Annotated in this window: 107 protein-coding genes, 1 tRNA gene and 1 pseudogene (2 of these 109 only partly in view); 57 read left to right on the forward strand and 52 right to left on the reverse strand. The window is 61.2% G+C overall.

Annotated elements, in window-relative coordinates; genetic code table 11:
• Nucleotides 1-585, forward strand: the 3' portion of a protein-coding gene (locus ACK3SC_RS05230; RefSeq protein WP_416839060.1) for an HD domain-containing protein. 105 nt of this gene lie to the left of the window's left edge; the window shows 585 of its 690 coding nt (coding positions 106-690); its start codon lies off the left edge, out of view; its stop codon occupies nt 583-585.
• Nucleotides 586-773: 188 nt separating this feature from the next.
• Here ACK3SC_RS05230 and ACK3SC_RS05235 read toward each other — a convergent pair whose 3' ends face one another.
• A complete protein-coding gene (locus ACK3SC_RS05235; protein WP_416839061.1) occupies nt 774-1763 on the reverse strand; it encodes an NAD-dependent epimerase/dehydratase family protein in 990 nt (329 codons plus the stop codon).
• A 171-nt stretch (nt 1764-1934) separates the two neighbouring features.
• Here ACK3SC_RS05235 and ACK3SC_RS05240 point away from each other — a divergent pair, with 171 nt between their 5' ends.
• On the forward strand, nt 1935-3911 hold the full coding sequence (locus ACK3SC_RS05240) for a PQQ-binding-like beta-propeller repeat protein (protein ID WP_416839062.1): 1977 nt from the start codon (nt 1935-1937) through the stop codon (nt 3909-3911).
• Nucleotides 3912-3948: 37 nt separating this feature from the next.
• Here ACK3SC_RS05240 and ACK3SC_RS05245 read toward each other — a convergent pair whose 3' ends face one another.
• From ACK3SC_RS05245 to proS, 5 genes are all read right to left on the reverse strand, one after another.
• Nucleotides 3949-4215 carry a hypothetical protein gene (locus ACK3SC_RS05245; RefSeq protein ID WP_416839063.1) on the reverse strand — a complete coding sequence of 89 codons (267 nt, stop codon included), beginning with the start codon at nt 4213-4215 and terminating at the stop codon, nt 3949-3951.
• Between the two features lie 63 nt (nt 4216-4278).
• Entirely contained in the window at nt 4279-6042 is a 1764-nt protein-coding gene (locus ACK3SC_RS05250) for a PQQ-binding-like beta-propeller repeat protein (protein WP_416839064.1), read from the reverse strand.
• A 98-nt stretch (nt 6043-6140) separates the two neighbouring features.
• Entirely contained in the window at nt 6141-7904 is a 1764-nt protein-coding gene (locus tag ACK3SC_RS05255) for a PQQ-binding-like beta-propeller repeat protein (RefSeq protein WP_416839065.1), read from the reverse strand.
• Nucleotides 7905-8040: 136 nt separating this feature from the next.
• Entirely contained in the window at nt 8041-12576 is a 4536-nt protein-coding gene (gene gltB, locus ACK3SC_RS05260; RefSeq protein WP_416839066.1) for a glutamate synthase large subunit, read from the reverse strand.
• A 160-nt stretch (nt 12577-12736) separates the two neighbouring features.
• Entirely contained in the window at nt 12737-14203 is a 1467-nt protein-coding gene (gene proS / locus ACK3SC_RS05265; RefSeq protein WP_416839067.1) for a proline--tRNA ligase, read from the reverse strand.
• 186 nt (nt 14204-14389) lie between these two features.
• Here proS and ACK3SC_RS05270 point away from each other — a divergent pair, with 186 nt between their 5' ends.
• Entirely contained in the window at nt 14390-14881 is a 492-nt protein-coding gene (locus ACK3SC_RS05270) for an HTH domain-containing protein (RefSeq protein ID WP_416839943.1), read from the forward strand.
• Between the two features lie 39 nt (nt 14882-14920).
• Here the strand turns inward: ACK3SC_RS05270 and ACK3SC_RS05275 are convergent, their stop codons facing one another.
• A complete protein-coding gene (locus tag ACK3SC_RS05275) occupies nt 14921-15400 on the reverse strand; it encodes a hypothetical protein (RefSeq protein ID WP_416839068.1) in 480 nt (159 codons plus the stop codon).
• 248 nt (nt 15401-15648) lie between these two features.
• Here ACK3SC_RS05275 and ACK3SC_RS05280 point away from each other — a divergent pair, with 248 nt between their 5' ends.
• The 3 genes from ACK3SC_RS05280 to ACK3SC_RS05290 all read left to right on the forward strand — a co-directional run bounded on the left by ACK3SC_RS05280 (nt 15649) and on the right by ACK3SC_RS05290 (nt 18559).
• On the forward strand, nt 15649-17571 hold the full coding sequence (locus ACK3SC_RS05280; RefSeq protein ID WP_416839069.1) for a beta-CASP ribonuclease aCPSF1: 1923 nt from the start codon (nt 15649-15651) through the stop codon (nt 17569-17571).
• 93 nt (nt 17572-17664) lie between these two features.
• The gene (locus ACK3SC_RS05285) at nt 17665-18048 is read left to right on the forward strand and encodes a methylglyoxal synthase (RefSeq protein WP_416839070.1); all 384 of its coding nucleotides are present in this window, start codon (nt 17665-17667) and stop codon (nt 18046-18048) included.
• A 79-nt stretch (nt 18049-18127) separates the two neighbouring features.
• Entirely contained in the window at nt 18128-18559 is a 432-nt protein-coding gene (locus ACK3SC_RS05290) for a hypothetical protein (protein WP_416839072.1), read from the forward strand.
• A gap of 33 nt (nt 18560-18592) precedes the next feature.
• Here ACK3SC_RS05290 and ACK3SC_RS05295 read toward each other — a convergent pair whose 3' ends face one another.
• Complete coding sequence (locus tag ACK3SC_RS05295) at nt 18593-19405, reverse strand: endonuclease III domain-containing protein (RefSeq protein ID WP_416839073.1); 813 nt, start codon at nt 19403-19405, stop codon at nt 18593-18595.
• 75 nt (nt 19406-19480) lie between these two features.
• Nucleotides 19481-19906 carry a DUF371 domain-containing protein gene (locus tag ACK3SC_RS05300; RefSeq protein WP_416839074.1) on the reverse strand — a complete coding sequence of 142 codons (426 nt, stop codon included), beginning with the start codon at nt 19904-19906 and terminating at the stop codon, nt 19481-19483.
• 299 nt (nt 19907-20205) lie between these two features.
• On the opposite strand from ACK3SC_RS05300, the gene ACK3SC_RS05305 reads away from it, so the two are divergent.
• The 3 genes from ACK3SC_RS05305 to ACK3SC_RS05315 all read left to right on the forward strand — a co-directional run bounded on the left by ACK3SC_RS05305 (nt 20206) and on the right by ACK3SC_RS05315 (nt 23391).
• The gene (locus ACK3SC_RS05305; RefSeq protein ID WP_416839075.1) at nt 20206-21129 is read left to right on the forward strand and encodes a coiled-coil protein; all 924 of its coding nucleotides are present in this window, start codon (nt 20206-20208) and stop codon (nt 21127-21129) included.
• Between the two features lie 89 nt (nt 21130-21218).
• Nucleotides 21219-22220, forward strand: coding sequence for a signal peptide peptidase SppA (gene sppA, locus ACK3SC_RS05310; protein WP_416839076.1), 1002 nt, complete (start codon nt 21219-21221; stop codon nt 22218-22220).
• A gap of 43 nt (nt 22221-22263) precedes the next feature.
• On the forward strand, nt 22264-23391 hold the full coding sequence (locus ACK3SC_RS05315) for a DUF373 family protein (RefSeq protein ID WP_416839077.1): 1128 nt from the start codon (nt 22264-22266) through the stop codon (nt 23389-23391).
• A gap of 24 nt (nt 23392-23415) precedes the next feature.
• Here the strand turns inward: ACK3SC_RS05315 and ACK3SC_RS05320 are convergent, their stop codons facing one another.
• From ACK3SC_RS05320 to ACK3SC_RS05330, 3 genes and pseudogenes are all read right to left on the reverse strand, one after another.
• Nucleotides 23416-23607 (reverse strand): hypothetical protein, encoded by a 192-nt coding sequence (locus ACK3SC_RS05320; RefSeq protein WP_416839078.1) that lies wholly within the window; start codon nt 23605-23607, stop codon nt 23416-23418.
• A gap of 68 nt (nt 23608-23675) precedes the next feature.
• A pseudogene (locus ACK3SC_RS05325) lies at nt 23676-23858 on the reverse strand (aldo/keto reductase); the annotation flags it as partial.
• Nucleotides 23859-23923: 65 nt separating this feature from the next.
• The gene (locus ACK3SC_RS05330) at nt 23924-25291 is read right to left on the reverse strand and encodes a geranylgeranyl reductase family protein (protein ID WP_416839079.1); all 1368 of its coding nucleotides are present in this window, start codon (nt 25289-25291) and stop codon (nt 23924-23926) included.
• 190 nt (nt 25292-25481) lie between these two features.
• Here ACK3SC_RS05330 and ACK3SC_RS05335 point away from each other — a divergent pair, with 190 nt between their 5' ends.
• On the forward strand, nt 25482-26177 hold the full coding sequence (locus tag ACK3SC_RS05335) for a DUF6517 family protein (RefSeq protein ID WP_416839080.1): 696 nt from the start codon (nt 25482-25484) through the stop codon (nt 26175-26177).
• A gap of 16 nt (nt 26178-26193) precedes the next feature.
• Here ACK3SC_RS05335 and ACK3SC_RS05340 read toward each other — a convergent pair whose 3' ends face one another.
• Together ACK3SC_RS05340 and ACK3SC_RS05345 are read right to left on the reverse strand one after the other, a co-directional pair.
• Nucleotides 26194-27057, reverse strand: a complete 864-nt coding sequence (locus ACK3SC_RS05340) for a 2-oxoacid:ferredoxin oxidoreductase subunit beta (RefSeq protein WP_416839081.1) — start codon at nt 27055-27057, stop codon at nt 26194-26196.
• A complete protein-coding gene (locus ACK3SC_RS05345; protein WP_416839082.1) occupies nt 27054-28814 on the reverse strand; it encodes a 2-oxoacid:acceptor oxidoreductase subunit alpha in 1761 nt (586 codons plus the stop codon). Before ACK3SC_RS05345 ends, ACK3SC_RS05340 begins: the two co-directional genes overlap by 4 nt.
• Before the next feature lie 281 nt (nt 28815-29095).
• Here ACK3SC_RS05345 and ACK3SC_RS05350 point away from each other — a divergent pair, with 281 nt between their 5' ends.
• Nucleotides 29096-29740, forward strand: a complete 645-nt coding sequence (locus tag ACK3SC_RS05350; RefSeq protein ID WP_416839083.1) for an FAD-dependent oxidoreductase — start codon at nt 29096-29098, stop codon at nt 29738-29740.
• Nucleotides 29741-29762: 22 nt separating this feature from the next.
• On the opposite strand, the gene ACK3SC_RS05355 is transcribed toward ACK3SC_RS05350, so the two are convergent.
• From ACK3SC_RS05355 to ACK3SC_RS05365, 3 genes are read right to left on the reverse strand one after another with little or no spacing between them, the layout of a single operon-like run.
• Nucleotides 29763-30590: an ABC transporter permease subunit gene (locus ACK3SC_RS05355; protein ID WP_416839084.1), complete on the reverse strand. Its 828-nt coding sequence runs from the start codon at nt 30588-30590 to the stop codon at nt 29763-29765.
• A complete protein-coding gene (locus ACK3SC_RS05360; RefSeq protein ID WP_416839085.1) occupies nt 30587-31405 on the reverse strand; it encodes an ABC transporter ATP-binding protein in 819 nt (272 codons plus the stop codon). The genes ACK3SC_RS05355 and ACK3SC_RS05360 overlap by 4 nt, the downstream gene beginning before the upstream one ends.
• Entirely contained in the window at nt 31398-33323 is a 1926-nt protein-coding gene (locus tag ACK3SC_RS05365; RefSeq protein ID WP_416839086.1) for a NosD domain-containing protein, read from the reverse strand. The genes ACK3SC_RS05360 and ACK3SC_RS05365 overlap by 8 nt, the downstream gene beginning before the upstream one ends.
• A 210-nt stretch (nt 33324-33533) precedes the next feature.
• Between ACK3SC_RS05365 and ACK3SC_RS05370 the strand changes: the two genes are divergently transcribed.
• The 3 genes from ACK3SC_RS05370 (at nt 33534) to ACK3SC_RS05380 (ending at nt 39242) form a co-directional block, all read left to right on the forward strand.
• Nucleotides 33534-35234, forward strand: a complete 1701-nt coding sequence (locus ACK3SC_RS05370; protein WP_416839087.1) for an acyl-CoA mutase large subunit family protein — start codon at nt 33534-33536, stop codon at nt 35232-35234.
• 224 nt (nt 35235-35458) lie between these two features.
• Entirely contained in the window at nt 35459-37453 is a 1995-nt protein-coding gene (acs, locus tag ACK3SC_RS05375) for an acetate--CoA ligase (RefSeq protein WP_416839088.1), read from the forward strand.
• A gap of 178 nt (nt 37454-37631) precedes the next feature.
• Nucleotides 37632-39242 (forward strand): long-chain-fatty-acid--CoA ligase, encoded by a 1611-nt coding sequence (locus ACK3SC_RS05380; RefSeq protein WP_416839089.1) that lies wholly within the window; start codon nt 37632-37634, stop codon nt 39240-39242.
• Nucleotides 39243-39437: 195 nt separating this feature from the next.
• Here ACK3SC_RS05380 and ACK3SC_RS05385 read toward each other — a convergent pair whose 3' ends face one another.
• On the reverse strand, nt 39438-40016 hold the full coding sequence (locus tag ACK3SC_RS05385; protein ID WP_416839090.1) for a Tat pathway signal protein: 579 nt from the start codon (nt 40014-40016) through the stop codon (nt 39438-39440).
• A gap of 572 nt (nt 40017-40588) precedes the next feature.
• On the opposite strand from ACK3SC_RS05385, the gene ACK3SC_RS05390 reads away from it, so the two are divergent.
• The 6 genes from ACK3SC_RS05390 to ACK3SC_RS05415 all read left to right on the forward strand — a co-directional run bounded on the left by ACK3SC_RS05390 (nt 40589) and on the right by ACK3SC_RS05415 (nt 46385).
• Nucleotides 40589-41947, forward strand: a complete 1359-nt coding sequence (locus ACK3SC_RS05390; protein WP_416839944.1) for a substrate-binding protein — start codon at nt 40589-40591, stop codon at nt 41945-41947.
• 126 nt (nt 41948-42073) lie between these two features.
• A complete protein-coding gene (locus ACK3SC_RS05395; protein WP_416839091.1) occupies nt 42074-43042 on the forward strand; it encodes a branched-chain amino acid ABC transporter permease in 969 nt (322 codons plus the stop codon).
• The gene (locus ACK3SC_RS05400) at nt 43039-44199 is read left to right on the forward strand and encodes a branched-chain amino acid ABC transporter permease (RefSeq protein ID WP_416839092.1); all 1161 of its coding nucleotides are present in this window, start codon (nt 43039-43041) and stop codon (nt 44197-44199) included. Before ACK3SC_RS05395 ends, ACK3SC_RS05400 begins: the two co-directional genes overlap by 4 nt.
• Nucleotides 44199-44957 carry an ABC transporter ATP-binding protein gene (locus tag ACK3SC_RS05405; protein WP_416839093.1) on the forward strand — a complete coding sequence of 253 codons (759 nt, stop codon included), beginning with the start codon at nt 44199-44201 and terminating at the stop codon, nt 44955-44957. Before ACK3SC_RS05400 ends, ACK3SC_RS05405 begins: the two co-directional genes overlap by 1 nt.
• Nucleotides 44954-45697 carry an ABC transporter ATP-binding protein gene (locus tag ACK3SC_RS05410; protein WP_416839094.1) on the forward strand — a complete coding sequence of 248 codons (744 nt, stop codon included), beginning with the start codon at nt 44954-44956 and terminating at the stop codon, nt 45695-45697. Before ACK3SC_RS05405 ends, ACK3SC_RS05410 begins: the two co-directional genes overlap by 4 nt.
• Before the next feature lies 1 nt (nt 45698).
• On the forward strand, nt 45699-46385 hold the full coding sequence (locus tag ACK3SC_RS05415; protein WP_416839095.1) for a thioredoxin family protein: 687 nt from the start codon (nt 45699-45701) through the stop codon (nt 46383-46385).
• Nucleotides 46386-46393: 8 nt separating this feature from the next.
• Here ACK3SC_RS05415 and ACK3SC_RS05420 read toward each other — a convergent pair whose 3' ends face one another.
• Nucleotides 46394-46789, reverse strand: coding sequence for a universal stress protein (locus tag ACK3SC_RS05420; protein WP_416839096.1), 396 nt, complete (start codon nt 46787-46789; stop codon nt 46394-46396).
• Between the two features lie 53 nt (nt 46790-46842).
• Nucleotides 46843-47109 carry a cox cluster protein gene (locus ACK3SC_RS05425; protein ID WP_416839097.1) on the reverse strand — a complete coding sequence of 89 codons (267 nt, stop codon included), beginning with the start codon at nt 47107-47109 and terminating at the stop codon, nt 46843-46845.
• A 46-nt stretch (nt 47110-47155) separates the two neighbouring features.
• Here ACK3SC_RS05425 and ACK3SC_RS05430 point away from each other — a divergent pair, with 46 nt between their 5' ends.
• The gene (locus ACK3SC_RS05430) at nt 47156-47335 is read left to right on the forward strand and encodes a hypothetical protein (RefSeq protein WP_416839098.1); all 180 of its coding nucleotides are present in this window, start codon (nt 47156-47158) and stop codon (nt 47333-47335) included.
• Nucleotides 47336-47509: 174 nt separating this feature from the next.
• Here the strand turns inward: ACK3SC_RS05430 and ACK3SC_RS05435 are convergent, their stop codons facing one another.
• The 4 genes from ACK3SC_RS05435 to ACK3SC_RS05450 form a co-directional block, all read right to left on the reverse strand.
• The gene (locus ACK3SC_RS05435) at nt 47510-49252 is read right to left on the reverse strand and encodes a cbb3-type cytochrome c oxidase subunit I (RefSeq protein WP_416839945.1); all 1743 of its coding nucleotides are present in this window, start codon (nt 49250-49252) and stop codon (nt 47510-47512) included.
• A 98-nt stretch (nt 49253-49350) separates the two neighbouring features.
• Complete coding sequence (locus ACK3SC_RS05440) at nt 49351-49710, reverse strand: DUF6684 family protein (RefSeq protein WP_416839099.1); 360 nt, start codon at nt 49708-49710, stop codon at nt 49351-49353.
• A 158-nt stretch (nt 49711-49868) separates the two neighbouring features.
• Entirely contained in the window at nt 49869-50231 is a 363-nt protein-coding gene (locus ACK3SC_RS05445; protein WP_416839100.1) for a cox cluster protein, read from the reverse strand.
• 45 nt (nt 50232-50276) lie between these two features.
• The gene (locus ACK3SC_RS05450; RefSeq protein WP_416839101.1) at nt 50277-50480 is read right to left on the reverse strand and encodes a hypothetical protein; all 204 of its coding nucleotides are present in this window, start codon (nt 50478-50480) and stop codon (nt 50277-50279) included.
• A gap of 213 nt (nt 50481-50693) precedes the next feature.
• Here ACK3SC_RS05450 and ACK3SC_RS05455 point away from each other — a divergent pair, with 213 nt between their 5' ends.
• Entirely contained in the window at nt 50694-51803 is a 1110-nt protein-coding gene (locus ACK3SC_RS05455) for an OBG GTPase family GTP-binding protein (protein WP_416839102.1), read from the forward strand.
• A gap of 86 nt (nt 51804-51889) precedes the next feature.
• Complete coding sequence (locus ACK3SC_RS05460) at nt 51890-52312, forward strand: TIGR04206 family protein (protein ID WP_416839103.1); 423 nt, start codon at nt 51890-51892, stop codon at nt 52310-52312.
• A 130-nt stretch (nt 52313-52442) separates the two neighbouring features.
• Here ACK3SC_RS05460 and ACK3SC_RS05465 read toward each other — a convergent pair whose 3' ends face one another.
• The gene (locus ACK3SC_RS05465) at nt 52443-53885 is read right to left on the reverse strand and encodes an MATE family efflux transporter (protein WP_416839104.1); all 1443 of its coding nucleotides are present in this window, start codon (nt 53883-53885) and stop codon (nt 52443-52445) included.
• Between the two features lie 134 nt (nt 53886-54019).
• On the opposite strand from ACK3SC_RS05465, the gene ACK3SC_RS05470 reads away from it, so the two are divergent.
• From ACK3SC_RS05470 to artA, 3 genes are all read left to right on the forward strand, one after another.
• On the forward strand, nt 54020-54790 hold the full coding sequence (locus ACK3SC_RS05470; protein ID WP_416839105.1) for a VOC family protein: 771 nt from the start codon (nt 54020-54022) through the stop codon (nt 54788-54790).
• 289 nt (nt 54791-55079) lie between these two features.
• The gene (locus ACK3SC_RS05475) at nt 55080-57734 is read left to right on the forward strand and encodes a BGTF surface domain-containing protein (protein ID WP_416839106.1); all 2655 of its coding nucleotides are present in this window, start codon (nt 55080-55082) and stop codon (nt 57732-57734) included.
• 177 nt (nt 57735-57911) lie between these two features.
• The gene (gene artA, locus ACK3SC_RS05480) at nt 57912-58844 is read left to right on the forward strand and encodes an archaeosortase A (RefSeq protein ID WP_416839107.1); all 933 of its coding nucleotides are present in this window, start codon (nt 57912-57914) and stop codon (nt 58842-58844) included.
• 106 nt (nt 58845-58950) lie between these two features.
• Here the strand turns inward: artA and dph5 are convergent, their stop codons facing one another.
• Nucleotides 58951-59763: a diphthine synthase gene (dph5, locus tag ACK3SC_RS05485; protein WP_416839108.1), complete on the reverse strand. Its 813-nt coding sequence runs from the start codon at nt 59761-59763 to the stop codon at nt 58951-58953.
• Nucleotides 59764-59869: 106 nt separating this feature from the next.
• On the opposite strand from dph5, the gene ACK3SC_RS05490 reads away from it, so the two are divergent.
• The 7 genes from ACK3SC_RS05490 to ACK3SC_RS05520 all read left to right on the forward strand — a co-directional run bounded on the left by ACK3SC_RS05490 (nt 59870) and on the right by ACK3SC_RS05520 (nt 66197).
• Entirely contained in the window at nt 59870-60445 is a 576-nt protein-coding gene (locus ACK3SC_RS05490) for a DoxX family protein (protein ID WP_416839109.1), read from the forward strand.
• 115 nt (nt 60446-60560) lie between these two features.
• On the forward strand, nt 60561-60764 hold the full coding sequence (locus ACK3SC_RS05495; protein WP_416839110.1) for a hypothetical protein: 204 nt from the start codon (nt 60561-60563) through the stop codon (nt 60762-60764).
• 250 nt (nt 60765-61014) lie between these two features.
• The gene (locus tag ACK3SC_RS05500) at nt 61015-62373 is read left to right on the forward strand and encodes an MBL fold metallo-hydrolase (RefSeq protein WP_416839111.1); all 1359 of its coding nucleotides are present in this window, start codon (nt 61015-61017) and stop codon (nt 62371-62373) included.
• A gap of 54 nt (nt 62374-62427) precedes the next feature.
• Nucleotides 62428-62658 (forward strand): Lrp/AsnC family transcriptional regulator, encoded by a 231-nt coding sequence (locus tag ACK3SC_RS05505; RefSeq protein ID WP_416839112.1) that lies wholly within the window; start codon nt 62428-62430, stop codon nt 62656-62658.
• Nucleotides 62659-62878: 220 nt separating this feature from the next.
• The gene (locus tag ACK3SC_RS05510; RefSeq protein ID WP_416839113.1) at nt 62879-64111 is read left to right on the forward strand and encodes a tyrosine-type recombinase/integrase; all 1233 of its coding nucleotides are present in this window, start codon (nt 62879-62881) and stop codon (nt 64109-64111) included.
• A 414-nt stretch (nt 64112-64525) separates the two neighbouring features.
• Nucleotides 64526-64687, forward strand: coding sequence for a hypothetical protein (locus ACK3SC_RS05515; protein WP_416839114.1), 162 nt, complete (start codon nt 64526-64528; stop codon nt 64685-64687).
• A gap of 193 nt (nt 64688-64880) precedes the next feature.
• On the forward strand, nt 64881-66197 hold the full coding sequence (locus tag ACK3SC_RS05520) for a hypothetical protein (RefSeq protein WP_416839115.1): 1317 nt from the start codon (nt 64881-64883) through the stop codon (nt 66195-66197).
• 91 nt (nt 66198-66288) lie between these two features.
• Here ACK3SC_RS05520 and ACK3SC_RS05525 read toward each other — a convergent pair whose 3' ends face one another.
• The 3 genes from ACK3SC_RS05525 to ACK3SC_RS05535 form a co-directional block, all read right to left on the reverse strand.
• Complete coding sequence (locus ACK3SC_RS05525) at nt 66289-67218, reverse strand: hypothetical protein (RefSeq protein ID WP_416839116.1); 930 nt, start codon at nt 67216-67218, stop codon at nt 66289-66291.
• A 236-nt stretch (nt 67219-67454) separates the two neighbouring features.
• A tRNA-Thr gene (locus tag ACK3SC_RS05530) sits at nt 67455-67527 on the reverse strand.
• A 93-nt stretch (nt 67528-67620) separates the two neighbouring features.
• A complete protein-coding gene (locus tag ACK3SC_RS05535; RefSeq protein WP_416839117.1) occupies nt 67621-68607 on the reverse strand; it encodes a class I SAM-dependent methyltransferase in 987 nt (328 codons plus the stop codon).
• A gap of 253 nt (nt 68608-68860) precedes the next feature.
• Between ACK3SC_RS05535 and ACK3SC_RS05540 the strand changes: the two genes are divergently transcribed.
• The gene (locus ACK3SC_RS05540; RefSeq protein ID WP_416839118.1) at nt 68861-69523 is read left to right on the forward strand and encodes a helix-turn-helix domain-containing protein; all 663 of its coding nucleotides are present in this window, start codon (nt 68861-68863) and stop codon (nt 69521-69523) included.
• On the opposite strand, the gene ACK3SC_RS05545 is transcribed toward ACK3SC_RS05540, so the two are convergent.
• Entirely contained in the window at nt 69524-69994 is a 471-nt protein-coding gene (locus tag ACK3SC_RS05545) for an HTH domain-containing protein (protein WP_416839119.1), read from the reverse strand.
• Nucleotides 69995-70133: 139 nt separating this feature from the next.
• On the opposite strand from ACK3SC_RS05545, the gene ACK3SC_RS05550 reads away from it, so the two are divergent.
• A complete protein-coding gene (locus ACK3SC_RS05550) occupies nt 70134-70559 on the forward strand; it encodes a universal stress protein (RefSeq protein WP_416839120.1) in 426 nt (141 codons plus the stop codon).
• Between the two features lie 41 nt (nt 70560-70600).
• Here ACK3SC_RS05550 and ACK3SC_RS05555 read toward each other — a convergent pair whose 3' ends face one another.
• Nucleotides 70601-71044: a universal stress protein gene (locus ACK3SC_RS05555; protein ID WP_416839121.1), complete on the reverse strand. Its 444-nt coding sequence runs from the start codon at nt 71042-71044 to the stop codon at nt 70601-70603.
• Nucleotides 71045-71127: 83 nt separating this feature from the next.
• Between ACK3SC_RS05555 and ACK3SC_RS05560 the strand changes: the two genes are divergently transcribed.
• Complete coding sequence (locus ACK3SC_RS05560; protein WP_416839122.1) at nt 71128-71835, forward strand: TVP38/TMEM64 family protein; 708 nt, start codon at nt 71128-71130, stop codon at nt 71833-71835.
• On the opposite strand, the gene ACK3SC_RS05565 is transcribed toward ACK3SC_RS05560, so the two are convergent.
• From ACK3SC_RS05565 to ACK3SC_RS05590, 6 genes are all read right to left on the reverse strand, one after another.
• Nucleotides 71810-74593, reverse strand: coding sequence for a cation-translocating P-type ATPase (locus ACK3SC_RS05565; RefSeq protein WP_416839123.1), 2784 nt, complete (start codon nt 74591-74593; stop codon nt 71810-71812). The genes ACK3SC_RS05560 and ACK3SC_RS05565 overlap by 26 nt on opposite strands.
• Before the next feature lie 132 nt (nt 74594-74725).
• Nucleotides 74726-75166, reverse strand: coding sequence for a pyridoxamine 5'-phosphate oxidase family protein (locus ACK3SC_RS05570; protein ID WP_416839124.1), 441 nt, complete (start codon nt 75164-75166; stop codon nt 74726-74728).
• 95 nt (nt 75167-75261) lie between these two features.
• Complete coding sequence (locus tag ACK3SC_RS05575) at nt 75262-75582, reverse strand: hypothetical protein (protein ID WP_416839125.1); 321 nt, start codon at nt 75580-75582, stop codon at nt 75262-75264.
• 125 nt (nt 75583-75707) lie between these two features.
• Entirely contained in the window at nt 75708-78098 is a 2391-nt protein-coding gene (locus ACK3SC_RS05580; protein WP_416839126.1) for a heavy metal translocating P-type ATPase, read from the reverse strand.
• A 2-nt stretch (nt 78099-78100) separates the two neighbouring features.
• Nucleotides 78101-78895: a sulfite exporter TauE/SafE family protein gene (locus tag ACK3SC_RS05585; protein WP_416839128.1), complete on the reverse strand. Its 795-nt coding sequence runs from the start codon at nt 78893-78895 to the stop codon at nt 78101-78103.
• Nucleotide 78896: 1 nt separating this feature from the next.
• Entirely contained in the window at nt 78897-79115 is a 219-nt protein-coding gene (locus tag ACK3SC_RS05590) for a hypothetical protein (RefSeq protein WP_416839129.1), read from the reverse strand.
• 99 nt (nt 79116-79214) lie between these two features.
• On the opposite strand from ACK3SC_RS05590, the gene ACK3SC_RS05595 reads away from it, so the two are divergent.
• From ACK3SC_RS05595 to ACK3SC_RS05620, 6 genes are all read left to right on the forward strand, one after another.
• Nucleotides 79215-79505: a ba3-type terminal oxidase subunit CbaD gene (locus ACK3SC_RS05595; protein ID WP_416839130.1), complete on the forward strand. Its 291-nt coding sequence runs from the start codon at nt 79215-79217 to the stop codon at nt 79503-79505.
• A gap of 1 nt (nt 79506) precedes the next feature.
• Entirely contained in the window at nt 79507-80040 is a 534-nt protein-coding gene (locus ACK3SC_RS05600) for a cytochrome c oxidase subunit II (protein WP_416839131.1), read from the forward strand.
• On the forward strand, nt 80040-81812 hold the full coding sequence (locus ACK3SC_RS05605) for a b(o/a)3-type cytochrome-c oxidase subunit 1 (protein WP_416839132.1): 1773 nt from the start codon (nt 80040-80042) through the stop codon (nt 81810-81812). Before ACK3SC_RS05600 ends, ACK3SC_RS05605 begins: the two co-directional genes overlap by 1 nt.
• Nucleotides 81809-82003: a CbaC protein gene (locus ACK3SC_RS05610; RefSeq protein ID WP_416839133.1), complete on the forward strand. Its 195-nt coding sequence runs from the start codon at nt 81809-81811 to the stop codon at nt 82001-82003. Before ACK3SC_RS05605 ends, ACK3SC_RS05610 begins: the two co-directional genes overlap by 4 nt.
• Before the next feature lie 205 nt (nt 82004-82208).
• Complete coding sequence (locus ACK3SC_RS05615) at nt 82209-82427, forward strand: hypothetical protein (protein WP_416839946.1); 219 nt, start codon at nt 82209-82211, stop codon at nt 82425-82427.
• A gap of 110 nt (nt 82428-82537) precedes the next feature.
• Nucleotides 82538-82969 (forward strand): universal stress protein, encoded by a 432-nt coding sequence (locus ACK3SC_RS05620; RefSeq protein WP_416839134.1) that lies wholly within the window; start codon nt 82538-82540, stop codon nt 82967-82969.
• A gap of 19 nt (nt 82970-82988) precedes the next feature.
• Here the strand turns inward: ACK3SC_RS05620 and ACK3SC_RS05625 are convergent, their stop codons facing one another.
• Nucleotides 82989-83408 carry a hypothetical protein gene (locus tag ACK3SC_RS05625; RefSeq protein ID WP_416839135.1) on the reverse strand — a complete coding sequence of 140 codons (420 nt, stop codon included), beginning with the start codon at nt 83406-83408 and terminating at the stop codon, nt 82989-82991.
• 36 nt (nt 83409-83444) lie between these two features.
• Complete coding sequence (locus ACK3SC_RS05630) at nt 83445-84470, reverse strand: S1C family serine protease (RefSeq protein WP_416839136.1); 1026 nt, start codon at nt 84468-84470, stop codon at nt 83445-83447.
• A gap of 166 nt (nt 84471-84636) precedes the next feature.
• On the opposite strand from ACK3SC_RS05630, the gene ACK3SC_RS05635 reads away from it, so the two are divergent.
• Entirely contained in the window at nt 84637-85296 is a 660-nt protein-coding gene (locus ACK3SC_RS05635) for a bifunctional 4-hydroxy-2-oxoglutarate aldolase/2-dehydro-3-deoxy-phosphogluconate aldolase (RefSeq protein ID WP_416839137.1), read from the forward strand.
• Between the two features lie 102 nt (nt 85297-85398).
• Here ACK3SC_RS05635 and ACK3SC_RS05640 read toward each other — a convergent pair whose 3' ends face one another.
• The 4 genes from ACK3SC_RS05640 to ACK3SC_RS05655 form a co-directional block, all read right to left on the reverse strand.
• The gene (locus ACK3SC_RS05640) at nt 85399-86094 is read right to left on the reverse strand and encodes a carbonic anhydrase (RefSeq protein ID WP_416839138.1); all 696 of its coding nucleotides are present in this window, start codon (nt 86092-86094) and stop codon (nt 85399-85401) included.
• Between the two features lie 99 nt (nt 86095-86193).
• A complete protein-coding gene (locus tag ACK3SC_RS05645; protein WP_416839139.1) occupies nt 86194-88743 on the reverse strand; it encodes a DUF2309 domain-containing protein in 2550 nt (849 codons plus the stop codon).
• On the reverse strand, nt 88733-90220 hold the full coding sequence (locus tag ACK3SC_RS05650) for a proton-conducting transporter membrane subunit (RefSeq protein ID WP_416839140.1): 1488 nt from the start codon (nt 90218-90220) through the stop codon (nt 88733-88735). The genes ACK3SC_RS05645 and ACK3SC_RS05650 overlap by 11 nt, the downstream gene beginning before the upstream one ends.
• Nucleotides 90221-90591: 371 nt before the next feature.
• Nucleotides 90592-91074 (reverse strand): Lrp/AsnC family transcriptional regulator, encoded by a 483-nt coding sequence (locus ACK3SC_RS05655; RefSeq protein WP_416839141.1) that lies wholly within the window; start codon nt 91072-91074, stop codon nt 90592-90594.
• 129 nt (nt 91075-91203) lie between these two features.
• Here ACK3SC_RS05655 and ACK3SC_RS05660 point away from each other — a divergent pair, with 129 nt between their 5' ends.
• Nucleotides 91204-91368 carry a hypothetical protein gene (locus ACK3SC_RS05660; RefSeq protein WP_416839142.1) on the forward strand — a complete coding sequence of 55 codons (165 nt, stop codon included), beginning with the start codon at nt 91204-91206 and terminating at the stop codon, nt 91366-91368.
• Here the strand turns inward: ACK3SC_RS05660 and ACK3SC_RS05665 are convergent.
• From ACK3SC_RS05665 to ACK3SC_RS05675, 3 genes are all read right to left on the reverse strand, one after another.
• Nucleotides 91365-93203 carry a PH domain-containing protein gene (locus tag ACK3SC_RS05665; RefSeq protein WP_416839143.1) on the reverse strand — a complete coding sequence of 613 codons (1839 nt, stop codon included), beginning with the start codon at nt 93201-93203 and terminating at the stop codon, nt 91365-91367. The two genes, ACK3SC_RS05660 and ACK3SC_RS05665, sit on opposite strands and share 4 nt — an antisense overlap.
• On the reverse strand, nt 93200-93664 hold the full coding sequence (locus tag ACK3SC_RS05670; protein ID WP_416839144.1) for a PH domain-containing protein: 465 nt from the start codon (nt 93662-93664) through the stop codon (nt 93200-93202). The genes ACK3SC_RS05665 and ACK3SC_RS05670 overlap by 4 nt, the downstream gene beginning before the upstream one ends.
• A gap of 163 nt (nt 93665-93827) precedes the next feature.
• On the reverse strand, nt 93828-94274 hold the full coding sequence (locus ACK3SC_RS05675) for a transporter (protein ID WP_416839145.1): 447 nt from the start codon (nt 94272-94274) through the stop codon (nt 93828-93830).
• A 187-nt stretch (nt 94275-94461) separates the two neighbouring features.
• On the opposite strand from ACK3SC_RS05675, the gene ACK3SC_RS05680 reads away from it, so the two are divergent.
• Complete coding sequence (locus ACK3SC_RS05680; RefSeq protein ID WP_416839146.1) at nt 94462-96534, forward strand: prolyl oligopeptidase family serine peptidase; 2073 nt, start codon at nt 94462-94464, stop codon at nt 96532-96534.
• Between the two features lie 52 nt (nt 96535-96586).
• Here the strand turns inward: ACK3SC_RS05680 and ACK3SC_RS05685 are convergent, their stop codons facing one another.
• Entirely contained in the window at nt 96587-97273 is a 687-nt protein-coding gene (locus tag ACK3SC_RS05685) for a YqjF family protein (RefSeq protein WP_416839147.1), read from the reverse strand.
• 107 nt (nt 97274-97380) lie between these two features.
• Between ACK3SC_RS05685 and ACK3SC_RS05690 the strand changes: the two genes are divergently transcribed.
• Nucleotides 97381-98226 (forward strand): aldo/keto reductase, encoded by an 846-nt coding sequence (locus ACK3SC_RS05690; protein ID WP_416839947.1) that lies wholly within the window; start codon nt 97381-97383, stop codon nt 98224-98226.
• 13 nt (nt 98227-98239) lie between these two features.
• Here the strand turns inward: ACK3SC_RS05690 and ACK3SC_RS05695 are convergent, their stop codons facing one another.
• Nucleotides 98240-99268: a succinylglutamate desuccinylase/aspartoacylase family protein gene (locus tag ACK3SC_RS05695; protein WP_416839148.1), complete on the reverse strand. Its 1029-nt coding sequence runs from the start codon at nt 99266-99268 to the stop codon at nt 98240-98242.
• Between the two features lie 133 nt (nt 99269-99401).
• Between ACK3SC_RS05695 and ACK3SC_RS05700 the strand changes: the two genes are divergently transcribed.
• The 6 genes from ACK3SC_RS05700 to ACK3SC_RS05725 all read left to right on the forward strand — a co-directional run bounded on the left by ACK3SC_RS05700 (nt 99402) and on the right by ACK3SC_RS05725 (nt 104835).
• The gene (locus ACK3SC_RS05700) at nt 99402-100748 is read left to right on the forward strand and encodes an NADH:flavin oxidoreductase (RefSeq protein ID WP_416839149.1); all 1347 of its coding nucleotides are present in this window, start codon (nt 99402-99404) and stop codon (nt 100746-100748) included.
• Between the two features lie 27 nt (nt 100749-100775).
• Entirely contained in the window at nt 100776-101150 is a 375-nt protein-coding gene (locus tag ACK3SC_RS05705; RefSeq protein WP_416839150.1) for a helix-turn-helix domain-containing protein, read from the forward strand.
• Between the two features lies 1 nt (nt 101151).
• Nucleotides 101152-101445 (forward strand): hypothetical protein, encoded by a 294-nt coding sequence (locus tag ACK3SC_RS05710; RefSeq protein ID WP_416839151.1) that lies wholly within the window; start codon nt 101152-101154, stop codon nt 101443-101445.
• 232 nt (nt 101446-101677) lie between these two features.
• Nucleotides 101678-102103 (forward strand): thioredoxin, encoded by a 426-nt coding sequence (gene trxA, locus ACK3SC_RS05715; protein ID WP_416839152.1) that lies wholly within the window; start codon nt 101678-101680, stop codon nt 102101-102103.
• Nucleotides 102104-102336: 233 nt separating this feature from the next.
• Nucleotides 102337-103815, forward strand: a complete 1479-nt coding sequence (locus tag ACK3SC_RS05720) for an AMP phosphorylase (RefSeq protein ID WP_416839153.1) — start codon at nt 102337-102339, stop codon at nt 103813-103815.
• 66 nt (nt 103816-103881) lie between these two features.
• The gene (locus ACK3SC_RS05725) at nt 103882-104835 is read left to right on the forward strand and encodes a ribose 1,5-bisphosphate isomerase (RefSeq protein WP_416839155.1); all 954 of its coding nucleotides are present in this window, start codon (nt 103882-103884) and stop codon (nt 104833-104835) included.
• Between the two features lie 24 nt (nt 104836-104859).
• Here the strand turns inward: ACK3SC_RS05725 and rbcL are convergent, their stop codons facing one another.
• Nucleotides 104860-106104, reverse strand: coding sequence for a type III ribulose-bisphosphate carboxylase (gene rbcL / locus ACK3SC_RS05730; protein WP_416839156.1), 1245 nt, complete (start codon nt 106102-106104; stop codon nt 104860-104862).
• 99 nt (nt 106105-106203) lie between these two features.
• Nucleotides 106204-108123, reverse strand: coding sequence for a DEAD/DEAH box helicase (locus ACK3SC_RS05735; RefSeq protein WP_416839157.1), 1920 nt, complete (start codon nt 108121-108123; stop codon nt 106204-106206).
• 159 nt (nt 108124-108282) lie between these two features.
• On the opposite strand from ACK3SC_RS05735, the gene ACK3SC_RS05740 reads away from it, so the two are divergent.
• From ACK3SC_RS05740 to ACK3SC_RS05755, 4 genes are read left to right on the forward strand one after another with little or no spacing between them, the layout of a single operon-like run.
• Nucleotides 108283-109722 carry a hypothetical protein gene (locus tag ACK3SC_RS05740; RefSeq protein WP_416839158.1) on the forward strand — a complete coding sequence of 480 codons (1440 nt, stop codon included), beginning with the start codon at nt 108283-108285 and terminating at the stop codon, nt 109720-109722.
• Between the two features lie 6 nt (nt 109723-109728).
• Entirely contained in the window at nt 109729-110394 is a 666-nt protein-coding gene (locus ACK3SC_RS05745; protein WP_416839159.1) for an ABC transporter ATP-binding protein, read from the forward strand.
• Nucleotides 110391-111536: an ABC transporter permease gene (locus ACK3SC_RS05750; RefSeq protein WP_416839160.1), complete on the forward strand. Its 1146-nt coding sequence runs from the start codon at nt 110391-110393 to the stop codon at nt 111534-111536. Before ACK3SC_RS05745 ends, ACK3SC_RS05750 begins: the two co-directional genes overlap by 4 nt.
• Before the next feature lie 22 nt (nt 111537-111558).
• A complete protein-coding gene (locus tag ACK3SC_RS05755; RefSeq protein ID WP_416839161.1) occupies nt 111559-112899 on the forward strand; it encodes a hypothetical protein in 1341 nt (446 codons plus the stop codon).
• Nucleotides 112900-112971: 72 nt separating this feature from the next.
• Here ACK3SC_RS05755 and ACK3SC_RS05760 read toward each other — a convergent pair whose 3' ends face one another.
• Nucleotides 112972-114126 carry a pyridoxal phosphate-dependent aminotransferase gene (locus ACK3SC_RS05760; RefSeq protein WP_416839162.1) on the reverse strand — a complete coding sequence of 385 codons (1155 nt, stop codon included), beginning with the start codon at nt 114124-114126 and terminating at the stop codon, nt 112972-112974.
• Entirely contained in the window at nt 114123-114527 is a 405-nt protein-coding gene (ribH, locus tag ACK3SC_RS05765; RefSeq protein ID WP_416839163.1) for a 6,7-dimethyl-8-ribityllumazine synthase, read from the reverse strand. The genes ACK3SC_RS05760 and ribH overlap by 4 nt, the downstream gene beginning before the upstream one ends.
• Before the next feature lie 173 nt (nt 114528-114700).
• Between ribH and ACK3SC_RS05770 the strand changes: the two genes are divergently transcribed.
• A protein-coding gene (locus ACK3SC_RS05770) for a flippase activity-associated protein Agl23 (protein ID WP_416839164.1) crosses the window boundary here: on the forward strand, nt 114701-115343 show its 5' end (the start). The gene runs 1106 nt beyond the window's last position; only the first 643 of its 1749 coding nucleotides appear in the window; its start codon is at nt 114701-114703; the stop codon falls past the right edge of the window.

Below are 115343 nucleotides of genomic sequence, written 5' to 3' on the forward strand. Positions count from 1 at the left end.
GGTGGGCGAATGCGCTGGTATCCGTGGCACTCTGCGGAGTACCGGTTCAACCACATTCTCAACGTCGTCTCGCTGTCGACCGACATCGCAGAGCACGAAGGTGCAGACGTCGACGTCGTCAGAGTTGCCGCTCTGTTCCACGACATCTCGAAACTCGAAGCAGAACAAGAGATACACGCCGAAGAGGGTGCTCGCGTCGCGCGGGAGTTCCTCGACACGCACGGCGATTACCCCGAATCGTTCATCGAACAGGTGTGTCAGGTCGTCGCCGACCACTCCTATCAGGGGTCGCTCGACGACGTTTCGCTCGAGACGCGGTGTCTCATCGAAGCGGACATCCTCGACAAAATCGGGGCCAACGGAACGGCACTGATGCTCCTGCGAATGGGATACGAAGCCCGGACACACATGGACGCCGCCGAGATGGTCGAACGCGTCTTCGAACGCGGCCGCGACGCGTCACGACGGCTCGAAAGCGACCGAGCAGAGAGCATCGCATACCAGCGTCTCAAGCGCGTCAAGTGGTTCCGTGAGTGGTTAGAAGACGAGGTTCCCGAGATGGACCACGACACCGAACTTCGGTAAGCACGGCGGAACCGCCACCGAGCTGCACCGTCTCAGATTCCATCGCTTCGCACCTCACCGTCTCGCACTCCACCGTCTCGCACTCCACCGTCTCGCACTCCACCGTCTCGCACTCCTCCGTTTCGTAACGGTTCGCGAGCCTGTTCTACAGAGCGCAGACTGATTCTAGCGTTCCCTTCAGCGACGACTCACAGCGTGTCGAGAATCGAGAGGACGCGTGCTTCGGCCTCCCGCCCGGGGTCGTACTCGGCCCCGTCTCGGTCGCTCTCGCGGTGACTCTCGACTGACCGGCGCATCGCTTCGTCCACGGGTGTCGACTCCCATCCGAGTTCGGCCACCTTCGCCGTCGAGAGTGCGTGTGGGTAGTCTCGGTAGAGGATGAAATCAGACATCTCGAGCCCCGAAGCCGCGAGTTCGCGCTCGCCGGCGTGGACGATTTCCACGTCGGTTCCGGCCACGTCCGCGATGAGTTCGACCATCTCTTCGAGCGTCACGAGTTGTCTGTCGCCCACGTTGTACGCTTCGCCCGCCTCGCCTTCTTCAGCGACGACCCGCATCGCGCTCGCTACGTCTTCGACGTAGGCGCGGTGCCAGATGTTCGTCCCGTCGCCGGGGACGACGATTCGGTCGTAGTTCAGCACACGGTCGATCCAGTAGTCGAGTCGCTCCGTGTAGTCGTGGGGGCCGTAGACGATACACGGGCGGACGGACATCGCGTTGATACCGCGGGAGGCCGCTTCGAAGACCACGCGGTCACCCTCTGCTTTTCGCGGTCCGTAACTGTCGTGGGAGTCGTCGGTCGCCTGTTCGTCCGAGCAGTCCCAGAGTTCGGTGACGCCCTCGCGTTTCGGTATCTCTTCGGCCTCGTATGCGGCCCCACTGGAGATGTAGACGTAGGCGTCGACGTCGGCGAAGATATCGACTGCAGTGGCGACTTCACGCGGCTTGTACGCGACACAGTCGAAGACTGCGTCGGGTTCGACGGTGAGTTTCGCCGTGCGAAGCGCCTCGCCGTCGGTCCGGTCGCCCTGAACGTGGTGGACGCGGGGGTCGTCGGCGAAAGGGTTGTCGTGGGTCCCACGGTTGAAGATGGTCACGTCGTACTCGTGGTCGAGGAGGTCAGAGACGAGGTGGCGACCGATGAAGCGCGTGCCGCCGATGATGAGTGCGGTGTCCATATTCGGTCGAGGGGGTGCGCGGTGAAAAACGTGAGAGAATCGGTGGTGGGTTCCGGTTCGACAGAGGACGGTGGTGGGTTCCGGTTCGACAGAGGACACCGGAAAACACCCAGACAGCGACGGATTACGCTTGCTGTTCTCGACCGTTGCAGTCGGCTTATCGGGTGGATAATGAATTACCATACCTCCGAACCGGGAGTCGTGACAGACGACCGAAACTCACTGACCAGACGCACAGTTCTTTCATCGACTGCGCTCCTCGCCGGGGGGTCACTCCTCGGTGGAGAGGTACTCGCTGCCGACGGGTCCGATACTGCGGCGGCTTCCGGGGCGTGGCCACAGTTTCAGGGAGGCGCGGCGCACACTGGGTCGAGAGCGACCGACCCGTTTGGAACGACAGCGTTGCGAGATGCGTGGGCAGACGTCGAATTCGAGGTCGCTCCCGCAGGATCCACGGGTATCGTCGTCGCGGACGGCGTCGTCTACATGGGAATGCGCCTCGGCTATGGCCTGTTTGGTGCGTACACCACCGACGGGTCGCTCGTCGAGATAGGCAGCGGTGAGGGCGGTAGCTACAAATTGACGCCCGCAGTCGCAGATGGGACGCTCCTCGTACCGACGAACGAGGGACTCGTGGCGTGGGACACGAGTTCCTACGAGGTCCAGTGGCAGACGAGTACACCCGTCTTCACCGCCGCTGTCACTGCAGATGGGGCCGTCTTCGTCGGCGAAGATACGACGGACGACGGGGACCCCGATAGCCTCGTCGCCTACGACGTCGCCGACGGAACCGAACTGTGGCGTCGTGACGTGACGTTCCGCCGCTTCGAAGACGACCGGGTGATGAACAACATTCTGAGTTCGACGTCGCCTGCGGTGGCGGATGGGACGCTCTACGTCCCCACAGAGACCGGCGTTCTCGCGGCGAACGCGTCCGACGGTTCGACGGTGTGGTCGTCCGCGAGTGACGCGACGAGTGTCTCGACGGTGAGCGTCCACGATGGGACTGTCTTCGTCGTCGGCACCGCAGAGACGACGTCCGTCTACGCCATCGATTCGAACACTGGGGAGACAGTGTGGCGACACGAGGTTCCGGACGTCGGCGGGTACGACCCTGCCCTGACGCTCGCCGTCGGCGCGGAGACAGTGGCCCTGACGACGACCGAAGGGACCGTCGTCTCACTGGACGCTTCGACCGGCGAAGAACAGTGGAGCGAACCCGGCAAGACCCTCTCTGACTACAGAGTTTCGTTCAACGCACCGCCACTGATTGCCGACGGAAACCTCTACGTCAACTTCGACATCGACGTCAATTCCGGTCTCGCCGTCTTCGACGCACAGTCCGGCGAGTTCCAGAACTGGGTACCCGGCGTGGGTGGCGATTACGCGATGGCCCACGACGGTGACATGCTCTACACGCCGGGAGAAGCAATCGAGACGCACCCCGACCCGCCCGCGGCACCGACGCCGAGCATCGAACCCGAAGCGACGACGCCCGGGGCGTGCGTCCCGACGTCATTCGACGTCGAGTTCGAAGAGAACCTCACCGAAGACGAACGGTCGAACCTCCTGTTCGAGTGGGACTTCGAGAACGACGGCGGCGTGGATAGTCGGGTCGCTGCCGTCAACGTGGACCCAGAACACGAGTACGACGTTGGGGAGTACACCGCTCGCCTCGTCGTTCGGAACCAGTACAACCAGACCGCTGAGGCGACGACGACGTTCAAAGTCGTCGAATGCGAGGGTGAACTGGACCCGAGCATCGAAATCCTCACCAAAGACCCGACAGCGGAAGAACCGATAACCTTCGAAGTCACCGGAGCGGGCAAATTCGACTCGTACAACTGGGAGTTCCAGGGACCGACGACCATCGTCGACGGCGACGGCGACGACAGAAGCGAGACTGTCATCTACGACTACAGCGAGTACGAACTCGTAGAAGTGGATGTCACCGACATCTACGGCCGGCAGGCGCATACACAGACGATGATATCTGTCGCACCCGCTGACAGCGACGACTCGGCTGACGACGGAAGTGGGTCGACTGATGATGGAAGCGGATCGACTGATGATGGAAGTGGGTCGACTGATGATGGAAGCACAGACGACGGAAGCACCGATGGCGGGACAAACGACGACTGTATCTAGTCGTCTGTCGACGTAGCACCCCCACACCGGGGTGACCTCACTCCACGCGTTCGAGGACGATGCCGTCCTCGAATCCGCCACGCTCTGCGGCCTTCTCGTTCGCCATCGTTTCGACCCCCTCCCAGCTTTCGGGTCGTCGGTCGAGAACTGCATCCACGACGGCGAACACGTCTGCCAACTCTTCGATTCGACCCGACTCGGCGAACTCCTCGTCGCTTGCGGTGTGGACGACTGGCGTCTCTCCCGACTCGCGGATGATTCGAGGGATGTCGTCGCGGACGAGTTTGTCGTACACGCGGGGCATACCATCGAGTTCGGATAGCAGGTGAAAAAATGGGGGCGTCGGGGAGGGGTCGCGGTGTCTGTACTAGCCGTCGGTGGAGAGACTGACGGTGTCGGTACTCTGGTTCCCGTCGGGTCCGGTCACGCGGAGCGTCACGTCGAGTGTCCCACAGAAGTCGAGCGTAATCTCGGTTTTCGGACCGCGCGCTTCGAACGGCGCGCCTGTCCCAAACTGCCACTCGTAGGTTTCGACCTCACCGGTCGAGGCCGTCCCGTCGAGGCCGACAGTGGTTCCCGAGTCGAGGTCCTTCCGCTCGGCGTCTTCGGGGTCGGTGACGATGCGGGCGACCGGTGCGTCGGAAGCGCGCGGGAGGTTCTCCGCGTCGGGGGCGGTGGAACTCCCTTCGAGGGCGACCACTCCGTCTGAATTTTCGTACGATTCGCCGGTCAGGTAACCCACGTAGACTCGCCCCCCTGCGAGTGACGGTGTGGCCGCCTGACGGTGGTGTTGGTTCTGGTTATTCCGGACTAGATAGGACCACCGTTTAGACCCATCTTCGGTAGCGAACGCGTGTACCACCGGGTACCGCTTTTCGAGTTCGAACTCACCGGTGGTCTTGGGGAGTGCACTTCCGCCGACGTAGACGGTGTCGCCGGCGACACTCGGGTCTCCGTGGAGTTCGGTCGATGAGTCGCGTGTCCACAGGAGTTCGCCGGTGTCGGCATCGAGTGCGTAAACCGTCGAGAGGATGCCCGCTATCGCCACCGAGTCGACATCGAGCGAGGTGGTGACGTAGACGGTTCCGTTTGCGACGGCCGGTGCACTGACGAATCGTGCTGACTCCTCGCCCTCGGGTGTGAGCGTGGTCTCCCACTCGACGCTCCCGTCGTCGGTACTGTGTGCGACAACCCGGTTCACGTCCCCGGTTCGCCATCGATTCCCTGCCGAGCGATAGATTCGTCCGTTTTCGAGGGCCGAATCCACGAAGTTCACGCCGTCATCGACGGTCGTCTTCCACAGGATGCTTCCGTCGCTCGCGTCCCACGCGACGAGTTCGTTCTTCGCGTCGGTGTGCGTATACATCCCGTAGAGTGTCCCCTCTTCGTACAGGTGGGCGTACGTTCGGTAGGAGGCGTCTGTACGCCACTGCACCGCACCGGTTTCGGGGTCGATCGCGTCGATGGTGGTCTGCTGTTCGGCGGGGTCTGCTCGTGCGTTGGCCAGGTGCGAGACGTAGAGCGTCCCGTCGGCGACGAGCGGCGTCCCTCGCCAATCGTCGTCCGGATTCTCGTAGTTGTCGGGGGTCTTCTGCCAGGCCATCTCGCCTGTTTCGGTGTCGAGCGCGTGAAGTCCGCCGTACTGGACGTCCGGGTCTTCGTACCCCGCGTCGCTCGTCAGGATGAGTGTTCCCTCGGCAACCGCCGGCGTCGCGGTCACACGACCGATACCCGGAACGTCCGACCAGAACTCCGGTGCGATATACTTCCAGCGTTCTTCGCCCGTGTCTGCCTCGTAGGCGACGACACCCCCGCGGAACGTACTATCGTTGAGGAAGAATGGCTGGTAGATAGCACCGTCACCAACGACAACTTCGTCCACGTCGGAGTCGTGCCACGTTCCGTCGACCCACGACACGGTTGCGTACTCCTCGTCGGGTGCGGATTCGGGAGTAACTGCACCCGTGCGTCCCGGTTCGGCACGGGACTGCGCCCATCCGGTTGCAGCGACGGTGCTGGTGTCTGCGTCTGTCGTCGAGTCACTGTCCGCCAGCGACGTTCCGGCGACACCAGTTGCCGTAAGGGCACCGAGCGTTGCGAGGAACGTTCGTCGGGAGGGTTTTCGGAACATCTCCACACGACGATGCGCCCGAACTCCCCATCATTATCTGTGTGATAATTGACGTGAAACAGTTCCCCAGAAACGGTCACTCCCCTGGAACGGCAACGCTACCCGTCGGTAGAGAGACTGACGGTGTCGGTGCTCTGGCGGCCGTCGGGTCCAGTCACGCGAAGCGTCACGTCGAGAGTGCCGCAGAAGTTGAGTGTGACTTCGGTGGTCGCGCCAGTCGTATCGAACGGCGCGCCCTCTCCGAACTGCCACTCGTAGGTTTCGACGTCACTCGTCGAGGCCGTCCCGTCGAGGACGACAGTGGTTCCGGAGTCGAGGTCCTTCCGCTCGGCGTCTTCGGGGTCGGTGACGATGCGAGCGACCGGTGCGTCAGAGGAGCGCGGGAGGTTCTTGGCGTCGGGAGCAACGTCGCTTCCCTCCAACGCGGCCACTCCGTCAGATTGGTCGGACCCCTCGTCCAGACGGCCCACGTAGACGAACCCGTTCGAAAGCGTCGGTGTGGACGCTCGCTTGGTGTCTGTGCTGTCCTCTCGAAGAAGGTAGGACCACTGCTCAGACCCATCTGCTGCCGTTAGTGCGTGAACGGTCGGAGAGCGTCCCCCACTTTCCGTCTCGCCGGTGTACTTCGGAAGTGCGCCGCCACCGACGTACACTGTGTCGTCGTCGACGGACGGGTCACCGCGGAGTTCGGTCGAGGTATCGTGTGACCAGACGACTTCACCGGAGTCGGCATCGAGTGCGTAAACCGTCGAGAGAACGCCCTGTTCGGACGAATCGGCTCGGAGGGCGGTGGTCACGTAGATTCTTCCGTCGGCGACTGCCGGTGCGCTGATGAACCGCTCCGACTCTTCGCCTTCGGGTGTGAGTACAGTCTCCCACTGGACGCCTCCGTCGTCGATACTGTGTGCGACAACTCGGTTCCGACTGCCGGTACGGAACTGATTACCCGAAGACCGGTAGATACTGCCGGTCCCTGCGGCCGAGTCGATGAAGTTCACGCCGTCTTCCAGAACGACTGTCCACCGTCTGCTCCCGTCGTTCGCGTTCCACGCGACGAGTTCGTTCTTCGCGTCAGTGTACGTCGCCGTTCCATAGATGGTCTGGTCGACAGCCACGTTAGGGTAGACCCGGTACGACGCGTCGGAACGCCACTTTACCTCACCGCTTATGGGGTCGATCTCCTCGATGACCATCTCCTGCTGGTCGGGGTCTGCGCCGACGTTTGTCAGGTGTTGGACGTAGAGGGACGCATTGGTGATGAGTGGTGTACCCACCCACGCATCGCTCGGATTGTCGTAGTCATTCGGTGTCTTCTGCCACTCGATTTCGCCAGTTTCCACGTCGAGCGCGTGGAGTCCACCGTATTTGACGTTGGAGTCGGTGTACCCCGCCTCACTCGTCAGGTAGAGCGCTCCTTCGGCCGTGGCCGGTGCGTGGGTTACGCGGCCGATTCCGGGCTCGTCTGCTCCGTACTCCGGAGCGAGATATCGCCACCGTTCCTCACCGGTGTCACCCTCGAAGGCGACGACGCCCCCGCGGAAGGTCTTGTCGTCGACGATGTACGGACGAAACACCGCCTCGTCCGTGACGATTGGTTCGTCGACAGAGACGGCGCCACCGCTTTCGCTGCGCCACGCCTCGGTGACGTACTCCTCGTCAGGAGAGGATTCGGACGCGACTTTACCGGCTCGCCCTGGTCCTGCACGGAACTGTGCCCACCCAGTGCGTGGCCAATCGATCGAATCGATACTGCCGTCTTCTGCCGTCGAGTCACTGTCTGCGAGCGAGACTCCAGCGACGCCGGTTGCCGTGAGGGCACCGAGCGTCGTCAGAAACGTCCGTCGGGAGGGTTTTCGGAACATCTCCACACGACGATGCGCTCGAATCTCACATCATTATCTGTACAATAAACGACACGAAACAGTGTGGTCGGGCGGAGAGTTCGAGCTAAAACGTGGTACAGCGGCCGAAGTCGGCCCCGTGGTTGACGACCGACGTTCAGTCGTCGCTGGTGGTCGCGGCACCGACGTTGTCGACGCTGGCTCCGGCGATGACGCCTGCTTTCGGCGGCAGTTCTGACCGAACGTCCTGTTCGGGGTCCTCGGCGATGACGTCGGCGTAGACGTCGGGCATCACCTTCACGAAGTCACTCAGCGTGTGTTGCCAGTCGTCCAGCAGTTCTGCGGCGAGGTTGGAGTCGGTGTACTCGAGGTGGTTCTCGACCAGACGCGTGAGCATCGCAACGTCTGATTCGTCGAGGGTGTCTTCGAGCGTCACCATGCCGGTGTTGGTCTTCGCGGCGAGTTCGTCGTCGGGGTCGTAGACGTAAGCGACACCGCCGGACATGCCAGCGGCGAAGTTACGGCCCGTCTCTCCGAGGATGGCCACGACGCCACCGGTCATGTACTCACATCCGTGGTCGCCGACGCCTTCGACGACGGCCTTCACACCGGAGTTGCGGACGCCGAAGCGTTCGCCGGCGAGGCCGTTGATGTAGGCTTCACCCTGCGTTGCACCGTAGAGTGCGACGTTGCCGATGAGGATGTTCTCTTCTGCGACGTAGTTGGCCTCGGCGGGCGTCTGGACGACGACGCGGCCACCGGAGAGGCCTTTGCCGACGTAGTCGTTCGCGGCCCCGGTCAGACGCATCGTAACGCCGTCGGCGAGGAAGCCAGCGAACGTCTGGCCGGCGATGCCGGAGAACTCACAGCGGATGGTGTCGTCCGGCAGGCCATCGACGCCGTGGGTGTTGGAGATGCGGTTCGAGAGCATCGCGCCGACTGCGCGGTCCACGTTCGAGAGTTCGCGGTGGATGACGACGGGGTCGCGAGTTTCGATAGCATCGCTGGCCTCGTCGATAAGTTTGTGGTCGACGTGCGTGTCGACGTCCGCGTGGACCTGGTCTTCGGTCTTCCGGCGGGCACCCGATTCGGGTTCCGCGAGGACTGCCGAGAGGTCGAGATGTTTCGCCTTCTCGTGGTCCGTCTCGATCTGCCGGAGGAGCGACGGCCGACCGATCATCTCGTCGAGCGAGGTGAAGCCGAGTTCGGCCATGATTTCGCGGAGTTCCTCCGCCATGAACGTCATGTAGTTGATGACGTGGTCTGGCTGGCCGGGGAACCGGTTACGCAGATTCTCGTTCTGGGTGGCGACGCCGACCGGACAGGTGTTATCCTGGCATTGTCGGGCCATGACGCACCCCGAGGTGACGAGCGGAGCAGTCCCGAAGACGTACTCTTCACCACCGAGGAGGGCGGCGATTGCGATGTCGCGGCCGGTCTTCAAGCCGCCGTCGACTGAGACACGAATGCGGGACCGAAGGCCAGTCGACCGGAGCATCTGGTTCGCCTCGGCGAGGCCGAGTTCCCACGGGAGGCCTGCGTTTTTGATAGACGTCTTCGGCGACGCACCGGTCCCGCCGTCGTGGCCCGAGATGTGGACCACGTCGGCTTTCGCCTTCGAGACACCTGCTGCGATGGTGCCGATGCCTGCTTCGGAGACGAGTTTGACGTTGATGTCGGCGTCCGGGTTGGCAGACTTCAGGTCGAAGATGAGTTGTTTCAGGTCTTCGATGGAGTAGATGTCGTGCAGCGGTGGTGGCGAGATGAGGCCGACGCCCGGCGTCGCGTAGCGAACGTGGGCAATCATCTCGTTCACTTTCTTGCCGGGGAGTTGACCGCCCTCTCCGGGTTTCGACCCCTGTGCCATCTTGATCTGAATCTCGTCGGCCGACGAGAGGTACTGCGAGGTGACGCCGAAGCGGCCGGATGCGACCTGCTTGACGTTACACTCTTTTTCGGTGCCGAACCGTTCCGGTGGTTCGCCACCTTCGCCGGAGTTGGACTTGCCGCCGATGCGGTTCATCGCGATGGAGTTGTTCTCGTGGGCCTCCGGCGAGAGACTCCCGAGTGACATCGCAGCGGTCGAGAAACGCGTGACGATGGACTCGACGGACTCCACCTCGTCGATATCGACGGATTCGCGGTCGGGTGCGAATTCGAGGAGTCCGCGTAGCGTCAGCAGGCTTTCGGACTGGTCGTTGACTAACTCGGCGAACTCTTTGTACTTCTCGTAGTCGCCGGCGCGGACGGCCTGCTGGAGCGTGCCGACGGTCTGGGGGTTCCACCCGTGGCGGATGCCGGACGACCGGTTTTCGAACTCGCCCTGGCGTTCGAGTTTGGGGTCCGACCCGAAGGCAGCGGCGTGGCGCGTCAGCAGGTCGGTCTCGATGACGTCGAGGCCGATTCCTTCGGTGCGAATCTCGGTTCCTTCGAAGTACTCGGCGACGAAGTCGGAGTCGAGGCCGAGCGCTTCGAAGATCTGCGCACCACGGTAACTTTCGACCGTCGAGATGCCCATCTTGGCCATCGTCTTGAGGAGGCCGTCTTCGAGGGCGTGAATGTACGCCTCGATTGCGGCCCCTTCGTCGGCACCGTCTGGGCCGGCGACGATGTCGCCGATGGTCTGGTAGGCGAGGTACGGGTTCACCGCGCCTGCGCCGTATCCGATGAGGGTCGCGAGGTGGTGGACTTCGCGCGGGTCACCGGATTCGACGACGAGGCCGGCACGGTTCCGCAGGCCGTTGCGGACGAGACTGTGGTGGACCGCGCCCGTCGCGAGGAGACTCGGGATAGCGACGCGGTCAGGGCCGACGTCGCGGTCGGAGAGAACGACGATGTCTGCACCGTCTTCGATAGCCGCTGATGCCTCGTCGCGGACTGTCTCGATGGCGTCGCGGAGGTCTCCGCCGCGCTCGTAGGTGATGTCGACGACTGCGCTCACCATGTCGTCGTCCATCTCTTTGATGGCCGCCGTCTGTGCGTCCGTCAGAACTGGTGAGTCGAGGACGAGTTGTCGTGCGTGGTCTTCAGACTCGTCGAGTAAGTTCCGCTGGAAGCCAAGCCGTGACTCCAGACTCGTCACCAGTTTCTCGCGGATGTAGTCGATTGGCGGGTTCGAAACCTGTGCGAACAGTTGCTTGAAGTAGGTGAACAGCGGCCGGTTGAAGTCCGACAGCACCGAAATCGGCGTGTCGTCACCCATCGACCCGATGGGGTCTTTCCCGTCGCGGGCCATCGGTTCGATCATGTGGTTGAGCTGGTCGTGGGTGTAGCCGAACGCCGCCTGCGTCGCACGGAGTTGCTTGATGTTTCCGCGGGCGTTCGTGTCGCTCTGGTCGGCGAGTTCGTCCAGGTGCCGCTGTTGGTCACGTACCCACTCGCCGTACTTGCTGTCGGTGAGTGAGTCGAACACTTCGGCGTCTGGGATGACGCGCCCCTCCTCGGGGTCGGCCATGAAGATTTCACCGGGGCGGAGACGGCCGCGAGACTCCAGTTCCGCCGGGTCGGTGTCGAGCGCGCCGACTTCGCTGGCGACGATGAGTCGGCCGTCGGTCGTCACTTCGTACCGACACGGACGGAGGCCGTTACGGTCGAGGACGGCAGCGATACGGTCGCCGTCGGTTGCCGCGACGAGTGCAGGGCCGTCCCACGGTTCGACGAGCGATGCGTGGAAGTCGTACCAGTCACGGCGCGACTGGTCCATCGCGTCGTCGTTGCGGTAGGCTTCGGGGATGAGCATCCGAAGGACGTGTGGGAGTTCACGACCGCTCTTGAGGAGCAGTTCGACCACGTTGTCGACGCTCGCGGTGTCGGACTGGTCGGCCTTCGTAATCGGCTTGAGCGTCTCGATGTCGTCACCGAACGCCTCGTGTTGGAGGTCCGTCTCGCGGGCGCGCATCCAGTTGACGTTCCCTCGGATGGTGTTTATCTCGCCGTTGTGGATGACCTGTCGGTACGGGTGGGCGAGGTGCCACGCGCCCAGCGTGTTGGTCGAAAAGCGAGCGTGAACGAGTGCGAGTTCCGTCTCGAACCGTTCGTCGCTGAGGTCAGGATAGTACGCAGGGAGTTGCTCTGCCGTGAGGAGACCCTTGTAGACGAGCGTCTTGCGGTCCAGCGAACAGACGTAGAACCGACCTGCGCCGGCGAGTGCGAGTGACTCGACCGCTTTCTCGGCGGCACGTCGCCCGAGGTAGAGCGCTCGGTCGAACTCGTCTTCGTCCATCTCGTCTGTGGGTTCGACGAGCATCTGCCAGGTGTCGGGTTCCGACTCGAGTGCGGTTGCGCCGAGACCGGAGTTGTCCGTCGGCACGTCGCGCCAGTGGAAGACTGAGAGGCCGTACGCTTCGAGCGATTCTTCGACAACCGCCGAGACGCGTTCACGCACATCTTCGTCGGTTGGCATGAAGACTGACCCGACAGCGTACAGGTCGGGGAGGTCACCTTCGACGATTGCTTCGAAGAAGGCGTCAGGTCGCTGGAAGAGGATTCCTGCGCCGTCTCCGGTGTTCTCCTCGGCCCCGGTGGTACCACGGTGTTCGAGGTTTTCGAGGAGTTCGAGACTGTCTGCAACGACTTGGTGCGAAGAGCCGTTCTCGAGGTCTACAACGGCCCCTACGCCGCAGTTTGAGCGCTCGTCGGTGGGGTCAGCTAACCCAGCACGAGCAGAGGGTGTGTCTATGTGTGGCTTGGTCATATCCCTCTAAATTCACTACCGGCATAAGCCCCTTTTCCTGAAACCATAAGGGTGTTACAATAGCATATAAGGGAATATCGATTGTTGGTATTTCCTCTAGATACCTTTCGACGGTTGCCGAAGAATATAATTAACCGTGTAGAACCGCCGAGCAACCCGTTCAGTAGGATTTCGCGAAGTAGGCGGTTTCTTCTGCGGGTTCGCCACAGACGGCGCAGTCTTCGCCGTGGTGGGTCTCGCTCTCCTCGTCGTCGAGGGGAACCATGACGATTTCCGCGGCGATTTGCTCTTTTATCTCGTCTTCACAGGACTCCTTGCCACACCACGGCGCTTTCACGTAGCCACCGTGCTGGCCAATGGTTCCGAGAATCTCGTTCCGCGAGGACGCCTCGCGGATGTTCGCTTCGAGGTTCGCTTCGGCGGCGGCGTAGAGTTTCGCGTAGACTTCGTCGAACTGGTCGAAGACGGCCTCTGCGATGTTCTCGCGGTCGAGTTCGACCTGTTCGCCGTCGGGTCGGTGGACGACGGTGACGACGTCGTCGTCGACTTCGTTCGGGCCGATTTCGAAGCGGACCGGGACGCCCTTGAGCTCCCACTCGTTGAATTTGAACCCGGGGTTACGCTCGTCGCGGTCGTCGAGTTCGACACGAACGCCCGCGTCTTCGAGTTCGTCGGCGATGTCCTCGGCGTAGTCGAGAACCTTCTCCTGGGTGTCTGCCTGCCAGATGGGGACGATGACGACCTGTTCGGGGGCGACAGTCGGGGGCAAGACGAGCCCCTGGTCGTCCGAGTGAGTCATGATGAGCGCGCCGAGCGAGCGCCACGAGAGACCCCACGAGGTGGTGTTCGCGACCTGGGTGTTCTCGTCTTCGTCGGTGTAGGTCAGGTCGAACGCCTCTGCGAACCCGGTTCCGAGGTGGTGTGAGGTCCCCGCCTGCACCGACTTGCCGTCGGGCATGAGCGCTTCCACCGTCGTCGTCGTGTGCGCGCCGGGGAACTTGTCGTGGTCGGGTTTCGCGCCACGGAGGACCGGAATCGCCAGCAGGTCCTCGTAGACCGACTCGTACTGGTCGAGGCGGAGCATCGTCTCCTCCCACGCATCGTCGTGAGTGGCGTGGGCGGTGTGGCCCTCCTGCCAGAGGAACTCCTTCGTTCGGAAGAACGGTTTCGTCTCGGTCGCCTCCCAGCGAACGACCGAGGCCCACTGGTTCACGCGGAGCGGGAGGTCACGGTGGCTGCGCACCCACTGAGACATGTAGGGTGCGATGATGGACTCAGACGTCGGTCGCACGGCGAGGCGTTCTTCGAGTTCCTCTCGACCTGCCTGTGTGACCCACGCGACTTCGGGGTCGAACCCTTCGACGATCTCCTTCTCGCGTTCGAGATAGCTCTCTGGAATAAACAGCGGGAAGTAGGCGTTCTGGACGCCAGTGTCCTTGAACAGGTCGTCGAGGTAGCCCTGGACCCGCTCCCACAGCGCGTATGCTCGCGGGCGTGTGACGATGAACCCGCTCATCCCCTCGGGGCCGTAGTTCGCGAGGCCTGCCTTCTGGACGACTTCGGCGTACCACTCGCCTGTGTTGTACTGTTTCGACTCGGTGATTCCGAGTTCCTGCTCGTCGCTCATTGCCCATCGGTAGCCGTAGCGAACCCTTAAACGCCCCGAAGGGGGCCGGACACTGGCATCGTCGTCGTCGCTTCGAAACCTGTCTCTCACATCACCAATTCTTCTCGAGTGTCGGTCGTGTAAGAAGACACCTAGCTACATATTCCACGAACACGTACCTGCGAGTTGGTGGATGGTGTGCTAGCAATAGACAGTACCAAGAGCGACAAGCGTCCGACTTCACAGCGTCGGCCGATTCGAATCGAGCTCTGGGTTCGCAGTGGAAAACGACCAGAGTTCGAACCAGTACTCGAGCGGTTAGACGACGCAGTAGAACGCGGCAGTATCGACGACTACACGGTCGAAACGTGGGGTAAATTCGTGGATATCTCGGGACGTCTCTCACCGACTGAGCGGCGCGCCCGCGACAAACTCCAGTCGTACGCGAGATGGAGTGCGAATCGAGGCGAACGGCTCACGGGGTTGGGTGACCCGTTCAAACGAAGCGTCGGCCGGATGGGGCCAGAACGTGTGACGCGACGGACGCCACGAGCGGTCATGGCTGAGTACGAAGACAGAGTACTCTCGCACGTCACCGCGTGTGAGCAATCGATGGGTGCACTCCGAGCACGAGTCGACGAACTCGAATCGCACATCGAACCGGAGTGGCCGAGCAGTCCGATGACTATCGAGTGGTAGTCTGGTGTCCGAAGCGCTCTCTCGAACTTTTTGACGATGTTAGTGCGTGCTGGAGAACGGTGAGTCTCGCTCGCGCCACGACCAGCCGGGGAGAATCGTTTGAAACCCAGCGGCGAGTGCAGCGTCCAGGTCGTCGAGTCCGGCGGGGCCGTCTGTGTGGACTGCGACGTCGGCAAAGTGGAACGTCGCCTCTGCGAGGAGGCCAAGTGGGTCACCGCCGGCGATAGTCGCTGCGAGTTTGCGCCCGAGCACCTCGTCGACGATGAACCCCGGATAATCCCCTTCGACGTCTAATTCGCGGAGAAGACGGATGTAGGCTGCGACGTTCACAGCCACGTCGCCGCGGACGAACACGTCGTCGACGGCCGCGAGGTAGGTCTGTTCGTCGACTTCGCCGACGGTGGTATCGAAGAGCGTGCCGAGTCGGCCTCTCGTCTCGTTGATAAGCGGGACGACGACGTCTGCCCTGTCGCGAACCCATTGGTGTTCGTCGCTCACCGCGTTCGGTGTGAGTTCCATGCCCCACCGAACGGCGGCGATATGCTTCGGTTTTGCGAAGGGTTTTATACTGACGAAACGGTACACTCGGATAAGCGGGTTTTCCCCTGCCTCTTCCCGCAGTCGAGATACCACTATACAGTTCACTATGCTCTCTTCGCCGTCGACCGAGAACGGAACCACCACGTGTGGACCGTCTCGTGTTAACGCTCCTGAGGCAGCGGTTCCCGAGACCTACCGGCACTGGTCCGGATAGGTCGCTCGTAACTATGAGTTCCGTAGATAAACAACTCGAGAATCTGAAAGCAGAGATTACGAACGAACTTCCACGCGACATCTCGGTTTCCGACGTCAAGTACGAGGGTCCCGAACTCGTCGTCTATACACGCGACCCGAAGAAGTTTGCCAAGAACGGTGACTTGATTCGGAAACTCGCGAGTAAGCTCCGAAAACGAATTACGGTTCGACCGGACCCCGACGTCCTCTCGGATCCTCGTGACGCCGAACCGCAGATTATGGCCGTCATCCCAGAGGAAGCAGGCGTCACCGACCTAGACTTCCACATCGATACGGGCGAAGTCGTCATCGAAGCGCAGAAACCGGGCATGGTCATCGGTCGACACGGGTCGACCCTGAGAGAGATTACCCAGGAAGTCGGGTGGACTCCCGAGGTCGTCCGCACACCACCAATCGAGTCGTCCACCGTCTCGAACGTCCGCAACTTCCTGAAACAAGAACGCGAAGACCGTCGCCGTATCCTCGAACGGACCGGTCGGCAGATTCACCGCGAACAGCTCTCGAACGACGAATGGGTTCGTATCACGACGCTCGGTTGCTGCCGCGAAGTCGGGCGCGCCTCTTTCATTCTCTCGACGCCCGAGACGCGCATTCTCATCGACTGTGGAGACAAACCCGGGTCCGACGACGTGCCGTACCTCCAGGTTCCCGAGGCACTCGGTTCGGGCGCGAACTCGCTGGACGCCGTCGTCCTCACCCACGCTCACCTCGACCACTCTGCACTGATTCCGCTGCTGTTCAAGTACGGCTACGACGGGCCAATCTACACGACCGAACCCACGCGCGACCTGATGGGTCTCCTGACGCTCGACTACCTCGACGTCGCGTCGAAAGAAGGCCGCACCCCACCGTACGAATCCGAGATGGTTCGTGAAGCTATCAAGCACACCATCCCGCTCGAATACGGCGACGTGACCGACATCGCCCCCGACGTGAAACTCACGTTCCACAACGCGGGACACATTCTCGGGTCGTCGGTATCCCACTTCCACATCGGCGATGGCCTCTACAACGTGGCGTTCTCCGGCGACATTCACTACGACGACACGCGTCTATTCAACGGCGCAGTCAACGACTTCCCACGGGTCGAGACGCTCGTCCTCGAATCCACGTACGGTGGTCGCAACGACTACCAGACCGACCAGGAAGACTCCGAAAAACGCCTCATCGAGGTCATCAACGAGACGTACGACCGCGGCGGCAAGGTCGTCATCCCGGCGTTCGCCGTCGGTCGCTCGCAGGAGATTATGCTCGTCCTCGAACAGGCGATGCGCGACGGCAAGATTCCGGAGATGCCCGTCCACCTCGACGGGATGATTTGGGAGGCGACGGCCATCCACACGACGTACCCCGAGTACCTCCGCGACGAACTTCGCGACCGCATCTTCCACGAGGACGAAAACCCGTTCCTCGCCGACGAGTTCAACCACATCGACGGCGGCGAAGAAGAACGACAGGACGTCGCCGACGGCGACCAGGCGATTATCCTCTCGACGTCAGGGATGGTCACCGGCGGCCCCATCATGTCGTGGCTCCGCCACATCGGCCCCGACCCGAAATCCCGACTCGTCTTCGTCGGCTACCAGGCACAGGGAACCCTCGGCCGCCGTATCCAGAACGGATGGGACGAGATTCCAGTCAACGACCGCGACAACTCCGGCCGCTCGAGCACGTTGAAGCTCAAGATGGACGTGGAGACGGTCGATGGCTTCTCCGGGCACGCCGACCGACAGGGCCTCGAGAACTTCATCAAGACGATGAACCCACGACCCGAGAAGGTGCTGTGTGTCCACGGTGACGAACGCTCTGTGCAGGACCTTTCGTCTGCGCTCTACCACAACTACAACATGCGGACGTTCGCACCGAAGAACCTCGAAACGTTCCGCTTCAAGTAACTGCACCCGTTCGAGACGCGTTCTCGCCGCAGACTGTTTCCTCGTCGTTTCCCGTGCCGAACATTAATGACTACTCTCGAACGAGTGAGTTCTATGCGCCTCGCACTCATCGCCCACGACGAGAAGAAAGACGACCTCATCGAGTTCGCAAACCAACGAATCGAGGACCTCGAACGTTTCGACCTCATGGCGACGGGGACGACGGGAAAACGCCTCATCGACGCGACGGGTCTCGATATCGAACGCAAGCAGTCCGGGCCACTCGGGGGAGACATGCAAATCGGTGCCGAGATCGCCAGCGAGACGTGCGACGGCGTTATCTTCCTCCGCGACCCGCTGACGGCCCAACCGCACGAGCCAGACATCACTGCTCTCCTCCGTATCTGTGACGTGCATCAGACACCACTCGCAACTAATCTCGCCAGCGCAGACGCTGTCCTCGACGAACTCGTCGACCAGGTGCAAGGCGAAGCGTGAGGCGATGGGCGGTCGTGCCGATATATCAATCCTGAGAACGTCGGCGTACTCTTAATTATCAGAACGAAGTAGCGGGCGTATGGACGCCGCGATTCGTGTCGCTCTAACGCTGTTCCTCGTCGTCGTGCTTGCGACTGCACCTGTCGCGGCCGCGAGTAGTCCGACCTCGCCGTGTTTCCCCGGGGAGGGCCACCAGTTCGATATCGGAAGTGAGACTGCCGGAATCGACCTCGTCGTCTTTCTCTCTATCTTTGAGAACCTCGGCAAGCCGGGTGGGTTCGGCATGGAGGCCACCGGCGGCATCGGGAGTACGCCGATCGTCCAACTCCGTGCTGGTGTCGCGTTCGACGGCGTCGGCCCCGCGACTGCGTTTCTCTCCAATCCATTCGCCCGGTTCAGCGTCGTCTACGACTACTCGATGAATCTCCCGATGTTCGCAGGGACGGGAGTCGAGTCGTCGTACGAGGACGATGGGTCGCCAGTGAGTGGGCTGAAAACGAAGTCGTGTTAGTCGGTTGTGGGTGCCGACCCGGTCGGTCGTTGCTTAGTCGTCGGCGACGGTCTCGGCGGGGTCGACTACTTCTCCCATCTCTGGATTCACTCCCACGCGCTCGCACACATCGTACATCGGACACGCCTCCGGGTCCTCCAAACACGCCGGTTTCCGCGCCGTACAGTACTCGCGGCCGAACTGAATCATGGCTGTGTGGCCAAAGCCGCACTTCTCGGCGGGAACGTCGCGTTCGAGATAGTCACGAACGGTCTCGTGGTCGGCGTCGGCGGGTGCGATGCCGAGACGACGCGAGATTCGGTGGACGTGCGTATCGACGGGGAATACACCTCCGCGCCCGCCCGCGAAGAGCAAGACACAGTCGGCCGTCTTGGGCCCGACTCCCTTCATCTCCAGCAGTCGGTTCCGAACCTCGGCGGGATCCGCTTCGCGGACGTAGCGGTCGAAGTCTGCTTCGCTCCCGAAGTCGGCCAGTACCTCCTCGGCGACGCCGATGATGAGTTTCGACTTCTGGTTGTAGAGGCCGGCCGAGCGAATGGCCTCGACAAGTTCCTCCCGGTCGGCCGCAGCGAGTGATTCGGCGAGGTCTGAACTGTCAAACCGAGCCATCAACGCGTCGTGCGCGGGTTGGCTGGCCTTGTCGCTCGTGTTCTGACTCAGAATCGTCCGGACGAGACACTCGAATCCACCTTGGCCACCGTAGGCTTTCCGCCAGTACAGGTCACCCAGTCGGTCGATGACCACTTCAGCACGCGTCGCTGAAGAGGGGTCGGCAGCCTCGAACGCCGCAATCTGGCCGCCGCCGGTGGGACCACCGCTGATGTTCTCGGACGGTTCGTCGGACATAGTCGGGAGATACGGGCCGACAGGGAAAAGCACCACTCGTCTCGCTGGTCGTCTGCGAGGAGATACGACGAGCGATTATTCGACGTCGATAGTTAGCGTGAGAGGTGCACCCACTACCAGCGCGGAGACGAGTTTGTCGTCGAACCCGGCCGCGGCGTGTTCTGCGCCGACCATCCCGGTTCGGTCGTCGACGTAGTCGCTCGTCCGAAAGACGATGCTCCGGTCGCCGTCGAAGGTGAGGTCAGGGTGGCCGCGTCCGCGAACGGTCTGTTCGAACGTGCGTTCACCCGTGTCGACGCTCACGGTGACGGTGATGGTCGCATCGTGTGACTGGCACGCCGCGACGAACTCGTCGTCGAACTCGGCGGGAGTGCGGTCTGCTTCGATGCCGATGATACAGTCGCCAGCGGGCGTGAGCCAGTCGTCGCTCGTCACTTCGAACGTACTCGTGTGCTCGGCACGCACGTGTTCGTGGCCGCGCGCACGAATGACCTCTCTCATGGCGTTCCGTGGGGGACGATTGGCTTTATCCTCCACGATTTCTCCGGGTGTTTATAAGCGGGTTTGTGAATCGCTAACATGCCAAATATGGCAGTTGTGGGCGGTGTGGTAACGGTTTTCACCCGATTATCCACCGAAGTCTTTATTAATCGGACGCTTGTATGAACATGTACCTGAGCGCCTCCGGCGTTCCGGCGGCATAGCACGCAGAATGATCGGGAATTCTTATCCACGGTCGATTGCACGCAATGAGCAGCCGCCACGCACGGAGCGGTGATGGTATCGAGGATTGATTACGCATGGTAACGAAGCAGGAAGTGCTCAACGAGTTCGATGTGCAGGAACTCGAGGAGTCACGAAACATTGATCTCCCAGAAGAAAAGCTCGAGAGCGGCTCGAAAGGCGAACTCATTAAACTTGCCGGTCAACTCCGTGACCGCCGCAACGAACTGAACCAGATGGCCTCCGAGCGCGCCTCCAAGCGCGACGACCTCAACGCGATGACACGCGAGAAGGTCGACGAGGCGCAGACGCACCGCGAACAGCGAGACGAGATGAACTCGCAGGTGCAAGAGCACAAGAACAAGCGCAACGAGCTCAACGCGAAGGCCAACGAGCTGTTCGACGAGGTCGACTCGATGAAGAGCGACCTCGAACTCGACGACGGCAAGGACATCGACGAGCTCAAAGAGGAGATCGAGCAACTCGAGTTCCGCCAGCAGACCGAGGTTCTCTCGACGGAAGACGAGCGCGAACTCATCGAGAAGATCGAGAACAAGCGCGACGAACTCCACCAGAAGAAGGAGAAAGTCGAAGAGAGCGGTGACCTCGAAGAGCTCATCGCCGAGGCCGAAGAGGTCCGTTCCGAAGCGTCCCAGCACCACCAGAAGGTGACCGAGCTGGCCGACGACGCACAGGAGCACCACAACCAGATGATCGAGGCCTACCGCGAGGCCGACGACATCCGTGACAAGGCCGACGAGATGCACGAACTCTTCGTCGAGGCCCAGGAAGCGGCCGACCGCCACCACGAGGACTTCGTCCGCGTCCAGAAGCGCCTCCGCGAACTGGACAAGAAGGAAGAACGCCAGCGCAAGGACTCGCGTGCCGAAGAGCGCGAGGCTGCAAAGGCCGAGGCCGAGGAAATCTACCAGAAGTTCAAGGAAGGCGAGACCCTCGAGACCGAGGACCTCATGAAGCTGCAGAAGGCCGGCCTGCTCTAAGCCCGGTTTATTTCTCTCTCTTCGTCGCAGACGCGACGTATCATTTTTATGGCGACTGCGCCCTGACCGTCAGGTGTGAGTGATATCTCGTGACGAATCAGTTTACACGCCTCTTTCGAGTAGCAGTCGTCCTCGTCGTCACCGTTCTCGCGGCCATCGTCGGGTGGGTGCTCTTCTACAGCGTTCCGTCCGACCTCGCGGAACTCCTCGGCATCCTCCTCATCATCGGAACGGTCGTCACCGCACTTCGGTTCGGCGGGCAACTCGCCGAGTCGGTGTTCCCGACCTACGATGTCGCCGAAGTCGCCGTCGAAGGGCCCATCACGCGTGACGGTGGAGGCGGGCGGATTCCCGGCCGCGGTGGTGGGATGCCCGCCGACGACATCGTCGACCAGATAGACGCGGCGTCTGCCGACGAAAACGCCGAGGCGCTGGTCCTCAAACTCAACACACCCGGCGGTGAGGTACTCCCGAGCGACGACATCCGACGGGCCGCCGCCGACTTCGATGGACCGACCATCGCCTACGCGACCGATACCTGCGCGTCTGGTGGTTACTGGATTGCCAGTGGGTGTGACGAGTTGTGGGCACACGACGCCAGCATCGTCGGGTCGATCGGCGTCATTGGGTCGTCTGTCAACGCCTCCGAACTCGCGGAGAAGGTCGGTATCTCCTACGAACGGTTCGCCGCCGGGAAGTACAAAGACGCCGGCAGCGTTCTGAAAGAACCGACGGACGACGAACGCGCGTACTTGCAGGGACTCATCGACGACTACTACGACGACTTCGTCGAGCGCGTGGCCGAGGGACGAGAGATGGACCCCGAAGCCATCCGAGAGACGGAAGCCCGGGTCTATCTCGGAGAAGAGGCACACGAACTCGGACTCGTCGATTCGCTCGGCACCCGCGACGACGTCGAAGATCGATTGGCAGAACTCCTCGACCGTGAGGAAGTATCGGTTCGTGAGTTCACGCCACAGGTCAGCATCGCTGACCGCCTTCGCGGCGGGGCCGAGGGTGTCGCGTTCGCGTTCGGTGCTGGAGTCGCATCGTCGTTCGACGTCGACGACGGGTTTTCGTTTCGCCACTGACGACTGGGAGGCTTTTTAGCCCACGACTGCATTCATTTTCCACGTGACAACACTCGTCCTCTGTGTCGACCGTGCAAACGACATCGGTCGGAAGTCGGGACTCTCGACGCCTGTCGTCGGATGGGAGGCCGTTCGGTCGCTCGTCACGGACGTCGGGCTCGCGGACCCTGAGGATTCGAGTGTCAACTGCCTCCTCGAAACGTTACGCGTCACCCGCGAACTCAGAGACGAACGCGAGGATGCAGAAATCGCCGTCATCTCCGGGTCGTCTGAGTCGGCCATCGGTGCAGACCGAGCAGTCGCGACACAACTCGACACGTTAGTCGAACAGTACGACTTCGATTCTGCGGTAATCGTCATCGACAGCGCAGAGGACGAACGACTCGTCCCCGTCATCGAGAGTCGCCTCCGGGTCGATGCGGTCGACCGCGTGGTCGTCCGGCAGGCCCACGACATCGAGTCGACCTACTACCTCCTCAAGCAGTTCCTCGCCGACGAAGAACTCCGCTCGACGGTGCTCGTCCCCCTCGGTGTCGGGTTGCTCCTGTTGCCACTGCTCCTCGTGCAGTTCACACCCGCGGTGGCGCTGGCCGGACTCGCCGCACTCCTCGGTGCTGTACTTCTCTACAAGGGACTGGCAATCGACGAGTTCTTCTCGAACGCACCGGAACAGGTTCGCGACGCGCTCTACTCCGGTCAGGTGTCGGTCGTCACCTACGCCGTGGCGGCAGGATTGGCTATCGTCGGCCTGTTCCTCGGTGCGCTGGCGGTTCGGACGCCCGGCACGACCGGTGACGAGTTGCTGTTACCGTCGCTGTTGTTCGTCTACCACAGCGTTCCGTGGTTGGCGCTCGCCGCCCTCACTGCGAGCGCGGGTCGCCTCCTGGACGAACTCATCGGAAACGAAGTGGTCTCGACGTCGTACATGAACCTCCCGTTCGGCGTCATCGCGATTGGGCTGGTCCTCAGGGGATTCGCGGGATTCCTCCTCGAACGGCAAGGCGAACTCGCGCACCTCGTCCTCCTGGGACGACTCGAACTCTCGCCGGCCCAGCGACTGGTGATGTTCATCGTCGCCGGCATCGTCATCAGTCTCGCCGGGGTTCGCATCTCGGCGACTGTCTCGGACGAACCACTCGACGAGATTTCCGAGACGCGAGCAGAAAATTAGCGTCGCTCGGGTATCGACTCGTCGTCAGTCGAGCGCGCGGTACTCGCCGTGTTTGACACCGATGGCGAGACAGACTGCACCGAAGACGAGCATCGTTGGCGTCACCATCATCAACACGGTACTCGTCGCCATGACACCCATCCCGACGAGTGCCGCCGTTCCGACCGCGACGAGACCGACGAGCAGTGCGACTGTCTTTGGGAGGTCGAACTCCATGCGAGTCCGTCAGGACTCGGCTCCCAAATCCGTTGTGGCTCAGATTCGGAAACACGTCGGTCGGGAACTTACCAGAGTGCGAAGTCTGGGTCGAGCCGGCGGTCGACCTGTTCGATGGCGTCGATTGCCTCGATATCGCTGTCGTCGAGTTCGAGCGAGAGCGACACCCAGTTGTCGCGGATGTGGGCATCACTCGTCGCCTTCGGAATGGCCGTGATTCCCTTCTCGCGAAGCCACGCGAGGGACACCTGTACTGAACGGACAGAGACGAAAATTAGTTCCAAAAGCCGGACTAGAGTTCCGACAGTTCGCGCAGTCAGTACTTCGGTTCCGCGCCGGAGAGGTTGTAGAGTCGGTCCATCACGTCGTCACGACTCTCTTGCCACGACTCGAAGGCACCCGGCCGCGACGGGTAGGCGTTGTACACGTCGGTTATCTCGTCGGCGAGTTTGCTGACCTTGTAGAGTTCGTAGAGTTTGCCCCAGTGACCGAACGTCTTGACGAGCGTCTCTAGCTTGAGGCCGAGACCCATCGACGAGGTGCCGGAACTGAGTGCGTCGGCGAGTTGCTGGCCGGGGACGGAGGCGACGATGCGCGTCAGTTCGTCCACGTCGTGAGCACCGCCCCAGATGTTGTAGAGGTCGACCGCAGCGAATCGCTTGCCGAAGTCGGTCATCACGTCACGGTTGTACTCCCAGAGGTTCGCTTCGCTCACGTCGCCCTCCGAGATGGCGCTGGCGGCCCGCTTGACAGCCCAGTGTGCAGACTTCGCAGCGCCGGGGATGCCGCCGCCAGTCGTCGGATTGACGTGGCCTGCGGCGTCACCAGCAGCGATGAAGCCGTTCGCGACGGCGGAGTCGTAGGGTCGGCGGGTCGGGAGGGCAGCACCGAGTTTGCTCGTGACTTTCGCCTCGTCGAACTCGGGGCGTTCGGCGACGTGTTTCTTGAGGTCCTCGACGAGTTTCATCGGCGGCTTGTTCATCTGGAAGCCGAGACCGACGTTGATTTCGGTCGGCGTTCGCGGGAAGTACCAGACGTAGCCGAGTTCTTCGGTGGGGCCGAAGACGATTGCGTCGTGGTAGTCGACCGGGTCGGGAACCTCCATCACTTCGCGGTAGGCAGAACAGAAGTGCTGGTACGAGACGTTCGTGTCGAATCGCGTGCCACTGAAGTCGGTCTTGTCCTGGAGAATCGACAGCGACCCAGCGCCGTCGATGACGACTTCTGATTCGTATTCGACGACCTTCCCCTTACGCTTGCCACGGACACCGGTGACGAATCCGTCGTCGTCTTGGACCACGTCCTGGACGACAGTGTCGAAGTGGATGTCAGCACCGACGCGTTCTGCTTCTTCGAGGATTATTTCACCGTAGCGCTTGCGGTCGAGGACTGCACCGGGTGCGCCGAACTCGACTTCGAGGTCGTCTCCCTGTGGGTTCTCGAAGATAGCACGGCGAATGTTCTGGTTGGTGAACGCTTCGTCTTTCAGATAATCGAGGTCGATTACGTCGGGGAACGTACTCTTGCCTTTGATGGCATCCCCACAGGCAATGTTCCCTTTATCCTCCTCGGACTTTCGCTCGACAATCACCACGTCGAGACCTTCCGAGGCAGCCGTCGCTGCAGCGAAGGCACCCACCGTTCCTCCACCGACGACGACTATATCGTAGGATTCCGCTGGCATATCAACCGAAGTTGATGCTGCCGTAATAAAAAACGACCGTATATGGACCTCACAACTTGGGGGGATGGGTGGGCTGTCCGAGAGAGCCGCTCGCTAACTCGTCGAGAAGAACTCACACGCGGACCTGTCTTTGTACTCGATTGTAGCCTGAGCGAGACTGTCATGGTGTCAGAGCGCCTCTAGAGGCGTCATGCGATTGCTTCGACCTGCCATTGCGCTCGCGTTCGTGGTCGTCCTCGCCGGGTGTCTCGGCGGGACGACAACCATCGCGGCGTCCCCAGCGACGATTCCCGCGTCGGCGTACGAATCACACGGGTACGTCCACGGTAACAGCACCGTCGTCCCCTTCTCGTACGACGTTGGGGCCGGCCCTGCCTCGCAAACTGTCGGCGTCGAAGTGTGGGTGTCTGGTTACTCGAAGACGACGGCAGACGACGACGTGACGGTCCTCGCCGTCGTCTCGTCGCCAGACAGGGAGGTCGCCGGGCAGTCGGTGAACCCACTCGCGAACCTCGGCAACCGAGAACTCGTCGGTGTCGGACTCGGCTACCTCGCAGACGCGCAGGCCCTTGGCAACGTCCCCGAGGTCAACGGGCTTCGTGAGGTCGACGCCCGAACCGTGACGATACTCGGCGACGAGACGGAACTCGTCACCTACGAGGGAACTGTCGTCGTCGAACCCGGCGAGACCACTGTGGACGGCGAACCAGTCGCCTACGAAGGTGGCAGCGCAGACGTTCGCATCCACGTCGCGACAGTCGAACACGATGGCGACATCATCGTCGTCGTCGCAGTCCACGAGGCGAGTGTGGACGAGACGGATTCGATTGCGTCGCTGGCGAGCGCTATCGAACATCCGGGAACGGTCGAAAAATCGGGAACGTAAGTGCGTCGCGAGTGAGTTAGTAGAACTCGCGGACGAGGTCCATCGCGTCGTCGGGTGCGCCCGACGGGATGTCGGACATGTTCTCCGTGACGCCGAACTTCTGTTCGTAGGAGACAGAGTTCTCGTCCTGGTAGAGGATTCCCTCGAACTCTTTCGAGGAGTCGAGAATCTTGTCCTTGGCGGCGTCGAAGTCGGTTGGGTCGTGGTCCGTGTCTGCGAGGTCGACGAGGTTGTCGCGGAAGTAGTCGTAGGTGTCGACGTCGTTGAACGTGACACACGGACTGAAGACGTTCACGAAGCCGAAGCCATCGTGTTCGATAGCCGCCTGCACGATTTCGGCGTGGCGCTTGTGGTCAGTCGCGAACGACTGCGCGATGAACGTTCCGCCGGCGGCCAGCGCGAGTGCGAGCGGGTTGACCGGCGGCTGTTTCGGCCCTTCGGGCGTCGTCGACGTCTCGAAGTCCTCACGCGAGGTTGGCGACGCCTGCCCCTTGGTCAGGCCGTAGATACGGTTGTCCATGACGGTGTAGGCCATGTCCACGTTGCGGCGGACGGCGTGGATGAAGTGACCAGCACCAATCGAGTAGCCGTCACCGTCGCCACCGGCGGCGACGACGGTCAGGTTGGGGTTGGCCAGTTTGACGCCTGCGGCGACGGGAAGCGAGCGCCCGTGGACGCCGTGGATGGCGTACGAGTGCATGTACGTCCCGATTTTGCCGGAACAGCCGATACCGGCGACCACGAACGTGTTGTCGGGGTCGGTGCCGGAGTTGGCCAGCGCCTTCATGATACCGTTCATCGTCCCGAAGTCCCCACAGCCGGGACACCAGGTCGGTTGCTTGTCGGATTTAAAGTCGGTGAAGCGAACGTCTGAGCTCATGCGGAAACCTCCTCTTTGTCGAGGGTAGCTTTGATTTGGTCTGCGAGTTCGTCCGCCTTGAAGCGGACGCCGTCGTATTTGTTAATGCGCTTGACACGGGTCAATGTGTCGTGCTCGACGACGTCGGCGAACTGCCCCGTCGCGTTACACTCGACGACGATGACTTCGTCGGCAGCCTCGATGTCGTCGGAGAGGTCAGGTCGCGGGAACATGTACGGGACCGACAGGAAGCGAACGTCGATGCCGTCGTCTTCGAGGAAGTCGAGCGCCTCGATGAGCGCACCCTCGTTCGAGCCCCACGAGAGGATGAGCGTGTCGGAGTCGGGATTCCCGAACTCACGCGGTGAGAAGTCTTCGGTGGCTTTCGCCGTCTCGACCTTCCGTTCGCGCTTGTCGACCTGTTTGACACGCATTCCTCTGTCTTCGGTCCGGCGACCGAGTTCGTCGTGTTCGAGACCCGTCGACATGTGTGCGCCCTGTGCCGTGCCGGGGAACGCACGCGGACTGATGCCGTCGTCGGTGAGGGCGTGTGGCTGGAAGCGACCCTTCTCGTCGAGCCATTCGTCGATGGAGTCGTCGTCGACGACCTTGCCGCGGTCGATTTCGACTTTGTCCATGTCGAAGGCTTCCGGCGGGAAGGTCTGTTCCGTGACGGCCATCGCGAGGTCGGCCGCGACGTAGACCGGAAGCTGGTACTTCTCGGCCATGTTGAACGCTTCGACCGTCTTCCAGAAACACTCGTCAATGCTCGTCGGCGCGACGACGAAGCGTGGAATCTCGCCGTGGCCACCGTAGAGCATCATGTTCAGGTCGCCCTGTTCTTGCTTGGTCGGCATCCCCGTCGAGGGGCCCGAGCGCATGACGTCGACGATGACGAGCGGCGTCTCCGAGGTGGCGACGAGACCGAACGTCTCGGTCATCAGGTCGATACCCGGACCGGAGGTTGCCGTCATCGACCGTGCACCGGCGCGTGCCGCACCGAGTGCGAGGTTGATGGCTGCGAGTTCGTCTTCTGCCTGCACGACGTGGCCACCGTAGCGTTCGATGCGACCGGTCAGGTACTCCATCACGTTCGTTGCGGGCGTGATGGGGTAGCCAGCGTAGAAACGGCATCCAGCGGCGATGGCACCCATGCCGATTGCCTGGTCACCGTTGATGAGGATGTAATCGTTGTCCGTCGTTTCGAGGTCGTAGTCGAACTCGTAGTCGTACTCCTCGTCGACGTATTCGAGTCCTGCGCGAGCAGCTTTCTTGTTGTTCTCGACGATTGCCTCACCTTTCCCACCGAAGCGCTTCTTGAGTGCGCTGTCGAGGTTCTCGATTGGGAAGTCGGCGACGGCGCACGCCGCACCCAGTGCGACGACGTTGCGCATGATAGCGCCACCAGCTTCCTCTGCGAGTGCCTTGAGGGGAACGTCCAGCCCTATCATCCCCTCCGGGATTTCGACGTCAGCCATCGTCGAGCGGTCACCGTCGTAGATGATGACCGACCCGTCGTGGAGTTCGTCGAGGTTCTCGTCGATCGTGCGTTGCGTGAGTGCGATGAGGACGTCGAGTCGATCAACAACACTCTGTACGGGGTCGATGGCAGTCCGAACCTTGTACGCCGTGTAGCCACCGCGGATTCGCGATGCGAAATCCTTGGAGGTGAACACGTGGCGTCCAGCCCGGGAGAGTGCCTGAGCGAAAATCTTCCCCGTTGAGTCGATACCATCGCCAGCCTCGCCGCCGATGGCCCAATTGAAGTCCGCAGGCATGCTGAGTGAAATCTACCCATAGCCGGGTCAAAAGCCTTCTGAAAAATTGCGTCCTCCCCCACAGGTGTCAAAAAACGAATACTGGGCTCTCAGGCTTCGAGAGTGTATTTTTCATGCCAACACCCTCGTTGATTAGGCACTCTCACGTCGTAGGGTGGACAAACGTCCAATTACCTCGAATCTGGGAGCTATCGGAAACGGTAACCGGTTTCTCTCGAGTCGGTCTGTCGGTGGTCGTGCTGGAAGGCAAGGCCCTTGTGAGCGTGCGCCGAATCGGGCCCATGGACGCTACCGTCACCGTTACTGCGGCCCGTGAGGTTGGACCCGGAACGGTCGCTATCGAGTTCGAATCGCCAGCGGAGTTCGAGGCCAAACCGGGCCAGTTCGTGAAGCTCTCGGCCACTGTGGACGGCGAGTCGTACGCACGGTTCTACACGCTCTCGTCGCCGGGTGTCGCAGAGACGTTCGAAGTGACCGTCGGTATCGACCCGGAGGAAGCCGGCCCGTTCAGCCACCACCTCGAATCACTCGCTGCGGGCGACACCATCGACCTCTCCGGCCCGTTCGGCCAGAGTTACTACGACGGTGAGTCGCGAGTGGTCGTCCTCGCCGGCGGCCCCGGTATCGGCCCCGCAGTCGGTATCGCCGAGGCCGCCGTCGGGGACGGAAACGAGGCGGCAGTCGTCTATCTCGACGACGCGCCCGCGCACGAGGACAGACTCGACGCCCTCAGCGACGACGGTGCGAGTGTCGTCGTCACCGACGACGAGGCTGCCCTCACTGACGCCGTCGCTGCCGCGCTCTCTGGCGACAGTGGAGAACAGGTGTTCGTCTACGGCTTCGCCACGTTCGTCGATGCAGCAGTCGAAGCACTTGAAGCGGCCGGCGGTGACGCCGACGCGGCGAAAGTCGAAAACTTCGGCTAAGAGCGACCGAGTCGCTCGGCGCTTATTCTACTGGTTGCCACGCCGTGAGGACCGCCACTGCCAACGCACCACCGACCCATCCGACGAGGCCCACCACTGCCGCGAGTGGGGACGCTGCGCTCCCCGTCTCGACGGCGACGCCGAAGACGAGCGACCGAAACGCGCCGTTCGGACTGACGGCGAGCAGGTACGGGACTGCGTCGATGCCGATTGTTCCCGAGGTGAGGCCAGCGACCGCCGCCGCGTCGACGCCGACGACGAACGCGACGAGCAATCCGACGGCGAGGGCGAGTGCCTGCCGCGCGGTGCGTGCTGCCGCGGAGATAGCGAGTGCGACTGCCGCCGTCGCCAGTGCGAACAGCACTGCGAGGACGGCGAAGCGGACGAACGCGACGGGTGAGTCGGCAGCGGCGTTCAACGCGAGAAACGTCGATTTGTCGGGAGACAACAGGGGAACCGTCGCGGCGGCGACCAGAAGCGACCCGAAGACGATGGTGACGAGCGCCAGACTCCGCCCGAGGAAGACGCCGCCGACGTAGGCGACCCGAGAGACGTCGAACGTTCGAAGCACGTCCAATTCCCCGGATTTGCGGTCGGACAGCACCGCGCGATAACAGAGTGCGAACGCGAGAAGCGGAACCAGTGCCTCCACGAAGGGGACCAGGTCGAGAACGAGTGGGACGTATCCGCCGCGCGACCCGGACCCTGCGGCCGCGACGGCGACGACGCTGAGTGCGAACACGACCGAGAGTGCGACGACTGCCGGTGTTCGCACGACGGTTCGGAGTTCGCGGGTCGCGGTGGCGAAGAGGTCCTGCAGGTCGCTCGTGCGGGGACGCGCGCCGGTCATCGGCCGTCCACCCCGTCGGTCGAGACGAGTGTTCCAAACGCCGTCTGGAGGTCGGACGCGCCGGTCGATTCGACTATCTCACTGGGTGCGGCGTCGGTGACGAACCGGCCACCGTCGAGGAGGACGACACGGTCTGCAGTGCGTTCGACCGGCCCCAGATTGTGCGACGAGAGGACGATTGCTGTCCCGTCGGCGGCGAGACTCGAGACGATATCGAAGAGTCGTTCGACCATCCCGGGGTCGAGGCCACTCGCTGGTTCGTCGAGGACGAGGACGGCAGGGTCGCCGATGAGTGCCCGGCCGAGTCCGAGCAGGCGAGTCATGCCACCGGAGAGTGCGTCGACTCGTCGGTTCGCGGCGTCCGAGAGGCCGACTCGGTCGAGAATTTCGGAGATGTCCACCGCTCCCTCGACGAACTGGGCGTAGAACTCGAGCGTCTCTTCGACGGAGAAGCCGTCTCGGAACCCCGGTTGCTGTGGGAGATAGCCGACACGAGTGTCACCGTCGGTGCCGAGTGAGACGGTCCCGCTATCGGGGGACCGAACCCCAGCGAGGAACCGAATGAGGGTGGATTTTCCGGACCCGTTCGGGCCGACGAGCGCGACGATTTCGCCCGGTTCGACAGCCAGCGAGACGTCTTCGAGCACGCGAAGGTCGCCGAAGGCGTGTGTCACCCCTGTCGCTTCGAGTGCTGGTCGTCGCATCGAGGAATCGGCATCGGTCGTCTGGGGTGCCTCGGTCACGGGTTCTGTCGCCTCTGTCGCCTCGGTGGCAGGTACATCTCCATCAGACGTTGTCTCTTCTGTCTCAGGCATCTGTCTCCTCCGTCGCGTTGAGTGTCGCGAGGACATCCGGTTGCACAGGGTCCGTTCGTGGTGCTGCATCGACGACGCCGGGTGAGCGGAGTCCGGCGACGTCGTCGCGTGCGGTCCGAAGAGCGTCCATCATCGGTGCACGCGAGAGGGTGAGTGCTGCCGGGTGACGGCCGAGTTCAGCATCGACCGGGCCGGATGGTTGGAACGCTCTGTCGTACACGCCATCACCATCGATATCTTCGAGCGGGAGGGCACCCCAGTAGTTCCCCGCTCCGTTTCGTGTCCACGTGCGCATGGGCCCGTGCGAGGAATCGACGTGCCGCTCGTTGCCGACGATATCGTTGCGGATGACGACGTTCGTCGGGAACGTCGAACTCCCGTGGACGCCCACGTCGTTGCCAACGACGACGTTTCGCGTGAACACCTGCCGGTCGCCAGTGACGGTCATGCCGAATTTGTTGTCGGCGAAGACGTTGTCTGCGACGTAGGTGTCGCTGCCGGCGGGGATGAACCCCAATCCGGACTCTCGAACGTCGTTTCCAACGACGAGATTGCCGACGGGGCGAGTCATGATGATGACCCCGATTCGCCTGTCGCGGACGACGTTGTCGGCGACGAGCACGTCGGAGGTGTACATCTCGTGGACGCCGTAGCGACCGCCTTCCATGTAGTTGTCTCTGATGACGCTCCCGTCGGCACGGTGGGTGTAGACGCCGTCGCGTCCGTCGAGGAACGTCGAGTTTTCGATAACCGAACGCTGGCCGATGAGGACGATGCCCATGAATCCATCAGAGGCTTTCGCTGCCCCGTTGACAGTGACGTTTGCGAACACGCTGTCTGCACTCTCGCGGACGATGATGCCGCTCGATGGGGTGTCGATACGAACGCCGCGAACGACGGATTCGTTCGCCCCGTCGAGGACGATGCCGGCGTCACCACGCCCGTAGGCGAGTTGGACGCGCGTGTCCCAATCGACGGATTCGTTCGTCGAGTTCACCCGCCGCGTTCCAACGTCACCGACGCCCGAGATCGCGAGATTCGCGACCGCTGCACGGTCTGCACGGACGTGGACGACGGTTCCGTTTCCATCGCCGACGAGTCGGGTTTCGGGGCCGGCACCGACCAGCGTAATCGACCGATTCAGTTCGACCGTATCGACGGAATAATTCCCGGCAGGGACGTAGACAGCCGTGTTTTCGGGTGCGGATTCGAGAGCCGCCCCGATGGTCGGTGCGTCGTCACCGACGACAGTCGAGACGGGTCGGTCGACGAGCGCGTCACTCGTCGCGATTGTTTGATTGGCCCAGTCGTGGTGGGCGGCGACTGCCGCGTCGAACGCGGCGATTCGGCTGTCGAGTGGGTTATCTGACCGCTCTCGGAGCGTCTGCCAGTCGACGACTTCGCCGCCGTACTCGCTGGCGAACGACCGGGCCGCGTCAGTTTCGGAGAAGGGGACGGCGATGGGGCCAGATGGGACACGCGCCTTCGAGTCGACGACGAACGCGGCATCGGACACCTCGACCCAGCCGGGTTCTCGGTTGTGTTGCGTCCGGAGATAGCCGTCGTCGTCGACCACCGGAGAGACTGGCGCGTAGTCGGTGACGAACACGGCGAGTGGGTCGCCGAACTGTCGAGTGCTCTCCGCGGATTCGATGTCCGCAGCGGCAGTCGTCACGTCGTAGTATCCGATGACGTAGCGATACCGAGAGAAGTGAACCTGTGCGACGGGAACTTCGAACCCTTCGACTTCAGAAATCCGGGTATCGACCGCAGTCCCGCCGGTCTTCACCGTGTCCTCGAACGGGGCCGGTGAGACGGTTCCCGACGCGGGAACGACGAACGAGACGCTCGCGAGGACGAGCACGAACGCTGCCACGCCCGCGGCCCAGCGAGTCGCAGTCGGGGTCACGAGTGCCATCGGCGGTCAGGTCCCGACGACGACGGAACCGTCGGCTGATGGGTCGTAGACGGCCGACGATGGGTGGTTCGTGCTGCTCTCGACATCACACATGCATGCGCCTACGTCCGCGAGGGGTGATATGCACGATGGTCTGTGCATCGAACCGAGACTCGGACCCGGAATGGGACAACCCGAATCATTAATCATCGTCCATACTGATTTTCGAGCATGTACGACGACGAGGAGTTAGCGTCTATTCGAGAGGCGCGCGAAGAGTGGGAGTCCGAAACTCGTGACCCCTTCCTCGAGAAAGGTGGCGAGCGGAAGGACCGATTCGCGACCGTCTCGAATCACGAAGTCGAGGATATCTACACGCCCACCGACGTGGCCGACCTCGACTACGAAGCGGACCTCGGGTTCCCGGGTGAAGCGCCCTACACGCGTGGTGTGTACCCCACGATGTTCCGTGGCCGAACGTGGACGATGCGCCAGTTCGCGGGGTTCGGGACCGCCCGAGAGACGAACGAGCGGTTCCACTATCTCACCGAGAACGGGCAGACCGGTCTCTCGACGGCGTTCGACATGCCCTCGCTCATGGGCAAAGACTCGGACGACCCGCTTTCGGACGGTGAAGTCGGTAAAGAGGGCGTCGCCGTCGACACCCTCCGCGACATGGAAATCCTCTTCGACGGCATCGACATCGGCGAGGTCACCACGTCGTTCACCATCAACCCCTCTGCACCGGTCGTCTACGCGATGTACGTCGCACTCGCGGACAATCGCGGCGTCTCCCGCGACCAGATCGGCGGCACCTTCCAGAACGACATGCTCAAAGAGTTCATCGCGCAGAAGGAGTGGGTCATCCCGCCGGAACCCTCGCTGAAGCTCGTCACCGACACCGTCGAGTTCGCCGCCGAGGAGACGCCGCGAATCCGTCCCATCTCGGTTTCTGGCTACCACATCCGTGAGGCTGGGTCGACGGCGATTCAGGAACTCGCCTTCACGCTCGCCGACGGGTTCGCCTACGTCGAAGACGCGATGGACCGCGGTCTCGACGTGGACGAGTTCGCACCCCAGCTGTCGTTCTTCTTCAACTCACACAACTCCATCTTCGAAGAGGTTGCGAAGTTCCGTGCCGCCCGTCGCATCTACCACGACGTGATGTCCGAGTGGTACGACGCCGAAGACGAGCGCTCGAAGCAACTGAAGTTCCACACACAGACTGCGGGGCAGTCGCTGACGGCCCAACAACCGCTCAACAACATCGTCCGCGTGACGCTTCAGGCGCTCGCTGGCGTCCTCGGCGGGACCCAGTCACTCCACACCAACAGTTTCGACGAGGCGCTGGCGCTCCCTTCTGAGGAGGCAGTCACGGTTGCCCTGCGAACCCAGCAGATTATCGCCGAAGAGTCGGGTGCGGCCGACGTTATCGACCCCCTCGGCGGGAGTTTCTTCATCGAGAAACTCACCGACGAAATCGAGGAAGAGGCCATGGCCTACATCGAAGAGATTCGCGAGATGGGCGATGGCTCCGTCCGCGACGGCGTCCTCGAAGGTATCAACGAAGGATACTATCACAGAGAGATTGGTGAGGCGTCCTACGAGTACCAGTCGCGCGTGGAAGATGGCGAAGAAGTCGTCGTCGGCGTCAACAAGTACGCCAGCGACGACGACAGTCGCCCCGACCTCCTCCACGTCGAAGAGGCCGTGCAGGACCGCCAACTCGGCCGCCTCGAATCGGTCAAAGACGAACGCGACGACGACGCAGTCGACGCGGCACTCGCCGAACTCCGTGAAACCGTCGAGAACGGCGAGAACGTCATGCCGGTCCTCGTCGATGCGGTCAAAGCGTACGTCACGATGGGCGAAATTATGGACGTGTTCGCCGAGGAGTACGGCACCTACCGCGAGACGATTGGCGTGATGTAACGCACGGGACTGCCATCCCAGTTCTGTCTGTGGTCTAGCAACACTGCCGACGCCGACGACAGGCTACACTGCTCACGCCGACGACAGTCTACACTGCCGAAAACTCCGAAAATCTGGTCATCTGTTTACTCGTCGAATCGGTGCCCCGTCGCCTGATAATCGCACGCCCTCACTGCCGAACTACATAGATTTATCATGGATGATTCTATTGGTTAGCACGTACTATGGTAGACGGTGACGGAGATGGAGAACTAGAGGCACGGCTGGTTGAACAAGAGGAGTTCGAGCCCTCCGAGGAGTTCGTCGCACAGGCGAACGTCTCCGACCCGAAAATCTACGACGAGTTCGAAGAAAACTGGCCGCACAGCTGGGAACGCGCGGCCGAGATGTTAGACTGGGACGAGTCGTACGACCAGGTACTCGACGACTCGAATCCGCCGTTCTACAAGTGGTTCACGGGCGGGAAGCTGAACGTCTCGTACAACTGTGTCGACCGCCACGTCGAAAACGGCGACAAGAATCGCGTCGCCATCAAGTGGGAAGGCGAACACGGCGAGACGCGGACGTACACCTATCAGGACCTCTATCGTGAAGTAAACGAGTTCGCGGCGGCACTGCGTGACCTCGGCGTCGAAGAAGACGACGTCGTCACGATGTACATGCCGATGATTCCGGAGCTTCCAATCGCGATGCTCGCGTGTGCCCGCATCGGCGCACCGCACTCGGTGGTCTTCGGCGGCTTCTCTGCAGAAGCGCTCGCGACGCGAATGAACTCGGCCGATTCGGAGTATCTCGTCACGTGTGACGGCTACTACCGACGCGGTGACGCACTCGACCACCTCGACAAGGCCAACGAGGGTCTCGACGGCGTCGACCACGGCGTCGAGGCGACAGTCGTCGTCGACCGTCTGGGTGACGATGGCTTCGGTCACGAACTCCGCGGCAACCAGCACGACTGGGACGACCTGCTGGCCGACCACGCTGGCGAACGGGTCGACCCGGTCCAGCGCGACGCCGAAGACATGCTCTTCTTGATGTACACGTCGGGGACGACGGGCCAGCCGAAGGGTGTCAAACACACCACCGGCGGCTACCTCGCGTACGCCGCGTGGACTTCACACGCGGTTCTCGACATCGAGAAAGAAGACACCTACTGGTGTTCGGCAGACATCGGCTGGATTACCGGCCACTCGTACATCGTCTACGGCCCACTCGCGCTCGGGACGACGACAGTGATGTACGAGGGGACACCGGACTTCCCGAACCGCGACCGTCTGTGGGACATCATCGAGAAGTACGCAGTCGACATCTTCTACACGGCACCGACGGCGATTCGCGCCTTCATGAAGTGGGGCAGCCAGTACCCAGAGCAACACGACCTGTCGAGTCTGCGCTTGTTGGGGACGGTCGGTGAGCCAATTAACCCGCGCGCGTGGAAGTGGTACTACAAACACATCGGCAACGAGGAGTGCCCCGTCGTCGACACGTGGTGGCAGACTGAGACGGGCGGAATGATGATTACGACGCTTCCCGGCATCAAGAAGATGAAACCCGGCTCTGCTGGCCCGCCGCTTCCGGGAATCGACGCGAAGATCGTCGATACGAAGGGCGAACAGGTCGATGCCGGACGTGCTGGCTACCTCACGGTCAACAAGCCGTGGCCGGGAATGCTCCGCACGCTCTACAACAACGACGAGCGCTTCATCAACGAGTACTGGCAGGAGTACTCTGATACCGACAGCGACGACCCGGCCGACTGGGTCTACTTCCCAGAAGACGGGGCGAAAATCGACGCGGACGACTACATCACCATCCTCGGACGTGTGGACGACGTCATCAACGTCTCTGGCCACCGTCTCGGGACGATGGAGATTGAGAGCGCAATCGTCGGCGTCAAAGGCGTCGCAGAGGCCGCAGTCGTCGGCGGCAACCACGAGGTGAAAGGCGAAGCGGTCTACGCCTACGTCATCACCGAAGAAGGCCAGGAAGAAGACGACGAGATGCGCCGACGCATCATCGAAGGTGTCGAAGACGCCATCGGACCAATCGCGCGGCCCGAGGCGGTCGTCTTCACGCCAGAACTGCCGAAGACGCGGTCTGGGAAGATTATGCGTCGCTTACTCGAAGAGATTGCCAACGGCGACGAGCTCGGTGACACGACGACGCTCCGCAACCCGGAAATCGTCGAGGACATCCAGCGAAAAGTCCAGTCTAACTAATCGCTCGCCGCGTTTTCACGTATTTTTTGACACCATAACTCGGGAGTGTCTCGGTCGTCACGATTCGTCAGTACCGCGCATCAGCCGGTGAGCCCCTCGATATGACGGTGGGTCGAGCGTCGAGAGAAGTGGCACCATCCCGCACATTTATCTCGAACGTTAGTGAAGGACACTACGTATGGAAAAACCACTCCTGGTGACCGATTTCCTCGACCGGGCCCGTCGGTACTACACCGACGAGGAAGCGGTCGTCGCGACGACAGGTGAACGGTTCTCCTACGCGGAACTTGGCGAACGGGCAGATGGATTCTCGGCGGCGTTGCAGTCGCGTGGCGTCGAAAAAGGTGACCGAGTGGCCGTCCTGGACCCGAACACACACTACCACCTCGAAGCAGCCTACGGGACGATGCAACTCGGCGGTGTTCACATGCCGTTGAACTACCGACTCGTCCCGGCGGACTTCGAGTACATGCTCAACGACGCCGAGGTGAAGGCGATTTACGCCGATTACGCGTTTGCGGACAAGATCGAGGAGATTCGAGACGACATCCCCACAGAGATATTCATCACCAACGACCCCGACGAGGTCGATGGCGACTGGGAGGATTTCGACGATATCATCGCCGAGTCCACCGACTACGACCGGCCGGAGATGGCCGAAGACGAGATAATCACCATCAACTACACCTCGGGGACGACGGGCGACCCGAAGGGGGTCTGTCGAACCCACAGGGCCGAGACGATTCACGCCTACCTCATCTCGATGCATCAAGACATCTCAGACGAGGATATCTATCTGTGGACGCTCCCGATGTTCCACGTCAACGGATGGGGGCACATCTACGCAATCACCGGTCACGGTGCGAAGCACATCTGCACACGCGGTGTCGATGCCGAGGACGTGCTCGACGCCATTCGGACCGAGGACGTGTCGTATCTCTGTGCCGCGCCAACGGTGCTTAACCTCTTAATGAAACACTACCGCAGCGAGGGTGGGGTCGAAACCGCGGGTGCCAACCCGGTTCGCGCAGCGACGGCCGGTGCCGCCCCGCCGGAAGCGACGATTCGAACGGTCGAAGACGAGTTCGGATGGCGACTCATGCACGTCTACGGTGCGACTGAGACGGGGCCGCTCATCACGACGTCCGAGGCACATCGATATCTCTCGGGCGATGACGACCGATTCGGCATCAAGAAGAAACAGGGAATCGGCTATCTCGGGGCCGACGTCCGCGTCGTCGACGAAGACGGAAACGACGTGCCGAGGGACGAACAGAGTATCGGTGAAATCGTCGTCGCCGGCAACATGGTGATGGAAAAGTACTGGAACAAGCCCGAAGAGACCGAAGAGGCGTTCACGTCTCGACTGGAGGGCTACTACCACATGGGTGACCTCGCAGTCGTGGACGAAAACGGCTTCATCAGCATCCAGGACCGCAAGAAGGACATCATCATCTCCGGCGGTGAGAACATCTCCAGTATCGAATTAGAGGACACGCTGTTCGACCACGAGAACGTCGCGGACGTGGCCGTCATCCCGGTTCCGTCCGACGAGTGGGGCGAATCACCGAAGGCGTTCATCGTTCCGCGGAGCGGCGACCCAGACGCACCGGGCGTGACAGCCGAAGCGCTCATCGAGTTCTGCCGAGAGCGCATCGCGACGTACAAAGTCCCCAAGGAGATCGAGTTCGTCGCCGAACTCCCGAAGACGGCGACGGGGAAGATTCAGAAGTACGAACTCCGCGAGCAAGAGTGGGAAGACGAAGGCCGGATGGTCGGCGAAGGATAGTTGAGTCGCGGGAGACTCACTGACCTTCGGTTCGCCGGATTCTCCTGAGTTTTAGCGTTTGAATCATCGGACGGCGAGTCACACCCACGCTCGTAGTGGCACTCGACTCTCTCGGACAAACAGCGGGGTCGCTACAGGGGTGAAAGAACGTGAAAACGAAACGGTACGGGAAGGGAACGTCAGGTGGCTTTGGCTTTAGTCGTCGCCGTAGCAGGGGCAGTACTTGAGGCCAAGCTTCTGAGGGTTGTTGTTCCAGGTGTCGAGGACGTTCTTGATGGGTTCGCCGTTGACCCCATTGACGTACCAGTGTTCTTGGCCTTTCTCGGCGTTCTCAAGCCAGTCTTCTGCTTTACGCTTCACTTCACGGACCGTGGAACCTTCGTACGGACCGTACTTGATTGGTTTGTCAAGACACGGGTCGTCCTCCTTTTTCCGGTTCTGGAAGTTCAGAATCGTGGCCATCAGGTGCTTGGCCATGATAAGGTCCTTCGCACCCTCTGACGGGTCGAGGAGTTCGATATAGTCCCCATTCCCGTTGGTGGGTTCCGGCCCGTTTTTCTTCATCTTGGGTACGAACACGTACCCGTAGAGGTCGTACGGATATTCGACTCCCCACGCTTTGGGGTGGTTCGCCCAGTACCCGGGAGTACGGGGGCAGGATGTCGCAGCGACGCTTCCGGAGACTGCTGGGATACCGACACCAATGCCGAGTGCCGACATCGCACCAAGTCGTAGAACGGAGCGACGCGTTGGCGAGAATTTGTCTTTCGTCATGTCAATCAGCCACGAGAGTGGCGAATAGAGAGACGCGATTCGTAGGATTAGTTATAGGTCAGAAATTCACGATTAGATGAATTATATGAGTAACCAGTTCACACGAGATATCAGTTGAACCACGACAATTAGGGACCATATATCGCTTTCAATGACAATAAACGAAACAAGAGTGTCAGGTGTTTCAGATAGTCACGAAGGCGTGTTCGAGACGCTCGGGGGCTGATAGCCACTGGTTTGAATCTAGTCACGTCGTTCTGCCGGCACGCAGTTCAACTAATTATCACGAATCGAGCGGTCGCCGAATTGTCTCCATCGTGTCTTCCAAAATCTAGGATTTCCGGACGTTAGGAAGTGCCGACTCTATTCCGTCAACATCGCTGTGACAGAAAAACTAAGTATGTTACATAATACCATATAAATATACTCGGTATATTTTGCTAATAAATTATACAGATTAAAGGATATATATACATAACAATTATTAACTACCTATTCCCGGTTTGATTATGGCACGGGATACCAAGCCACTCAATCGCAGAGATGTGCTAAAGGCAACTGGTGCAGTCGGTCTGGCTGGACTGGCCGGTTGTACAGGTGGCGGCGGCGACGGTGACGGCGGGGATAGTGGCGGAGATGGCGGCAACGGCGGCGGTGGCGACGGCGGCAACGGCGGCGATGGCGGCGGCGACGGCGGCGGTGAAGAGTACCCATCGCTCGGTAACTTCCCTATCGAGGGAGACACGGCGACGTTTGGGTTCAACGTCCCGCAGTCTGGACCGTACGCGTCTGAAGGTGAGGACGAACTGCGAGCGTACCAGCTCGCGGTGAAGCACCTCAACGAAGGTGGCGGCTGGGTCGACACCCAGTTCGACGACCTCTCGGGCGATGGCGTGCTCGGCTACACCATCGACCACGTGGACGGCGACACGGCGACCGACGCAGACCAGGCACGACAGTCTGCCTCCGGGATGATTCAGCGTGACAACGCAATCATGATCTCCGGCGGGTCGTCCTCTGCGGTGGCTATCGCAGTGCAGGGGCTGTGTCAGAACGAGAAGGTCATGTTCATGGCCTGTCTGACGCACTCGAACGACACCACCGGGAAGGACTGTGTCCGCTACTCCTTCCGTGAGATGTTCAACGCGTACATGACCGGGCAGGCACTCGCGCCTGTCGTCAGGGATGCCTACGGTGAGGGCCTGAGCTTCTACCAGCTCTACGCCGACTACAGCTGGGGTCAGACCCAGCAAGAGTCGATGAACCAGTTCATGACCGATGTCGCAGGATGGGAACAGGTCGAGTCTGTCGCGACTCCGCTCGGAACCACCGACTACTCGACGTACCTCTCCGAAGCACAGAGCTCCGGTGCGGACGTCCTCATCCTGAACCACTACGGCCTCGACGGCGCAAACTCCGTCCAGCAGGCTGTGGACGCGGGTATCAACGAGGAGATGGAGATTCTCGTTCCGCTGTACAACCGTCCGATGGCGGAGGCAGCGGGCGGCGCAATCGAGGGCATCTACGGAACCGTCGCGTGGGACTCCCAAATCGACAACACGCCGTCGCAGGAGTTCACCGAGGCGTTCTCTGCCGAGTACGACCGGAGTCCGTCCGGCCCGGCACAACTCGCCTACGCGCAGACGCTCCAGTACGCCGCAGCAGTCGAGCGTGCGGGAACGTTCTACCCGCCTGAAGTCATCAAGCAACTGGAAGACTACGAATACGACAACATCGGCATGGGCGCAGAGACGATGCGCGGCTGCGACCACCAGGCACAGCGCGACGTGCCCGTCGTGCAAGGTCTCCCGGGCTCAGAACAGGAATCCGGAAAATACTTCGAGATTGTCAACGTCACCAGCCGCGACGATCTCGGCTACGCATGTGATGCAGGTCCGGCCGCCGAGTGTGAACTCGGCTCGTACGAGTAAGGCCGCCTGCCTTCATCGTTATATTAATGAAAGTTAATCGCAGACAACTACGCACACGTAAATGAGAAAGAGTAACATACCCATGGTAGAATCTGTCTCAAGTCGCAGATGTGGGGGTGGTCAGTCGTGAGTATCCTCTCCGACATCATCCTCATCTTGCTCAACGGCCTCCAGCAGGGTGCAATTTACGTCCTACTGGCGGTCGGTCTCTCCATCATCTTGGGGACGCTCAAGTTCGTCAACTTCGCCCACGGTGCCCTCTATCTGATCGGCACCTACGCGGGTGTCTTCATCGCACTGAACATCTCGTTGTCGAACGGGAAACTATTCGAATGGGGCTTTACGACGTTCGGCCTCGATTGGGGCTTCTTCGCCGCGTTGGTGTTAGTCCCGATTCTGGTGTTCGTCGTCGGCCTGCTCATGGAGCGGTTCGTCGCCCGACCGTTCTACGACCGACCCGACACCGACCAGATTCTCGTGACGTTCGGGCTCGCAATCGTCGTTCAAGAACTGTTCCGCATCCTCTTCGGCAGTAACAGTCTCCCCTTCGACCAGCCAGAGACGATTCTCTCGTTCGGTTCGTTCGCGGGGATTCCCGTCTCAGGACCCATCGCACTCCCCATCGTCGGGAACTTCCCGCAATGGCGTCTCTACGTCATCGGCATCACGGCTGTCCTCGTCGCCCTCGTGTATCTCCTCGTCGAGTACACCGACTTCGGACTGGTCGTCCGTGCAGGGACCCGTGACGCAGAGATGGTTCGATTGCTCGGCATCAAGATTACCCGCCCGTACATCGTCGTCTTCGGTATCGGTGCGGCGCTCGCGGGTGTCGCAGGTGTCGTCGGTGGCCCGCTGAACGTCGTCAACCCGACTATCGGGACGAACATCCTCGTTCCGGCGTTCCTCACCGTCGTCATCGGCGGTGTCGGCAGTATCGCCGGCGCAGTCGTCGGTGGCATCGTCTTCGGACTCACGACGGCCGCACTCGTGTCGCTCGCACCTGCGTGGTCACAGGTCGGCCTGTACGCGATTGCAGCAATCGTCCTCCTGACCCGCCCACAGGGTCTCCTCGGTGACGAGGAGGTGGCACCATGAGCGAAAAAGACGCAAACCCAAGTGCAAAAGAAAGCAATCCAAGTGCAAACCAGACGCTCGTCGGCGGCGAACTGTTCGGCCGCTGGGAACAACTCCGCGGCAGAGAAGGAACTGTGGTCGGGGTCACAGCAATCTTCGTCGCGCTCTTCCCGTGGCTGTTCGCCCGCGCGCCCGTCGTCTCCGATATCCTTCAGGGATACCAGAGTCTGGCGACGTTGATTCTCATCTGGGGCATCTTCGCTATCGGGTTCGACTTGCTGCTGGGCTACACGGGCTTGCTCTCGTTCGGTCACGCCGCCTTCTGGGGCGGGGCAGCCTACGCGTCCGGTATCGTCGCGAAGAACATCAGTGGCGACCCAATCGTGATGGTCGTCTCGGGGACGCTCTTTGCGATACTGCTCGCGTGGCTTCTGGGATTCCTCTCACTGCGTCGTGGTGGAATCTACTTCTCCATCCTCACGCTGGCGTTCGCACAGATGATGTACTTCATGGCGGCCTCACCGCTGGCGTTCCTGACCAACGGTGAGAACGGCCTGACGGGCGTCGACGTCGGAAGCCTCTTCGGGGTCATTCACCTCGAAGCCGACATTCCCTCTATCGGCGGGATGCTCCTCGGAACGTGGCTCTACGCCTTCGTCGGCGTGCTCTTCGTCGCCGCAGTCGCAACCGCCTACCGCATCCTCAACTCGCCGTACGGGATGGTCTTCCGTGCGATTCGCGAGAACGAACAACGCGCAGAGTTCGTCGGGCTCAACGTCTGGCGATACAAACTCATGGCGTTCATCATCTCCGGTGCCTTCGCCGGCATCGCTGGAAGTCTCTTTACCATCCACGGTGCGTACGTTCCGCTCCAGTCGCTGTTCTGGACGGAGTCCGGTGACATCGTCGTCATGACGGTGCTCGGTGGTGCAGGGTCGATGTTCGGTCCCGTCCTCGGGGTCGGCGTCTACCTCTACATCGAGAACATCGTCAGCACCATCCAGGTACTGACGATTCCATTCACCGACATCGTGCTCATTCAAGACTTTGGTTACTACTGGCACCTGCTGCTCGGTATCGTCTTCGTCGCCGTCGTCTGGATCGTTCCGGACGGCCTGTGGGGAATGATCGGACGTGTCCGCACGTTCGTCTCCGAGCGTATGGGAGGTGAGCGCTAATGGCGCTCTTAGAGACTGAAAACCTCGTCAAAGAGTTCGGTGGCCTCGTCGCCACCGACGACGTGAACCTCACCGTCGAAGAAGACGAGCGAGTCTCCATCATCGGCCCGAACGGGGCCGGGAAGTCCACGCTCATCAACCTCATCACTCGCCGACTCGACCCGACGAGCGGCGACATTCGGTTCAAAGGCGAGTCTATCGTCAACCTCGAACCGCACGAGGTGGTCCAGCGTGGTATCTCGAAGTCGTTCCAGACGGCGTCGATTTTCCCGGACCTCACGGTCCGAGAGAACGCAGAGATTGCGGCACTTGCCGCCGAGCGCGGCGCGTTCGGCTTCGAGTTCCTGAAACACCGTGACTCGCTCACTGACGTGCACGACGTCGCGCGCGACACCCTCGACTCGGTCGGCTTGCTCGGCCGGGCCGACACCATCGCGACAGACCTTCCGTACGGCGACAAGCGTCGCCTCGAAATCGGAATCGCACTCGCCAGCGAACCGGACCTGCTCCTCATGGACGAACCGACTGCCGGTATGTCTCCCGAAGAGACGAAATCGACGGTCGACCTCATCGAGCAGGTCAAGCGTGACCACGGACTCACCTTCGTCCTCGTCGAACACGACATGGAAATCGTCTTCAGCATCTCCGACCGCATCGTCGTCCTCAGTCGCGGTGGCATCATCGCAGAAGGCACCCCAGACGAGATTCGGGGCAACGAGGACGTGCAAGAAGCCTACCTCGGAGGTGTCGAGATATGAGCCTCCTCGAAATCGACGCCATCGACGCCTACTACGGCGAGAGTCACATCATCCGAAATCTCTCGATGAACGTCGAGGAGGGCGAAATCTGTGCACTTCTCGGCCGCAACGGTGCCGGAAAGACCACGACACTTCGGTGTATCTCCGGTGCGACGCCACCGGACGTTCGAAAGGGTGCCATTCGGTTCAAGGGCAACGATATCACGAGTGTCCCCGCGGAGGACGTCTCCGTGCAGGGAATCTCGCTCGTCCCCGAAGAACGACGTATCTTCCCGAACCTCTCTGTGGCCGAGAACTTGCACCTCGCAGAGGTCGTCAACAACAAGTCCAACACGTGGGGGCGGTCGCTCTCGTTCGGCCACAAGGGAATGACCACACAAGAGGTCTACGACCAGTTCCCCCGACTCGACGAGCGCAAAGACCAGCGTGCTGGCACGCTCTCCGGTGGCGAACAGCAGATGCTCGCCATCGCCCGGGCGTTGAAGCAAAACACCGACCTGATGCTCCTCGACGAACCGTACGAGGGCCTCGCGCCCAAGATTATCGAGGACGTGGAAGATGCAGTACAACGCATCAGCGACGCTGGGACGACGATTCTCCTCGTCGAACAGAACGCCGCTGCGGCAATCAAACTCGCAGACCGCGCGTACGTCATCGACCAGGGACAGATCGTCTTCGACGGGACTTCCGACGAACTCCGAGAAGACAAAGAGACACGCGAGCGCTACCTAGGTGTCTAAGATGGCAGCAGTAAACCCCAACCACCTTCCCGACCCGGAGACGGCCCTCGAGACGCTCATCTCCGCGGGTGCCGTCGACGAGGCACCCGACGGAACGCTCTCGACGACGGCCGACTTCGAGAAGACGTTGGCTATCTACCACGACATCTACGGTGCCGTCTCGACGGAGGAGTTCAACAACACCGTCGCAGAACTGTTCGGACTCGACCCGGAGACCGCCACGGAACGAATCGACGAGTTCGGAATCGAGAGAGAAGACGTCGTCGCGTATCTCGCGGCCCAGTCGTACCTCGACATCCCTGTCGAACAGAACTTGCTCATCGTCATGGCGGGCATCCTCGTCGAAATCACGCCGTCGTCGCCGGTTCCGGCCGAACTCCGTGAACTCGACGACGACTCCTACGAGGCGTTCCTCGACGACAACCCGGACGCCGTCGTCACTGTCTGGCGACGCAACTGCGCACCGTGCGATGAGATGAAAGCAGAGATGGACGCCATCCTCGAACGCGTTCCGGACGGCGTCTCCATCGCGGGCCTCGACGGCGAGGCAGCAGGTGACTTCTGTCGCACGTACGATGTCGACGCTGCACCGTCGGTCCTCTGTTTCCTCGATGGCGACCTGAAAGAACACGAATCCGGCCGCCGGTCACCCGACGAACTGTCGGATATCTTCGGCCGAGTCTACTAGTTTTCCGACTACTTCGTCGCTCCCGTCACCATGACGGGGCGGTCGGAGTTCAGAATCACTGTCTGCGTCACACTTCCGAACAGTGCCTTCCCCGCAGGTGAGCGCTTTCGTCCGGCAGTGACGATGAGGTCGGCGTCCTCTTCGTCGGCGAATTCGATGATGACCTCTGCTGGGTCACCCGACGATTCGTTGACGTCGAACTCGATGCCGTGTTCCTCGAGGAACTCGCCTGCCTTCCGGACGGAGTGTATCTGGGTCGCAGACGCACCGCTCGGGTTGTTCGTGAAACTGTGGATGAGTGTGACCTCCTTCTCCGAGGCCTCACCGGGGAGGTTCGCGACTGCTCGAACACACGCGAGAGCGTGGTCTTCGTCGTCGTCGATGCCGACTACTACGTGATACATAGTACCACGTCCCAGTGGCGGGGCTTAGTATTTGTGTCGAACGTTCGTTTTGATTACTGGCTTCTCGCCGCGTCGTCGTCGAGTCGCGACGAGACGAAGACGACGAGCGCCAGTGGGATACCGAGGACGAGTGCGATCGTCAGCGCACCATACGCAGCGAACCCGAGTGGTGTGGCCGGAAACGGAACGAGAAACAAGAACCGTGGTGCCGAGAGTCCCGAGACGAACGTCCCGGTGAGGAAGCCAGCGAGACCAGAGACAGCGACCAGGGCGGCGTACAACCCGAGGACGAACCGATGACCGCGAACGTTCGAGCTCACAGTTCGCCGTCCGACGTGCACGCGGTTAGCAGTTTTCGTTCCCGTCGTGCAGTACTCCCTTCGTTCGTGCCAACACACCCACTGTGTCGTCTCTGCTGACCACACCGACGAACCTTTTGCTGTACACTCGTTACGCTTCGATATGTCGGATACGGACATCCTCGGAATCATCCTCGGGGCCGTCGCACTACTGATGTTCGTGGTTGGTATCCTCCTCGTCATCTGAATCGCGGTTGTCTTGGAGGCAGTCGTCACGACGGGGAGCGGGTGCACTTTTCAGTGGAGAAGAGCGGTGAGCGACTGCGTATTCGAAAACCGACTGCCTACTCGACGCGAGTGACGACGAAAGCGCTCGCTCTCGAACGCAGTCGCCAAAGAATGAAACCGGGTGTTCGTGTGCTTACTCGTCCGAGGCAGCGTCGGCCTCTGCCACGCCACCGTCGGTTGCGAGTTCAGCGTCGTCTTCGCCGCCGTCTGCGATAGCCGTCTCCAGTTTGCGGTCGAACCAGTGCCACTCGGACGTGAGGAGGCCGTCGTCCGCGAGGTCCCACGGGTCGGCGTCTTCGATCTGTGGCCCTTCGAGCCACGACTGGACGAAGTTCCAGACGAAGATGATCTGGCCGACGAACAGGATGAGTGCGCCGACCGTTGCAATCTGGTGGAGCGTCGCGAACTGCGGCAGGTACGTCGCGTAGCGACGGGGCATGCCACCGTAGCCGAGCAGCACCATGACGAAGAACGTCAGGTTGGTACCGACCATCGACAGCCAGAAGTGCCACTTACCGAGCGTGGTCTGGTACATCCGGCCGGTGTAGATGGGGAACCAGTAGTAGAGGCCGGCGAAGCCAGCGAACGCGATGGCACCCATGACGATGTAGTGGAAGTGACCCACGACGTAGTACGTGTCGTGGAGCACGAGGTCCACCGGAATCGACGCGAGGAAGACACCCGTCACGCCGCCGATGATGAAGTTCGACACGAAGCCGATACAGAAGAGCATCGGGGTCGTGAGTCGAATCTTCCCGTTCCACATCGTCGTAATCCAGTTGAACGTCTTGACTGCACTAGGGATTGCGATTGCGAGTGAGACAGCCATGAACGAGGCCCGGAGTCGCGGGTCGATACCCGTCGCGAACATGTGGTGTGCCCAGACACCGAACGAGAGCACACCGATTGCGAGCGTGGAGTAGACGACGAACTTGAACCCGAAGAGGCGACGGCCCGCGAAGCGGGGGAGCACGAGGCTCACGATACCCATCGGGGGCAACACGAGGATGTAGACTTCGGGGTGGCCGAAGAACCAGAACAGGTGCTGCCAGAGAATCGCACCGCCGTCGACTGCGAAGAACATCGTGCCGAAGTTCCGGTCGAGAAGCAGCATCAGGATGGCGCTGCCCAGAAGCGGGAACGCGAACAGGATGAGACCCGACTGGGTGAGGATGGTCCACGAGAAGATGTCGAGGTTCGCCCAGGTGACCTTCTCGTTACGTTCGGTGAAGATGGTCGCGATGAAGTTGATGGAACCCATCGTGGCCGAGACACCAGAGAGGTGCAGGCCGAGCAACATCAGGTCCACACCGGCGTTCATCTGGTTGCCCGAACCCACACCCGCCGAAAGCGGGGTGTACATCGTCCACGCCGTCTGCGCGGGGATGACGTCTGGGATGGGGAAGAATCCGGCCCAGATGAGGAGTGCCGCCGGCGGCAGGAGCCAGAACGCGATTGCGTTGATACGTGGGAACGCCATGTCGTCCGCGCCGATAAGAAGCGGAATGAAGTAGTTCGAGAACGCCGCGATGATGGGCGTCCCGAACAGGAAGAGCATGGTAATCCCGTGACTCGTGAGCAACGAGTTGTAGAACGTGTTCGAAATCAGTGTACTCGCAGGGTCAGCGAGTTCGAGGCGCATCACGACGACCATCAGGCCCCCCACGGCGAAGGCGACGAGCCCATACGCACCGTAGAGTATCCCGATGTCCTTGTGGTCGACAGTCGTCAACCAGCGAATTACCCCGGACGGCTTTTCCTCCGAGACGTACTGCTCTGTACTTCCGACGGCCCCACCGCCCGCAAGTGGGGTGTACGACCGCCAATCTTCGACCCGCGCGAGCCACGCGGCGACGGCGATGAGGAAGATTCCCATCAACACCGTCAGTGCTAACTGTCCGTTAACCTCCATGGAAGTGCGTCAGGAGTGCAGGGTAATGAAAGGTTCGGGAACGCCCTGCGCTAAAAGGGGATTTAAGCCGTGCCTTCTGCCGATTCGACAGTTTCGCCATCCGCCGATTCTTCGAGTTCTGCCGCTGCTTCCTCGTGCTCACCGTGAAGTGGTTCAGCACCGGGAACAGTTGCCTGTCCGGGCAGGTAGACGGTCGAAGTCTTCTCGGACCCTGCGATGGCCTTCCCCGATATGTACGTGAGGACTGCCAAGAGGACGAACGAGCCGACCATGATGCCGTACTGGAGCCCCGTCGTGAGCGAGTCGAACCCGAAGGGGTTGAACACAGCGTACCCCACGACGAAGAACAGGATGATGACCAGCGGAACCATGTTGACCGTCAGGTCGAGGATGGTTTCCTTGTCGAAGGTCTTACTTACCATACCGGGATACTGGGGACGCCGTTCAAATAGATTGTTGGTTTCTCGTGGCGCGCCCCGGACGTTCAGTGTCGCTCGTCTGAGATGTTATCGTTGCGTCGAAGACGAGGTTCACTTAGTATGGTTGCTGAGCCTCGTTTAGTACTGCTGCTGAGCCACACTTAGTACGGCTGCTGGTCGTACACGAACAGTTCGAAAACGATGCCACCGAGCAGCAGCAACGCACCCGCGACGATGGATGCGTACCCGCGCGTGACGAGATTCACGTCCGTAAAGGCGAGGAAGCCACCGAATGCAAACAGGAGGCCAGCGAGGACGACGACAGACCGCATCGTCGATTTCACGTAGCCTGACTCACGAAGCAGTCCGGCGATGCTCCCGGTGAACAGGAGCAAACCACCGACGGCGAGGGGGAACACGTCGAACAAGAGGCCGAGTTCAGAGAGTGGGATTCCGAGCGCGACGAACACCGGCCATGGACTGGCCGTGCGGTACTGGTCGGAAAGTCCCGGCGCTTCGTCCATACCCGCCAGTTGGACTGTGTCGTAACAAGCCCTTCGGAACGGACGTTACCGAACTGAGACGCCGTGCCGTGTGAGAAAGTCGCTGAGGGCGCGAATCTCGACTGGACTGCCGATGATTCGACACGAGTCGTCGGAGTGCGCGTGAATGGTGACGACGAACCTCGATTCGATTTCTTCTCGCACGTCCTCCAGAATATCGTACGGGAGGATGATCTGCGTGCTATCTCGGAGCATTCCGGGACTCGGCATCGGTCGTTATCCAGGGGGTCGGATTGGCTCAGTATAATCGTGACGAACTTCTTCCGCTCGCACACGCGCATGCGAAACTAAAAAATTCTGACGAATGATTCACGTCTGACGAATGTTCAATTGGCACCGGGCGATTCTGTCACCAGTACATCACGGTGACACTCCGAGTTCGAAGGAAAGGGTTTTTCGACCGACAAGGCGGAAGAGTGGACAATGGGACTGGAGGAGGACATCGAAGAGATCCGCGAGGAGATCTCTAATACGCCCTACAACAAGTCGACAGAGGCGCACATCGGTCGACTGAAGGCGAAACTCGCGGAGATGAAAGAGAAACTCGAGAACCAGAGTTCGGCCGGTGGTGGCCAAGGGTACGCCGTCGAGAAGACGGGTGACGCCACCGTCGCACTGGTTGGGTTCCCCAGCGTCGGGAAGTCGACGCTCATCAACGCACTCACCAACGCCGACAGCGAGACCGGCGAGTACGAGTTCACGACGCTCAACGTGAATCCGGGGATGCTGAAGTACAAAGGTGCGAACATCCAGATTCTGGACGTTCCCGGCCTCATCGAAGGCGCTGCAGGGGGCCGTGGTGGTGGCAAAGAGGTTCTGTCGGTCGTCCGCACCGCCGACCTCGTCGTCTTCATGCTCTCGGTGTTCGAAATCGACCGATACGAGCGACTTCAAACGGAACTCTACAACAACAAGATTCGACTGGACACGTCGCCGCCGAGCCTCTCTATCAACAAGAAAGGAAAAGGCGGCATCAACGTCACGAAGAGTGATAGCGTCGAACTCGACGAAGAGACGATAAAGGGCGTCCTCCGCGAACACGGGTTCGTCAACGCCGAGGTGACGCTTCGCGGCGAGACGACCATTGACGAACTCATCGACGGCATCATGAAAAACCGGGTCTACCTGCCGTCTATCGTCACCGTCAACAAGGCCGACCTCATCGACAAAGACTATCTCCCGACTGTCGAAGAGAACCTCCGCGAGGTCGGACTCGACCCCGCCGAGGTGACGTTCATCAGCGCCGAGGCGGAGAAAGGTCTCGACGCGCTGAAAGAGGAGATGTGGGAGGCACTCGGTCTCATCCGTATCTACATGGACAAACCCGGCCGCGGCGTCGATTACGAGGAACCACTCATCCTCCGCGAAGGTGACACCATCGACGACGCCATCCACGAACTCGGCGCGAAACTCGACGAACGGTTCAGATTCGCCCGCGTGTCCGGCCCGAGTGCTAAACACGACGAACAACAGGTTGGCCGCGACCACGTACTGAAAGACGAAGACGTGCTTCGCATCATCGCCCAGCGGTGACGACCGAGACGCCAGGGGACACCTCACCCGACTCGACTCAGTCCACACCCCGGCCTACGTTCTCTTCTCTCGCAGTCTCGAAATCAGTGAGGCTACTCCTCGTTCTCGTGGCCGGCGTCGTCCCGTGGTCGGTCCAGACGTTTGCGACCGGGTCGACGACGTTTCTGTTCTCGTGGGGACTCCTCAGTCCGTCTCCGCTCAGTGTCACGACCATCACCGACTTCTTCTTCCGGTTCACTGCTGGCCTCCCCGACTACATCCTCGTCTGGCCCGTCGGCGTCGCGTGCTACGTGGTCGCCGTCGCGAGTGCGTTCTCTGGCCGTCTCTTCGACCGGGAAGACGTTCGGGTCACTGCCGCAGGACTCGTGCTGGCTGGCGTGACACAGCTCGAAGTTGCTCGCGGGTTTTCGGTCCAACCAGGTCGGACTGCGTGGCCACTGGGAACTGTCGTGTTGTGGGCCGTTGCCGGGTACGTCTACTGGTCGCACCGCGAAGCGACGAGTCGCTGAATCGAATCAGACCGCTCTCAGCCAACGACAATCGGAGCGAATCCCCTGAGTCCTCGGTCAGTCCGACCCTCTCCAGTCGTCGTCAGCTGGGGCGGTTCTCCTCAATCGTTTGCAGTCGGTCCGACTCTCCTCAATCGTCCGCAGTCGTCTCCGGACGGTAGTTCATACTGACTGTCTTCCACGTCCCCGTTCGGAACCGATAGTAGTTGAGTGCGGCCGGAATCGTCGTTTCGGCGGCGAAGGCGAGATAGAGACCGACCAGTCCGAGTGACGTGACCGACCCGATGTACGCGAGCGGAATCGACCCGAGGAACATCCCGACGAACTGGCTGCCGAACGTCCACTGGGTGTCTCCGCTCGCGTCGAGTGGGCCGGCGGCCCCACCAGAGACGCCCTGGAGAGTGACGACGGCACAGGCGACGTACACCAGATCGATCGCGACAGGAACGGCAGGGTCCCCCGGGTCGCTGACGAATCCGAGGACGATTGGTCTGGCGAACAGCGCCACGATGACGGCCGAGACGAGATACGTCGCCACGGCGAATCGGATGACGTCGTTGCCGTAGGCTTCAGCCTCCTGTTCGTCGTTCTTCCCGAGCGCTTGCCCGACGAGACTCGACGATGCGAGTCCGAATCCCCACCCGGGCGTGTTCATCAGTCCCCAGATGCGCCGGGCGATGACGAACGCTGCGACCACGTCGGGGCCGAAACTGTCGAGAATCGCGAGCATGGGGAACTCTGCGACGGTCCAGACGAGTCCTCTGCCCATCACCGGAATACCGATTTCGACGAGGTCACGAAGCGTGTCGATGTCGACGAAGGTTCCGAACGGGTCGATTGTGACGGGGAACTGTCCGATACCGGGGAAGGCACCCCGAGACAGTCCCACGACGAACGCACTGGTGACCACGACGTTCGACAAGACAGTCCCGAGGGCCGCTCCCTCGACACCCATCCCGAGGCCGAAGATGAGGATGGCGTTGAGCCCGATGTTCACGACCGCGCCGCTCGCACGGAGAATCATCGCGGTGTAGGCATCGTCGGCACCGACGAGAACCCGACTCCCGATGAGGTTCAGCCCGGCGAATGGGACGCCGATGCCGACGATTCGGAGATAAGCCGCACCGAGTTCTATCGCTTCGGTGTTGTTACTCAGAAGGGAGATGAGTTGGGTCGGGAACAGCCAGAAAACCGCTGTGACCGGCACTGTCGAGACGACCGTGAGCAGTGCACTGGACCTGACGGCTAGACCCAACTGGTCGATTGCGTCGGCACCGTACCGTTGGGAAACGAGTGCGATTGTTCCGCCAGCAATCCCGCCACCGAGGGCGAATGCGAGTCCCCAGAACGGCCCCGCGAACCCGACGCCGGTGATTGCGACGGTTCCCGAGGCGATACCGACCATCGCCACGTCCACAGCGTTCTTCGACATCCGAGCGATGCCGGTGACGATGCGGGGCCACGCGAGGTCAGCGGTACGGACTGCGCGCTCGCGGTCGACGAGGCCAGCGCGGGAGAGGGCCAGTCCGATACCGACGATGAGGAGTCGGACTGGATTGGGGACCGAAGACACGGCTGAACCGTAGTGGAGGGGAGTACTTATGTCGCACGTAACTCCCAGAGAACTGGGACGTTGACCCCTGCCAACTGCCCACGGATGGTTCCTCGTTCGGTACGTTTTTCGCCAATGCGACACAGTTGACGTGTATGTCCGGAATCCTCGACCACGTGATGATCCGTGTCGAAGACCTCGACGAGTCGCTCGAGTGGTATACGACTCACCTCGACTACGAAGAGAAAGGTCGATGGGAGGCCGACACGTTCACCAACGTTTTCCTCGGTCCCGAAGACATCCACGAAGAGGGCGCGGTTCTCGAACTCACCTACAACCACGGTGACCACACCTACGAGATGGGCGACGCGTGGGGGCACATCGCAGTTCGCGTCCCCGAAGGTGAACTCGAAGACGCCTACCAGCAACTCATGGACGAAGGCGTCGAAGATTACCGTGACCCCGAGTCGTGTGGCGGGCGCTATGCGTTCGTGAAAGACCCGGACGGACACGAAGTCGAAATCGTCCAGCGCGACCAGGGTGCCAAGTGGAGTCTCGACCACACGATGATTCGTGTCGAGGACGCAGACGACGCACTCGGCTATTGGACCCGCAAGTTCGAGTACGAACACACGGGTCGCTGGGAGTCCGACACCTTCGCGAACTACTTCATGAAGCCCGAAGACGCGTCAGAAGAAGCGATGGCGGTCGAACTCACCTACAACTACGACGGGCGCACGTACACGATGGGCGACGCGTGGGGCCACCTCGCCGTCCGCGCCGACGACCTCCACGAAGACTGGGAGACGCTGATGGAGCGCGAAGCCGAAGACTACCGAGACCCAGAATCGTGCGACGACCGCTACGCGTTTACGAAGGACCAAGACGGCCACGAGATAGAGATTGTCACTGCAGACTCCGAATAACTGAATAGATACTGCTTTGGACCGACATATCGACGGCCGCTCTTTCTGTCCGTTTATCGCGGTAGTACAGACACGTCTGCGACTTTGTAACTGTCAATACTGAAGATAGACTGACGCATTTGAATGTATCTTTACCAAGAAGATACACAAAGCATTTATAATGCCGGCAGATAGGTCCGTCCGTACCCCTACTCAAGGTGATACCAGTGAGTAACCCCCCGCCCTGACCTACCCCGGGGCGTGTTAGGGAAGAAAACTGCTTCGCCGACTGCAGACACATCTAAAAACAATGACACGCAACAAACAGATCCGCGCAGTGCTCCTTGCAGCGCTGATGGTCTTCTCGGTTTTCGCCGGGTCCATCGCGTTCTCGGGCAGCGTTGCTGCGGCTCCTGGTTCTGTTGACCTTGATAGCGCTGATGGCAGCGACGATCTCACGGTCAACGCTTCGGACAGCAAAGTCCTTGAAAATGTACAGGTCATGAACAATACCGCAGGTAGTCAGGAAGGCCTCGGCCTCTACGCTTGGGTTGACGTTGACGGTGACGGAGAATGGGACTCCAACGAACCGTACACGAACAACTCTGGTGACTACGCATCCACGACGAGTGGTGCAGTCGACATGGAGAACCTTTCCGTTAGCTCCCTCGACGACGGTACGTACACCGTGACCGCTGTCGAGAACGAGACCCTCACTGCAGGTACTTCGAACAACTCTTCGGTGGCGGCAACGCTCACCATCGACACGAAGGCACCCAAGCTCCTCTCCGCAACGGAGTACAACAACGCGAGCGAGGGCGCAATCATCGAACTCGCCTTCAGCGAAAACCTCGACGCACTCGAGGACTCTGACGTCACCGTCTACGTTGACGACGAGGCTCTCGATGCTTCGGACTACTCTGTTGGTACCGACGACGGTACGAACGGCCGCGCCGTCATCACGCTGGACTCGTTCCAGACTGGCGACGTCGTCGTTAACCTCGACAGCTCCGTCGAGGACGCCGCACTCAACGAACTCTCCAACAGCGGCAACACGACTGTGACCGTCGCGTCCAAGACCGTCGCAGTCGGTGACATGGAAGTCTCGGCCTACAAGGGCGAGAACGTCGCATTCACGAACAACGTCACCAACGAAGAAGTGGAAGTCTCCGGCGTTGACTCCTCGTACTTCTTCGAGGGCTCCACCGGCACGAACAGCAAAGTCTACGTCTTCAACACGGCGAACGTTGACCTCGACGAATACAACGTCTCCTTCAACGGCAACGCAACCGGCGATGCCTCCGTCGTGACGCGCGACCTCGGCCTCTCGGTCTCGGTCGACGAGACGGAAATCACGACTGACGACGACGTCACGGGCGAAGTCTCGTCCAACGCTGGCGACCGCGATGTCTCCGTTGACCTCGTGGACGCTGACGGCGACGTCGTCGACTCCGACGACGCAACCCTCAACGGTCAGGGTGTCTACGAATACGCGCTGACGCCTGACGCAGCAGGTAACTTCACCGTCGAAGTGACCGACACCTTCTCCGGTGTCTCCGCCGAATCCGACACGGTTGCGGTCTCGAAGGCTGCGGACTCCACGTCCGACTTCTCGACCTCCGTTGTCACCGAGCAGGTTGGTGACATCGCAGCAATCACCGTGACGATGCAGGGCACGAGCGAAGCAGAAGTCATGATCGGCGGCGACAACGTTGGCTACACGGCTAACGTCACCGTCGAAGACGGTAACGACGACGGCGAAGTCGTCCTCCTGTTCAACACGTACGACGTCGACAACACGGCGTCCTTCGACGTTGAGGACAGCGACGACGACGTCACTGTCACCTCGAGCGACATCGACACGGAAGTCGAAACCACGCTCGACGCTGGCGACTACGACCTCGAAGTCTCGACGGGCGGCGACGCCGACAACGTCGGTACCCTCGTCCTCGAAGAGCGCAGCACGGACAGTCAGGCTGTCTGGACGGCACCAACCGGTGACGCCGCAGACCTCACTGAAGCCGCAGACGTCTACGACGCAATCGACAGCGAGACCCTGACGCAGACTGACTCCGTCGCCAACGGCGACGTTGTCGTCCACCAGGTTGTCGCAACCGGTCTCGAAGGCGCATACGATGCAGACAATCTCGCCCTCGAAACCAACCTCACCATCGAACAGACGAACCCTGGCCCGAACCGCGAAGCCAAGGTTCTGAACGACTCCGCTGCAACCGTCATCGCTGACGGCGAGAATGACACGTACTTCTTCGTGTACGATCTCTCCGACATCGACGGCACGCGCACGGACTTCTACGATGAATCCGGTGACAAGCTCGACGTTGCTGACGACGACGCGTACAACGCGACGTTCACCGTCCTCGAAGGCAACCTCTCTGACGTCGAAGACGGAGAATCCGTCTCCGCCGAATACGACGTCGTTGCTCCGGAACTCAGCCTCGACGCTGACCCGGTCAACCTCACCGCATCCGCTGACCAGACGGTCTCGGGCTCGGCAACGGTCGCACCCGGTACGGAACTCACGCTCCGCGTGAAGTCCACCGGTGACACCCAGCCGCGCTTCCTCAAGACCGGCTCGGCAACCGTCCAGGCTGACGGTTCCTACTCGGCCGCCTTCGACTTCTCCGAACAGAAGACTGGCGACGAGTTCACCGTGACTGTCTCTGTCGACTCCGGTACGGCCGCTGACGTCACGGCTGACGGCAACGTTGTCGAACCGATGACCGAGACGGAGACGGAAGAGACCACGGAAGAGACCACGGAAGAGACCACCGAGGAAACTACCGAGGAAACTACCGAGGAAACGACCACGGAAGAGCAGACGACTGAAGAGCAGACCGAAGAGCCTGCTGAAGAGACCACCGAGTCCAGCACGCCTGGCTTCGGCGTCGTTGTCTCCCTCGTCGCGCTCGTCGCAGCGGCACTCCTCGCGATCCGCCGCGACTAAGTCGATTCCTAACTAACCGGGTTTCCCGGTTCCCTCAACTTTCTTTATTGGCGCTGACCGCAGAGCGGCAGCACCGCCGCGTATCACCAGTCGAGACAGTCTCAGTGTTCGACCGGTCACGCGTCGCTGCTGCACACAACGACAAGGGATTTATTTCGTCCACGTGTTTCAACAGATATGCCCGGTCTGCTCTCCGATATCCTTGCGTGGGTGGCCATCGCCACGTTCGTCGCCGGTGTGGTCGTCAACCGACGCGACAGAGAACTCGCGCGGCGAGTGATGGCTGCAGCATGGGTTCTCTTTGCGGTCTTCTGGCTCCAACTCATCCCACACTTCACACTCGTCCACAAGAGCTACATCGAAGGGATACTGACGATCGTCGCTGTTCCGGCGTCGCTCTACGCTGGGTGGCTCCTCTACAGTGGTCGCGACACCTTGTTCATCCTCTCGCGTGCAGTTGCCGCGATGGGAATCGTCTACCTGCCGTTCGAGACGATACCGGCGTTGACGCTCTTCGGGACGACGATCCCTGCGCCGCGCGGTTTCTTGATGGAGTCAGTCGCAGCACAGACGAACTTCCTCATCGAGTCACTCGGCTACTCGACGACCATGATTCGCGGCGACGAAGGATACCTGAACACGTTCTTATGGATGCAAGGGAACCACCGAATCGAGATTGCCGTCGTGCTCGCGTGTACGGGACTCGGAAGTATCGCCATCTTTGCAGGACTCATCGCTGCTGTCGAGGCACCACTCCGCCGGAAGTTCCGTGCGTTAGCAATCGCTGTTCCGATCATCTACGCGTTGAACCTGTTCCGAACGACGTTCATCACCATCTCGGTCGGGAAGCAGTACTTCCACCTGTTCGTCGACGAGATTTTGTTCTTGTTCGGCTCTTCTGATCCGTATCTGGTGTCGTTCTTCATCTCCGACCGCATCATCAGCCAGATTCTGGCCGTCGTCGCCCTCGTCGGAATCACGTACCTCGTCGTCCGAGAGGTTCCGGAACTCCTCACGGTCATCGAGGACGTGCTGTACATGGTCACTGGAGAGGAGTACGACTTACACAGTGAACTTGGATTCGACGGGTCGAACGACCGTCGGGCGTAATCTGACCTGACCGTTCTCCAAAACCTGAACCGCGCTTTCGCTTCCTGCCGAAGTGGTCGATAGCTCTTCCAGAGACGCGAGAAGTGTTCCCTGTAAACCTGACCGCTTACCGCTCGTCGTGGTCGAACAGCGCCGCTGGTGCCCCACCGAGTGCCATCAGTGCATCTGCTTCGACGTGGTGAACCTCACCGGGGATGATGAGCATGTGGAGTGGTTCGCCGAAGTCTCGGCCAGCGAGTTCGCCGAGTCGGTCTGCGGCGACCACTGGGTTCGGACTTCCAGCTCGACAGACTGCCACGCCCAGGGCGTCGCTGTCCCAGTGTTCTGCGAACAACTCGGCGGCGTAGTCTGCGGTCATGTATTCGTCGCCGTCGACTTCCACACCGCGGCGGCCCTCCCAGTCGACTTTGATATCCAAGTAGACGAGCGTGTGTAGCCCTCGTTCACGATTCGCTTCGAGCGATTCGATCACGCTCTTCGGGACTGGGTCGCCACCGTGGACGTAAGGGAACGGAAGCGTGACTGCTTTTCCGAAGCGGTAGTTCTGGAGCCCGGTCAGTCCACTGGCAGCAGACTGTGCTGTCACTCCGTGGACGAGGCGCGTCTCGATACCACGTTCTTCAGCACGGAGACGAAGGTCGACGTGTGTCGTTGAGACCATCGTATCACCGGCAGTGAGAAACACCACGTGTTCGTCTTCTGCGGCGTCGAGAATCGGTTCTGGATCCTGTTCGACGCCCGCTCGGTCGCGGACTTCGATGTCGATTCCGTGGTACGATTCGAGGTCTTCGACAGTCGCGCCGACGAGGTGACTCGTGTAGAACTCCGCGAAGGCACGGTCGGCATCGGCGAGCGCCTCACGCCCCTCGACAGTGATAGACCGCTCGTCGAAGAGACCGAGTCCGATGAAGGTGAGCATACCCCTGCTCTGTCGTGGGCGATGATAAACGGCGTGACACGGTCTTCGACTCTGCGTAAGAATCTGCAACACACCTAAATATGCTGACGGTAAATGTTTCCTCTATATGGCAACGAGTAGCCGTGTACTAGAGACGAAACTGTTTGGACAGGACGTCACGTTCGAATATTCAGAGCGGTGGGTCGGCCTCTCGCTGTTCATCTTGCGTATCGTGATGGGGTGGACACTGTTCCAGGGTGGGGTGACGAAACTCGTCACGTACTTAGATGCAGATCCCTCGAACAACTGGACTGCGGCAGGATTCCTTGCGAACGCCATCCCGCCGGGGAACCCCTTGATTGGGTTCTTCGCGTCGATGGCCGGGAATCCACTTATCGACCAACTGAACATGTGGGGTCTCACTCTCACCGGATTGGCGCTCATCCTCGGTGCGTTCGTCAGGTTTAGCGCGTTCTGGGGTGCCATCATGATGCTGTTCTACTGGGCCGCATCCCTTGAGGGTGGCATCCTCGCTGGCCTTCCGCTCGCCCACGGATGGGTCGTCGACGACCACATCGTCTACGCGGTGTTACTGTTCGGACTCGGTGCCTTCGGTGCCGGGCGAATCCTCGGTGTCGATGCGTACCTCGAAAACATGGAGTTCGTCAGGAACAACCGCTGGCTGACCCTCGTGATGGGTTGACGACCGCCGGCCGAGCACTATTTTCTGCAGACTCGATTGAGACCGATTTCCACAGTCGCGACTGAACACGCTCACCCCGACAGAATTACCTCTCTTGCTGTGTTCCGTACGACCAATGACGACACCTCGCGCGACGGTACGCTGCCCAGAGTGTGACCTCGAAGAGACGTTCTCGAAACTCGCGACTGCACGGATCTGTATCGAAGAACACCGCGAAGAGACTGGCCACGACCCAGAGTGGGAGTTGGGCCGCTTCGCCCCGGGTGTCGAGAAGATGGGCGACCAGGCGGGCGTTTGCGGAATTCCAACCTCGAAGTAACCAGTTGGATTGTCTGTGATTAAGACCGATTTTGCAGATGCCTCTCGTTCAGTGTACGTCGAACAGTCGGACGTAATTCAATCACATCACCACCGTCGAGTAGTGTTGTCTCTCTGAAAGTCGGCTCCATCTGTTTATCATATTGACATGAAATATATTCTTAGAGCAATATCCGGTAAATAATAGATTAATGCCCAGCGGCTGCCGATATCGAGCTAATAGCAATGGGTTGATACGATATGGGTTGACTATGAAAGTCACCTATTTGAGTTCGGCAGCAATTCTGGTCGAAACGGCGGACGTGAGTATCCTCTGTGACCCGTGGCTCGTCGATGGTGCGTACTTCGGTTCGTGGTCGCACTATCCACCCCTCGAATACGAACCCGAGGATTTCAACCACGTGGACTACATCTACATCTCGCACGTCCATCCGGACCACTACGACCCGACGACGCTCGACCGAATGGATTCTGACATCCCCGTCTTGATTCATCAGTACCGATGGGACTACCTTCGCAAAGATATCGAGTCCCAGGGGTTCGAGGTGGTCGAACTACCGCACGGAGAGCGGTTCCACTTGCAAGGGGACACGCACATCAACATCCTCGCAGCGGATGGGTGTGACCCCGAACTCTGTGGGAACTTCTTCGGGTGTACGTGGTACGACACCGAAGCAACCACCTTCGGGTCGACACAGGTCGACTCAATGGCCGTCATCGACGACGGCACGCACACGATCGTGAACACGAACGACTGTCCGTATCCCATCGCAGAGCAGACCTGCCGGGAGATAAAACGCCGATACGGTCACATCGACCTGCTCGCTCACCAGTACAGTGCCGCGCAGTTTTACCCACAGGCGATGGGACAGTACAGTCACGAACAGAAGTTGGCAGAGCGTGCCCGCGTCATCCAGGAGAAGTACGAACTCGCACTCAGCTTCATCGACCTCTTCGAACCGGACTACTACCTTCCATTTGCCGGTGAGTACGTCCTCTCGGGGAGCATCGCGCAGCTGTCCCAGTACACCGCCAACCCCCCACGACACGAAGCACGAGCGTTCTTCCTCGAACACGTCGACCCCGCGGAACACGAACCGGTCTTCTTGAACGCTGGGGAGTACATCGACATCGAGTCAGGCGAGCGCTCCAGCGAGTTCGAACCGATAGACACCGAGGCCAAACAACACTACATCGAGAACGTCCTCGCACACCGGCAGTTCACGTACGAAGCAGACCCGCATCCGTCGCTCGACGACCTAACCGGTCTCGTCCCTGAGGCCTACGAGACGCTCGAACGCAAACGAGCCAAAATCGGATATTCGACCGATACCCACGTGCTGATTCCGCTCGTCGACGACCAGTGGGTCGACTTACGGCTCAACGGTGACGGCTACGAGTTCGGCTCGAAGCCTGACCTGGACCACCTCGCCGACACCGATGGCTACGTCGTCCTCGACACCGACGACCGACTTCTTAGGCGACTCCTCGACGGTGACGACAAGGCCCACTGGGCCGACGCGAAGATTGGGTCACACATCACGGTGTTCAAACAGCCAGATATCTACGAACGCGGCCTCTACAACTGCATGGGCTCGTTCTACGCCTGAGTCGTTCTCCCGAACGGACTCGTGTTTATGCTGACAGGCAAAGTAGTATTACGAATGGTCCAAGCGTACGTCACGATTCAGACCGGTGGCGGAACCTCACAGAACGTCGTCGAAGAACTCCGTGAACTCGACCAGGTGCGGAAAGCCAACATCGTCGCTGGCGAGGTCGATGTCATCGCCGAAGTGGAAGCAGACTCCGAACAGGACCTGCTGATGCTTATCTCTGACAAGATTCAGTTGATAGAAGGCGTGGGCCGAACGCGGACGTGTATTATTTTGGGGTGAGTGTGGGTTGTGTGGTGAGTTACATTGGCTACCGTGGCTGGGATTTGAACCTCAGTCGCTCACTACGCTCGCTCCTTGGTTCAAATCCCTCCAGTCACTACGTTTGACGCTCACGGACTCGTCGCTGCGCTCCTCGTATAGTTCGCGTCAAAATGAAGCCGGTGGAGGGCTTATAGAATAAGGGTTCATTGCTTATGCTCGTTGGCGACGTATGTTAGTCATGCCCACGGGAGACTACGAGAAGTGGGTCAGAGACACTCTACGTAACATCGAGGCGTCCGACTCCATACACCCCCGAAACAAGACACTCATCGTCGACTACAAGCGCGACAAGGTTCTCGACGGCGTGAAAGACTCAACACTGTCGAAGAACCTCACTCGGATGAAACTCATCGGCGAGCACGTCGGTGACCGGCCGTTCGATAAAATGGGGAAGTCGGAAATGAAAGACCTCGTCGAGTGGGTCCATTCGGAGTACGACAAACCGAACACCATCTACACAGTGAAGAGCGTCATCAAGGCGTTCTGGAAGTGGATGAACGGTGGTGACGAGTATCCCGACACCGTCGCATGGATTAAGACGAACCCACCGAGTGGGAACAGCACCCTCCCTAAAGACCTACTAACGAAGGATGACATCAGTGCACAGATAGACGCCACGAAGAACGCACGTGATGCCGCGCTCATCTCGATGCTGTACGAGACCGGTGCTCGCATTGGCGAACTCATCGACCTCACTGTTGGCGACATAGAGGACCGAAAGAACGGTCGAAAAGTCGTCATTGAGGGCAAGACCGGTGCGCGTCGAATCCCATTGGTCGAGTCCGTCCCCCTCATCAATCGGTGGCTCTCTCAGCATCCGAACCCGACCAAGAACGCGCCCCTGTGGTGTAAAATCCAACAAGGTGGCCCCGACGACCAACTCGGATACAGATACATCACCGAGAAGATTCTCAAAAAAACGATGACTGAGGCTGGTATCGAGAAGCCGTCTAACCCTCACCACTACCGACACAGTCGGGCGTCGTATCTCGCGAATCACATGACTGAGGCTCAACTCTGCGCGTGGTTCGGATGGGTACAAGGGTCAAATGTCCCGGCAAAATACGTCCACCTCTCTGGACGCGACATCGACAATGCATATGACGCTATGCACGGTCTGTACGTTCCCGAGGAGGACGGTGACGAACCACGAGTGCAAACGTGTGGACGGTGTCAGGAACTCAACGAGCCGAGTTCGTTCTATTGCTCACGTTGTGGATTCGCTCTCGGCGATGAGACGGCCGCAGACTTCGAGGCAGAGGTCGCGACCGACGTGAAACGGTCCTACGCTCAGACCGACCCTGACGACACTGAGACACAGGCGAAAATCGACGCGCTCGATTCGCTTCTTGATGACCCCGAGGTGAAAACGGCACTACTCCGTCGGATGGGGGTGGACAGGTCCACATGAATACAGAGTGTGCTCACGACGGTGGCCTCTATGCGCTCACACGTCCCTGAGTGCCTCTCTGTGGACGCCCATCGGATTTTACGACCGAGTCCTCAAGCCACGGCCTCAAACGGGATGGTGGCGTCTGTGAGTCTCGATGTGCACTCTATAGACGTAATGGACAGACAAATTATACAATTGAACATGGGCCCATATACGGATTATACCTACCACCTACCACACATCAGTTAATTTCAATTTTGATAAATGTTTTTGCTGGCCGACGACCTCAGATATAACTAACGAGTGCAGAAAACGACGGGAGAACGCCCCGCCTTTGGACACGTAGGGATTCTCTCTCCGCTCGCAAGTAGGTTCCGACGGTCTCGAACTGAACGCAAGGCGTTGTGTACCACCAACGGTGGACAGATAGTGATGTGCGACGGCGGTATCCAAGGCGACGGTGCCACCGGTCTCGACGCAGTTAGCGAGCACCGTGAAGAATTGGAGTCACTCGCCCAGAGCGACCTGCCGATTAATTGGATAGCACAGGCACTGCTCGACGTGCTCGACTACGATGAACGGGGCGAACGATGACTCACCGATACGACGCTCTATGGGGTCATCGGCGAGTTCATCAAACGTCACCTTTCGATGAGTGCTCTCGGTGATGAGGGCCACCTCACACTCCGCCTGTGGGTGCAAGCCGACGCTCTCTCCAAAATCGTCTCACGCGACAGTATCCACCGTGTCAAAACGTCAAATAACAGACAGAGTGGACGATGTCAAGGTGGCCGGGAGTGGGGTGGTCCCGAGAAACCTTCCGTGGAGCGGCCACGGACGAGCCGAGGACAAGAACTCTCTCTTTGAATACGTGTGCGAGAACCCCGAGGGCGTCCCGGTCGTGTACGCGGTTCGGTCCGTCGTGAACCCCGAGGCTAACGCGGGGGACGCAGACCACCGCCTCGCACACAGGTTCTTCGAGAACCACCCCGAATTATTCAAAATCGACCGACGACGTGACCTCATCTGGGTCGAACCGACGGTAGATGCCTTTCACTTGACCCCCAGTAAGCACAGCCCAAAACACACAGACGGCGACGGGGTGGCGATGTCAAATGTGAAGAACGCGCTGAAACGTCGACGGACGGTCGACGAAGATGCGGCACGTGGGTCTCTCTTGGGTGGACTCGCAGCGAAGCGTGAGGCGACCGAGGAACGTTTCGTGGCGTTCGAGAACAGGGACGTCCCATCGACCCATCTGCTCGTTCAGTATCGGACACGATTCAACAGTCCGTCTCGTATAGCCGACCAACGCGAGACGTTCGACTCGGCGTGGGGCCATGCCGCCGAACACTTCGAGCGTGCGACGATGGTGACATTGACGACAGACCCGTCACGGTTCGACTCAATTCACTCGGCGGCGACGTCGTTGATGGACGACGTGAATCGGTTGAAGTCATGGTATGCTCGCCGGTTCGGTGATGGGTCGCGCCCACCGTCACTCGTCGTGCCCGAGTTCACGTCTCGTAGTCTGCCACACGTCCATGTCGTCATGTTCGGTGTGGTGTCTGTACCCCACGGGCCGCTGTCGCACTACTGGGATGGCCATCGTGACCGTGGACGTGTGGTGTGGTGCGACTCTCTCACGAATCGTGATGGAACGTGGTTGTGGACGTCGTCGTCCTCACCGGAGAGAGCGGAGGGTCGGTCACCACGCTCGTACCTGAGCAAATCGCTGTCAACGGCGGCGACGTTCGCGAGGGCACCCCCGTCGGAGGTACACGAGGCCGCAGAGGCACTCCGTGCGGTCGATGGAGTGGATGCTGACGTGGACGACGGGGATGCGTCGACAGATGCTGACGTGGACGCTGAGGCACTGAGACGCGGCCGTGAGTGGTGGTCGCTCGCGTGTCACTGGGCGACCGACATGAAGTGGTTCACGGTGTCTCCGTCGCTCAAGACAGACGATGAGACGGACGATGGGGGTGATGACGAGTGCTCACGCTGGCGGTTCGTGGGCGTTGCGCGTCACGATGAGTTCCCGGGACACGTCGTTCGAGGGGCAATCGTAGTTCGAGAACACCGTGGCCGCCCACCACCATGATTGGCGTGTCCATGGCGGTCAGTATCGTTCACCATTAGAGAGCACTGAATTTCCGCAATGGGGTCATATCCGTTCGTCACCAACAGGTGAGTCAGTTCCCAGTGAGAAGTACGAGGCCGGCGTTGAACGCGGTCGTAGTGACAATCACCAGTACGGACACAAGTTTTAGACCTGCCCACCCCACAATACCTTCCTGACGAACCGTCTCAATACTTTTTCTCACTGCTCTCTCAATAATAAATAAGAGATTACGAGCAACGATGGTTAGCAATATACCCGGTATTCCGATGAGAAGGATGAGCAACACGACCTGTGTTTGAGTTACGTAGGGAGCAATAATCGACATAAGACCGGACACATTGATAATCCAGAGTGTCGGGTTAAGTGTCTCAGAAATCGGAGACAGAGCCGGTGTCGACAGAGTCGCATAGAACGATTCTCGGTAGGTCACTTCTATCGCCACTAACGCAGACGTCACTAACATAAAACAGATAGACCCGAGGAAAGTGAACGATTTCACCTTCTCCATTGATTTCGAGACATCATGGGTGGAACGCGGCCATTCATGAGTTACAGACTCGGCTTCATTTTGCTCGAACGGAGGAGTGTGCCGGTTCCAGAAGGATTGGAATCGGTCACGAATCCAGAACAAGAGCCGAACCGCTGAAACGGCAATCACTCCGAACAAGATGATTCCGGTCGTGAACACGGTCAATATCCCAAACACAGCAACGAGTGTAATGGACCAAGGAACCCAGTCGACTATCACTGGGACGTCAGTAGCCCATCGAGCGACGTCAACGATACTCCCGCCGAAGGCACCTACAATAGACAACAGAATCATTGTTAGCCAAAACCCAATCCATTTCTCAATCAAAAACGCTAACCCACGTGATACGTTGTCCTTCGCCCATTCGCTCCCGTCTCTGAGGTCAAGGGTCAAATCACGGACTATACGTCGCTTCAATCGAACCACGACCGACACAATAGTATCCAGATTTTCCTTGTTGATGACCCACATACACCGATGTAGAAGTTGGGCATCCAAGAAATGTATGGTTATTTGAAATGTGTGGCTCTCAAATGGATGTTTCACTGTTCATGATATTCAATGGGCAAAAATGGTTGGATAATTACACTGTCGTTACAACGGAATCAACCGACTGCACATGGACTCATGTAACCAATAGCGACGCCAGAAAACGAACCGAGAGACGATAATAGGCCGTTTAGAGGGATTTGAACCCTTATTCCAGAAGCCGGTGGAGGGATTTGAACCCTCGGCCTATTCCTTACGAAGGAATCGCTCTGCCAGCTGAGCTACACCGGCGCGGTGGGCTTCCAAACGCATTCTTTCGTACCCCGGTTACGTAATTAAGACTTGCGAATCAACCCCGTGTCTGCCGGTCGTCACCACGACTCCTTACGGCCGTTTCGTCAGGCGAACGTCCAGACAAACGTTGTACTCGTGGGGGGCGTACGACCGGACGATTTTCTCTTCGAGAACTTCGATCTCGTACTCGTCTTCGGCGGCGTCGCGGACGGCGGCCAGCCCCGGGCCGAATGGGTCGTCTTCGTGCTGGATGTCGTAGAGATGGACGATACACTCGTCGCCGGCGAGTCGGACTGCAGTGTCGAGAAAGTCGCTCGCACTGTGCGGGAGGTTCATGATGAGACGGTCTGCCCACCCATCGTACTCGGTTCCTACCTCGCGGACGTCACCCTGAATCGCAGTGATGCGGTCGGCGACATCGTTTCGTACGGCGTTCTCGCGGAGATACTCGATAGCAACCTCGTTCAGGTCGCAGGCGACGACCTCGGCACCTGCTTTGGCGGCCGGGATGGCGAACGGCCCGACCCCAGCGAACATGTCGAAGACGTGTTCGTCCTCGCGAATCTGTTCGACGACGCGGTGGCGCTCGGTCGCGAGACGTGGCGAGAAGTAGACCGAGTCGATGTCGAGTCGAAGTTCGGTTCCGTACTCCCGGTGGACCGTCTCCGTCGAGTCGCCGACCAAAAGGTCCCAGTCGCGGATACGAAGTTCGCCTTTGATTTTCGAGGCACGGTTCACCACGGTCTCTGCCTTGAGGTCGGATTCGACGATGGCCGCAGCAATCTCCCGGGCACGTTCGGGGTCGTCTTCGTCCAGAATGACGATATCGCCGAGTCGTTCGTACGAGGGTTCGGAGCCGAGAATGTCCGTCGGCGTCGTCTGCGTCTCTCGTGCCGGTGGTTCGTACTCGACTACGTCGAACGCGTCAGGAACGTCGGCAGCAGAAACAACAGGGATGTAGAGATACCCCTCGACGACAGAAATCTGGTGGTCGTGGTCCAACAGGCCGTCGGCGGCGAGGCGCTGACGTGTCGCTTCGCCCGATTCCCGAGGAACACGAACACAGGGGACGTTCATATCTCATCCACTGCCCCGTTCAGAGTAAGGGTGACGTTTCCAGATTGGTATATAATACCTTGATAAATCAGGGAACACCTATACTCCCTTTCCGGGAATATGTGTAGTTGCCCACAGACAGACAGACAGTTCTGTCGTGCCAGTGGGCGTGCCTCTGACAACGGAAGGGCCTCGCCCGGGGCCCGTTTTCGGAACTGCGGCCGAACGTCAAAGGAGTTGTATTTTATAATCTCCATCACGTCGTCACTGAAAGATGAGTTGTATCGCGGAGTTCACCATTACAAGTCAAGCCCTTCCCTTATCCGACGCCATCGGTTCTGCACCGGGGATGCGACTCGACGTGGAACAGTCCGTCGCAACTGACCCAGTTCGACCAGTCCTCTTTCTGTGGGCGAGCGGTGGTGATTTCGAGGCGTTCGAGTCGGGTCTCGAAGCCGACGAAAGTGTCGTCAGTCACGAACCGATGGAGTCACTTCCGGGTCGACGACTCTATCGCGTACAGGTTTCCGACGAGGCGGGCGCAGTCGTCTATCCCACCGATGCTGAAGTCGAATCTTGCCGCCTCGACGCCGCGTTCACGGCCGATGGACTCCACACACGCATGCGGTTCCCTGACCGGGACGCACTCGTTCGGTACCGAACCCGCTGCAGCGAGATCGGCCTCGAGATGAAGGTTCGAAGAATCTACCAGGGTGATGTCGCGGTGACTTCGGGATACGGACTGAGCGAGAAACAACAGGAGATACTCAGGCTTGCTGCCGACAGTGGATACTTCGAAGTACCTCGCACTGTGTCGCTTTCGGACCTCGCTGCGGAACTCGACATCTCGACGCAGTCGGCTTCTGAGCGACTCCGCCGAGGAGTCGGGGCACTCGTTTCGTCTACCGTCTGTTCGGATATGCCGTCGAGTCGGTAGTCACACGTTGACCGGTTCGTCGTGGACACCACCCGTCGCTTCGACGCCTTCGAGCCAATCACCAATCGTCGTTAGCGACCCGTCTCTGACGTGTGGGTAGACCGCCTCGACGGTGTCACCACGGAACACCGCGAGAAGCGTCTGCGGAAGTACGACAGTGTCGGTTGCAGGGCCCATTCTTCCCGACCCGACTCTCGCGTGTTCTTCGAGAGACGGAAGTTCCACACCCGCGTTGCGTGCCCACTGTTTAAACGCCGAGAGTCGTTCGCGAACGAATTCGTCGCGTTTCGTCGGCGCTGTATCCGCCTCGACGGCGACGTTGTGGTTCCACGTCCGAAGGACGACATCGTCGAACTCGTCCACACTGACGAGGCGCTCTAACCGAGCGACGAGTGTCTGATGTTCTTCCCTAAATCCATCTCGTATCGGTCGAATCCAGAGTTCTACAGTTCGTGAATCGTTGCGTTGCATCACTGGCTCCCCAACCGTATCTACGACTGCAACCAGCATAAGCCGAAAATACCGTTCTCGGCTGTCGGGAACAGTGACAGTCGAATCGCCGACCCTCCGAGCGTTCGGTTTTATCGCCACTCCACACGTCTTCTTTGACATGTTCGACCATATTCTCGTTCCAACCGACGGCAGTGACCATGCGGCACACGCCGCCGAGTACGCGGTCGACCTCGCGGCGATGTACGGTGCGGCACTCCACGTCCTCTACGTTGTCGACGTGCGAACCTCCCACGCCGACACTGCACCCGACGACGAGACGGAGACGCGCGGGGAGACAGCGGTCGGGAAAATCGCGTCTCTCGCGGCCAATCGCGACGTCCCAGTCGAGACGGAGATTCGGGTCGGTCTGCCACACGAAATCATCGTCGACTACGAAGCAGAGCGAGATATCGACCTCGTGGTGATGGGAACACACGGGTCGAGTGGCATCGAACGGTATCTCATCGGAAGCGTTGCAGAACGCGTCGTGCGGCTCTCAGACGTTCCGGTGATGTGTGTCCCACCGGTCCGAGACGAGACGTAATCACTGGAAAACCAATCCCGTAAAACAGCCGCTCGTGGACGTTAGCGGACGATAGTCACGCTGACAGACGCACGACTCGAAACGAGTTCCGCGACGCTCCCGAGAAGCAGATTCGTCTCACCGGTTCGACCGTGTCCGCCGACGTAGATGGCGTCGACGCCTTCCTCCTCTGCGACCTCGATGATGCTTCGAGCAGGGTCGCCACGCAGTGTCATCGTCCGAACGTCGACACCGCTTCCGTCTGCGAGTGCAGTGAGTTCTTCGAGTATCTCGTCTGCGAGTTCGTTCGCTCGTTCGTACCACTCAGCAGAGCCGTGGAGTGGTTCGAGCGTCACGTCTACGTCGAGTGGCGCGCTGTACCCCGGGTCGCTCGGGTCGATGACGTGGAGGGCGATGACTGCTGATTCGGCATCGGAGAGCGCACGCTCGAACGCCCGCTTCGACAGCGGAGACCCATCGACGGCAACGAGGATTACATCGGGCATATCTATCGTTACGCTCTCTCGACACAAAAACACTCTCGCAGGTCCCAGCGGGGTTTTTGCTCGTCGCTCACTATCGATAGCTTGTGCCACGTTTGCCGCCGCTCTTCGAGTCTCCCCACGACCGCTGGCGGACGGTTTTCATCGTCGCTGCTGTCGCCATACTGGCGCTCGCCGGCGGGTCGATTCTCGTGAGTCAGTTCCCGTTTCTCGCGGACCCACGGGAACTCAGGCTATTCCTTCTCGACGTTGGTCCGTTGGCACCGCTGGCTTTCGTCGGCGTGCAGATCGCGCAGGTTCTCATCGCACCGGTTCCCGGGCAGGCGCTCGGATTCGCGAGTGGGTTTCTCTTCGGTGCGTTCTGGGGAACGGTCTACAGCATGATTGGCATCGTCATCGGAACGGCGTTGGCGGCGACACTCGCCCGGTCGCTCGGACGGCCGTACGTCGAACGAGTCGTCACCGCCGACGCCCTGAACCTCTTCGACGAGACGATGGCGACACACGGTCTCACCGTCCTCTTCGTCGTCTTTCTCGTTCCCGGCCTTCCGGACGACGCGCTCTGTTTCGCGGCGGGACTCACCGATATCCCGATTCGTCGTATCGTCGTCATCGCCGCAGTGGGGAGGCTTCCGGGATTCCTACTCGTGAACCTCGCCGGGTCGGCAGCAGCGAACAGCGACCCGGTGCTCACCGCGGTGTTCGTCGCCGTTCTCCTGTCGGCATCGGTGCTCGGCTATCTCTACCGCGAGGAACTCCTCTCTGCGGTCAGTGACCGAATACCCGGTCGTTGACCCAGACGAGGACCAGATTAGCGAGGAGGAACGGGACGAACGCACCTGCCACCCATCCCCACTCACGGAGTCCCAACGGGACGACACCGAAGAGTGCAGAAAGTGGCGTGTAGAGGAGCAAGAGGTGGAGTGTCAACGACAGCCCAACCGCCGCGAGAAGCCACGGATTCGAAAACACCGAAAGTCGATACCGGAGTCGAACCGACTGCGTTCGGACCAACTCGGCCGTGACGAGGAACGTGAACAACACGGTCTGTGCGACCACGAGGTCAGCAGATTCGGCGAGTGCGTAGAAGAACACACCTAGACCGGCCCCGGTGAGTGCCACGCCGATGCCGACGATTGACGCGACAGTCCGCCGGTCGAGGACGCCTTCTTCGTGCAGGCGCGGTGGCCGACGCATCACGTCGTCTGCTGTCGGGTCCACCCCGAGCGCGAGCGCCGGAAAGCCGTCGGTGACGAGATTCAACCACAACAACGCGACGGGCGTGATGACGAGCGCAGTCTCTGAACTGAATACCTCGGGGAAGAAGATGGCGCCAAGAAGCGTTCCGAGGAAGACGACGAACACCTCTCCCGTGTTCGCCGACAACAGGTAGTTGACGAACGTTCGGATGTTGTCGAAGATACCTCGCCCCGCTTCGATTGCGTCGCGGATGGTGACGAAGTTGTCGTCGCGAAGCACCATGTCGGATGCACCCTGTGCGACTTGCGTCCCGCGTTCGCCCATCGCGATGCCGACATCTGCGTTTCCGAGTGCAGGCGCGTCGTTGACGCCATCGCCTGTCATCGCGACCGTATAGCCGAGGTCCTGAAGCGCTCGGAGGATGCGAACCTTGTGTTCTGGCGCGACACGAGCGAACACGTGCGTCTCTGTGACGATTCGGTGGAGTCGTTCGTCGCTCATCTCTGCGATTTCGGCACCCGTGACGACCGACTCGGTGTCGATTCCGACTTCTTCTGCAATCGCCCGGGCAGTAAGCGGCGTGTCTCCGGTCGCCATCGTCACCTGAATACCCGCCGCCAGACAGTCGGCTACGGCTTCGGTGACGCCGTCTCGCGCTGGGTCGGTCATTCCCTGTAAGCCGAGAAACACCAGCTCAGATTCGAGTGCGTCGTCGTCTGCCGACAGATTTGCGTCAGGTGCGTAGGCGAATCCAAGGACTCGAAGCGCGTCGGCGGCGAACTCGCTCGTCGCCGCTTCGACGTCGCGCCGGTGGTCATCGGTCATCTCCTCGACGACCCCATCGACGAGAATCCCATCACACCGCTCGACGACGACTTCTGGTGCCCCCTTCACGAGGGCGAACGGGCCCGTTCCCGGTGCGTCGAACGACTCGACGACGACAGTCATCAACTTGCGTTCGGAGGTAAACGGCACCTCGTAGAGTCGTTCGTCGGGGCGTTCGATGCCGGCGCTGTTGGCAACGGTCACGAGTGCGACTTCGGTCGGGTCACCACGGTGGGTCCCATCGTCGAGTTCACCGGCGTCGTTACAGACTGCGCCGCAGGTGAGAAGCGCCGAGAGTTGAGGGTCGAGTTCGTGGGTGTTGGCGTCGGCGTCGATTTCGATGCCGGCGTTGGTGTCGGCGTTGGCGTCGAGATCGACGATGCGACCACGGGGAAGCCAGCCTCGCGTGACAGTCATTCGGTTTTCGGTCAGTGTCCCCGTCTTGTCGGTGACGATTACGTCGACTGCGCCGAGGCTCTCGACGACTGCGAGGTTGCGAACCAGCGCGTTTCGTTCGAGGAGTCTCCGTGAGCCGAGTGCGAGTGTGAGTGTGACGACGGCAGGGAGTCCCTCTGGGACGGCAGCGACGGCAAGTGTGGCGGCGACGAGCAATACGACCACGGGGTCAGTCGCCGTAAAGAACAGTTGGACCGCGGCGATGACGAGAATGAGGCCGACGATGCCGATACCGATACGGCGGCCCAGGCGCTCGATTTCGCGTTCGAATGGCGTCTCACGCTCACGCGCCTGTTCGAGTTGGTCGGCGATAGTCCCCAGTTCGGTGTCCATGGCGGTGGCGACGACGACGGCCTCTGCACGGCCACGGACGACTGTGGTCCCCGCGTGGAGGATACTTCGCCGGTCGGCGAGCGGTGCATCAGAATCGACAGGGGCTGCGCCTTTTCCTACGGGGACACTCTCGCCACTGAGCGTTGATTCGTCGGCGCGGCAATCGGCCGCGTGGAGAACCCGTGCATCAGCGGGAATGGCATCACCCGCTTCGACGATGATGACGTCGCCGGGGACGACTTGGTCAGTTGGAATCCGGCTTACTGTCCCGTCGCGTCGAACCGTCGCGTCGGGCATCGCCATCTGTCTGAGTGCGTCGAGTGCTTTCTCTGCGCGGTAGTTCTGGACGAATCCGAAGATACCGTTGCCGAAGACGATGAGAAAGATGAGTGCAGCGTCGGTGTACCCCGGTTCGCGCCCCGGGAGTAACCCGATGGCGAGCGAGAGACCCGCAGCGGCGAACAACAAGAGCACGAGCGGGCCGGTGAACTGTGAGACAAAGAGGTTCAGCGGCGAGACAGTGTCGTCTTCGACGAGTTCATTCGGACCGTACTCGGCGAGTCGGTGTGCAACCTCGTCGCTGTCGAGACCAGTTTCGGTGACATCTACTCGTGAGAGAACTGTCTCGACTTCTAACGCGTGCCATGGAACGGGCTCACTGGTGTCTTCAGTCGTTCGACGCTGCACTTCCGCTTGGTCCACATTTCGACTGAACGACACGCGACGACGTATGTCCACCGACGATTTTCAGCCCACGGTACCAGCGAAGGAGTCGCAAGCAAGAATACCAGCGGACGAGTCACAAGCGAGAATCACACACGCTCGTGCGTGGGACAGATTCACGACGACCGTCACCGTGGACGACGACCGTTACCGTGGCGTTTCGCGCCCGGTCAACTCGTCTATCGTGAGTTCGATGATGTGGAGTTTGAGGTCGGTTACGTCTTCGTCGAAGATGCGGACATCGCCGTACAGTTCGTTGATCGTCGCGTCGTCGGGGAGGTCCTCGTTGGGGAGGACGCGAACTGTCCCCCGTGCCATGATGCTCCACGATTCGTCGCCGCAGTCGTCGTAACAGATGAACGTCGCTTCGTCCGTGGTCTCGACGAACGCCATCTTCTCGCTGTGGCCGTCGTCACTCAGTCGGAAGAGCAGTCTTCCCCCGGCGTCGTCGAACGTGACGTGGACGGGAATCGCGTACGCTCGCCCACCGTCTGCGAGTGACAGGACACCGGACGGGGATTCGTCCAGTCGCGCAGCGACGGTCTTGGCGTCCATCCCCACCGTGTAGACGTACTCGATGTCTTCCATGCACTCACTTCGCTCTCCTGTCACATGAATGGATGTCCCGGCCGTGTGGCGCGATTCGAATCGGTTGTTCGGTGAGAGGGCCACACCGAGGGAGTTCAGTCTTCGAGGAGTGTTTCGAGGGACCGGGTCCGTTGTGTGAGGCCGTCGAGCGCGTCCTGAGCAGCGGCGGCGACGGCATCAGTGTCGCGGAAGGAATCTCCGAGGCCGACTTCTCGTCGGTGCCATTCGCCGCCCGCGGAGGCGAAGATATCAACCCACCAGTAGAGTGCCAGCCCGCGGGCGAACTCGGTGATGACGACCCGATAGTCTTCGTCGGGTGATTCGTAGATAACCCGGCCGCTCGAGTCGTCGACGTCCGTCTCGATAGAGATACGCCACCCCCCCGGGACCGAGAGTGAGAAGGGGTCGGTAGTCATCGTCTCACACGACGGTGTGGGAGCACTTGATTGGTCCGTTCCCGGCAGTGTCTGAGGTGTCGGAATGTGGAATAGACGACGTTCGAGTCGTTAGACACCACCGAGGGCAGTCCAAGTCACCGACGTCAGTCCAGTGACCGAGCGGAGTTGACGACGACGAGGAGACTCGACGTTCCCATCGCGATGGCGGCGAAAAGCGGGTTGAGGAGTCCGAGTGCCGCCAACGGGATGGCGACTGCGTTGTAGCCGAACGCCCACAGCAGGTTGCCGCGAATGCGTCGGTTGACGCCCGCAGACAGCGAGAACACCGATGGAATCGCGTCGATGTCGCGGCCGACGAGCACTGCGTCGGCAGCATCACCGGCGATATCAGTCCCCGACCCGAGTGCGATACCGATGTCTGCGGCGGCGAGGGCGGGTGCGTCGTTACTTCCGTCACCGACCATCGCGACAGTGCCACGACTTCGAAGGCGCTCGACCGTCTCGGCTTTCGCTTCCGGTGGGACGCCCGCAAACACATCGGTCACGTCCGGGTGGTCGCGGAATCGACGTGCTGCGCGTTCGGAGTCGCCCGTGAGGACGACGATGTCTCGTCTCCCGTTGTCGGCGACGGCGGCGACCACGTCGTCCCACGCGTCGCGCGGTTCGTCACCGACGACGAGGACTGCGCGAACCGCTTCCCCCACTCCAACGACGACAGGAACCGCGCCTTCGTCGCGGGCAGCATCGATTGCCGACTCGGCGTCAGACCCGAGCGTGAACCCTTCGTCACGGAGGAGTGTCGGGTGGCCGACGACGACCCGTTCGCCGTCGATGGTTCCCGTGACTCCTCGGTCGTGGACGACGGCGTCGTCTGCAGGAACTTCGGGAACGTCGAGGCCGGCATTGTCTGCTGCCGCGACGATTGCCGACGCGAGTGGGTGTGCCGAAAACCGTTCGAGCGCGGCGGCAACCCGAAGTGCGTCGTCGTCGCCGTCGATTCGAAGGACGGCCATGTCGCCGTCGGTCAGCGTCCCCGTCTTGTCGAAGACGACGACGTCCACGTCCGGAACTGCTTCGAATACTGCGTCGGATGCGACGACGATGCCGCGACTCGCCGCTTCTTTGATACCTGACGCGACGGCAAGCGGCGTTGCGAGACCGAGTGCACACGGACACGAGACGATGAGTACGGTGAGTCCGACGAGGAGTGCGGCCGTCGCAGACTCGCCACGCAGGAGCGTCCACGCGAACGCGAGCAGTGCGAGGAGGAGGACAGTGGGGACGAAGATTGTGGCCAGTTTGTCGGCCAGTCGTTGCACGCCGGAGCGCGCGCTCTGGATGTCCCAGAGGAGTTCGACCAGTCGGTCGAGCGTGCTCGTCGCGTCGTCGCCGACTTCGACGACGAGCGGTCGGTCGGTGACGACAGTGCCGCCCAGAACGTCGTCGCCGACGCGTTTCGTCCGCGGCATCGACTCGCCTGTGACGAGTGCTTCGTCCACTGCGGCGGTTCCCTCTTTCACTGTTCCATCGACGGGGACGCGCTCTCCCGGTCGAACGTCGAGGATATCGCCCGGTTCGAGGTCGTCGATGGCGACTGTTTCGACACCCTCGGCGGTTCGTCGGCGGGCCGCAGAGACGCGCGAGGCGGCGAGGTCTGAGAGCATCCCGGCCGCCTTCCGCTTGATACGGTCTTCGTAGTAGGTTCCGAGCGTCACGACGAGGATGATAGCGACTGTCACGTCGAAGTAGACGTGCGTCTGCCCGACGATGACGGCAGCAGTCGAGTAGACGTACGCACTCGTCGCCGCCAGTGAGACGAGGAGGTCCATGTTCGGTTGCCCGGCCCGCAGGCTGACGACTGCGCCTCTGAGGATTGGGAAGCCGGTGTAAAAGAGGACGACAGAGGTCATCACCCAGATGTTGCCGAGGATGTAGACGCTGTCGAACGACCCGAGTTCGACCACCGGTGAGAATCCGACGTAGGTCGGATACAGAAACAGCACGTACCACAGCATCACCATCATCCCGAAGACGCCGCCGCCGATGACGAACCGTGCGACCTGGTTGTCAGACCGGTCTGCTGCCTCGCGTTCGTTCGGGTCGCGAGTCCCGTAGCCGTAGCGGGCGAGCGTCCCCGAGAGGTCGTCGAGATTGGTCGTCTTCGGGTCGTAGGTGACGCGAATCATGTCGTTGGCGTAACTCGCATCTGCGGCGTAGACGCCATCGCAGGTTCGTGCCGTCCCAGAGACGAACGCCTCACAGGTGGCGCAGTGCATCCCATCGACGGCCATGTAGGCCCGTTCGGCGTCTTCCGGAACCGACTCGTCTTCGCCGGCGAGTTCGCGCTCGACCGTCTCTGGGTCGGCACTCGCGGCATCGCCGAGCGTGCGGGTGATTTCGAGACATCCGCGACAACAGAACTCGCCTGCCACGTCGTCTCCCGTCACGGGCGGCGTCGGCGTCGGAATCCCACAGAGGTCGCAGCCGCTGTCGTCGCCGCCAGCGTCGTCACGCGACCGAGTCTTCGTCGCCATGTTCACCCGAGTGGTTGATAGAAGGGAATGTGAAGGTGTGGGACCGAGACTCCCAACAGCATCAATCCGTGCGACAGCGGGATGTATCCGAGGACGAGAAAGGCCGCGCCGAGCGCCCGGTGAAGTGCTGTCCGGCGTCGCGCAGAGACCTGTCCGAGGAGCGTCCCATAGAGGAACAGCGTCGGTATCGTCCCCAGTCCGAGCAGTGCGAGCAACGCTGCTGCGCGAATCGGGTCACCGGTGGCGAACGCATAGAGATAGGCGGGATAGATGATTGGACACGGGAGGAGGCCGTGTATCGCCCCCAGTCCGAGGATTCGTGGGCCACCGACGAGGCGGTCTACATGCGAGGTCGCCCACCCACTCACGCGCCCGAACACGCGTGTCAGTGGTGCTGGTGTGAGTCGGTCGATCGCTGCTGACCGGCCGACGAGATAGCCGACTCCCGTGAGGATGATGGCCGTTCCGACGAGCAGTCCCGTCGTGGCGCGGACGCCGGTTCCGACGGTGGCGAGTGTGTCGAACGCACCGAAGAACACCCCGCCCACGAGTGCGACCAGCGCGCCGATAGCGGCGTAACTCAGTGCTCGGCCGACGTTGAACAGCGCGTGTTGCCGAACGTGGTAGAGCGTGAGTGAGTCCGTGCCTGCTCGGTCGCTCAATCTGTCGGTGTAGACACTCACGAGCGGGCCGCACATTCCCAGACAGTGTGCACCGCCGAGGAGGCCAACGACGAGAAACGCCAGCGCTTCTGGTGGATTTGCCGGGAGGACAGGCGGAGTCAGTCCACCGTTCATCTCACACGGCCTGTTCTTGGTCTGCGTCGTGCTCCGCGTCGTGGTCGTGATTGTGTCCGCCGTCGGTCGGACTCATCAAGAGATAGATAACCGCCGCGATGAGCAGGACGTTGATCGCGGTGACGGCCCCTGCGAGGAGGTTCTTCGTGGCTCCAAAGACGATGACCGGTAAGAGTGCAAGGAGTGCAACCGTTCCAGCACGGCGTGGAGTCAGTTCCATATCGGTTGATACACAGGCACTGTGTTTCGGATTTCGCCTATTCTAACTCGGTGGGAATTGCCTGCGGCTTTGAAGGTGTGTACTTGCTCAAGAGGGTGTATGGCCGTTGATTCGACAGCAGAGGGGAGCGCCGCGTCCCCTGTCTCACGGGCAGCCGGCTCGGGAGACGCTCCGGCTGATGCGGCGTCGAAACATCGTTCTTCAGAACCACCTGTGGATTCTATCGTCGGGACGGCCGACGACGGTATCGTGCGCCAGATAGACCACGACGATTTCGACCCGGTCGGAACGCTCGTGCTCGTTCTCATCTACATGGCTATCCTGCTCTCGATGTGGGTGTTCATGTACTTCATCGAGTTCCTCGGACGGGGTTTGACGGTGGTGGGCTAAGATGGAGATTCACGCCTACGAGAAGCTCTGGCTCGCACTCGCGCTCGTCCTCATCGTTGGCTTCATCGCCACCATCACGTACGGGGCAGCAGGCGCAGGCATCGACATGATAGACGACAAGGGTGGCACTGTCGACCCGGCGAGGCTCGACGAACACCCGAAGTTCAGTGACCCCGGTGTCGAGAAGACTGGCGAGAACCAGTACGACGTTTACGTCGTCGCCCGTCAGTTCGTCTTCGAACCCGGCACGTCCGAACCCATTCGCGTCCCTGCAGGGAGTACGGTCACGTTCCACGTGACTGCGGGGGACGTCATTCACGGATTCGAAGTCGTCGGAACGAACGCGAACACGATGGCAATCCCCGGTCAAGTCGCCGAGTTCACCGTCGAGTTCGGCGAACCCGGTGAATACGGGCTCCTTTGTAACGAATACTGTGGCTCCGGTCACCACGTCATGGAAGGCAAACTCGTCGTCATGGAACAGAGTGAATTCGACAGTTGGTACGAACAGCAACAACAGGAGGGTGAGAACTGATGGCGACCGGTTCAGCGACGAGCCGAACGTTCGTCGATAGATTCCCCAGGGAAGCAGCAATCGTCAGAGCGACGTTCCTCGTCTCGTTCGTCGCCCTCGGAATCGGCGCGTTCTTCGGACTCGTCCAGGCACTGCACCGGACGAACATCCTCCGCGTCATCGACTCTGCAGACTACTACACGATGCTGACCGGACACGGCGTCTTGCTCGCGATCGTGTTCACCATCTTCTTCCTCTGTGGGTTCTTCCACTGGGCAACTGCACGGAGTCTGGATCGCCCTGCCGAGAGCTACCTGTTCTCGTGGGCGTGGTTCGGGCTGATGACCACCGGAACAGTGCTCACCACCATCGCGATTCTCGGTGGGTTCGTCCCGAATCTCGGGATGAGTGCAGACGTGCTGTTCACGTTCTACGCGCCACTGCAAGCACACCCGTTGTTCTACATCGGGCTGGCGATGTTCGTCGTCGGAACGTGGCTTGCGGGCGCTGACTGGTTCATGTCCTACCGTGCGTGGCGGCAAAACCACGCTGGTGAACGCATCCCGCTGCAGACGTTCATGGTTCTGACGACCATGATTATGTGGTACGTCTCGACTGTCGGCATCGCCATCTCGGTGGTGTTCTTCCTCATTCCGTGGTCGCTCGGGCTCATCCCGAGTGTCAACCCGCTTCTCACCAGAACGCTGTTCTGGTACTTCGGCCACCCTATCGTCTACTTCTGGCTGATGCCGGCGTACATGATGTGGTACACCATCCTCCCGAAACTCTCGGGTGGTCGTCTCTTTAGCGACCCGCTCGCACGCGTCGTGTTCTTGCTGTTCCTCTTACTCTCGACGCCAGTCGGGATTCACCACCAGTACCTCGACCCCGGTATCGCGGAGGGCTTCAAGTTCATCGCGATGACGAACACGATGTTCCTGCTCCTTCCGTCGTTGCTGACGGCGTTCACCGCAGTCGCCAGTATGGAACACGGTGCACGACAGCGCGGCGGCGAAGGCTACCTCCGATGGCTCGGCGCGCTCCCGTGGCGTGACCCCGCCTTCACCGGCATGGCGTTCGCGGGGATTCTGTTCGCCGCCGGTGGGTTCTCCGGCATGATCAACGCCGGGATGAACATCAACTACCTCATCCACAACACGCTGTGGGTTCCCGGGCACTTCCACCTCACCGTCGGGACTGCTGTCGCCCTGACGATGATGGCGGGGTCGTACTGGCTGGTCCCGCAACTCACGGGGACGAAACTCTACAGTCGGCCTATCGGACTCTTGCAGGTCGTTATGTGGTTCGTCGGCATGGTCTTCATGTCGAACGCGATGCACCGTGCTGGCCTCGCCGGCATCCCACGCCGTACTGCAGAACCGCAGTACCAGAACTTCGAGTTCCTGACGCCGATTGGGAGTATCTTCGAACTTCGCGTGCAGATTGCCCTCGGTGGGACGCTTCTGTTCCTGTCGGTGGTGCTGTTCCTGTTCAACATGCTCCTGACCGCGTTCGGCGAGGAGTCCGACCGCCCGGTCGACGAGTACCTCCCAGAACCGCTTTCGGGCCCCGAAGGCAGTCCGCGCATCCTCGACAACCTGACGATGTGGACCGGAATCGCGGTGCTCCTCGTCATCCTCGCGTACACGTTGCCGGTGGCGGCTATCATCCAAAACGGCGGCGGCCTCTTCGGTGGTGGTCTCCCCGTTCCGGCCACCATCTCCGCAGGTCTTGACCTCACGGCGATGGTGCTGACTGACGCTGTCAACACGCTCGTGGGGGTCATTGCATGAGACTCACCAAGGCGACGTCGCTCATCATCATCGCCATCAGCGTCCCGATAGCAATCGAACTGCGGACGATTGCAGGATTCTTCAACATCGAACTGCCGCTGATTGCAGTGGCAGTCATCGAGTTCCTCTTCCTCGCCCTCATGTTCGTCCTGTACGGACTGTACGGCGAGAACTCCGAGTCGGCGTCGTAATCACGTCGCTGACGCGACTCACCACGTTCGCCTCGAATCGTTCAGCGCCATCATTTTTGGCAGACGGCCATGCACGACAGCTCGTCGTGACTCACAGAATCACTTATGAAAGGGCGTTAAATTTGGGCAGCGAACTCGACTGTTCCCGGTGATTGGGAACCACTCTGCCTCTATATTGAATTACAGGCTGTAGGAGTAGGTGAGCATGAAACTCGACCTGATGAAAGCGGGAATTGGCCTTGCAGTCGTCATCGGCATCGTCCTCACGGTCGTCGCCGGCTACGCACTGTTCAGTACAGTCGGTGGCGTCGGCGGCCTGACCGTCGCCCCTGAACTGTTCGTCTCCATCCTGTTCGGTGGACTCCTCGTCCTGTCCGCCGTGGCAGTGCGGAAGACTGTGCCGAAACCACGCACCCGCGTCTAACCCCACCCGTTCGGAGCCGCCATTCTCTCGGAGATATCGACGCCTGTAGCCGTGGCCGACAGCGGTGGTGCCGCGGAAAAGCCATTGCTATTGCACACCAATAGAGTGACATGTATTCGTCTGTCCTCGTTCCGACCGATGGCAGTGCCCGGTCGCTCGCTGCCGCCCGCCGTGGTATCGACATCGCGTCCACGTACGGGGCAGAACTCCACGCTCTCTCGGTTATCGACGCCAGTGACCTCGGTCTGTGGACGACCGCCGATATCCCGGTCGAACGGGTACAGGCGAGTCTTCGAGACGCAGCGGAGAGTGCTGTCGACGAAATCGCTTCACTCGCAAGCGACGAGGATGTCTCTTGTCGAACGGCCGTTCGAATCGGCGTGCCCCATCGAGAGATACTCGATGCAATCGACGAGGACGATATCGACCTCGTCGTGATGGCGACGCACGGTCGAACGGGTCTCGAACACGCGATTTTAGGGAGCACTACAGAACGAGTCGTCCGCCTCTCCCGCGTTCCGGTGATGACCGTTCGAGAGTGAGCGAAGGAACCTCAGTTGGTCAGACCTGTGCACGGAGTCCGTCGCTGAGCGCACGCCGACCATAGATGACGACGCCAACTGCGCCGAACACACCGAGTATCATCGGGACGAGGTCGATGCCACCAAACAGCAGTCTGAGCACGCCCCAGAGCATGAATGCCGCAGATTGGCTGACGTAGTAGGCGAGTGTCGAGTTGAACGGAACGAACCCACCGGAGAGAAAGACGAGACAGAGGAGCGCAACACCGATTGCGTCAGGAGATGTTGCCGAAATCCACCCCGAAACGACCGCGTAGACGACGAACGCGACGAACACGACGCCGATGGCGAGTCTGAACGGGGCGATTTCGTCGAAGAGCGACGTGGCAGATGAGATGTCACTCGTGGCACCAGCTGCGTCGTCTGCACCGTCTGCCGGGTCATCGAACTGAGAAGGCACAGCGGAGGTATTGGGCGCGTAATGTCAAAACAGTAGTTATTCGATGGGGATTTGACTGCCGCCGTCTCGACCGTTCCCGTTGACTGACGGACGTTCGTCGAGTTCGACGACGAGTGTCATCGGCTCGCCGTCGCGGAGGACGTCGATTGCGACGGGTTCGCCGGGTCGAGTCTCGGTGATGAGATAGCGCATCAGTTCTTCGTGTGCGCGAACCTCGTTGCCTTCGATAGCGACGATAACGTCGCCGCCGACGGGGATCTCCCAGCCGCCGAGTTCTGTCTTCTCGTAACACCCACGCAGGAGTTCGGACCCGCTGTCTGCGGCCGCCGACCCGACGACGAGGACGCCACGAGGGGCATCGAGACCGTTCGCTTCGGCGATAGACGGCGTCACGTCGAGGGTGCGCGTCCGGAGATACGAGTGGCGGTAGAAGCCATCGGTCACGAGGTCTGGGAGGATGCGATTAGCGATGACCGGTGAGACGGCGAATCCGATGTTGTCTCCCTGTTTCGCACGGTTGACGCCGACGACTTCGTACGGGGGGCCATCACTGTCGTCTCTGAACCCGACGAGTGGCCCGCCCGAGTTTCCGGGGTTGATGGGGGCGTCCGTCTGGACGACATCTGGGATGGCGAATCCGTTCGAGGTGTGAAGCGATCGGTTCGCCCCGGAGACGATGCCTGCCGAGATGGACCCTTCGAGGCCGAGCGGGTTGCCGAGTGCGGCGACGGGCCGGCCGGGTGACGGGTTTTCGGTCGCCAGTCGGAGTGCGACGGCGTCTGCGGGCAAGTCGTCGACGGCGACGACGGCGAGGTCGGTGTACACGTCTGAACCGACGACTTTGCCGACGCGCCACGACCCGTCGGCAAACCGGAGTTCGACGCGGTTCGACTTGGTCTCGTCAGCGAGCCGAGAGACGTGTTCGTTCGTCACGAGGTGCTGGTCGTCGTAGACGAACGCGCTTCCGGCACCGCCCGGCCGGCGACGCCCGCCGACGTAGACGGAGACGACGGATGGAATAACGTCGCGGTACAGTCCTTCGAAATCGGAGTGAGTGGACATGGTAGTGCGACAGCGAGACAGCACACGCCATCTGCTGTCACTTACCTCAGGTTAGTGCCGAGACGATTTGAGCATGTCGCGTGATGACATCCACCAAGGAAATCTCACGAATAGTTGGCAGAGGTACCCCATTTTATTAACTTCTGTAGTAAATGTTGGTCCAACGATGGTCACTCTCGACGTACACGAGAACATGCAGCGAATCGCCGATAGCGGCGTCGTCGCAGTGATGCGAGGCGCAGACGCCGATACCATCATCGACGTGGCCGACGCGTTGAAAGAGGGCGGCGTCACCGCCTACGAGATAACGGCCGACAATCCCGACGCGATGGAGCTCATCAGCGAGGTTTCAGCGTCGTTTTCGGACGACGAAGCAATCGTCGGCGCGGGGACGGTCCTCGACGCGCCGACGGCGAACGCGGCCATTCAGGCCGGTGCCGAGTTCGTCGTCGGACCGAACTTCGACGAGAGCGTCGTCGAGACGTGTAACCGATACGGGACGCTCGTCGCACCGGGTATCATGACGCCGACAGAGGCCGTCGACGCCTATTCGGCGGGCGCGGACCTCGTGAAAGTCTTCCCGGCGTCGTCACTCGGTCCGGGGCACCTCAAGAGCATGAAAGGGCCACTTCCACAGATTCCGATGATGCCGACTGGCGGCGTCGGACTCGACAACGCCGCAGACTACATCGAAGCGGGTGCTGTCGTCGTCGGCGCGGGTGGTGCACTCATGGACGACGAAGCCATCGCCAACGGCGACTTCGAGACCATCACCGAGACGGCACGCGAGTTCTCGCAGATTATCGACGACGCTCGGCAGGACTGAACCGGGTGACTCGGTTACTCACCGAAGCGACCCGGTTGTACGCAGAAGCGATTTGCTTTTTCACCGAAGCGACCCGGTTGTACGCAGAAGCGATTTGCTTTTTCACCGAAGCGACCGGACTCGTCTCTCGAATTTCTCTGGAACCCGCTCTGCGACCCGCTCCGGGTCCGACTCACCATTGACCGCGACGAGGTAGGTTGCACCATCCTCGTCGCCGTAAGCGTGCTGAAAGTCGTAGACGAAGCCCCAACAGTCGGTCGATTCGGGGATTTCGTCGCTCTCGACGAGGAACTCGACTTGCCGGACGACGGCGTACTCGACGAGTCGATTGACCGCGTCGCCCGTCGGGGTGTCCTCGTCGAACAGTCCCAGTTCACGCGCTTCTTCGACCAGTGGGACGAGACGCGAGACGGCCGCTTCGACCGCCACCGGGAACTCTTTCGCTCCGTCAGCGACGACGGATTCGTAGGCTGCCGTGACTCCGCCGCATCCCGTGTGTCCGAGAATGACGATGTCCGAGACACCGAGTTCGGCGACTGCATAGCCAACGACGTCGTTGACGACGAGTGAGCCATCGATTTCGGTCCACGCCTGATTGGCGATGTTGACCGATTTGAAGAGCGTCCCCGCCTCGTCGGTATTCCAGAGTGCACCGACCGGAACGCGAGAATCCGAGCAGCCGACAGAGACGACCGGGGGTTCTTGCACGTCTCGAACCCCCGTGAAGTGGTCTGCGTCGAGGTGCTCGACGTAGTACTCGTTTCCAGTCAAGAGCGATTCCAGTACCGAATTCGACATTGCAGTGAACTCTCGCTCTTCAGAGGTAAATACTGGGGGAAGGGACGAAAAATCACCACTGGGGCTCACTACCGAACGGGAGACAGACCGCCCATCCAGTCAGTCGTCGGCCGCCATCTGCGGTGCGAGCGGCTTGTCTGCCGTTTTTGCTTCTGGTTCCGTTTCTTGTTCCGGTTCAGGTTCACCGGGGGCGTCGCGGCCGTCCTGCGTCACGTCGGTCGTCCACGTCAGGTCCCCGTCGTACTGATACGACGTATCGTTCTGCGTGGGGTCGACGACGGTCAGCGAGAGCCAACCGTTGTCCAGCAGTTCCGTGACGACAGGGTTCTCTGCGAGGACGGCAGTCATCCGTTCGACCGGGGCGTGAATCACGACTGAGAGGCGAAGCGGCTGGTGATACGGCTCGTCGTCTGCCGTCATGACCGACTGGAGCGGCAGTCCCGTCATCAGGTCACCGCCGTTGCCCTGATAGACGCCGACGTTTCCGACTGGGTTGTGGGTGACTTTCGACCCGCTGCCGAAGACCGCTGTGTCCACGGTCGAGAAGTAGTACTGCATGTTGATCCACTGGGTGACGACCATCGGTCCGTTCACGATGGCTGCCAGTGCCTCGCCCGATTCGTCGGTCCGCCAGTCGTACGAGTGGAGGAACGAACGGCCGTCGAGGTCGAGACCCTGCGTGAGCGAACGGGGCCCGACGACGAAACCTGCGTTGCCGGCGAGTCCCCACTCGGGCCGCGTTTCAGCCCAGTCTGTGGCACGGCGTTCTGTCTCGCGAGTCCCGGGCGACGACGCACCCATCGATTGGGTCCGCTCTTCGGCCGCCCCGGCGCGAGCAGTTTCGAGGTCGGACTGGAGTTGTTCGACGTCGGTCTCGTGACTCTCCGGGACAGGTTCGGTAAAGAGCGTCACGTCGTCGGTCGTGGTGTTGTGTTCGCCGGCGACGAAGACGGTGTCCGAGGGGATGTCGAATCCGCGGTCACGGAGTTCGGACTTGACGTCGTCGTCGTTGCAGATTGCCGCGAGGACGCGAGCGTTCGGGCCGCCGGCGTTACCGGCACAGGCACCACAGTCGAGACTGGACTCGAACGGATTGTTCGCGGTCTGACTGGCGTGGCCGACGAATGCGACGACGCGGGCGAACTCGTCCCATCCCATCAGTTCGAACGCAGTGGCGGCGTACTCGACTTTCTCCGCCGTGGAGAGTCCGTGTGGCAGGTCGCCGTCGGCGTCCGGGTCGTAGTCGAGTGCTGGCGCACAGAAGTCCTCGGAGGAGGGAATCCGCGCTGAGGTAGCACTGAGGAAATCGTACACCCGCGCCGGAAAGAGCGTCCGTGCAGTGAGTGCGAGGCCGTAGGCACTGCCAGCACTCTCGACGAAGCTGAACACGGTCGCAGCGTTCGACTTGAGCGACTTGAGGACGTTCGCGGCAGCGCGCGTGCTGTTCGCCCACGTGTCGTATCGCTCGTGTTCGTGGTCACATCCCTCGACTGGAGTGTCGGCGACGTAATGCTGGGCGTCGAGAATCGGCGGGCAGGCGTCTATCGTGACCCCGGAGTCGTAGCCCTGGTAGCGCATCGGGATGCCGAAGAAGCCAGCGTAGCCGTAGGTTTCGTAGGCACCCGCGTTCTCGACGTGCCGGCGGATGACCTCCGAGCGCGTGTCGATACAGAAGACGAGCTGTGCATCCGGCCGCCCACCGTCTCCAAGAACGTGTACGGCCTCATCCGGAGCGTGTGCGGCCTCACTGTCTCCGGGTGCGGGCGTCGACTGGTGCTGTTCGGTAATCGCCTCGACGAGTTGGGTGCGATACGTGGCCTCCCACGCGTTCAACCAGAGTTCCGCGAGTGGAACGTCGCCTCTGGACTGTGAGCCCTCTTCGGTACGTACAGATTCCGATTCGGGCGTCGGCGGTTCGAGCGGTGCATCGAAGCAGTCGGTGAGGACCAACCGAACGGCCAGATACTCTGTGAGCGTGATGGGGTACGTCGTCTGCCAGTCCCTGTCACTGGCGGCCCGCTGTTTGATGAATCCGGTCCAGCCCGGAAGCCTGCTGAGGTGGAACTCGAAGAGGTCGGTCAACTCGTCCCGTGGATACGTCGAGATGACCTGTTCGATCGCCTCGGCCGGGTCGTCCGGAAGCACTGCAACTACTTCCCGGTCGGGGAGTGACTGGTCGTAGCGCGCAACAGAACGAAACGCGGCGTAGAACCCACGGTCACGGTTCGGCATCGACCACGAAGCGTGGCCCTCGTCGAGGAAGGCAGCGAGCCACTTCGTCAGAACCGCGTCGACGGTGTCGTGTGGCCCTGATTTTTCGTCCTCGTGAGCGTGCGCTGGTTGCGTCTCCTCGGTCTCCATGCGTGCCAGAAGAGCCGACGGGTCTGCCTCGTATCCGTGTGCACGCAGTTCGTTCCGAAGCGTTTCGGGGTCGATTTGGCCCGTCTCGAGCGCTGCGCGAAACACGTCTGCACTCGGGTAGCCCTGACCGCCAAACAGACGCTCGGCCTCTTGAACGGCCTCGTGGAACGGGCGGTCTTCGAAGCCACTGAGTGGATTGGCCGTCACGAAGGAGTGAAGCGGCCAGACCGACCCGACAGTCGTTGCAGCCTGTTCGATGGTGTCGCGAATGGATTCGTCAGTACTCATTGTACTCCTCTCTGTTCGTCACGATTGTTCCGGGTGCAGGACGGGTCGCGTTCACGAGGGCCACGTAGAGGCGCGTGCTCCGGCGGTAGACGCCACTCTCGATGACGACGTACGTCAGGAGGAACGCCGCGGCGACGGCGACGTGAACGGGTGTCAGTTCGGTGGGGGCGGTGACGAGTGGGACCCCCACGAGGGCGTGCTCGATGACGGTGTACACCGACGCGTACACCGCGATTGCTGGCAGGAACACCAGCGGAACGGCTCCGTAGCGAAGGGACGCAGGCAGGTCAGTGTGGCGCACCATCTCGCATGCGGCGTGCATCGTCGTCAGCACGACGAGTCCTGCGAGTATCAGGCCGCTATCGAATTCCGTTCCCTCGCCGGTCGCGACGGCGAACAGGACGCCACCTGCCAGTGCGGTCAGCACCGTCGCGGCGACACCTGCAACACCGGAGGACTGAGCGGTGTCGCTCTTTTTACCGGGTGCCTTCTGTTCGACGCTGCTCCCCGCGGAGAGGAACTGGTACGCCTTGTAGAATCCGTGCAAGATGAGGTGCGTGATGGCAGCCCCGAAGAATCCGAGTCCCGCTTGGACGAACATGAACCCCATCTGTCCGACCGTCGAACAGCCGAGTTGGCTCTTGATGTCCGTCTGGACGGTCTTCAGCAGCTTTCCGAGGAGGGCACTCGTCGCGCCTACGACCACGATTGCCAGCATGAAGCCGCCGTCGGTAGTGACGACTGGTGCGAACCGGAGTAACAGGATACCTCCTGCGTTGACGAACCCGGCGTGCATCAGTGCCGACGCTGGTGTCGGCGCGGTCATCGACGACAGTAGCCACGTGTGGAACGGGAGCAGTGCGGACTGAATCATCGCCGCCAGCAGGAGGGCCGCAACCGCGACCAGAACGGTCACAGTGGGTGTAATCTCGGCAGCAGCGACACCAGAAATCGTCGTCGCGCCGGTCTGCCACCACAACGCGGCGAAGGAGACAGCCAGCAACGCACTGCTTCCCACGAAGGAGCGACGAGCGTGTGTCGCTGCCGTACGCGCGTGCCGCCAGGAGTCGACGTGACCGATGAGGGTGGCCATCACCAGTCCCATCGTCAGCCACAGCGCCACGAACACGACGAGCGAATCTGTCGCGACGAGCGCCATCACGACGAGCGTGAACGCGAACACGGTGCCGAAGAATCTGTTGAGCGCACTGTCTCCGGCCATGTAGCGCCGTGAGTAGCTGTGGACGATTCCACTGAAGAACGTCACGACGACCCACATCACGACGGTCAGGCCGTCGACCGAGAACACCCCGAGCAGAGACCAACTCTCGGAACTAGAGAGTCGGAGCACGGCCACAACGAGGCTCACAGCCCACATGGACCACACGAGTCGCGTGAGCGCGAGCGGGAGCCGTGGCGACGCAGTCGCCGTCTTCGGAAGCGGTCCGACCCGGTGTGAGTTCGTCTCGTCTGTCATCGTTTGTGGGCTGTGAGCAGTCCGTCAGTCGACCCCTCGCCGTGAGCGGCCAAACACAAACTGTCCTCTTCTCACCCACAACACGAACGTATCCATTATTAAAACCATCTATTCGAACATATTGTTCTCAAAATAGGCCATGAAAGAACATTATAGTATGTGTTACCAAGTACCACAAAATCGGGCAGGAACGTCCTAGACACCCGGGGTTTCTGGGTGTGCGTCGTCGCCACCGCTGTCCGCACCCGCGAGTTCTGTCTCCGTTTCGACGCACGTTTCGTTCGAATTTCTGAACTCACTGAACAGACCGTTCGGACTCAGCCGCAGTGGTGTGAAAAGACGGCGGTCTTCGCGATGGTTCTGCGCTTCGGTCACTCGGGTTGCGAGGGTTTCTCTCTCGTGAACCCACCGAACGGCGTCGTCTTGTGCGTTCGGACGAGCACCTCGTCGGCGACGGTCAGTCCGAGGTCGAGGAGTTCCTGTGCGACTGGTGTGACGTCGTCGTCGTTTTCGCCGACGACCGTGACGAGGAGGTTCTTCTCGCCGGTGACCAGTTCCTGTACGGAGACGACGCCGTCGATAGACAACACGTCCTGTATCATCTCTCCTCGTTTGGGAATCGGTGCGGTACAAAACAGGAGCATCTTGAACGGGAATCCCGACTCCTGGTAGTCGATTGCGGCGTGGTATCCTTTGACGACTCCCTTCTCTTCGAGGCGCTTGATGCGCTTTCGAACGGTACTGTCGGACGTTCCAGACCGTTCTGCGATTTCGGCCGACGACAGATTACGCGCGTCCTCCTGCAGGGCGTGGAGAATCGCGCGGTCCACGTCGTCGATACTGTGGTCAGTCATGGTCGTACGTCTCGATGACGTGAGAAAGATATTTTGCTCCACAGCGTCGGCCACCGACCGTCCGCACTGCTCTCCAAGTCGTGTCTCAAATCTGCTGCCCAGAACGATTTTGCCCGGGAACGTCGCACCATGTGTCTCGTTTCCGAGTCGAAATCCGACGTGGACGAGATGCACGATGCCCTCGCGGACGTTGCTCGTGGCAGTCCTCAGGAGAACGACGCCGACGGAATCTACCAGTTCTTCGCGGACGACCCAGACGGACGCGCCGCCGAGTTTCAGGTGTTCCTCGACTAGCGCTCGGCGCGTTCGTCGTCGCGTCCATTCGTGACGGATTCGCCCCAGATGAACTGGTCAGCGTCGGACCCCGTCTCGCCGCCCGCGGCGTCTTCTTCGCCGCTCGGTTCTTCTTCGTCGTCGGGGCTACCCTCATCGTCGCGCGATTCTCCCTCGTCGGCGTCGACCTGGCTCTCACCGGTTGCACCGTCGCCGTCTTCATCGTCGGCATCGACATCCGGTTCGGGTTCGGCCTCGTCTATCAGTCCAGACGCGATTTGGCCGTCAGGTATCACCGCATCGGTGGTCGAGCTGTCTCGCTCACTCTCGGGCTCTGCCGTCTCGATATCGAGTGCCGCCTGTCGAGTGCGCCGTCGTTCTTCACGACGTGCGGCGAGTGCGTCGCGGAGGCGGTCGTTCAGTTCGTTTCTGAGTTCGGCAGCGTCGTCCGCTTCGATATCGACTGCCGCCGCGTCGCCACCGACGATGGAGAGACTGCCGGCCGTGTCGGCCGTAACCGTCGAAACGCGCCATCGACGCTGGAAGATAGTTCGTGTTTCGATGACCGTTTGAATGCGGTAGTACGGAACGAACCGCATCTCACGCTTCCAGAAGCCGTTTCGTGTGACGAAGTGGTTCTCGGTGAGGGCGCGGCCGCGATGTCTCCACTGGTAGACGCCGGCCACGGCAGCGACGGGAATCAGTCCAAGCGGAAGGAACCACGGGACTCCGCCGAAGAGGGTGTTCGCCCCGTAGAGGCCGGCGACGATGGCCCCTACGCCGAGCAAGTAGCGGACGACGTAGCGGCGACGAATTCGTGATGGAGGCCGTTCGAACGTCGGTTCGGAGACGCCCTCTATCTCTTCGACGAGCGAGCGAACCCGGTCACGACTGGCGAGCGGAATCGCTGCTTCAGACCCGCGCCGACCGCGATTTCCTCCAGCACCGCTGTCCGACCCGGGTGCGTATCCTGCCGTCTCGACGAGGAGTGTCGCATAGCCGAACCGGCGCTTCAGCGGGTTGTCCTCGATGGTGAGCGTCTGCAGTTTGTCGATTGGAATCGACCCGGTGTACTGCTGGATGAGGCCGCGCTCGTACTGAAGTTCGTCACCAACGCGAGTCAGGCGGAACCCGTAGTAGTTCAGGACGGCAGAGACGAACCCGACCGCCCACGAAGCGAGCGCGACGAGGACCGCGAGCGCGACGATACCGAAGATACCCGCGGCGAGACCCCGTGCTGGAACGGGCACGTCCACGAACGAGGCGACGACGGGGAAGAAACTCGTTGCGAAGAGGAAGACGATGCCGGGGAGACGCAGGTCGAACGAGAGCGCACCGACGAGACCGAGTTCACGCGGTGTCAACTCGAAGAGGAGTTCTCGGTCTGGTTCTGGGGCGTCAGGCGAGATGTCTCCGCGTTTCAGGCGGGCGACTTGCTTCTGGATGCGCTGGGCTTCCTCGTAGGTGACGAATCGAAGGCTTCCTTCAGTCTCACCACCGCCTGCGGTTTCGAGGTCAACGGCAGCCAGTCCGAAGAGGCGCTGAGCGACGTTTCGAGAGATATCGACGTTCTGGATGCGCCGATAGGGTATCTCTCGATTCCGACGGGAGAAGACCCCAGACTGAATATCGAGCGTGTCTTCGGTGAGTTCGTATTCGAATCGCTCGTAGTACGCGAACTCGTAGCCAGCGATGGCGAGAACGGCAATCCCACCGAGTGCAACGGCACTGAGTCCCCCGAGAATCCCGCCGAAGGCGGTTCCGCCCGAGAAGGCGATGAACACGAGCGCGAAGGCGATGCTAATGCTGCGCTGTGCCGCCCGGTACGGAACCGAGAGAGGCGAGAGGTGGGTCATACCGCGTCGTCGCCCTCGGCACGGATGGCGAGGTGTTTCAGCCGGTCCTGTAAGTCTTCAGCCCCGTCTGGCGTCAATCCGGGTATCGAAACGTCCGCCCCGCGAGACCCGGCGGTGTAGACGATGGTCGACGCGAGTCCGATGAGACGCTCGAGTGGTCCCCGCGCCGAATCGACGTGCTGGACGCGGACGTACGGGACGACGGTGTACACTTTCGTGAGGACGCCGCGCTGGAGGTACAGCGAGTCGTCGCGAATCTCGTATCCCCACGCACGGTAGCGGAGCAACGCGTAGGGGACGCCGACGACGAGTAAGACGAAACTAATCGCCACGGGGGCGAACGTTGGAATCGGCAGTGGCGTAAACAACACTCCCGCTGCGGCCACCGCCCCGGCGACGAGCGCGAAGATGACTGCGCGAGCGACCCAGAGAAGACGAATACGAGGATGGAGGCGATTCATCGGAACCCCTCCGTGGACGGGAACATACTATAGTTCAGGGGTGGCCTGCAGTAGATAAATATCTGTGGCCGCTCCGGGGTTCGCGTGCGGATTGTAACCGCGTCGCTCTGGAAGTGGTCGACTCCGCGTCGTTCGAAGGAGTCGAAATCGAACGAGTCGAGAATCAGTTCAGCAGGAGTCCTGCGTCGAGAAGGAGCAAGACAGCGACGAGCGCTGCGCCGAGATAAAACGGTGCAGCGTTCTCTGCCGGCGTGCGGACCTTCTTCTGGACGAGGCCGTCTTTCGCCCGACGCTGCCCGATCTCGACGAGTGCGGTCAGAGCCAACCAGAGGACCAGCATCGTGATGACGAGGTGGCCTCGGCCCGACCCGGTCAGCGTCCCGACGGTGTAGCGCGTTCCGGCGAGGTGGCCACCGGTGATGAACATGAGCAGTGCTGCGACGCGCGACCCCATCGTGAGACGAGAGACGATTGATTCGAACGCACTGGCGCGGATTTCTCCTGAACGGGCCGTCGGCAGGACCGAGAGTGCGAAAAAGAGGACGCTCCCCGTCCAGAGTCCACCGACGAGCAAGTGGACAGTTGCCATCACAGTATCGATGAGTGCCATGTCACAGGCCTTCGTTCAGTGGGGCTTGAAGGTTTCACCTTCGCACGGGTTCGCCGACGCAAACGCATTTGTCCTCCGGCCGAGTGTGCCATTTCATGTCAAACGAACTACCGCTGGGTTCCTTTGAGACCTCACGATTCCGACGGGGCTGTCCACCTCGCCCGACGGCTCGAAGATTGCGTTCACGGTGGCCGAATTCGACCCCGATGCTGACGAGCGCGTGGCCTCTCTCTACGTGGTTCCAGCGGATGGGTCTCGCGACCCACACCGACTCACTCGCCTCCCGGGTGCCGCCTCACCGAAGTGGTCACCCGACGGCAATCGACTGGCATTCGTCGCTGCCCGCGACGAAGACGTAACTCGCCGTGTCGGCAACGGTGACGACGACGCAGACGCCGAGGAGGGTGCAGAAGCCGACGAAGATGCCGAGAAGGATTCAGGCACGGGCGAAGATGCCGAGGAGGCTTCAGACCCCGACGCTGAACACGACGAGGACGACGACGCGCCGGGCGACGCCAACGGCGACGAACCGAAGCCGCAGGTGTGGTGTTTCGACCTCGAACTCGGTGGTGACGCGATGCAACTCACCTCGTTCGACGAAGGTGTCTCGGAGTTCGATTGGTCGCCTGCGGGCGACCGACTCGTCGTCTCGGCGCGCGACCCGACCGAGGACGAACAGGAGTACCTCGACCAGCGAAAGGACGGCGGTCCAATCGAGACAGAGCGCCTCCAGCACAAGATAAACAGTATCGGGTGGACGGACACGGTCACGACCTATCTGTTCGTGGTCGACCTCGACACCGGCGAATCAGCACGACTCGACGAGGCTGCGGCAGCGGGAGCGTTTGCGGACCTCGACGGACTCCAACCCGCGTGGGGGCCGAGTGACCGCATCGCGTACGTCACGTCGGACGCGGACGAGCCAGACGACACCATGATTCAGGACGTGTTCGTCATCGACCCCGACGGGTCGAACGCGGAGAAGGTGACGACGGGTGACAGCGCGCTCGATTCCCCCCGGTGGAGTCCCGATGGCACGCGTCTCGCGTTCCAGGCTGGCGACCCCGAAAACTGGTACATCCCACGAGAACTCCGCGTCGCCGAAGTCGAATCCGGTGACGTTCGGTCTGTCTCGACATCGCTGGACCGGACGGTCGCGTGGGGTGTTGCCCCGCACTGGGCCTCGGACGACGAACTCTACACGCTCGTCGGCGACGAAGGGAAGACGCGACTCGTTCGGTTCGACCCGGAGGCGGACGCTCCGGAGCGAGTATTCGACGCGCAGGGAGATTACCGGGGAATTCAGCAACTCCACGTCGCTGGCGGTCACGCGGGGCTGGTCGTCTCCGACCCAGACGCCGGCCGGGACATCTACGGCCTCTCGCTGGCCGACGTCGACGCCGAAGACGAGTCGGACGCCGAATCGTTCGTCCGCCTCTCTGCGCTCAACTCAGAAATCACGGACGCGTACGAGATGCCGCAGGTGCGACGCGTGACCTTCGAGAGCGACGGGTGGGAGATCTCGGGCGTCGTCTACGCGCCCACTGACTTCGACTTCGACGACCCAGACCCACGTCCGACAGTCGTCGCCATCCACGGCGGGCCAATCGTCTACGACGAACCCGAGTTCAGGTTCGACCACCCCGTGTTGACCTCGCGGGGATATCTCGTCTTCCGGCCAAACTATCGCGGCGGCACCTCCTACGGCCGCGAGTTCGCCGAACAGCTTCGAGGCCAGTGGGGAACGGTCGAAGTCGACGACATCGTCGCCGGTGTCACCGACCTCGTCTCACGTGAGTGGACCAACCCGGACCGCGTCTTCGGCTACGGAATCTCCTACGGTGGTATCGCACAGGGCTACCTCGTCACGCAGACAGACCTGTTGACCGCCGCGGTTCCAGAACACGGCATCTACGACCTTCGGTCCGCGTACGGCACCGACGACAACCACCTCTGGACCAAACACGAATACGGCCTTCCGTGGGAGTCCCCCGAAGCTATCGACGCTTCGTCGGCGATTACCGACGCCGGCAACATCGACACGCCGCTTCTCGTCATGGCCGGCGGGCAAGACTGGCGCTGCCCACCGAGTCAGTCCGAACAGCTCTACGTCTCGGCCAAGGCGCAGGGTGTCGACGCGAAACTCGTCGTCTATCCCGACGAACACCACGCGATTAGCACGCCTGAACGGGCGACACACCGTCTCGAGCAGATTATCGAGTGGTACGAACGCCACGACCCGGCCCTCGACAACGACTGAGCCAAAGAGGCGGTCTGGTGCTGTCCGCAGTTTCTTCGCTGCGGCGGTGAAGTCAGTGGAGAATCGCCGGCGGTTCGGCCGTGACACTGATGTCGCGCGCGTAGTGGACGAGCGGGTCACCGTCGGGGTGGTCGAATCCACACGCTTCGAACATCGTGTTCGCCCGAATTTCGACATCCACATCCTGTATCGGCCACGGGTCGTGGTCGATGACGCCCACGACGATGGGCCACTCGTCGGTGTAAAATCGATAGTTCTCGACGAGGAACTCGGTGAGCGACCCCGCTTCGGGAGGAGTCGGGTCACCGAGTGGCCGGTAGCTGGCATCGAAGTGTGCCGCCGGCGTGTCTCGTGACGCCGGTCGGTAGCTCTGGAATTCGACGTTCCCGTCTCGTTCGCGGGCGGACATCGTCGCGAGGTGATACGGGAGACGGTAGCCAACTTTGGCCATCGTCACGCCAAGGCGGTCGGCAGCGTCGAGCGTGAAGAAGTAGACGCCTCGCTCGCCACCTGATTCGGGTTCGACGTAGGTTCGGAGATTCACTTCGGGAAACGACAGACCGGTGGGCGAGCGCCTGGGCCGGATGTCGACCATGTCGAACGAGACGACGCCCATCCACGCCTCGCCGTCGTACGTCGCCACGGCGAGTCGGTCAGGGAGGTGTTCCTGTACGATTGCAGGGTCAATCCGCCAGTGAGCGAACAACGTGTGTCGCCAGCGCATCGACAGGAGGTCCATACCGAGTGTACGGGCCGGTGACGGGAGTCGATTTCGGCGGTGGGTCAGTCTCTCAGTGGGCCGTCCCCGCCGAAACGCCCACTGTGTTGGCCATCTATCAGGTACGTATGGTCGAGAATGCGAGCGGCACGTTCGATATCGGCGACGAACTGACAGTCCACCGACTCGGATTCGGTGCGATGCGACTCACCGGTTCGGGTATCATCGGCGAACCGGACGACGTCGCGAACGCGAAGAAGGTCCTCCACGAATCTCTGGCGCACGGCATCGACTTCATCGACACCGCTGATTCCTACGGGCCTGCGGTCTCGGAGCGACTCATCGGTGAGGCGCTCGCACCCTATCCCGACGACCTCGTCGTGGCGACGAAAGGGGGACTCCTCCGCAACAGGGACGGTGCGTGGAAACCAAACGGCGACCCCGATTACCTGCGAAACGCAGTGCTCGGAAGTCTCGACAGACTCCGCGTCGATACCATCGACCTCTATCAACTCCACCGACCGGACCCACACGTCCCCTTCGAAGACTCTGTTCACGCGCTCGCAGAGATGAAAGACGAGGGGCTGATTCGGCACGTCGGCCTCTCGAACGTCTCCGTCGAGAAACTCGACGAGGCACGCGACATCGTCGATATCGCCACGGTTCAGAACCGATACCACGTCGCTGACCGGGACTCCGAATCGGTTCTCGACGCCTGCGAAGGATACGGAATCGGATTCATCCCGTGGTACCCACTCGGTGGGGGTGATTTCGGCGACAATGCAGACGCACTCTCGGCGGTGGCGACGAAACACGACGCCACCCCACAGCAGATTGCACTCGCGTGGTTACTCGACCGGTCCGAGGTGATGTTGCCAATCCCTGGTACGTCGAGTGTTCCCCACCTCCGCGACAACGTCGCCGCCTCACACATCGGACTGGACGACGAAGACAGGGACCGACTGGACGAGTAACGACTCTGCGACCCTAACTCCAGGGCCGTTCGGTGAACTCTCCAGCCTCGATTTCGCGTTCTATCTCGCGGAGCGTCGTGCCGTCGACGCTCACGAGGTGGCACAGCGGGTGGCCCGGTGCCGCAACCGGATTCTGGAGGACGCCGACGACGAGCCCAGTAAATGGCGCTTCGACCCGTGTCTCTCTCGTCTTGAAGTGGTCGGAAATCGTGCAGATGGTGTCGCCTTCGTAGACGAGCGGCACCTCGCCGTACTGCATTTCGACGAGTCCACCGACGTCAGCACGAAGCCACGTTTTGTCCGTCGCAGAGTCGATGACGCGCGTCCATCCCGGCCAACTGACTGGCTTGTCCGGGAGGACGCCGTACTGTGCGAGGACGCTCTCGACGCCTTCGAGAGCACGGTCGACGAGCGCTGGTTGGAATCGATGTGCGCGACCCATCTCGACGGTAATCGTCGGGATGCCGTCGTTCGTGGCGACGGTTCGGAGCGAACTCGCCTCGGCTTCTCCCGAGAGGATGAGATTCGCCCCGAACGAGCGTGCGAGGCGGACGACTTCTGGTCGGCTCATGTCTGCGCGAACGTGGTACATCGTCGTCCGGTTGCGCGTCGAGGTGTGGAAGTCGATTGCGATGTCACAGGGTTCGACGAAGCGTCGGTATATCTGGTTGGCCATCCGTTCGGCGGTGTTCGCGCCGTCACGACCCGGGAACGACCGGTTGAGGTCGAGGTCGTAAATCGGGATGTAGCGCTGTTGGGCGAGATAGCCGGGGACGTTCGCGACGTGGATGCAGACGAGCGTGCCGTGTATCTCTTCGGGGTCGTATCGGCTCCCGACTTCTTGCATCACCTTCACGCCGTTGAGTTCGTCGCCGTGAAGCGCCGCGTTCATCAACACCGACGGGCCGGCATGCGACCCGTTGATAATCGTGACCGGAAGTTCGACCGGGTCACCGAGATATGTCTCGCTAATCTCGTACCGGAGGTGCCGAACCTCCCCCGGGGGGACCTCCGAGTCGTAGCGAAACGGTTGTGGCTCCATGCACCTGCCTTCGGTCGGACCACGTAAGAAGATTGATTGGCGAAGCCTCGGAGTGACACGCTTGATCGGAAGCGCCTCGGAGTGTCACGGGACCAGTGTGAGGCTTTACCTCACTCGGGTTCCACGGGTGTCCATGGCCTCGATTCGGCTCGACGACCCGGTCGAAATCGGCGGGCTCACGCTTCGAAATCGGCTCTATCGAGCACCATTACTCGAATGCGCCGGCAATGGAGACGGCGCCCCAGCGCGATTGGCTGCGGAACTCGAACCCGCCGCACAGGCGGGTGCTGGACTCGTCTGTCAGGGTGCGACAATCGTCAGCGAGACAGGTGGATGTGCAGCTCCCGGGATGACTCGCGTCGCCGACGACGAGTTCGTCGAGTCGCTGAAACTCGTGACCGACCGAATCCACGACTCCGACGCCGCTATCGCGATTCAGTTAGAACACGGTGGGCTCCGGAGTATGGAAACGTGGCACGCCGGCTACCGGCGCGACCATCCCAACCTCCAGCAGCTCGCCGTGTCGCGGCCGCCGCGACTTCTCCGCCTCCTCGACGCGCTTGGCTTTCTCGACTACGATGCGCACGTCTTGACCACCGAGGAGGTGTACGAACTCGCGGCGGATTTCGGGCGCTCTGCCGCGCTCGCCGTCGATGCTGGCTACGACGTGGTCCACATCGCCGGTGCCAACATGGGAATCGTCCATCAGTTCCTCTCGCCGTTTTACAACCGACGTGACGACGAGTTCGGCGACGGTGTGCGCTTTCTCGAAGTCGTCGCCGACGAGATACGGGCACAGGCCGGTGACGTGCCGTTGATGACCAAAATTCCCGCAGAGACGGCGGCCCCGCCGGGGCTCGGTCCACACCTGACTGTAGACGACGCCGTGGACATCTGTCACCGACTCGCTGATGGCGACTACGATGCACTCGTCCCCGTCTCCGGGTCGGTGTTCTGGGATGCGAGCATCGTTCGCGGGTCGTTCCCAGCAGACGCGTGGAACGACGACAGATACCGAGACGGATACGCCGACGCGTTCGGTGGTCCGCTTCGGGCCCGACTCGTCGAACTCGGGAACCGCGTCGAATCGATGTGGTACGAGTTCGAACCGGCGTGGAACGCCGAGCTGTGTCGTCGCGTCCGCGACGCCGTCTCGGTCCCAGTGTTCTGCGAAGGCGGGATTCGCGAGCGGGGACAGATCGACGCACTCCTCGGCGAGTCGGCCGACGCTGTCGGGATGGCACGACCGTTTTACGCCGAACCCGAACTGCCCGCGCGACTCCTCGGAACCGACGTTTCGGACGACACACGAGTCGTCTGCGAGAGCTGTAACAACTGCGCGGTGCCGCAAGTGACCGGTGCACCGGGTGTGTGTCGAACGTCGTCGGTGCTCCGCCGAGCGGGAACCCTCAAAAAGGAGGGTGCATACGCCGACGAGACCGAATTCGGCGGAGAACGTGGCAACGACCCGGTGGGTTAATAAGGCTCTCGCCGGAGTGTCACGGTAATGGCGCGCGACCGGTCCGCGATGGAGTCGGCCGAATTAACAGCGGTGCTCGATGCACTCGACGACGCGGACGCACGAGCCATCATCAGAGGACTCGAAGAACCAATGACGGCAAGTGAAATATCTGAGACGTGTGATATCCCCCTTTCGACGACGTATCGAAAGCTGGACTTACTCACCGATGCTGCGCTCCTCGCAGAAGGGACGCAGATTCGGGCCGATGGCCACCACGCGACCACCTACGAAGTGGCGTTCGACGAAGTTCGAATCGCCCTGAACGAAGAACGTGATTTCGACGTGGCCGTCGGTCGACCCGAACGAACGCCCGAACAACGCATCGCAGACATCTGGACGCAAGTCCGGAGGGAGACGTAAGATGGGACACATCAGCGCGTCGCCGACGATTGCGACGTTCATCATCATCGTCAAGACAGGAATTCTCGTCCTCGGCGGCCTCATCACCTACTTCAGTTTCAAGGCGTACAGGCGCACCCGTTCGCCGTCGCTTCGGGCGTTGGCTGTTGGCTTCGGTATCGTCACCTTCGGTGCGCTCCTCGCCGGTGCGTTCGACATCTTCTTCGATGTCGACCTCGCCACGGGCGTCCTCGTCGACGCGTTACTGACGCTCATCGGATTCGCAGTCATCACCTACTCGCTCTACGTCGAGTAGTCGGCCGCGTCCACTCGCTCACTTCTCGCGTACCGCTGTCTGTTGTTCACACGAGTATCGACAGTCGTTCGCGTGGCCTGAGGCGACGTTCGCACCCGCGATACTGACGATGTCGGTCGGTTTCGTCGTGTTTTTCCCGGGAGTCACAGACGAACGATTGCGATATCGTGGCACGGTTATATTGTTTAGAATGTGCAAAACCGTTATTAGTGTGCAGACGATATCGATAGATATGTCCGACGACGAACTGAACGAGATTCGCCAGAAAAAGCTCGAACAGATGGAAACAAAAATCCGTGGCGATGGCCACGGTGCCGTAGAAGAAGTGGAGTCCGTTCCTTCCGAACCGATCTACGTAAACGGTGCAGAAGAACTCGCCGACGCCATCTCGACGTACGATGTCGTGCTGGCTGACTTCTACGCAGACTGGTGTGGTCCGTGCAAGATGCTCGAACCCACTATCGAGAAACTCGCGGCAGACACCGACGCCACGATGGTAAAAGTCGACGTCGACGCGAACCAGCAACTCGCCGCGCAGTATCACGTTCGCGGCGTGCCGACGATGGTCCTCTTCGCAGACGGTGAAGTTGCCGAGCAGATCGTCGGTGTCCGCGGATACGACGACCTGAAGGGCCTCATCGACGCTCACCTCGAATAATCGAAGACGACCCCGTGGGGTCGCTGACGCGACCTGACGGCTCGCATGCGTTCCAATCCTCCCCCTCCCCCCAAACCACCATCACCCCCGGGCGGCATTCACCCCGCCTGTTCTCTCCTTTGCGTTCAGTCATCGCTCTTCGCCGTCCACGTAGATGAGGGGCCATGGGAGATGAGTAGCTGAACTGTCTCCCGGCGAGGGCTGTTTATGTGTCGTTCCAACGAATATCAGCTATGCAACTCGTTGCCGTCCCCATCGACATCGGCTCTCGCTCTCCGACGGTCATCCTCAACGAGGCGGACGCCGCAGAACTCGGGGTCCACGCGCTCGAACGCGTCCAGCTCAAACACGATGAACGGACGACCATCGGCATTGTGGAGTTGACCGACGCCCTCGTCGAAGAGGGAACATTCGGCGTCACACGCAGACTGGGACACATCGAAGGCTCCATCGACGTTTCTGTCGCCCCGCAACCGAACTCGGTCTACTACATCCGAAAGAAACTCAACGATATCGAACTCGAACGACACGAACTCGCTCGAATCGTCAGAGACATCTACGAAGATAGACTCGCAGACGTGGAACTCGGCGCGTACGTCTCTGCAACCTACACAAATGGGTTGTCGATGGAAGAGACGCTCCACCTCACCGAGTGCATGGCTGAGATCGGCGATACGATCACGTGGGGTGACGAGATCGTCGCAGACAAACACTCCATCGGCGGCGTCGCCGGGAACCGCGTGACGCCGATTATCGTCCCAATCGTCGCCGCTGCGGGCCTCAAAATCCCCAAAACCTCGTCTCGGGCAGTGACATCTGCCGCCGGCACCGCTGATACGATGGAGGTGCTCTGTGATGTGGAGTTCTCCGTCGACGAGATTCGCGACATCGTCACCCAGACCGGTGGGTGTCTCGTCTGGGGCGGTGCAGTGAACCTCTCGCCGGTCGACGACCGAATCATCCGCGCCGAGACCCCGCTTTCTATCGACCCACGTGGGCAACTCATCGCCTCAGTCCTCTCGAAGAAAAAGAGCGCGGGCTCGACACACGTCGTCATCGATATCCCCTACGGCGAAGGAGCGAAAGTCGAGAGTCTCGCCGACGCACGCGAACTCGCAGAGGATTTCGACCGTGTCGGAGCCCATCTGGGGATGTCCGTCGAGTGTGCAATCACCAACGGCTCGGCCCCGGTCGGCCGTGGTGTCGGCCCAGTTCTCGAAGCGCGCGAAGTCCTCGCGACGCTCGCGGGTGACGGCCCAAACGACCTGCGAGTGAAAGCGATTCGTCTGGCTGACCTCCTCTTCGAATCTGCCGGTATCGATGCCGACGCAACCGAGATACTCGATTCGGGCCGTGCACGGGAGACGTTCAGGGAGATAATTTCAGCACAAAACGGTGACCCAGACGTGGCTGTCGCAGACCTCTCACCCGGCCGGCACACCCACACTGTCCGCGCCGATAGGAGCGGCGTCGTCACCCACATCAACAACCGGCTCGTGAACGAAATCGCCAGACGAGCAGGTGCTCCGAAAGACAAGGGGGCTGGTATCGAACTTCATCTTCGACCCCGTGACGTCGTCGCAACTGACGAGTCGCTGTTTACGATTCACGCAGAGTCACCCGACAAACTCGCCGATGCAATCGACCTGACTGAACGAGTCGAGACAGTTCGCGTCCGGCATCCCGACGAAGCACTCGTCGACCGAATGTGAGTAGAACGTCGACCCTCGGTCGCTCGCGACAGCGACTTTTTCCATCTGACTGACGTACTCCGAGGTATGGACGAACGCGTACACCCCGAGGTGCGACGCATCGCGGAGGAAATCGATACGATGGAAATCCGCGGCGCGGCGACCATCGCGGACGCGGTAGCCCGTGCCCTCCGGACACAGGCTCGAGAGAGTGAGGCGACCGACCCGGAGATGTTTCGGGGTGAACTTCGGGCGGCGGCCCGGACGCTCTACGAGACTCGGCCGACGGCCGTGAGTCTCCCGAACGCGCTTCGGTACGTCCTCCGTGGGATGTCGGCCACGACTGTCGAGGGACTTCGGCAGAACGTCGTCGACTCGGCAGACGAGTTCTGTGCCCGGCTCGAACGAGCACAGGCCGACCTTGGACAGGTTGGTGCGAACCGCCTCCGCGACGGCGACGTTATCATGACGCACTGCCACTCGACGGACGCGCTCGCGTGTGTCGAAACGGCAGTGAAACAGGGAAAACACATCGAGGCAATCGTCAAAGAGACGCGTCCCCGAAATCAGGGCCACATCACGGCGCGCGAACTTCACGAGATGGGCGTTCCGGTCACGCTCATCGTCGATTCGGCGGCCAGACGGTATCTCAACGACGTCGACCACGTGTTAGTCGGTGCGGACGCCGTCGCCGCCGATGGCAGCGTCATCAACAAAATCGGGACGAGCGGCCTCGCGGTCAACGCCCGCGACAGAGGGACGCCGATTATGGTGGCCGCACAGACGCTCAAACTCCACCCGGGGACGATGACGGGACACACCGTCGATATCGAGATGCGAGAGACCGAGGAGATAATCGATGCCGAGACGCTCGCAGAAATCGGCAACCCGACGGTCAAGAACCCGGCGTTCGACGTGACGCCGCCGCGCTACGTCGATGCCATCGTCACCGAACGCGGGCAGTTCCCGCCCGAGAGCATCGTCATCTTGATGCGCGAACTGTTTGGTGAGGGGACGACCGAACCGTGGGCGGAACGCTGAGTTCTGCGCCGGTTCTCCCGGGTGTTACCGCGGCGTCTCGGTGCCCCATTTGTCGAGGGCGACGGCGAGTTCGGGCGTCTCTTCTGCTGCGTCGGTAATCGTTCGGCCATCGACGTAGGCGTCGATTGCTGCGCGGAGTGCGACGGCACCGGCGCGAGTGCCATCGGGATGGCCGTGGATGCCCCCACCGAGTTGGATGCAGACGTTCGTTCCCGTGGCATCGAGGAGGTCTGGAAGGAGGCCGGGGTGGAGGCCGCCGGACGCGACGGGTAACACGTCGGTCATGCCGTAGAGGTCGCTCCTGAGCCACTGGTTGATTCCGACGGTGTCCTCGTTGGCGAGTTTTCCGAGTCCTGCGGTCCCGGTGTGGAGTTGGTCGACGCCGCAGAGGCGCGACACCTGTGCGAGGACGCGCATCGAGACGCCATGGGTCGGCATACGGTCGAATGCCGCGTGCATCGCGCGGTGGGCGTGGATGGCCAGGCCGTGTTTCTCGGTTCGCTCACGGACGGTCTGGAGCCCTGCCCACCCGGCGGTGACGATGTCGACCATGACGTACTCGCCACCCTGCGCGGCGACTTCGTCCACACGGTCGAGCATCGTCTGGGTGTCCGCCGTCACGTTGATGAGGTACGATTTCGTCTCGCCAGTCTCGTCTTGGGCGTCGTCACGGAGTGCCAGCGACTGCGTGAGACGGTCGGAGAAGGGGTTGAAATCCTGATCGGTCAGGTTCTCGTCGTCTTTCAACAGGTCGACGCCGCCGACCCACGCGTCGTAGCCGACCTGAGCGTGGGCCTTCGTCGAGAGGCCGACTTTCGGTTTCGGAACGGTGGCCGTAATCGGGCGGTCGCTGACGCCGAATATCTCTTCTCGAACCGACGACCCGTAGAGCGGGCCGGGATACGACGAGACGATGGACTCGGGCCACTCGCAGTCTTCGAGTCGAATCGTATCGACCGCTTTCATCCCCATGATGTTGCCGGCGATACAGGAGAGCACCTGCGGCATGTTGCCGGGTTCGAAGAGGCCGGTGGGGTAGGCGACGTTGATGGTGTCGCCGTCGATAGAGAACGCGGTCGCACCCATGTCGGTGAAGTCCGCACCGGTCTGGAGGGCCGCCCACGTCCCGTTGGAGGACTCCGACGCCACACGACTCGCTGCCGCTTCCATCGACATCCCAGTCGCGGGGTCGATACGGAAGGTACAGACGAGGTCCTCGGCAGTCGGTTCGTACTCGAGGTTGAGGAAGTCTTCGTACGTAATACCCATACCCCGTTCATACGCCCCCACGGGGCTTAAAACGGCATCCCGAAGCGACTTTGTGTGGTGCGAACGAATGAGTACGGTTCTACACAGTCGCCCCGACGGTCACGGAGAGAGGAGTGCACGAACCTCACGGAACTCCGGAACGTCGGTATCGAGTGCGCCACAGAGCGCGTCCGCCGCACCCAACAACCACTCGGCGCGTTCGACGCGGGATTCGAGGTCACCCGGTCCGATTCGGTAGCGGTCCACCAGGTCTTCGATGTCCGACCCCTCGGACCACTCGTGGAGAATGCGTGCGGTTTTGACCGCCGTCAACCAGTCTTCGAACGGGTCGGCTTCGTGCATCGCCGTGGTGAACTCGGCGGCGTGGTTCCGGGCGTACTGATACATGAGTGCCCGTTCGCGGTTCCCGAGGTAGGTGTCGAGCATGTCTGGCGTATCGCAGACGACTTCCAGCGCAGTTCTCGCCGTCACGTTCTCGTCGGCCATCGTGTCGATGGTTCGAACGCCCGCGACGATTCGAGCGCCTGTCGTCGGAGAGACGTACTGTCGAGAGGTCTGTGCGCCGAGCGTCGTCGCCGACAGCGACTCGCCGTCTACGTCCAGCATCTCCATCTCCGCGAGGTCGGACACCACGTCGCGGACGAGGTCTGTCAGGTCGACAGCGGGGTGCTGGTGGGCGTAGTAGGTTGCAGAGAACACGTCCGCAACGGTATCGAGCGAGTCTGCGAACCCGGAGGCGACGACCGAGAGGACATGCGTGCGGAGCGCTTCGTGGTCGGCGAACTGGGAATCGACAGCCTCGGCGTCTGCCTCGACGTATCGCTCGACGAGTTCGTCTTTCACGTTCTCGTCGCCGACGAGGACTGCCTCGCCGTAGGGGTCGAGATGGGGCCGGCCCGCTCTGCCGCACATCTGGTGGACGTCGAGGACGGGTATCCACGCCATCGAGTCGCCAGTGTAGCGTTTCTGGTCGCGGATGACGACTCGTCGCGCCGGGACGTTCACCCCTGCGGCGAGCGTCGGCGTCGCACAGATGACGGCCAGTCGCCTGTCGCGGAAGGCGTTCTCGACTGCCGCGCGGTGTGAACTTCGCAATCCAGCGTGGTGGAAGCCGACACCGGTTCGTGCGCAGTCTGCGAGTCGTGTTCCGGTCGTGGTCCCACCGAGTTCGGCGAGTTCGTCGCCGAGGTCCGGTGCGGGCGAGAGGGCTTCGTCCGCGAGTCGGTCTGCCAGCGACTCTGCTTCTCGCCGGGAGCGGACGAACGCCAGACATTGGCCGCCGTTTTCGACGGCATCTGCGACGAGTGAGACGGTGGCCTCGGTTGCGCCGTCTTCGTTCGGGCCAATCGGTGGTACGTCCACCGAGAGCGTGGAGTCGTCGTCGAACTCGACTGTTCCGTCGGCGTAGACGCCGGTTCGAAGCGAGACGGGTCGCCACGTGCTCTCGACGAGTTCGGCGTCCAACCAGTGGGCGATGACTTCCGGGTTGTCGACCGTCGCTGAGAGCGCGACGAGCTGGAGGTCCGGGACGCGTCGCTGCAGCGTCGCGAGCGTGATTTCGAGTGTCGGCCCTCGTCCGGGCGCGCCCAGGAGGTGGACCTCGTCGACGACGACGCACGCGAGGTTTTCGACCCACGAGGCCCCGTTTCGAATCGCGGAATCGACTTTCTCGCTCGTCGCGACGACGATGTCGTACTCGCCGAGGTCCTCTTCGGCCGAGTCGAAGTCGCCGGTGGAGATGCCGACGCTCACGCCGGGGAGTTTGTCGAACGTCTCGTACTTCTCGCGGGCGAGTGCGCGAAGCGGGACGATGTAGAGTCCCGGGCCATCGGCGGTGAGCATCGCCAGTTCTGCGATGAACGTCTTTCCACTGGCAGTCGGAATAGCGGCGACGACGCGCCCGCCATCTGCGACTCCTGCCTCCACAGCGGCGACCTGCGGTGGGTACAGCTCTTCGATGCCACTCGACTCGTAATGAGAGGCCAGTGTCGCCGACAGCGGGAGGTCAGACACGCGCATCTGTCACAGACTGGGTTCGGATTCACATAAATATCTTCGCCAGATTCGAACACATCGGTTCTCTGGTAAGACAATCAGTATCTCGGTGAGTTCAGTCCCGTGTGATAGTATTGCTCGGCAGCTATTTCCGTCGTCTATGCGATAGATGAGTTGAGAAACATGTCCCGTCGCGTCCTCGCCGTGGCCCTCCTCACCGTCGTCGTTCTGTCTGGGGTTTCGCCCCCGGCCGTCGGTCAAGAGGCGACTGCCTACATCGACGATGTGGTCGTCTCGCCGGCGCAACCGACGCCAGGTGAGCGATTCACGCTGACGACAGTCGTCCAGAACGCCCAGAACAGTCCCGCGAACCTCGACGTGACAGACGTGTACGTCCGCACCGCCGGCGGGGTGAGAGACCTCGCACGGGTCGAAGACCTCGGGACGATTCCGCCCGGAAGCGACCTTCGGATTCCGCTGTCACTGCGACTCGACGACCCCGGAACCTACGACCTGCGAGTCAACGTCGTCGGGCAGAGTAATGGGGAGACGCAACGACTCCAGTACCCGGTGGTCGTTCGCGTCCGCGAGGGTGGCCCGCAAGTCGCCGTCGAAGTCGGTGATGCCGTCATCGGGACGGACACGCCGGTCGCAGTCACCGTCTCGAACGGTGAAGACGAAGTCGCCCGCAACGTTCGACTCTCGGTCGCCGCTGACGGCGCAACGGTCGAAAACGACGTGCGCGTCCTGCCACGACTCGACCCGGGACAAGCACAGACGTTCAACTTCAGCGTGAATCCGTCGACGGAAGAGTCCGAAGTCGTCGCGAGCCTCCAGTACACCACTGCTGATGGCAATGCGCGAACGACGGTTGCATCAGCACCACTCGTCGCAGAACCGCTCCGCGAGGAGGTTCGTCTGGAGGCTGAACTCGGTGACGGTGCTCGTCCCGCTGTCGTCGTCGACGTGACGAATCTTGGAAACGCCCCCCTCGACGACCTCGTCCTCTCGCTGCGCGACGGCGACGCAGTCGTCCTCAGAAAGCCTGTTGCAACTGTCCCAGCGGAGTCCGAACGCACGGTTCTGCTGAACGTCTCGTCGGTGGACCGCGCGACGCTCGACGTGGTCGCAACCTACCAGACCGGTGACCGAGACGGAACCGCTTCGACGAGCATCGACTACGTTGCCTCGCCCGGTGAAATCGAACTCACGGGTGTCGACGTGGAACTCGAAGACGGGACGGTTCACATCTCCGGCAGTGCGAGCAACATCGGACTCAGTGACGCCCAGAGCGTCGTCGTTCGCGTGGTTCCGACCGATGGTGTGGAACCGGCCCGCCCGTACAAAGAGTACTTCGTCGGGAGTGTCCCGGCCAGCGATTTCGCCTCGTTCGACCTGTATGCGAACGTCGACGAGGGCGTCACGACAGTCCCCGTGGAAGTCTCCTATCTCGCTGATGGCCGCGAGCGAACTGTCGAGACGACAGTCGACGTGTCGGGGCTTTCGGCCCCCGACGAAGGAAGCGGTGGAATCGGACTCGATTCGACGTTGCTCCTCGGCGGCGGTGTCGTCGCACTCCTCGTCGTGGTCGGCGTCAGCATCTACGCGTATCGACGGCGCTGATTCGAGATGACGCACATCATCGAACTCCAACACGTCTGGAAGCGGTACGATACCGGCGGTGAAGTCGTCGAAGCGCTGCGAGACGTCGATTTCTACGCAGACCCTGGCGAGTTCGTCACCGTGATGGGGCCGTCCGGGAGCGGAAAGTCGACGATGCTGAACGTCCTCGGGTTGCTCGATACACCGACCGAAGGGACCGTCCTCCTCGATGGACAGGACGTGACCGACCTCTCGGACGCCGAGATGACCACACAGCGCAAGCAGTTCATCGGCTTCATCTTCCAGAGTTTCCACCTGATCCCGACGCTGTCGGCGCTGGAGAACGTCGAGGTCCCAACGCTCTTTGGCGACGACCCGACGGCACGAGAACGGGCGACTGCGCTCCTCGAACGGGTTGGGTTAGGTGACCGCCTGCACTACCGACCGGACCAGCTCTCTGGCGGGCAAAAACAGCGCGTCGCCGTCGCCCGGGCACTCGTCAACGAACCGCAAATCCTCCTCGCGGACGAACCGACCGGAAACCTCGACAGAAAGACCGGGCGGAGCGTCCTCGACCTCTTCGACGAGATTAGACGCGAAGACGACGTTGCGGTCATCGCGGTCACCCACGACCCCCAAATCGGCGAATACGCAGACCGAACCGTCCAACTGGTCGATGGGAGAATCCAATGAGCGGACTCGACGACCTCTACCGACGCGTTCCGGCGTTGTTGATGGCTCGTCGGAACCTCTCGCGAAACCGGATTCGCTCGGGACTCGCCGTGCTGGGAATCATCATCGGCGTGCTCGCAATCGCCTCGCTCGGTATGTTCGGGACGACGCTCCGAACCGGTGCGTCTGAGCAACTGGGCGAGATTGGCAACGAGATCACCATCTCGCCGAATTTTCAGGAAGGTGTCGAAGAGCTGAGTGAGCGAGACGTCGACGAGATACGGCGCGTCGTCGTCGACAGCGAGGTCGTCGCGATTCGCTCTGACACCGGACTCGTGTCTCGGGGTCAACGACAGACGGTGGTCACGATATACGGGATGGAGAATCCCAGTGCACTCTACGAAGCGCAGGACGGCCGCGTTCCCGACAGACTTCGACAGGGTGTGCTCGTCGGGTCGGGAACCGCCGAAATCCTCGAGGTGGAACCCGGAAACACCATCTCGATAGATGGCCGCACCTACCGTGTCTCGGCGGTTCTCGCAGCGGAACAGGGGATCTCGCTCGTCAACCCGAACAACGCAGTCGTCGTCCCCATCGACGACGTGAACGGAACCGGCTACAATCAGGTCATCGTGAGTTCCGAGTCCGGGCAGGCCGCGAACGAGTCGGCAATCGCCATCCGCGAGTCGCTGAACGAGCGAGAAGACCGCGTGAACGTCTTCGAACTGCAGGCGATTACGCAGGGAATCAACCAGTTCTTCGGCATCCTCAACACGTTCCTCATCGGTATCGGGTCGATTTCGCTCGTCGTCGCCGGCGTCAGCATCCTGAACGTCATGCTCATGAGCACCATCGAGCGCCGACAGGAGATTGGCGTGCTCCGCGCCGTCGGCGTCCAGCGAGGCGACGTCATTCGGATGATTCTCGCAGAGGCCGGGCTGCTAGGAGTTGCAGGCGGCGTCATCGGTGCGATTCTCGCGCTCGGTGCAGGCATCGCGCTCAACTCGTTCGTCTTGGACGACCCCCTGGCGACGTTCCAGGTCATCAACTTCCTCTACATCTTCCTCGCAGTCGCGTTCGGTATCGGAACGAGTGTCCTCTCTGGACTGTATCCCGCGTGGAAAGCCGCCAACGAGCGACCGGTCGAGGCGTTACGCAAATAACAACCGAGTGAGAGGTGACGGTATGCGCCCTCCACACTCGTCGCGCTCTCGTCGGTCACTCCTCCGCGGGCTCGCCGTCGGCAGCGCGACTGGACTCACCGGTCTCGCTGGCTGTCTCGATGCACTTCCGCGACAAAACCCACCAATGACACCGAACGCATCCGAGATTCCACCACCGCAATATGCTGGATACACCCACACGCAGAGCAGTGGCAACCACCGTGTCGATGGAGTCGGAGACATAACCGAAGCCAAACCGGTGGATGTCGAAGTTCCCGGGACGCCCGTGTGGGCCGCCGGGACTGACTTTCTCAGCGGCGGTGGTTCAGACCATTCGCAGTGGGCCGTCGTGCTCGACGATGGGCGCGTCTTCGGATTCCGCGTCACGCTCGATGGACGCGTCGAATCCGGTCGTATGGGCCCCGAGACCATCGACGGACCACCGGTCGTCTCTGCTGAGGCAGCACGACTGCTCACGCATCCAGAGTCGTCGCCGCACACGCATCCGTTCCCGGTCTACACTCGTCTCGTCACGGTCGGCGAAGACGGAACTGTCGTCGCCCACGAGGTTCCTGACAGAGACCACGAGCGACGAGAATTCGACGTTGGTGCACTCCCGGATGCTCGCATCGTCGCACCGGGTGACACGCTGTTTCTCTTCGGCGATGCAACCGACGAATACGGACACGGCGTTCTCGGCGACTCGCTCGAAGGCGGGAGCATCGTCGTCCTCGACAGACAGAACGACTGGGCTGTCTCACGACTCTCACCGCCGGAAGGGACGGTCTTCGAGGGTATCGCACCCATCGTCGCTGACCTCGAGTACGACCGACCGTGGCAGGCAATCGCCACCGCGAGCGACGCCGAAGATGGCGCTCGCGTCGTCGCAATCGATACGGAGACGGAAGCGATTCGTTCGGGGCCACCTATCGGGACTGGAAATCGCTGGCGACACACGCTCGCCGTCGGAAACTTCGGGCCGAACGAGGAACGAGAAATTGCGGCGGTTCGGACGCCACACATCGGCGGTGTCGCCGAGTTCTACCGCGGCACCGACGACGCTCTCGAACTCGTCGCCACCGACGACGGCGGCTATCAGAGCCACGTTCTCGGCAGTCGAAACCTCGACGGTGGTCTCGCGGGGCAGTTTGCTGGTGATACACAGGACCTCCTCGCAGTTCCGACCCGCGACCGAACCGAACTTGCAGTCCTTCGGCGTGTCTCCACCGGCGTCGAGCGATACACGATGCTCTCCTTGGGCGGCGAGTTGACGACGAATCTCGCCGGCGCATCGTCTGCCGGCGACTACGCTATCGCCGCCGGAGTAGACGGAAGCGTCCGCTTCTGGGTCGCAAATCGCTGAAAGAAGAGCCAGTCGGGAACGTAGAGATAGTCGAGAAACCAGCGATAGTCGGTAAAGAAGAGACCGACGCAGTTAGATGTAGTCGTGCTCGGCGAGGCGTTCGACAGCCTCGCGGAGGCGTTCTTCACTTGCAGCGTAGGAGATGCGAGCGTAGCCCGGCGCGTTGAAGGCGCTTCCGGGGACGGTTGCGACCTTCGCGTCCTGAATCGCACCCTCACACCACGCCTGGTCGTCGTCGTCGACGGGGAGCATCATGTAGAACGCACCTTTCGGGACGGCAACGTCCACGTCGTGTTCGGCGAGAAGGTCAACGAGCATGTCGCGGCGCTCTTCGAACGCGTCGCGCATCTCTTCGACAGAATCGTCGGTTCGCTCCGAGAGCGCCTCGACGCCGGCGTGCTGGACGAAGTTGACGGCACACGAGACGGAGTGCGAGTGAAGCTTGCCAGCCTGGCCGATGAAGTCAGACGGCGCGTGGAGGTAACCGAGTCGCCAGCCAGTCATCGAGAAGGCCTTCGAGAAGCCGTTGATGGTGATGGTTCGGTCTGCCATGCCGTCGAGGGAACCGAGGGAAGTGTGCTCGAATCCGTCGTAGGTGATGCGCTCGTAGATTTCGTCGGAGATGACGGCGAAGTCGTGTTCGACCGCGAGGTCGCGGACGCCTTCGAGCGCGGCGTCGGAGAAGACACCACCCGTCGGGTTCGACGGCGTGTTGACGACGAGGAGTTTCGTCTCGTCGGAGACGGTCTCCGCGAGTTCGTCGAGCGCGGGTTCGAGACGGAAGTCGTGCTGCGCGAGGTCGACACGCTTGAGCGACCCGTTTGCGAGTTTGACCATCGCTTCGTAGGAGACCCACGCGGGGTCGAGGAGGACGACTTCGTCGCCGTCGTCGATGAGGGTCTGGAACGTCTCGTAGAGCGCCTGCTTGCCGCCGGGCGTGACGATGATTTCGTCTGCCTCGGCCTCGACGCCGTTGCCGCGGAGTTTCTCCGCGAGGGCTTCTTTGAGTGCGGGAATGCCGTTCGACGAGGTGTAGCCGGTGTGACCGGCGTCCATCGCGTCCTCGGCGGCCGCGACGATGTTGTCGGGGGTCGGGAAGTCCGGTTCACCAACAGAGAGGTCGACCACGTCTTCGCCCTGGGCTTCCAGTTCGCTCGCGAGGTTCGAGATGGCGAGCGTGGCGCTCGGTTCCACCCGGCCGACACGCGCGCTAAATTCGAAGTTCATGCTAACGCCTCCACCATATCAGTCGCAGCGTAAACCGCTTCCGCACCTTTGCTGACGCGCTCGCGTGCTTCTGCACCGCTCATTCCGGGGCCGGAGACGCCGAACGTGACGGGTTTGTCGCGGTCGAGCGACACTTCGGTCAGCGACTTCGCCGTCGCGTCGGCGATGACCTGGTCGTGGGCAGTGTCGCCCGTGACGATTGCACCGACGACGGCCACGGCGTCGATGTCGTCGCGGCGGGCGAGTCGGTCGGCGGCGAGTGGCGAGTCGTACGCACCGGGAACGTGAATCGTCTCGGCCACCTCCGCGTCGCGTTCCGCGGCCGCGTCGTGTGCCGCTTGCTCCATCTGTTCGGTGACCGACGAGTTGAATCGGGCCACTACGAGTCCGAGAGAGACCATATCCGACCCTTCCCGGCGCAGATAAAAGAACTACCGACACCACCCGAATTTGGCCGTGTGGACGACCACGCTGGGCAGGGGTCATTGGGGAGTTGGCATTTAGTCGGCCGACCGGACTAAGGGGCCGACCCGCAAGCACAAAAGTTGTATTGTCGGGGTTGGGATAACTGGGCATGAGTGCTGACTATGAGGCCGACGTTCTCTCCCGGCCTCGTGCCCTCCTCGCGATCGTCGGTGTCGCCGCCCTCGCGCTCCTCATTCGGGTCGTGTCTCTCGGGACCCGAATCTCTCACTGGGACGAAGGCCGTGTCGCCTACTGGGTTCTCCGGTACCACGAGACTGGGACGTTCAGTTATCGGCCAATCATCCACGGACCGTTTCTCCCCATCGTCAACGACTATCTGCTTGCAGTCCTCCCGGCGACTGACTTCACCGTTCGCCTCCCAGTCGCTCTCGTCGGTGCCATCCTCCCGCTTTCGGCGTGGCTCTTTCGAGAGCATCTCCGCCGCGACGAAGTCGTCGCACTGGCGCTCTTCCTCGCGCTGAATCCGCTGTTAGTCTACTACTCGCGGTTCATGCGCAACGACGTGCTCGTCGCCGCCTTCTCGTTCATCGCGCTCGGGTTCGTCGTCCGCGCCTACGACACCGGCAGACTCGCGTATCTGATTCCCGCCGGTGTCTCGTTCGCAACCGGGGCGGCGGCGAAAGAGAACTACGTCGTCTACTTGCTGTGTTTCCTCGGGGCCGCATTCCTCGTCTTCGACCACCGACTTCTCGCGCGCACGTCCGCGGGCGACTCTACTCGCGCCATCTTCT

The organism is Haloferax sp. DFSO52, assembly GCF_048158745.1.
Classification (GTDB): Archaea; Halobacteriota; Halobacteria; order Halobacteriales; family Haloferacaceae; genus Haloferax.

Bases quoted from the DNA above. Each gene is read 5' to 3' on its own strand.
- ACK3SC_RS05665 (WP_416839143.1), bottom strand. From the start codon at position 93,203: ATGACCCACCTCTCGCCTCTCTCGGTTCCGTACCGGGCGGCACAGCGC.
- ACK3SC_RS05420 (WP_416839096.1), bottom strand. From the start codon at position 46,789: ATGTATCACGTAGTAGTCGGCATCGACGACGACGAAGACCACGCTCTC.
- ACK3SC_RS05545 (WP_416839119.1), bottom strand. From the start codon at position 69,994: ATGCAACGCAACGATTCACGAACTGTAGAACTCTGGATTCGACCGATA.
- ACK3SC_RS05720 (WP_416839153.1), top strand. From the start codon at position 102,337: ATGCAACTCGTTGCCGTCCCCATCGACATCGGCTCTCGCTCTCCGACG.
- ACK3SC_RS05555 (WP_416839121.1), bottom strand. From the start codon at position 71,044: ATGCCCGATGTAATCCTCGTTGCCGTCGATGGGTCTCCGCTGTCGAAG.
- ACK3SC_RS05450 (WP_416839101.1), bottom strand. From the start codon at position 50,480: ATGCCGAGTCCCGGAATGCTCCGAGATAGCACGCAGATCATCCTCCCG.
- ACK3SC_RS05540 (WP_416839118.1), top strand. From the start codon at position 68,861: ATGAGTTGTATCGCGGAGTTCACCATTACAAGTCAAGCCCTTCCCTTA.
- ACK3SC_RS05440 (WP_416839099.1), bottom strand. From the start codon at position 49,710: ATGGTAAGTAAGACCTTCGACAAGGAAACCATCCTCGACCTGACGGTC.
- ACK3SC_RS05475 (WP_416839106.1), top strand. From the start codon at position 55,080: ATGACACGCAACAAACAGATCCGCGCAGTGCTCCTTGCAGCGCTGATG.
- ACK3SC_RS05695 (WP_416839148.1), bottom strand. From the start codon at position 99,268: ATGGAGCCACAACCGTTTCGCTACGACTCGGAGGTCCCCCCGGGGGAG.
- ACK3SC_RS05470 (WP_416839105.1), top strand. From the start codon at position 54,020: ATGTCCGGAATCCTCGACCACGTGATGATCCGTGTCGAAGACCTCGAC.
- ACK3SC_RS05300 (WP_416839074.1), bottom strand. From the start codon at position 19,906: ATGAGAGAGGTCATTCGTGCGCGCGGCCACGAACACGTGCGTGCCGAG.
- ACK3SC_RS05490 (WP_416839109.1), top strand. From the start codon at position 59,870: ATGGCAACGAGTAGCCGTGTACTAGAGACGAAACTGTTTGGACAGGAC.
- ACK3SC_RS05610 (WP_416839133.1), top strand. From the start codon at position 81,809: ATGAGACTCACCAAGGCGACGTCGCTCATCATCATCGCCATCAGCGTC.
- ACK3SC_RS05380 (WP_416839089.1), top strand. From the start codon at position 37,632: ATGGAAAAACCACTCCTGGTGACCGATTTCCTCGACCGGGCCCGTCGG.
- ACK3SC_RS05330 (WP_416839079.1), bottom strand. From the start codon at position 25,291: ATGCCAGCGGAATCCTACGATATAGTCGTCGTCGGTGGAGGAACGGTG.
- ACK3SC_RS05750 (WP_416839160.1), top strand. From the start codon at position 110,391: ATGAGCGGACTCGACGACCTCTACCGACGCGTTCCGGCGTTGTTGATG.
- ACK3SC_RS05335 (WP_416839080.1), top strand. From the start codon at position 25,482: ATGCGATTGCTTCGACCTGCCATTGCGCTCGCGTTCGTGGTCGTCCTC.
- ACK3SC_RS05410 (WP_416839094.1), top strand. From the start codon at position 44,954: ATGAGCCTCCTCGAAATCGACGCCATCGACGCCTACTACGGCGAGAGT.
- ACK3SC_RS05445 (WP_416839100.1), bottom strand. From the start codon at position 50,231: ATGGACGAAGCGCCGGGACTTTCCGACCAGTACCGCACGGCCAGTCCA.
- ACK3SC_RS05700 (WP_416839149.1), top strand. From the start codon at position 99,402: ATGGCCTCGATTCGGCTCGACGACCCGGTCGAAATCGGCGGGCTCACG.
- ACK3SC_RS05600 (WP_416839131.1), top strand. From the start codon at position 79,507: ATGGAGATTCACGCCTACGAGAAGCTCTGGCTCGCACTCGCGCTCGTC.
- ACK3SC_RS05505 (WP_416839112.1), top strand. From the start codon at position 62,428: ATGGTCCAAGCGTACGTCACGATTCAGACCGGTGGCGGAACCTCACAG.
- ACK3SC_RS05640 (WP_416839138.1), bottom strand. From the start codon at position 86,094: ATGTCGAATTCGGTACTGGAATCGCTCTTGACTGGAAACGAGTACTAC.
- ACK3SC_RS05735 (WP_416839157.1), bottom strand. From the start codon at position 108,123: ATGCGCGTGTCTGACCTCCCGCTGTCGGCGACACTGGCCTCTCATTAC.
- ACK3SC_RS05295 (WP_416839073.1), bottom strand. From the start codon at position 19,405: ATGTCCGACGAACCGTCCGAGAACATCAGCGGTGGTCCCACCGGCGGC.
- ACK3SC_RS05755 (WP_416839161.1), top strand. From the start codon at position 111,559: ATGCGCCCTCCACACTCGTCGCGCTCTCGTCGGTCACTCCTCCGCGGG.
- ACK3SC_RS05740 (WP_416839158.1), top strand. From the start codon at position 108,283: ATGTCCCGTCGCGTCCTCGCCGTGGCCCTCCTCACCGTCGTCGTTCTG.
- ACK3SC_RS05305 (WP_416839075.1), top strand. From the start codon at position 20,206: ATGGTAACGAAGCAGGAAGTGCTCAACGAGTTCGATGTGCAGGAACTC.
- ACK3SC_RS05415 (WP_416839095.1), top strand. From the start codon at position 45,699: ATGGCAGCAGTAAACCCCAACCACCTTCCCGACCCGGAGACGGCCCTC.
- ACK3SC_RS05535 (WP_416839117.1), bottom strand. From the start codon at position 68,607: ATGAACGTCCCCTGTGTTCGTGTTCCTCGGGAATCGGGCGAAGCGACA.
- ACK3SC_RS05385 (WP_416839090.1), bottom strand. From the start codon at position 40,016: ATGACGAAAGACAAATTCTCGCCAACGCGTCGCTCCGTTCTACGACTT.
- ribH (WP_416839163.1), bottom strand. From the start codon at position 114,527: ATGGTCTCTCTCGGACTCGTAGTGGCCCGATTCAACTCGTCGGTCACC.
- ACK3SC_RS05515 (WP_416839114.1), top strand. From the start codon at position 64,526: ATGTGCGACGGCGGTATCCAAGGCGACGGTGCCACCGGTCTCGACGCA.
- ACK3SC_RS05250 (WP_416839064.1), bottom strand. From the start codon at position 6,042: ATGTTCCGAAAACCCTCCCGACGAACGTTCCTCGCAACGCTCGGTGCC.
- ACK3SC_RS05675 (WP_416839145.1), bottom strand. From the start codon at position 94,274: ATGGCACTCATCGATACTGTGATGGCAACTGTCCACTTGCTCGTCGGT.
- ACK3SC_RS05670 (WP_416839144.1), bottom strand. From the start codon at position 93,664: ATGAATCGCCTCCATCCTCGTATTCGTCTTCTCTGGGTCGCTCGCGCA.
- ACK3SC_RS05285 (WP_416839070.1), top strand. From the start codon at position 17,665: ATGCGCCTCGCACTCATCGCCCACGACGAGAAGAAAGACGACCTCATC.
- ACK3SC_RS05435 (WP_416839945.1), bottom strand. From the start codon at position 49,252: ATGGGAATCTTCCTCATCGCCGTCGCCGCGTGGCTCGCGCGGGTCGAA.
- ACK3SC_RS05635 (WP_416839137.1), top strand. From the start codon at position 84,637: ATGGTCACTCTCGACGTACACGAGAACATGCAGCGAATCGCCGATAGC.
- ACK3SC_RS05340 (WP_416839081.1), bottom strand. From the start codon at position 27,057: ATGAGCTCAGACGTTCGCTTCACCGACTTTAAATCCGACAAGCAACCG.
- ACK3SC_RS05405 (WP_416839093.1), top strand. From the start codon at position 44,199: ATGGCGCTCTTAGAGACTGAAAACCTCGTCAAAGAGTTCGGTGGCCTC.
- gltB (WP_416839066.1), bottom strand. From the start codon at position 12,576: ATGACCAAGCCACACATAGACACACCCTCTGCTCGTGCTGGGTTAGCT.
- ACK3SC_RS05620 (WP_416839134.1), top strand. From the start codon at position 82,538: ATGTATTCGTCTGTCCTCGTTCCGACCGATGGCAGTGCCCGGTCGCTC.
- acs (WP_416839088.1), top strand. From the start codon at position 35,459: ATGGTAGACGGTGACGGAGATGGAGAACTAGAGGCACGGCTGGTTGAA.
- ACK3SC_RS05615 (WP_416839946.1), top strand. From the start codon at position 82,209: ATGAAACTCGACCTGATGAAAGCGGGAATTGGCCTTGCAGTCGTCATC.
- rbcL (WP_416839156.1), bottom strand. From the start codon at position 106,104: ATGGGTATTACGTACGAAGACTTCCTCAACCTCGAGTACGAACCGACT.
- ACK3SC_RS05240 (WP_416839062.1), top strand. From the start codon at position 1,935: ATGAATTACCATACCTCCGAACCGGGAGTCGTGACAGACGACCGAAAC.
- artA (WP_416839107.1), top strand. From the start codon at position 57,912: ATGCCCGGTCTGCTCTCCGATATCCTTGCGTGGGTGGCCATCGCCACG.
- dph5 (WP_416839108.1), bottom strand. From the start codon at position 59,763: ATGCTCACCTTCATCGGACTCGGTCTCTTCGACGAGCGGTCTATCACT.
- ACK3SC_RS05400 (WP_416839092.1), top strand. From the start codon at position 43,039: ATGAGCGAAAAAGACGCAAACCCAAGTGCAAAAGAAAGCAATCCAAGT.
- ACK3SC_RS05290 (WP_416839072.1), top strand. From the start codon at position 18,128: ATGGACGCCGCGATTCGTGTCGCTCTAACGCTGTTCCTCGTCGTCGTG.
- ACK3SC_RS05495 (WP_416839110.1), top strand. From the start codon at position 60,561: ATGACGACACCTCGCGCGACGGTACGCTGCCCAGAGTGTGACCTCGAA.
- ACK3SC_RS05630 (WP_416839136.1), bottom strand. From the start codon at position 84,470: ATGTCCACTCACTCCGATTTCGAAGGACTGTACCGCGACGTTATTCCA.
- ACK3SC_RS05760 (WP_416839162.1), bottom strand. From the start codon at position 114,126: ATGAACTTCGAATTTAGCGCGCGTGTCGGCCGGGTGGAACCGAGCGCC.
- ACK3SC_RS05585 (WP_416839128.1), bottom strand. From the start codon at position 78,895: ATGAACGGTGGACTGACTCCGCCTGTCCTCCCGGCAAATCCACCAGAA.
- ACK3SC_RS05360 (WP_416839085.1), bottom strand. From the start codon at position 31,405: ATGCCTGAGACAGAAGAGACAACGTCTGATGGAGATGTACCTGCCACC.
- ACK3SC_RS05350 (WP_416839083.1), top strand. From the start codon at position 29,096: ATGGACGCTACCGTCACCGTTACTGCGGCCCGTGAGGTTGGACCCGGA.
- ACK3SC_RS05645 (WP_416839139.1), bottom strand. From the start codon at position 88,743: ATGAGTACTGACGAATCCATTCGCGACACCATCGAACAGGCTGCAACG.
- ACK3SC_RS05595 (WP_416839130.1), top strand. From the start codon at position 79,215: ATGGCCGTTGATTCGACAGCAGAGGGGAGCGCCGCGTCCCCTGTCTCA.
- ACK3SC_RS05705 (WP_416839150.1), top strand. From the start codon at position 100,776: ATGGCGCGCGACCGGTCCGCGATGGAGTCGGCCGAATTAACAGCGGTG.
- ACK3SC_RS05500 (WP_416839111.1), top strand. From the start codon at position 61,015: ATGAAAGTCACCTATTTGAGTTCGGCAGCAATTCTGGTCGAAACGGCG.
- ACK3SC_RS05525 (WP_416839116.1), bottom strand. From the start codon at position 67,218: ATGTGGGTCATCAACAAGGAAAATCTGGATACTATTGTGTCGGTCGTG.
- ACK3SC_RS05235 (WP_416839061.1), bottom strand. From the start codon at position 1,763: ATGGACACCGCACTCATCATCGGCGGCACGCGCTTCATCGGTCGCCAC.
- ACK3SC_RS05745 (WP_416839159.1), top strand. From the start codon at position 109,729: ATGACGCACATCATCGAACTCCAACACGTCTGGAAGCGGTACGATACC.
- ACK3SC_RS05690 (WP_416839947.1), top strand. From the start codon at position 97,381: ATGGTCGAGAATGCGAGCGGCACGTTCGATATCGGCGACGAACTGACA.
- ACK3SC_RS05275 (WP_416839068.1), bottom strand. From the start codon at position 15,400: ATGGAACTCACACCGAACGCGGTGAGCGACGAACACCAATGGGTTCGC.
- ACK3SC_RS05245 (WP_416839063.1), bottom strand. From the start codon at position 4,215: ATGCCCCGCGTGTACGACAAACTCGTCCGCGACGACATCCCTCGAATC.
- ACK3SC_RS05575 (WP_416839125.1), bottom strand. From the start codon at position 75,582: ATGACTACCGACCCCTTCTCACTCTCGGTCCCGGGGGGGTGGCGTATC.
- ACK3SC_RS05510 (WP_416839113.1), top strand. From the start codon at position 62,879: ATGCCCACGGGAGACTACGAGAAGTGGGTCAGAGACACTCTACGTAAC.
- ACK3SC_RS05710 (WP_416839151.1), top strand. From the start codon at position 101,152: ATGGGACACATCAGCGCGTCGCCGACGATTGCGACGTTCATCATCATC.
- proS (WP_416839067.1), bottom strand. From the start codon at position 14,203: ATGAGCGACGAGCAGGAACTCGGAATCACCGAGTCGAAACAGTACAAC.
- ACK3SC_RS05345 (WP_416839082.1), bottom strand. From the start codon at position 28,814: ATGCCTGCGGACTTCAATTGGGCCATCGGCGGCGAGGCTGGCGATGGT.
- ACK3SC_RS05660 (WP_416839142.1), top strand. From the start codon at position 91,204: ATGTGTCTCGTTTCCGAGTCGAAATCCGACGTGGACGAGATGCACGAT.
- ACK3SC_RS05370 (WP_416839087.1), top strand. From the start codon at position 33,534: ATGTACGACGACGAGGAGTTAGCGTCTATTCGAGAGGCGCGCGAAGAG.
- ACK3SC_RS05725 (WP_416839155.1), top strand. From the start codon at position 103,882: ATGGACGAACGCGTACACCCCGAGGTGCGACGCATCGCGGAGGAAATC.
- ACK3SC_RS05455 (WP_416839102.1), top strand. From the start codon at position 50,694: ATGGGACTGGAGGAGGACATCGAAGAGATCCGCGAGGAGATCTCTAAT.
- ACK3SC_RS05320 (WP_416839078.1), bottom strand. From the start codon at position 23,607: ATGGAGTTCGACCTCCCAAAGACAGTCGCACTGCTCGTCGGTCTCGTC.
- ACK3SC_RS05580 (WP_416839126.1), bottom strand. From the start codon at position 78,098: ATGGCGACGAAGACTCGGTCGCGTGACGACGCTGGCGGCGACGACAGC.
- ACK3SC_RS05685 (WP_416839147.1), bottom strand. From the start codon at position 97,273: ATGGACCTCCTGTCGATGCGCTGGCGACACACGTTGTTCGCTCACTGG.
- ACK3SC_RS05355 (WP_416839084.1), bottom strand. From the start codon at position 30,590: ATGACCGGCGCGCGTCCCCGCACGAGCGACCTGCAGGACCTCTTCGCC.
- ACK3SC_RS05605 (WP_416839132.1), top strand. From the start codon at position 80,040: ATGGCGACCGGTTCAGCGACGAGCCGAACGTTCGTCGATAGATTCCCC.
- ACK3SC_RS05550 (WP_416839120.1), top strand. From the start codon at position 70,134: ATGTTCGACCATATTCTCGTTCCAACCGACGGCAGTGACCATGCGGCA.
- ACK3SC_RS05570 (WP_416839124.1), bottom strand. From the start codon at position 75,166: ATGGAAGACATCGAGTACGTCTACACGGTGGGGATGGACGCCAAGACC.
- ACK3SC_RS05280 (WP_416839069.1), top strand. From the start codon at position 15,649: ATGAGTTCCGTAGATAAACAACTCGAGAATCTGAAAGCAGAGATTACG.
- ACK3SC_RS05590 (WP_416839129.1), bottom strand. From the start codon at position 79,115: ATGGAACTGACTCCACGCCGTGCTGGAACGGTTGCACTCCTTGCACTC.
- trxA (WP_416839152.1), top strand. From the start codon at position 101,678: ATGTCCGACGACGAACTGAACGAGATTCGCCAGAAAAAGCTCGAACAG.
- ACK3SC_RS05650 (WP_416839140.1), bottom strand. From the start codon at position 90,220: ATGACAGACGAGACGAACTCACACCGGGTCGGACCGCTTCCGAAGACG.
- ACK3SC_RS05255 (WP_416839065.1), bottom strand. From the start codon at position 7,904: ATGTTCCGAAAACCCTCCCGACGGACGTTTCTGACGACGCTCGGTGCC.
- ACK3SC_RS05365 (WP_416839086.1), bottom strand. From the start codon at position 33,323: ATGGCACTCGTGACCCCGACTGCGACTCGCTGGGCCGCGGGCGTGGCA.
- ACK3SC_RS05655 (WP_416839141.1), bottom strand. From the start codon at position 91,074: ATGACTGACCACAGTATCGACGACGTGGACCGCGCGATTCTCCACGCC.